Source organism: Arthrobacter sp. TMT4-20 (assembly GCF_054510775.1).
Window position 1 is genome coordinate 56,872 of sequence record NZ_JBTNDW010000008.1, and the last position, 112,988, is coordinate 169,859.

111 protein-coding genes and 4 tRNA genes (2 of these 115 only partly in view) are annotated in these 112,988 nt (G+C 62.8%); 78 read left to right on the forward strand and 37 right to left on the reverse strand.

Features of this window, described 5'->3' with window-relative positions; genetic code table 11:
* On the reverse strand, positions 1-515 hold the 5' portion of the coding sequence (locus tag ACX80Z_RS09345) for a uracil-xanthine permease family protein (protein ID WP_019484020.1). The gene continues 814 nt to the left of window position 1, outside the view; only the first 515 of its 1,329 coding nucleotides appear in the window; its start codon is at positions 513-515; its stop codon lies beyond the left edge, outside the window.
* Between the two features lie 74 nt (positions 516-589).
* Between ACX80Z_RS09345 and ACX80Z_RS09350 the strand changes: the two genes are divergently transcribed.
* Together ACX80Z_RS09350 and ACX80Z_RS09355 are read left to right on the forward strand one after the other, a co-directional pair.
* Positions 590-1,417 carry an SDR family NAD(P)-dependent oxidoreductase gene (locus ACX80Z_RS09350; protein ID WP_459315651.1) on the forward strand — a complete coding sequence of 276 codons (828 nt, stop codon included), beginning with the start codon at positions 590-592 and terminating at the stop codon, positions 1,415-1,417.
* A gap of 84 nt (positions 1,418-1,501) precedes the next feature.
* Positions 1,502-2,926, forward strand: coding sequence for an aldehyde dehydrogenase family protein (locus ACX80Z_RS09355; RefSeq protein ID WP_459315653.1), 1,425 nt, complete (start codon positions 1,502-1,504; stop codon positions 2,924-2,926).
* Between the two features lie 13 nt (positions 2,927-2,939).
* Here the strand turns inward: ACX80Z_RS09355 and pgm are convergent, their stop codons facing one another.
* Both pgm and ACX80Z_RS09365 read right to left on the reverse strand, forming a co-directional pair.
* A complete protein-coding gene (pgm, locus tag ACX80Z_RS09360) occupies positions 2,940-4,571 on the reverse strand; it encodes a phosphoglucomutase (alpha-D-glucose-1,6-bisphosphate-dependent) (RefSeq protein ID WP_019484017.1) in 1,632 nt (543 codons plus the stop codon).
* Positions 4,572-4,664: 93 nt separating this feature from the next.
* The gene (locus ACX80Z_RS09365; protein ID WP_459315654.1) at positions 4,665-5,291 is read right to left on the reverse strand and encodes a class I SAM-dependent methyltransferase; all 627 of its coding nucleotides are present in this window, start codon (positions 5,289-5,291) and stop codon (positions 4,665-4,667) included.
* A 64-nt stretch (positions 5,292-5,355) separates the two neighbouring features.
* Here ACX80Z_RS09365 and ACX80Z_RS09370 point away from each other — a divergent pair, with 64 nt between their 5' ends.
* Positions 5,356-5,520 (forward strand): hypothetical protein, encoded by a 165-nt coding sequence (locus ACX80Z_RS09370; RefSeq protein WP_459303512.1) that lies wholly within the window; start codon positions 5,356-5,358, stop codon positions 5,518-5,520.
* A gap of 28 nt (positions 5,521-5,548) precedes the next feature.
* Here the strand turns inward: ACX80Z_RS09370 and ACX80Z_RS09375 are convergent, their stop codons facing one another.
* The 3 genes from ACX80Z_RS09375 to ACX80Z_RS09385 form a co-directional block, all read right to left on the reverse strand.
* Entirely contained in the window at positions 5,549-7,078 is a 1,530-nt protein-coding gene (locus tag ACX80Z_RS09375) for a long-chain-fatty-acid--CoA ligase (RefSeq protein ID WP_459315655.1), read from the reverse strand.
* A gap of 138 nt (positions 7,079-7,216) precedes the next feature.
* The gene (locus ACX80Z_RS09380) at positions 7,217-8,683 is read right to left on the reverse strand and encodes a peptide MFS transporter (RefSeq protein ID WP_459315656.1); all 1,467 of its coding nucleotides are present in this window, start codon (positions 8,681-8,683) and stop codon (positions 7,217-7,219) included.
* Positions 8,684-8,696: 13 nt separating this feature from the next.
* The gene (locus ACX80Z_RS09385) at positions 8,697-10,118 is read right to left on the reverse strand and encodes an amidase (RefSeq protein WP_459315658.1); all 1,422 of its coding nucleotides are present in this window, start codon (positions 10,116-10,118) and stop codon (positions 8,697-8,699) included.
* A gap of 219 nt (positions 10,119-10,337) precedes the next feature.
* On the opposite strand from ACX80Z_RS09385, the gene ACX80Z_RS09390 reads away from it, so the two are divergent.
* From ACX80Z_RS09390 to ACX80Z_RS09435, 10 genes are all read left to right on the forward strand, one after another.
* Positions 10,338-10,664, forward strand: a complete 327-nt coding sequence (locus ACX80Z_RS09390; protein ID WP_459315660.1) for a rhodanese-like domain-containing protein — start codon at positions 10,338-10,340, stop codon at positions 10,662-10,664.
* Between the two features lie 13 nt (positions 10,665-10,677).
* Complete coding sequence (gene pheA / locus ACX80Z_RS09395) at positions 10,678-11,619, forward strand: prephenate dehydratase (protein ID WP_019484009.1); 942 nt, start codon at positions 10,678-10,680, stop codon at positions 11,617-11,619.
* A 278-nt stretch (positions 11,620-11,897) separates the two neighbouring features.
* The gene (locus ACX80Z_RS09400; RefSeq protein ID WP_459315661.1) at positions 11,898-12,881 is read left to right on the forward strand and encodes a LacI family DNA-binding transcriptional regulator; all 984 of its coding nucleotides are present in this window, start codon (positions 11,898-11,900) and stop codon (positions 12,879-12,881) included.
* A 57-nt stretch (positions 12,882-12,938) separates the two neighbouring features.
* Positions 12,939-14,261 (forward strand): ABC transporter substrate-binding protein, encoded by a 1,323-nt coding sequence (locus ACX80Z_RS09405; protein ID WP_019484007.1) that lies wholly within the window; start codon positions 12,939-12,941, stop codon positions 14,259-14,261.
* Positions 14,262-14,339: 78 nt separating this feature from the next.
* Positions 14,340-15,353 (forward strand): carbohydrate ABC transporter permease, encoded by a 1,014-nt coding sequence (locus ACX80Z_RS09410; RefSeq protein ID WP_459315663.1) that lies wholly within the window; start codon positions 14,340-14,342, stop codon positions 15,351-15,353.
* Positions 15,350-16,243, forward strand: coding sequence for a carbohydrate ABC transporter permease (locus tag ACX80Z_RS09415; RefSeq protein ID WP_019484005.1), 894 nt, complete (start codon positions 15,350-15,352; stop codon positions 16,241-16,243). Before ACX80Z_RS09410 ends, ACX80Z_RS09415 begins: the two co-directional genes overlap by 4 nt.
* Complete coding sequence (locus ACX80Z_RS09420) at positions 16,240-17,823, forward strand: alpha-amylase family glycosyl hydrolase (RefSeq protein ID WP_459315664.1); 1,584 nt, start codon at positions 16,240-16,242, stop codon at positions 17,821-17,823. Before ACX80Z_RS09415 ends, ACX80Z_RS09420 begins: the two co-directional genes overlap by 4 nt.
* A 72-nt stretch (positions 17,824-17,895) precedes the next feature.
* Complete coding sequence (locus ACX80Z_RS09425) at positions 17,896-18,627, forward strand: DUF72 domain-containing protein (protein ID WP_459315766.1); 732 nt, start codon at positions 17,896-17,898, stop codon at positions 18,625-18,627.
* A 63-nt stretch (positions 18,628-18,690) separates the two neighbouring features.
* Positions 18,691-19,665: a DNA topoisomerase IB gene (locus ACX80Z_RS09430; RefSeq protein ID WP_459315666.1), complete on the forward strand. Its 975-nt coding sequence runs from the start codon at positions 18,691-18,693 to the stop codon at positions 19,663-19,665.
* Positions 19,666-19,749: 84 nt separating this feature from the next.
* Entirely contained in the window at positions 19,750-20,115 is a 366-nt protein-coding gene (locus ACX80Z_RS09435; protein WP_019484000.1) for a hypothetical protein, read from the forward strand.
* Here the strand turns inward: ACX80Z_RS09435 and ACX80Z_RS09440 are convergent.
* Positions 20,112-21,212, reverse strand: a complete 1,101-nt coding sequence (locus ACX80Z_RS09440) for a diacylglycerol/lipid kinase family protein (RefSeq protein ID WP_459315667.1) — start codon at positions 21,210-21,212, stop codon at positions 20,112-20,114. The two genes, ACX80Z_RS09435 and ACX80Z_RS09440, sit on opposite strands and share 4 nt — an antisense overlap.
* Before the next feature lie 72 nt (positions 21,213-21,284).
* Between ACX80Z_RS09440 and serS the strand changes: the two genes are divergently transcribed.
* Positions 21,285-22,571 (forward strand): serine--tRNA ligase, encoded by a 1,287-nt coding sequence (gene serS / locus ACX80Z_RS09445; RefSeq protein ID WP_019483998.1) that lies wholly within the window; start codon positions 21,285-21,287, stop codon positions 22,569-22,571.
* A 43-nt stretch (positions 22,572-22,614) separates the two neighbouring features.
* Positions 22,615-23,445 carry an HAD family hydrolase gene (locus ACX80Z_RS09450; protein WP_019483997.1) on the forward strand — a complete coding sequence of 277 codons (831 nt, stop codon included), beginning with the start codon at positions 22,615-22,617 and terminating at the stop codon, positions 23,443-23,445.
* A gap of 14 nt (positions 23,446-23,459) precedes the next feature.
* Here ACX80Z_RS09450 and ACX80Z_RS09455 read toward each other — a convergent pair whose 3' ends face one another.
* Both ACX80Z_RS09455 and ACX80Z_RS09460 read right to left on the reverse strand, forming a co-directional pair.
* The gene (locus ACX80Z_RS09455) at positions 23,460-24,107 is read right to left on the reverse strand and encodes a hypothetical protein (RefSeq protein ID WP_024477150.1); all 648 of its coding nucleotides are present in this window, start codon (positions 24,105-24,107) and stop codon (positions 23,460-23,462) included.
* Between the two features lie 69 nt (positions 24,108-24,176).
* Positions 24,177-24,743 carry an inorganic diphosphatase gene (locus tag ACX80Z_RS09460; protein WP_024477151.1) on the reverse strand — a complete coding sequence of 189 codons (567 nt, stop codon included), beginning with the start codon at positions 24,741-24,743 and terminating at the stop codon, positions 24,177-24,179.
* A gap of 142 nt (positions 24,744-24,885) precedes the next feature.
* On the opposite strand from ACX80Z_RS09460, the gene dacB reads away from it, so the two are divergent.
* The 24 genes from dacB (at position 24,886) to dhaM (ending at position 48,941) form a co-directional block, all read left to right on the forward strand.
* Positions 24,886-26,319 carry a D-alanyl-D-alanine carboxypeptidase/D-alanyl-D-alanine endopeptidase gene (dacB, locus tag ACX80Z_RS09465; protein ID WP_459315669.1) on the forward strand — a complete coding sequence of 478 codons (1,434 nt, stop codon included), beginning with the start codon at positions 24,886-24,888 and terminating at the stop codon, positions 26,317-26,319.
* Between the two features lie 41 nt (positions 26,320-26,360).
* Positions 26,361-27,509, forward strand: coding sequence for a zinc-dependent metalloprotease (locus tag ACX80Z_RS09470; protein WP_459315670.1), 1,149 nt, complete (start codon positions 26,361-26,363; stop codon positions 27,507-27,509).
* A gap of 43 nt (positions 27,510-27,552) precedes the next feature.
* Complete coding sequence (gene tilS / locus ACX80Z_RS09475; RefSeq protein WP_024477153.1) at positions 27,553-28,545, forward strand: tRNA lysidine(34) synthetase TilS; 993 nt, start codon at positions 27,553-27,555, stop codon at positions 28,543-28,545.
* Positions 28,546-28,586: 41 nt separating this feature from the next.
* Positions 28,587-29,138, forward strand: coding sequence for a hypoxanthine phosphoribosyltransferase (gene hpt, locus ACX80Z_RS09480; protein WP_024477154.1), 552 nt, complete (start codon positions 28,587-28,589; stop codon positions 29,136-29,138).
* A 192-nt stretch (positions 29,139-29,330) separates the two neighbouring features.
* On the forward strand, positions 29,331-31,409 hold the full coding sequence (ftsH, locus tag ACX80Z_RS09485) for an ATP-dependent zinc metalloprotease FtsH (protein ID WP_459315672.1): 2,079 nt from the start codon (positions 29,331-29,333) through the stop codon (positions 31,407-31,409).
* A 36-nt stretch (positions 31,410-31,445) separates the two neighbouring features.
* Positions 31,446-32,063 carry a GTP cyclohydrolase I FolE gene (gene folE, locus ACX80Z_RS09490; protein WP_019483990.1) on the forward strand — a complete coding sequence of 206 codons (618 nt, stop codon included), beginning with the start codon at positions 31,446-31,448 and terminating at the stop codon, positions 32,061-32,063.
* A 14-nt stretch (positions 32,064-32,077) separates the two neighbouring features.
* Positions 32,078-32,983 carry a dihydropteroate synthase gene (gene folP / locus ACX80Z_RS09495; protein WP_459315674.1) on the forward strand — a complete coding sequence of 302 codons (906 nt, stop codon included), beginning with the start codon at positions 32,078-32,080 and terminating at the stop codon, positions 32,981-32,983.
* 8 nt (positions 32,984-32,991) lie between these two features.
* The gene (gene folB / locus ACX80Z_RS09500; RefSeq protein WP_026041228.1) at positions 32,992-33,381 is read left to right on the forward strand and encodes a dihydroneopterin aldolase; all 390 of its coding nucleotides are present in this window, start codon (positions 32,992-32,994) and stop codon (positions 33,379-33,381) included.
* Positions 33,378-33,893, forward strand: a complete 516-nt coding sequence (gene folK, locus ACX80Z_RS09505) for a 2-amino-4-hydroxy-6-hydroxymethyldihydropteridine diphosphokinase (protein ID WP_459315676.1) — start codon at positions 33,378-33,380, stop codon at positions 33,891-33,893. Before folB ends, folK begins: the two co-directional genes overlap by 4 nt.
* The gene (locus ACX80Z_RS09510) at positions 33,881-34,378 is read left to right on the forward strand and encodes a DUF3180 domain-containing protein (RefSeq protein ID WP_019483986.1); all 498 of its coding nucleotides are present in this window, start codon (positions 33,881-33,883) and stop codon (positions 34,376-34,378) included. Before folK ends, ACX80Z_RS09510 begins: the two co-directional genes overlap by 13 nt.
* Positions 34,371-34,886, forward strand: a complete 516-nt coding sequence (locus ACX80Z_RS09515) for a PH domain-containing protein (RefSeq protein ID WP_459315678.1) — start codon at positions 34,371-34,373, stop codon at positions 34,884-34,886. Before ACX80Z_RS09510 ends, ACX80Z_RS09515 begins: the two co-directional genes overlap by 8 nt.
* Positions 34,883-36,478: a PH domain-containing protein gene (locus ACX80Z_RS09520; protein WP_459315680.1), complete on the forward strand. Its 1,596-nt coding sequence runs from the start codon at positions 34,883-34,885 to the stop codon at positions 36,476-36,478. Before ACX80Z_RS09515 ends, ACX80Z_RS09520 begins: the two co-directional genes overlap by 4 nt.
* Positions 36,465-37,376 (forward strand): Rossmann-like and DUF2520 domain-containing protein, encoded by a 912-nt coding sequence (locus tag ACX80Z_RS09525; RefSeq protein ID WP_024477159.1) that lies wholly within the window; start codon positions 36,465-36,467, stop codon positions 37,374-37,376. Before ACX80Z_RS09520 ends, ACX80Z_RS09525 begins: the two co-directional genes overlap by 14 nt.
* Positions 37,373-38,290: a pantoate--beta-alanine ligase gene (gene panC / locus ACX80Z_RS09530; RefSeq protein WP_459315682.1), complete on the forward strand. Its 918-nt coding sequence runs from the start codon at positions 37,373-37,375 to the stop codon at positions 38,288-38,290. The genes ACX80Z_RS09525 and panC overlap by 4 nt, the downstream gene beginning before the upstream one ends.
* Positions 38,291-38,436: 146 nt before the next feature.
* Positions 38,437-39,900 carry a lysine--tRNA ligase gene (gene lysS, locus ACX80Z_RS09535; protein WP_083850973.1) on the forward strand — a complete coding sequence of 488 codons (1,464 nt, stop codon included), beginning with the start codon at positions 38,437-38,439 and terminating at the stop codon, positions 39,898-39,900.
* Positions 39,893-40,087, forward strand: a complete 195-nt coding sequence (locus tag ACX80Z_RS09540; protein ID WP_019483980.1) for a hypothetical protein — start codon at positions 39,893-39,895, stop codon at positions 40,085-40,087. Before lysS ends, ACX80Z_RS09540 begins: the two co-directional genes overlap by 8 nt.
* Before the next feature lie 127 nt (positions 40,088-40,214).
* Entirely contained in the window at positions 40,215-40,535 is a 321-nt protein-coding gene (locus tag ACX80Z_RS09545; protein WP_019483979.1) for a histone-like nucleoid-structuring protein Lsr2, read from the forward strand.
* Between the two features lie 130 nt (positions 40,536-40,665).
* A complete protein-coding gene (locus ACX80Z_RS09550; RefSeq protein ID WP_026041226.1) occupies positions 40,666-43,173 on the forward strand; it encodes an ATP-dependent Clp protease ATP-binding subunit in 2,508 nt (835 codons plus the stop codon).
* 203 nt (positions 43,174-43,376) lie between these two features.
* Positions 43,377-45,467 carry a S9 family peptidase gene (locus ACX80Z_RS09555; protein ID WP_459315683.1) on the forward strand — a complete coding sequence of 697 codons (2,091 nt, stop codon included), beginning with the start codon at positions 43,377-43,379 and terminating at the stop codon, positions 45,465-45,467.
* Positions 45,468-45,501: 34 nt separating this feature from the next.
* Entirely contained in the window at positions 45,502-46,050 is a 549-nt protein-coding gene (locus tag ACX80Z_RS09560; protein ID WP_019483976.1) for an amino-acid N-acetyltransferase, read from the forward strand.
* Positions 46,051-46,135: 85 nt separating this feature from the next.
* The gene (locus ACX80Z_RS09565) at positions 46,136-46,318 is read left to right on the forward strand and encodes a CsbD family protein (protein ID WP_019483975.1); all 183 of its coding nucleotides are present in this window, start codon (positions 46,136-46,138) and stop codon (positions 46,316-46,318) included.
* A gap of 228 nt (positions 46,319-46,546) precedes the next feature.
* The gene (gene dhaK / locus ACX80Z_RS09570; RefSeq protein ID WP_459315685.1) at positions 46,547-47,548 is read left to right on the forward strand and encodes a dihydroxyacetone kinase subunit DhaK; all 1,002 of its coding nucleotides are present in this window, start codon (positions 46,547-46,549) and stop codon (positions 47,546-47,548) included.
* Between the two features lie 2 nt (positions 47,549-47,550).
* Positions 47,551-48,210, forward strand: a complete 660-nt coding sequence (gene dhaL, locus ACX80Z_RS09575) for a dihydroxyacetone kinase subunit DhaL (protein WP_243400622.1) — start codon at positions 47,551-47,553, stop codon at positions 48,208-48,210.
* A complete protein-coding gene (dhaM, locus tag ACX80Z_RS09580; protein ID WP_459303507.1) occupies positions 48,207-48,941 on the forward strand; it encodes a dihydroxyacetone kinase phosphoryl donor subunit DhaM in 735 nt (244 codons plus the stop codon). Before dhaL ends, dhaM begins: the two co-directional genes overlap by 4 nt.
* Before the next feature lie 15 nt (positions 48,942-48,956).
* On the opposite strand, the gene ACX80Z_RS09585 is transcribed toward dhaM, so the two are convergent.
* Complete coding sequence (locus ACX80Z_RS09585; RefSeq protein WP_459315687.1) at positions 48,957-49,904, reverse strand: HhH-GPD family protein; 948 nt, start codon at positions 49,902-49,904, stop codon at positions 48,957-48,959.
* 86 nt (positions 49,905-49,990) lie between these two features.
* Here ACX80Z_RS09585 and ACX80Z_RS09590 point away from each other — a divergent pair, with 86 nt between their 5' ends.
* Positions 49,991-50,710: a hypothetical protein gene (locus ACX80Z_RS09590; RefSeq protein WP_459315689.1), complete on the forward strand. Its 720-nt coding sequence runs from the start codon at positions 49,991-49,993 to the stop codon at positions 50,708-50,710.
* 3 nt (positions 50,711-50,713) lie between these two features.
* On the opposite strand, the gene disA is transcribed toward ACX80Z_RS09590, so the two are convergent.
* The 3 genes from disA to ACX80Z_RS09605 all read right to left on the reverse strand — a co-directional run bounded on the left by disA (position 50,714) and on the right by ACX80Z_RS09605 (position 54,537).
* Positions 50,714-51,790 carry a DNA integrity scanning diadenylate cyclase DisA gene (disA, locus tag ACX80Z_RS09595; RefSeq protein WP_019483969.1) on the reverse strand — a complete coding sequence of 359 codons (1,077 nt, stop codon included), beginning with the start codon at positions 51,788-51,790 and terminating at the stop codon, positions 50,714-50,716.
* 169 nt (positions 51,791-51,959) lie between these two features.
* Positions 51,960-53,336: a DNA repair protein RadA gene (gene radA / locus ACX80Z_RS09600; protein ID WP_024477168.1), complete on the reverse strand. Its 1,377-nt coding sequence runs from the start codon at positions 53,334-53,336 to the stop codon at positions 51,960-51,962.
* Positions 53,337-53,409: 73 nt separating this feature from the next.
* Positions 53,410-54,537: an FUSC family protein gene (locus ACX80Z_RS09605; RefSeq protein ID WP_026041224.1), complete on the reverse strand. Its 1,128-nt coding sequence runs from the start codon at positions 54,535-54,537 to the stop codon at positions 53,410-53,412.
* Between the two features lie 268 nt (positions 54,538-54,805).
* On the opposite strand from ACX80Z_RS09605, the gene pstS reads away from it, so the two are divergent.
* From pstS to pstB, 4 genes are all read left to right on the forward strand, one after another.
* On the forward strand, positions 54,806-55,930 hold the full coding sequence (gene pstS / locus ACX80Z_RS09610) for a phosphate ABC transporter substrate-binding protein PstS (RefSeq protein ID WP_459315691.1): 1,125 nt from the start codon (positions 54,806-54,808) through the stop codon (positions 55,928-55,930).
* A gap of 159 nt (positions 55,931-56,089) precedes the next feature.
* Positions 56,090-57,037, forward strand: a complete 948-nt coding sequence (gene pstC, locus ACX80Z_RS09615) for a phosphate ABC transporter permease subunit PstC (RefSeq protein ID WP_459303503.1) — start codon at positions 56,090-56,092, stop codon at positions 57,035-57,037.
* Complete coding sequence (pstA, locus tag ACX80Z_RS09620; RefSeq protein ID WP_459315693.1) at positions 57,037-58,140, forward strand: phosphate ABC transporter permease PstA; 1,104 nt, start codon at positions 57,037-57,039, stop codon at positions 58,138-58,140. The genes pstC and pstA overlap by 1 nt, the downstream gene beginning before the upstream one ends.
* A 29-nt stretch (positions 58,141-58,169) precedes the next feature.
* A complete protein-coding gene (pstB, locus tag ACX80Z_RS09625; protein ID WP_019483963.1) occupies positions 58,170-58,949 on the forward strand; it encodes a phosphate ABC transporter ATP-binding protein PstB in 780 nt (259 codons plus the stop codon).
* 119 nt (positions 58,950-59,068) lie between these two features.
* Here the strand turns inward: pstB and ACX80Z_RS09630 are convergent, their stop codons facing one another.
* The 3 genes from ACX80Z_RS09630 to ACX80Z_RS09640 form a co-directional block, all read right to left on the reverse strand.
* A complete protein-coding gene (locus ACX80Z_RS09630) occupies positions 59,069-60,079 on the reverse strand; it encodes an inorganic phosphate transporter (protein ID WP_459315695.1) in 1,011 nt (336 codons plus the stop codon).
* Positions 60,080-60,697, reverse strand: a complete 618-nt coding sequence (locus ACX80Z_RS09635; protein ID WP_024477172.1) for a DUF47 domain-containing protein — start codon at positions 60,695-60,697, stop codon at positions 60,080-60,082.
* A 298-nt stretch (positions 60,698-60,995) separates the two neighbouring features.
* Entirely contained in the window at positions 60,996-61,643 is a 648-nt protein-coding gene (locus ACX80Z_RS09640; RefSeq protein ID WP_019483960.1) for a hypothetical protein, read from the reverse strand.
* A gap of 131 nt (positions 61,644-61,774) precedes the next feature.
* Here ACX80Z_RS09640 and ACX80Z_RS09645 point away from each other — a divergent pair, with 131 nt between their 5' ends.
* From ACX80Z_RS09645 to ACX80Z_RS09670, 6 genes are all read left to right on the forward strand, one after another.
* Positions 61,775-61,954 carry a hypothetical protein gene (locus ACX80Z_RS09645; protein WP_459315697.1) on the forward strand — a complete coding sequence of 60 codons (180 nt, stop codon included), beginning with the start codon at positions 61,775-61,777 and terminating at the stop codon, positions 61,952-61,954.
* Positions 61,955-62,125: 171 nt separating this feature from the next.
* A tRNA-Lys gene (locus ACX80Z_RS09650) sits at positions 62,126-62,198 on the forward strand.
* A gap of 191 nt (positions 62,199-62,389) precedes the next feature.
* A complete protein-coding gene (locus ACX80Z_RS09655; RefSeq protein ID WP_019483959.1) occupies positions 62,390-63,013 on the forward strand; it encodes a hypothetical protein in 624 nt (207 codons plus the stop codon).
* A gap of 158 nt (positions 63,014-63,171) precedes the next feature.
* The gene (locus tag ACX80Z_RS09660; protein ID WP_459315699.1) at positions 63,172-63,456 is read left to right on the forward strand and encodes a hypothetical protein; all 285 of its coding nucleotides are present in this window, start codon (positions 63,172-63,174) and stop codon (positions 63,454-63,456) included.
* Positions 63,457-63,615: 159 nt separating this feature from the next.
* Positions 63,616-64,350, forward strand: a complete 735-nt coding sequence (locus ACX80Z_RS09665; RefSeq protein WP_019483957.1) for a hypothetical protein — start codon at positions 63,616-63,618, stop codon at positions 64,348-64,350.
* The gene (locus tag ACX80Z_RS09670) at positions 64,347-65,069 is read left to right on the forward strand and encodes a hypothetical protein (protein ID WP_459315701.1); all 723 of its coding nucleotides are present in this window, start codon (positions 64,347-64,349) and stop codon (positions 65,067-65,069) included. The genes ACX80Z_RS09665 and ACX80Z_RS09670 overlap by 4 nt, the downstream gene beginning before the upstream one ends.
* 166 nt (positions 65,070-65,235) lie before the next feature.
* Here the strand turns inward: ACX80Z_RS09670 and ACX80Z_RS09675 are convergent, their stop codons facing one another.
* Both ACX80Z_RS09675 and ACX80Z_RS09680 read right to left on the reverse strand, forming a co-directional pair.
* Positions 65,236-65,973, reverse strand: a complete 738-nt coding sequence (locus ACX80Z_RS09675) for a response regulator (protein WP_019483955.1) — start codon at positions 65,971-65,973, stop codon at positions 65,236-65,238.
* The gene (locus tag ACX80Z_RS09680) at positions 65,970-67,553 is read right to left on the reverse strand and encodes an ATP-binding protein (protein ID WP_459315704.1); all 1,584 of its coding nucleotides are present in this window, start codon (positions 67,551-67,553) and stop codon (positions 65,970-65,972) included. The genes ACX80Z_RS09675 and ACX80Z_RS09680 overlap by 4 nt, the downstream gene beginning before the upstream one ends.
* Positions 67,554-67,715: 162 nt before the next feature.
* Here ACX80Z_RS09680 and ACX80Z_RS09685 point away from each other — a divergent pair, with 162 nt between their 5' ends.
* The 3 genes from ACX80Z_RS09685 to ACX80Z_RS09695 are packed head-to-tail and all read left to right on the forward strand — an operon-like array spanning position 67,716 to position 70,811.
* Entirely contained in the window at positions 67,716-68,711 is a 996-nt protein-coding gene (locus tag ACX80Z_RS09685) for a Bug family tripartite tricarboxylate transporter substrate binding protein (RefSeq protein WP_459315706.1), read from the forward strand.
* A gap of 5 nt (positions 68,712-68,716) precedes the next feature.
* A complete protein-coding gene (locus ACX80Z_RS09690; RefSeq protein ID WP_019483952.1) occupies positions 68,717-69,262 on the forward strand; it encodes a tripartite tricarboxylate transporter TctB family protein in 546 nt (181 codons plus the stop codon).
* A complete protein-coding gene (locus ACX80Z_RS09695) occupies positions 69,255-70,811 on the forward strand; it encodes a tripartite tricarboxylate transporter permease (RefSeq protein WP_019483951.1) in 1,557 nt (518 codons plus the stop codon). Before ACX80Z_RS09690 ends, ACX80Z_RS09695 begins: the two co-directional genes overlap by 8 nt.
* A gap of 12 nt (positions 70,812-70,823) precedes the next feature.
* Here ACX80Z_RS09695 and ACX80Z_RS09700 read toward each other — a convergent pair whose 3' ends face one another.
* The 6 genes from ACX80Z_RS09700 to ACX80Z_RS09725 all read right to left on the reverse strand — a co-directional run bounded on the left by ACX80Z_RS09700 (position 70,824) and on the right by ACX80Z_RS09725 (position 77,085).
* Positions 70,824-71,099, reverse strand: coding sequence for an HPr family phosphocarrier protein (locus tag ACX80Z_RS09700; protein ID WP_024477181.1), 276 nt, complete (start codon positions 71,097-71,099; stop codon positions 70,824-70,826).
* A gap of 24 nt (positions 71,100-71,123) precedes the next feature.
* Complete coding sequence (ptsP, locus tag ACX80Z_RS09705) at positions 71,124-72,821, reverse strand: phosphoenolpyruvate--protein phosphotransferase (RefSeq protein WP_459315707.1); 1,698 nt, start codon at positions 72,819-72,821, stop codon at positions 71,124-71,126.
* A 23-nt stretch (positions 72,822-72,844) separates the two neighbouring features.
* A complete protein-coding gene (locus tag ACX80Z_RS09710) occupies positions 72,845-74,911 on the reverse strand; it encodes a PTS fructose transporter subunit IIABC (RefSeq protein ID WP_459315709.1) in 2,067 nt (688 codons plus the stop codon).
* Entirely contained in the window at positions 74,899-75,921 is a 1,023-nt protein-coding gene (locus ACX80Z_RS09715; protein ID WP_019483947.1) for a 1-phosphofructokinase family hexose kinase, read from the reverse strand. Before ACX80Z_RS09715 ends, ACX80Z_RS09710 begins: the two co-directional genes overlap by 13 nt.
* Positions 75,918-76,685: a DeoR/GlpR family DNA-binding transcription regulator gene (locus ACX80Z_RS09720; protein ID WP_459315710.1), complete on the reverse strand. Its 768-nt coding sequence runs from the start codon at positions 76,683-76,685 to the stop codon at positions 75,918-75,920. The genes ACX80Z_RS09715 and ACX80Z_RS09720 overlap by 4 nt, the downstream gene beginning before the upstream one ends.
* 145 nt (positions 76,686-76,830) lie before the next feature.
* Positions 76,831-77,085 (reverse strand): DUF6458 family protein, encoded by a 255-nt coding sequence (locus tag ACX80Z_RS09725; protein ID WP_019483945.1) that lies wholly within the window; start codon positions 77,083-77,085, stop codon positions 76,831-76,833.
* 373 nt (positions 77,086-77,458) lie between these two features.
* Here ACX80Z_RS09725 and ACX80Z_RS09730 point away from each other — a divergent pair, with 373 nt between their 5' ends.
* A complete protein-coding gene (locus ACX80Z_RS09730; RefSeq protein ID WP_459315711.1) occupies positions 77,459-77,725 on the forward strand; it encodes a GlsB/YeaQ/YmgE family stress response membrane protein in 267 nt (88 codons plus the stop codon).
* A gap of 114 nt (positions 77,726-77,839) precedes the next feature.
* A complete protein-coding gene (locus ACX80Z_RS09735; RefSeq protein WP_019483942.1) occupies positions 77,840-78,589 on the forward strand; it encodes a hypothetical protein in 750 nt (249 codons plus the stop codon).
* Between the two features lie 37 nt (positions 78,590-78,626).
* Here ACX80Z_RS09735 and ACX80Z_RS09740 read toward each other — a convergent pair whose 3' ends face one another.
* The gene (locus ACX80Z_RS09740) at positions 78,627-79,832 is read right to left on the reverse strand and encodes a DUF445 domain-containing protein (RefSeq protein ID WP_459315768.1); all 1,206 of its coding nucleotides are present in this window, start codon (positions 79,830-79,832) and stop codon (positions 78,627-78,629) included.
* A gap of 194 nt (positions 79,833-80,026) precedes the next feature.
* Between ACX80Z_RS09740 and ACX80Z_RS09745 the strand changes: the two genes are divergently transcribed.
* Complete coding sequence (locus ACX80Z_RS09745; protein WP_459315713.1) at positions 80,027-80,899, forward strand: glycerophosphodiester phosphodiesterase; 873 nt, start codon at positions 80,027-80,029, stop codon at positions 80,897-80,899.
* 65 nt (positions 80,900-80,964) lie between these two features.
* Positions 80,965-82,764 (forward strand): glycoside hydrolase family 15 protein, encoded by a 1,800-nt coding sequence (locus tag ACX80Z_RS09750; protein WP_459315715.1) that lies wholly within the window; start codon positions 80,965-80,967, stop codon positions 82,762-82,764.
* Between the two features lie 108 nt (positions 82,765-82,872).
* On the opposite strand, the gene ACX80Z_RS09755 is transcribed toward ACX80Z_RS09750, so the two are convergent.
* On the reverse strand, positions 82,873-84,048 hold the full coding sequence (locus ACX80Z_RS09755; protein ID WP_459315716.1) for a zinc-dependent alcohol dehydrogenase: 1,176 nt from the start codon (positions 84,046-84,048) through the stop codon (positions 82,873-82,875).
* Positions 84,049-84,159: 111 nt separating this feature from the next.
* On the opposite strand from ACX80Z_RS09755, the gene ACX80Z_RS09760 reads away from it, so the two are divergent.
* Positions 84,160-84,882 carry an AzlC family ABC transporter permease gene (locus tag ACX80Z_RS09760; protein ID WP_459315717.1) on the forward strand — a complete coding sequence of 241 codons (723 nt, stop codon included), beginning with the start codon at positions 84,160-84,162 and terminating at the stop codon, positions 84,880-84,882.
* Positions 84,879-85,190, forward strand: coding sequence for an AzlD domain-containing protein (locus tag ACX80Z_RS09765; protein WP_019483936.1), 312 nt, complete (start codon positions 84,879-84,881; stop codon positions 85,188-85,190). The genes ACX80Z_RS09760 and ACX80Z_RS09765 overlap by 4 nt, the downstream gene beginning before the upstream one ends.
* Positions 85,191-85,203: 13 nt before the next feature.
* Here the strand turns inward: ACX80Z_RS09765 and ACX80Z_RS09770 are convergent, their stop codons facing one another.
* Positions 85,204-86,340 (reverse strand): acetate/propionate family kinase, encoded by a 1,137-nt coding sequence (locus ACX80Z_RS09770; protein WP_459315718.1) that lies wholly within the window; start codon positions 86,338-86,340, stop codon positions 85,204-85,206.
* Positions 86,341-86,470: 130 nt separating this feature from the next.
* Between ACX80Z_RS09770 and ACX80Z_RS09775 the strand changes: the two genes are divergently transcribed.
* On the forward strand, positions 86,471-86,860 hold the full coding sequence (locus ACX80Z_RS09775) for a nuclear transport factor 2 family protein (RefSeq protein ID WP_459315720.1): 390 nt from the start codon (positions 86,471-86,473) through the stop codon (positions 86,858-86,860).
* 43 nt (positions 86,861-86,903) lie between these two features.
* Here ACX80Z_RS09775 and pta read toward each other — a convergent pair whose 3' ends face one another.
* Entirely contained in the window at positions 86,904-88,982 is a 2,079-nt protein-coding gene (gene pta / locus ACX80Z_RS09780; RefSeq protein ID WP_459315722.1) for a phosphate acetyltransferase, read from the reverse strand.
* A gap of 131 nt (positions 88,983-89,113) precedes the next feature.
* Between pta and ACX80Z_RS09785 the strand changes: the two genes are divergently transcribed.
* From ACX80Z_RS09785 to ACX80Z_RS09805, 5 genes are read left to right on the forward strand one after another with little or no spacing between them, the layout of a single operon-like run.
* Entirely contained in the window at positions 89,114-89,455 is a 342-nt protein-coding gene (locus ACX80Z_RS09785) for a thiamine-binding protein (RefSeq protein WP_459315724.1), read from the forward strand.
* On the forward strand, positions 89,452-90,108 hold the full coding sequence (locus tag ACX80Z_RS09790; RefSeq protein ID WP_459315726.1) for an O-methyltransferase: 657 nt from the start codon (positions 89,452-89,454) through the stop codon (positions 90,106-90,108). The genes ACX80Z_RS09785 and ACX80Z_RS09790 overlap by 4 nt, the downstream gene beginning before the upstream one ends.
* 9 nt (positions 90,109-90,117) lie before the next feature.
* Positions 90,118-90,606 carry a GNAT family N-acetyltransferase gene (locus tag ACX80Z_RS09795; RefSeq protein ID WP_459315728.1) on the forward strand — a complete coding sequence of 163 codons (489 nt, stop codon included), beginning with the start codon at positions 90,118-90,120 and terminating at the stop codon, positions 90,604-90,606.
* A 32-nt stretch (positions 90,607-90,638) separates the two neighbouring features.
* Entirely contained in the window at positions 90,639-90,770 is a 132-nt protein-coding gene (locus ACX80Z_RS09800) for a hypothetical protein (protein ID WP_459315729.1), read from the forward strand.
* Positions 90,770-91,627 carry a spermidine synthase gene (locus tag ACX80Z_RS09805; protein ID WP_459315731.1) on the forward strand — a complete coding sequence of 286 codons (858 nt, stop codon included), beginning with the start codon at positions 90,770-90,772 and terminating at the stop codon, positions 91,625-91,627. The genes ACX80Z_RS09800 and ACX80Z_RS09805 overlap by 1 nt, the downstream gene beginning before the upstream one ends.
* Positions 91,628-91,649: 22 nt before the next feature.
* On the opposite strand, the gene ACX80Z_RS09810 is transcribed toward ACX80Z_RS09805, so the two are convergent.
* A complete protein-coding gene (locus tag ACX80Z_RS09810) occupies positions 91,650-92,558 on the reverse strand; it encodes a LysR family transcriptional regulator (protein ID WP_459315732.1) in 909 nt (302 codons plus the stop codon).
* Between the two features lie 147 nt (positions 92,559-92,705).
* On the opposite strand from ACX80Z_RS09810, the gene ACX80Z_RS09815 reads away from it, so the two are divergent.
* Complete coding sequence (locus ACX80Z_RS09815; protein WP_459315733.1) at positions 92,706-94,106, forward strand: MFS transporter; 1,401 nt, start codon at positions 92,706-92,708, stop codon at positions 94,104-94,106.
* Positions 94,106-94,936, forward strand: coding sequence for a 3-hydroxybutyrate dehydrogenase (locus ACX80Z_RS09820; RefSeq protein ID WP_459315735.1), 831 nt, complete (start codon positions 94,106-94,108; stop codon positions 94,934-94,936). The genes ACX80Z_RS09815 and ACX80Z_RS09820 overlap by 1 nt, the downstream gene beginning before the upstream one ends.
* A 42-nt stretch (positions 94,937-94,978) precedes the next feature.
* Here ACX80Z_RS09820 and ACX80Z_RS09825 read toward each other — a convergent pair whose 3' ends face one another.
* Positions 94,979-96,430, reverse strand: a complete 1,452-nt coding sequence (locus tag ACX80Z_RS09825; RefSeq protein WP_019483924.1) for an NCS2 family permease — start codon at positions 96,428-96,430, stop codon at positions 94,979-94,981.
* Between the two features lie 112 nt (positions 96,431-96,542).
* Here ACX80Z_RS09825 and ACX80Z_RS09830 point away from each other — a divergent pair, with 112 nt between their 5' ends.
* From ACX80Z_RS09830 to ACX80Z_RS09845, 4 genes are all read left to right on the forward strand, one after another.
* Positions 96,543-97,148 carry a copper resistance CopC family protein gene (locus ACX80Z_RS09830; RefSeq protein WP_459315736.1) on the forward strand — a complete coding sequence of 202 codons (606 nt, stop codon included), beginning with the start codon at positions 96,543-96,545 and terminating at the stop codon, positions 97,146-97,148.
* 545 nt (positions 97,149-97,693) lie between these two features.
* Positions 97,694-98,911, forward strand: coding sequence for a quaternary amine ABC transporter ATP-binding protein (locus ACX80Z_RS09835; protein WP_459315738.1), 1,218 nt, complete (start codon positions 97,694-97,696; stop codon positions 98,909-98,911).
* Between the two features lie 5 nt (positions 98,912-98,916).
* Positions 98,917-99,852, forward strand: a complete 936-nt coding sequence (locus ACX80Z_RS09840; RefSeq protein ID WP_459315770.1) for an ABC transporter permease — start codon at positions 98,917-98,919, stop codon at positions 99,850-99,852.
* Between the two features lie 65 nt (positions 99,853-99,917).
* A complete protein-coding gene (locus ACX80Z_RS09845) occupies positions 99,918-100,829 on the forward strand; it encodes a glycine betaine ABC transporter substrate-binding protein (RefSeq protein WP_019483920.1) in 912 nt (303 codons plus the stop codon).
* Positions 100,830-100,935: 106 nt separating this feature from the next.
* Here ACX80Z_RS09845 and ACX80Z_RS09850 read toward each other — a convergent pair whose 3' ends face one another.
* A complete protein-coding gene (locus tag ACX80Z_RS09850) occupies positions 100,936-101,574 on the reverse strand; it encodes an FAD-dependent monooxygenase (protein WP_459315740.1) in 639 nt (212 codons plus the stop codon).
* Positions 101,575-101,844: 270 nt separating this feature from the next.
* Between ACX80Z_RS09850 and ACX80Z_RS09855 the strand changes: the two genes are divergently transcribed.
* Positions 101,845-102,867 carry a universal stress protein gene (locus tag ACX80Z_RS09855; RefSeq protein WP_019483918.1) on the forward strand — a complete coding sequence of 341 codons (1,023 nt, stop codon included), beginning with the start codon at positions 101,845-101,847 and terminating at the stop codon, positions 102,865-102,867.
* A 51-nt stretch (positions 102,868-102,918) separates the two neighbouring features.
* Here ACX80Z_RS09855 and ACX80Z_RS09860 read toward each other — a convergent pair whose 3' ends face one another.
* The 3 genes from ACX80Z_RS09860 to ACX80Z_RS09870 form a co-directional block, all read right to left on the reverse strand.
* On the reverse strand, positions 102,919-104,412 hold the full coding sequence (locus ACX80Z_RS09860; RefSeq protein WP_459315742.1) for a C40 family peptidase: 1,494 nt from the start codon (positions 104,410-104,412) through the stop codon (positions 102,919-102,921).
* 178 nt (positions 104,413-104,590) lie between these two features.
* On the reverse strand, positions 104,591-105,511 hold the full coding sequence (locus ACX80Z_RS09865; RefSeq protein WP_459315744.1) for a cation diffusion facilitator family transporter: 921 nt from the start codon (positions 105,509-105,511) through the stop codon (positions 104,591-104,593).
* Between the two features lie 43 nt (positions 105,512-105,554).
* Positions 105,555-105,914 carry a metallopeptidase family protein gene (locus ACX80Z_RS09870; RefSeq protein ID WP_459315772.1) on the reverse strand — a complete coding sequence of 120 codons (360 nt, stop codon included), beginning with the start codon at positions 105,912-105,914 and terminating at the stop codon, positions 105,555-105,557.
* Between the two features lie 131 nt (positions 105,915-106,045).
* On the opposite strand from ACX80Z_RS09870, the gene ACX80Z_RS09875 reads away from it, so the two are divergent.
* The 3 genes from ACX80Z_RS09875 to ACX80Z_RS09885 all read left to right on the forward strand — a co-directional run bounded on the left by ACX80Z_RS09875 (position 106,046) and on the right by ACX80Z_RS09885 (position 106,412).
* Positions 106,046-106,118 (forward strand) — tRNA-Glu (locus ACX80Z_RS09875).
* A gap of 87 nt (positions 106,119-106,205) precedes the next feature.
* Positions 106,206-106,279: transfer RNA gene (locus ACX80Z_RS09880), tRNA-Asp, on the forward strand.
* Positions 106,280-106,336: 57 nt separating this feature from the next.
* Positions 106,337-106,412: transfer RNA gene (locus ACX80Z_RS09885), tRNA-Phe, on the forward strand.
* Positions 106,413-107,257: 845 nt separating this feature from the next.
* Here the strand turns inward: ACX80Z_RS09885 and ACX80Z_RS09890 are convergent.
* From ACX80Z_RS09890 to ACX80Z_RS09900, 3 genes are all read right to left on the reverse strand, one after another.
* Entirely contained in the window at positions 107,258-108,349 is a 1,092-nt protein-coding gene (locus ACX80Z_RS09890) for a zinc-binding dehydrogenase (RefSeq protein ID WP_459315746.1), read from the reverse strand.
* Positions 108,350-108,363: 14 nt separating this feature from the next.
* A complete protein-coding gene (locus ACX80Z_RS09895; protein WP_459315748.1) occupies positions 108,364-108,783 on the reverse strand; it encodes a nuclear transport factor 2 family protein in 420 nt (139 codons plus the stop codon).
* 773 nt (positions 108,784-109,556) lie between these two features.
* Positions 109,557-110,219 carry a TetR family transcriptional regulator gene (locus tag ACX80Z_RS09900; RefSeq protein ID WP_459315750.1) on the reverse strand — a complete coding sequence of 221 codons (663 nt, stop codon included), beginning with the start codon at positions 110,217-110,219 and terminating at the stop codon, positions 109,557-109,559.
* A 155-nt stretch (positions 110,220-110,374) separates the two neighbouring features.
* Between ACX80Z_RS09900 and ACX80Z_RS09905 the strand changes: the two genes are divergently transcribed.
* The 3 genes in view from ACX80Z_RS09905 to ACX80Z_RS09915 are tightly spaced (at most 17 nt apart) and all read left to right on the forward strand, a layout consistent with a single transcriptional unit that may run on beyond the window.
* A complete protein-coding gene (locus ACX80Z_RS09905) occupies positions 110,375-111,682 on the forward strand; it encodes an alpha/beta fold hydrolase (RefSeq protein WP_459315752.1) in 1,308 nt (435 codons plus the stop codon).
* Positions 111,679-112,956, forward strand: coding sequence for a cytochrome P450 (locus ACX80Z_RS09910; RefSeq protein ID WP_459315754.1), 1,278 nt, complete (start codon positions 111,679-111,681; stop codon positions 112,954-112,956). The genes ACX80Z_RS09905 and ACX80Z_RS09910 overlap by 4 nt, the downstream gene beginning before the upstream one ends.
* Positions 112,957-112,973: 17 nt before the next feature.
* Positions 112,974-112,988, forward strand: the start of a protein-coding gene (locus ACX80Z_RS09915) for a 2Fe-2S iron-sulfur cluster-binding protein (RefSeq protein ID WP_459315755.1). It continues 306 nt past the right edge of the window; the window shows 15 of its 321 coding nt (coding positions 1-15); it begins with the start codon at positions 112,974-112,976; the stop codon falls past the right edge of the window.

The window sequence follows — 112,988 nt, forward strand, 5'->3', positions numbered from 1 at the left end:
GTGATCAGGGCGGTGAGGGGAGCCTGCTCAAAGCTGGCCTTGGCCGTGGGTGCGAGGTTCAGTCCGATCAGCGCGACGATCGCGCCGGTGACGATTGGTGGCATCACCACCTGGATCCAGCGGGAACCAGCCTTGTGCACAATGGCGCCAATGATCGCCAGCACCGCACCGGCCATGATGATGCCGCCAAGCGCCCCAGCGGGACCGTGCTGGCTTTGGGCGGCGGCGATCGGCGCGATGAACGCGAAGCTTGACCCGAGGTAGCTCGGTACCTTCCCCGCGGTAATGATCAGGAAGAGGATGGTGCCAATGCCCGAGAACAGGAGGGTGGTTGCCGGGGGGAACCCGGTAATCAGGGGGACCAGGAACGTGGCGCCGAACATGGCGACGACGTGTTGGGCGCCAATACCGATCGTCCGCGGCCAGCTCAGCCGCTCATCAGGGGCAACGAACTGCCCCGGCAGGACGTTCTTCCCGTCGCCGTGAACTGTCCAAGCGGTACCGAACCTGCTCATGGCTGTGCCTTCCAAAGATGTGGGGTGATCTGTCGGAAATCTTACCGTCCGGCGCGGGATGTTACGTTGCACTCATGTCATTCACAGTCGAAGGCCAAACAGTCCTCATCACCGGTGCCGCCAGCGGGATGGGTCGGCTGTACGCGGAACGCGCTGTCAGGGAGCGGGCAGCAGCCGTGGTGCTCTGGGATGTGGACGCCGAGGCCCTCCGCGGGGCCGTCGATTTCCTGAGCGGTGCCGGCTCCTCGGTGCACAGCTACGTGGTTGACCTCGCGTCCCTGGAGGAGATCACGACGGCGGCTGCCGCCGTGCGGAACGACGTCGGGGTCCCGACCGTGCTGGTCAATAATGCTGGCATCGTGCGCGGGAAGTACTTCTGGGAACACGACCAAGCGGCCGACATCGCCCTGGTGATGAACATCAACACGCTCGCGCTCATGCATCTGACCCGGGAATTCCTGCCGGACCTCATCGCGGCGGGAAACCAGGCACGCATCCTGAACGTCGCGTCAGCGTCCGGCACCCTGTCGGTGCCCCGGATGAGCGTGTACACCGCCTCGAAGTGGGCAGTCATCGGATGGAGCGACTCGCTGCGCCTCGAACTGCGCGAAGCCGGGCACAACCACATCAAGGTCACCACCCTGATTCCCAGTTACATCAAGACCGGCATGTTCGAAGGTGCCCGAGGGCCACTGTTCACGCCGCTGATGGACCCGGCAGACGTTGTCGATAAGGCCTGGCGGGCGATGCTGGTGGGGCGTGCCCGCCTTCAGCTGCCCTGGTCGGTGGCCCTGGGCAGCGCGCTGCGTGGGCTTCTTCCCCAGCCGGTCTGGGATGTGGTGGCTGGCCGGGTTTTCAAGGTGTACAGCTCTATGGAGCACTTCACGGGCCGCGCCAGCTGAGCTGCCACCCACCAAGAGACCGCACCCGTTAGAAAATGTCCCAGCCAGCGATCCGCTGGCCGTTCTGTCAAGAAGGAACCCTAGATGACCAGTAGTCCAACACTAATTGCGGGCGGCTCCGGTGCTGAGGATGGTGCCGTCGCTGAGGGAACGACCGCGGCGGACCGCCAGCGCCGCACCTTCGACGACGGGATCACACGGCCACTCGCGTGGCGCCGAGCCCAATTGCAGGGCCTGGTGCGGATGTTCGCCGAACGGGAACAGGACTTCGCCGACGCGTTGCAGACAGATCTGGGCAAGAGCCGTCTCGAGGGACTGGTTTCTGAGCTCTCGCTGGTCCGGGCGGAGGCCGAGTTTGCTCTCAGGCATCTGGCGGAGTGGACCAGCGTCGAAAGGGTAGGGGTCCCGATCGGCCTGGCGCCGGCGTCGGCCCACCGGGAGCCTCAGCCCCTGGGAGTGGTGCTGATCATCGGGCCCTGGAACTATCCGGTGCAGTTGCTGCTGTCGCCCTTGGTTGGTGCGCTCGCCGCCGGGAACTGCGCGGTCCTGAAGCCGAGCGAACTAGCGCCCGCCACCTCGGCTGTGATCGCTGACCTCCTGCCTCGATATCTCGACGGCGCGGCCGTGGAGGTGGTGGAAGGCGGACCCGAGGTGAGCACCGAGTTGCTCACCCAGAAGTACGATTCCATCTTCTTCACCGGAGGTGCACGCGTGGGGAGGATCGTCGCCAAAGCCGCTGCTGAGCAACTCACCCCTGTCACCCTCGAACTGGGAGGCAAGTCCCCCGCCGTCGTGATGGACGGAGACCTTCGCGCCGTGGCCCGGCGTTTGATCTTCGGTAAATTCCTTAACGCCGGGCAGACCTGCGTCGCTCCCGATTACGTGCTCGTGAAGGCGGGGCTGGAATCACAACTCCTGAAGCAGCTGAAACGGGCGCTCGCCGAGTTTTACGGCAGCGATCCCAGCCAGAGCAGTGACTATGGCCGGATTATCAACGAAACCCACTTCGATCGTCTGGTGGGGCTCCTGGATAGCGGCCGCATCTCCGCCGGCGGGTCGCACGACCGGTCCACCCGATACCTCGAACCCACACTGTTGACCGAGGTGCAGTCGGACTCGCCGGTCATGCACGACGAGATCTTCGGACCAATCCTGCCCATCCTGACCGTGAGCGGGATGGATGAGGCATTGGAATTCATCGCCGCCCGGCCCGCCCCTCTCGCTGCCTACCTGTTCAGCAGGAGCAGCGCGGTGCAGCAGAGCTTCGAAGCCCGGGTCCGAGCTGGTGGGATCGGCCACAACGCCTGCAACCTGCACCTGACGGTTCCCGGACTGCCTTTTGGAGGCGTCGGTGACAGCGGGACGGGCGCCTACCACGGACGCTATTCCTTCGACACTTTCAGCCAGCTGCGGGGAGTGCTCTCCAAAGGGACCGGCATCGACACCCTGCGCCTCGCCTACCCGCCATACAGCGGTCTGAAGAAGTGGCTCTTGCGCCGGCTCCTCTGACCGCCCCCGAGGGTTACCCGATCACCCCGTCCACCAGTGCTTTCGCTTCGTCCTGGACCTGCTTGAGGTGGTCGGCACCCTTGAAGGACTCGGCGTAAATCTTGTACACGTCCTCCGTACCCGAGGGGCGTGCAGCGAACCAGGCATTCTCGGTGGTGACCTTCAACCCACCGATTGGAGCCCCATTGCCCGGTGCTTCCGTGAGCCGGGCCGTGATGGTCTCGCCGGCCAGGGTGGTGGCTGAGACATCCGTCGGCGAAAGCTTCCCCAACGCCGCCTTCTGGTCCCGTGTCGCTGCCGCGTCGATCCGCGCGTACACCGGTGACCCGAACCGGTCGGTCAGGCTGGCGTAGTGCTGCGACGGGGTGCGACCGCTGACTGCAGTGATTTCCGAGGCCAGCAGGGCCAGCAGAATGCCGTCCTTGTCTGTGGTCCAGGTGGTGCCGTCGTGACGCAGGAAGGAGGCCCCCGCGGATTCCTCACCACCGAATGCCAGGCCACCGGACAGCAGGCCCGGTACAAACCATTTGAAGCCCACCGGAACCTCTTCGAGCGTTCGGCCCAGATCCGCTGCCACCCGGTCAATGATCGACGAGGACACGAGGGTCTTCCCGACGACGGCGTCTTGCCGCCACTGCGGCCGATTCCGGTAGAGGTAATCGATGGCGACGGCGAGGTAGTGGTTGGGGTTCATCAGGCCCGCATCCGGGGTGACGATACCGTGCCGGTCCGCATCGGCGTCGTTACCGGTAGAGATATCAAACTCGGAGGACCGGGCAATCAATGAGGCCATGGCCGACGGCGAGGAGCAGTCCATCCGGATCTTCTCATCCCAGTCCAGGGTCATGAACGCCCACTGCGGGTCAACTGACGGGTTGACGACTGTCAGGTTCAGGTTGTGGGTCTCACCGATGGCACCCCAGTAATCTACTGCTGCGCCCCCCATAGGATCCGCACCGATGTGCAGACCGGATGCCCGGATGGCGTCGAGATTGAGGACGCTGGGCAGGTCCTCAACATAGTGCTGCAGGAAATCGTAGGTTCCGATGCCCTCTGCCTGCAGCGCCTGGCTGGCGGGCACCCGTCGGACCTCCCGCAGGCCGCCCTCCATCAGGGTGTTGGCTCGATCGGCGATCCAGTTGGTGGCGTCGGAGTCGGCGGGTCCCCCGTGCGGTGGGTTGTATTTGAAACCGCCGTCACCGGGAGGGTTGTGCGAAGGGGTGATGACGATGCCGTCTGCCTGGTCTGCGCCGCGCGAGTTGTAGGCGAGGATGGCGTGCGATACGGCCGGGGTGGGGGTGAAGGCGCCACGGGCATCCACACGGACCGTTACATTGTTGGCGGCAAGCACCTCCAGCGCCGTCTGCTGGGCGGGATCCGAAAGCGCGTGAGTGTCCTTGCCCATGAAAAGGGGACCGGTGATGCCCTGCCCGGCCCGGTATTCAACGATCGCCTGGGTGATCGCTGCAATGTGTCCTTCGTTGAAGGACGCCTTGAGTGAGGAGCCGCGATGTCCCGACGTGCCAAACGCCACTCGTTGTGCCGGGTCGCTGAGATCGGGAACGACGTCGAAATACGCGTCCAGAAGGGAAGTAATGTCGACGAGATCGCTGGGTAGGGCGACTGTGCCCGCTCGGTTTGCCATTGCTACAGCATGCCAAAGAACCGGGACGAATACAGCCCCGGACGCTAATTGTGGCGGAGTGTGCCGCGTAGGCCGTGCAGCAGCACAACAGAATCAGGGTTTGAGGGCGTGGATTCGTTCAATCGAGCCGGCCTTAAGACGCTCGACTTCGACGACGGTGAACCCAGCAGCCTCCACCAGGGGCAACTGTCGGCGCGTGAAGTACTCACCCGCCATGCGGACTGTGGCCCGCTCCAACAGCCATTGCATCGCGTATACCGGGGGCCAGCTGCTCGCCACGTGATCCAGAAGGAGCAGGCGTCCGCCGGGCACCAGCACCCGCTTGGCTTCTCCGATGGCTGAGGCTGGGTTGGGTATCCCACACAGCGACAGCCCGCAGAGAACGGTATCGAACGAGCTGTCCGCGAAGGGAAGGTCTTCGGCGTTGCCTACCCTCAAATCCATCGGGCGGCCCAGACGGGATGCCCGTCCGGCGGCAATGCTCAGCATCGCCGGGCTGAGATCGATCCCGCTGACCTGCGAGTCGACCGGGAGATGGGGCAGATTCAGCCCGGTGCCGACCGCCACTTCAAGGACGCGCCCGGTTGCCCGGGCCCCCAGCCATTCCCGGCCACCGCCAAACCAGAACCGATCCAGGAATGCGATCTGCCGGTCATAGCTCGCAGCGTTCTGCTCCCAGGCCCGCAAAACCCTGGCCGTCTGGTCTTCTGCTGGGTTCATCGTGGTCTCCTCCAAGTGATAAGTTCGCTGTGTACTTAGCCAAATACAGGAAAGGTGCCATCCCATGAGTGAACAGATTGACAAGGAACGCGACGACGCGGCGGAGTCGGTCGGCGGGTCCGACAAGATCGATGCTGGCGGCTACGGCGGTCCCGGCCCGGCAAGTGAACTTCCCGAGGGTAAGGAAGTCAAAAGCGAGGATAACCGGGAGAACGACGACGACTCCTGATCCCCGGGGGTGATCCCGGCGGCTGCCGCTAGACCCGGATTTCGCGTTTAAGGATCTTGCCGGTCGGGCCCTTGGGGAGGGCCTCCACCAGCAGGACCCGCCGAGGGTACTTGTAGGCCGCGACGCGTTCCTTGGTGAATTCGAGTATTTCGGAGCTCAGGCGCTCGCGGGCGGCGTCATCCGCCGGTTCCGCTTCGGCTCTGATGCCGACAACGGCCACGATCTCCTCGCCCTGCAGCTCATCAGGAACACCAATAACTGCTGCTTCGGCGACTGCCGGGTGCTCGTAGAGAACTTCTTCGATCTCGCGTGGGTACACGTTGTACCCGCCACGCAGGATGATGTCCTTTTTGCGGTCCACGATGAAAATGGCTCCGTCCTCGTCAAATCTGGCAAGATCGCCGGTCCGGAACCAGCCGTCGGGGATAGCGGCGGCGGTGGCGTCGTCGTTGTTCCAGTAGCCCTTCATGACGCAGTGGCCGCTGACTGACAACTCGCCCACCTCGCCGGTAGGCACCTCCGCGCCGTCGGCGTCGAGCATCCGTACCTGGACGCCGTCGACCGGGGTCCCGATCGAGCCCGGTTTCCGTACTGTCCCGCGTCGGTTGAAGCTCACGATCGGCGATGTCTCCGACAAGCCGTATCCTTCCAGCAGCTCGGCACTGAAAACCCGCTCAAATTCGTGGAGCACCTCCACGGGCAATGCGGACCCTCCCGAAACCGCCACGCGCAGCGACGACAGGTCGGTCTCCGCGACCGAGGGGTGCCGCAGCATCGCGATGTACATGGTGGGCACCCCTTCGAAGATGGTTACCGAGTCGCGGGCGATAATCTCAAGGGCCTTACCTGGTTCAAACCTGGGTAGGAGGGTCACGGTCGCGCCGGTCAGTACTGATGCGTTCAAGGCGCAGGTCTGCCCAAAAATGTGGAAGAACGGCAGCCCCCCAAACAGCACATCCCCGGTGGCGATTCCCATCAGGTCCCGTGATATCTCAGCATTGCGGCGCAGGTTGACGTGCGTCAGGGCGGCGCCCTTTGGCCGTCCGGTCGTTCCAGAGGTGTAGAGCAACACCGCGGTGTCCTCGTCATCGACCTCGACCACCTGCGGTGCTGGTTCAGTAGTTGAGAGCTGCTGCATGAAGGCGCCCGAATCGGCAGCGATTACCTCGAGAGTTGTTCCCTGCGCCGCGCTGGCCGCAATCTGTCCGACCGCCGACTCAGCCTCCGATGCCACCCCCTCCCACGCGAAGACCAGGCGTGCCCCAGAATCGTCCAGATGATAGGCAATTTCCCGGGCTTTCAGCAGGGGGTTGAGGGGAACCACCACCGCACCGAACCGCAGAACGCCGTAATAGATAAATGCCATCTGCGGAATATTCGGCATGATCAGGGCTATCCGGTCGCCGGCTTGCACGTCTTTCTGTGCAAGCAGCCCTGCAACCCGTTGGCTCCACTGATCGAGCGCCGAGAAGGTGAGCTCGACGTCGTCGAGCTTGATCGCTACCGCCTCCGGGTGCTCGTGGGCAGTGGAAGTGAGGTTGTTGGCGAGGTTAGGCACGCGATCTCCTTTGATCAGGCTAGTTACTGATGAGTAACAGTCTGTTTCATGGAGTCGGGCTGCGCAATGGGGGCCGGGTCAGCGGGACGCCACAGGCGCCCACCAAATGCAGGTGGACGCCTGTGAAGAGTGGAGAGATTAGCGCACGCCCATCATCAGCTTCTTGATGGCTGGGGTGCCAACAACCAGCACTCCGCCGATTACTATCACCGAAATGCCAAGCACCGAGAAGTAGGTGCCCTCAGTTGATGGATCGTAGCGGCTCGCCAGAATGCCGGACAGCGTTGTCCCGAGGGAGATCGAGAGGAAGTTCAACGCAACCATCTGGGTCCTGAAGACTTCCGGCGCCAATTTGGTGGCCACCGACAGGCCGATGGGGGAGATCAACAGTTCGGAAATGGTGAAGACCAGCAAAATGATTGCCATGGCGACTAGCGGGGTGGTGTTCGCGCCGCCGCCAGCGAACGGCAGGAACATCAGGTACGCGAGGCCGATCCCGATCAATCCGAAGGCAAACTTCAGGGGAGATGATGGCTGTCGGTCGCCCAACTTGGTCCACATTGCCGCGAAGATGCCGGCAAGCACGATGACGTATACCGGCACAAAGGAAACAATCCACTCAGGCAGAATCTCCAGGCCGAAGAAGTTCCGATTCAGCCTTTCCTCGGAATAGACGATGATCAGGGTGAACAGCTGCTGGTAGAGGGCCCAGAATGCGGCACTGGCAATAAACAGCGGAATGAAAGCCATGGTCTGCTTTCGCTCCGGAGCGGAAACCTTCGAGCTCGTCAGGATGACAGTGAAGTAGCCTGCTGCCGCGAGGATGGCCGCCCATGCCATTACCTGGGCCAGGTTGTCGGTACTGATCAAGCCGCTGAGGAAGGCGACAGTGACCACAGCAACGGCAGCGAATGCGATAGCGATCCACCGGACGTATTGGGACCGGGGAAGGGGGTTCTCGATGACGTGCGCGTCGGCGGAGAAATGCTTCCGGACGATCGAGTATTGCACCAAGCCGATTGCCATGCCTATCGCTGCGGCTCCGAACCCGATGTGGAATCCTGCGGTATCACGCAGCCACCCCGTGAGGAGTGGGCCAAACAGGGCGCCGAGGTTGATGCCCATGTAGAAGATGGAGAATCCAGCATCGCGTCGCTGGTCCTTCTTGCTGTACAGGGTGCCGACCAGAGAGGTGGCGTTTGCCTTCAATCCGCCAGAGCCGACTCCCACCAGCACCAGTCCGATGGTCAGTCCCACCCCGCCGGGGAGGATGGCTAGCGAGATGTGCCCTAACATGATCAGGATGGCCGAGTAGAACAGGGCCTTCTCGGACCCAAGCACGCGATCTGCGAGCCACGCGCCGAGAATTGTTGAGAGGTAGACGCTTCCGCCATAGGCACCCACCAGGGTGAGGGCCAAGCCCTGCTCTATGCCCAGGCCGCCAGCGGTGACTTCGAAGTACATATAGAACGCAAGGATCGCCTGCATTCCATAGAACGAAAACCGTTCCCACACTTCAAGGCTGAAGAGGTGGGCCAGCATTCGAGGGTGACCAAAAAAAGAGGTATCCGCCGAGCGGGGCGGTGAACTATGCGATGTGATCATTTATACGATGGTGTCACTCCACCAGGCGGGTGTCATCTGGGCCCCAGGCCGATTCGAGTTGGGCTGCAACCGACAGCAACTGGGCCTCACCGCTGGGGCGTCCAATGAGCTGGATACCCATTGAAAGCCCGGCGTCAGTGGTCAGGGTCGGCAGCGCGATGGCAGGCAAGCCGCAAACATTAACCATCGATGTGAACGGGGAGTACTGGCATTGCCTGAGGTAGTCGGTGTCCCCGTCCTCGGAGGTGTACCACCCAATTGGCCTGGGGGTCTGCCCGAGCGCTGGGGTGAGGATGAAATCGTGAGCCGAATACTGGGTGATGGTTTCCTGTTCAAACTGTCGCAGAATATCGATCGCCGCAACCAGGTCAGCCGCGCTTCGTGACAGCGCCCGCTCGCGCATGGTGGCGGCAAGCGGGGTGAGTAGCCGTTCATTGCCTGGCGGGATGGGCGCCGTCGCCAGTGCCGCTGTCCAGACGGTCTGAAAGGCTTGATGGTAGCGACTGTCGTAGGTGATCGAGGCTTCGACGACGTCGTGCCCGGCCGCGATGAGCGCCTCAATCCCCTTCTCGTAGGCGGCATGTGCCGCTGGGTCGAGCGCAATGTCGAATGCCGAGGCGAACGGTGACAGCGTACTGGCCCCGATGCGGAACGTGCCCTCCGCCTGGAGGGCAGCGTCGAGGAATGACGACGACGGCGGCACCGCGCTGGTCGCACGGAAATTTGGGGCATCCGCCATCGCATCGAGAAGGAGTGCGGCGTCCGCCGTCGTGCGGGCCAGCGGTCCGGCGACCACAAACTGTCCGAGGTCGGCCTGCCCCGACAGGGACGGGATTCGGCCACGATTCGGTTTCAGTCCGATCAGCCCCGTGGCCGACGCCGGAATACGGACGGACCCGCCGCCGTCACTGCCTGGAGCGAAGGGGATCAGGCCCGCAGCAACAGCTGCGGCACTGCCGCCCGAGGAGCCGCCCGGGCTGAACGCCGGATCGAGCGGATTGCGGGCAGCTGGTGCAATGTCATTCTCGCTGTGGCAGCTGAGGCCGAACTCGGGCACCTGGGTTTTGCCCAGACTGATTGCGCCTGCTCTGCGCAGGATGGCCACCAGCGGAGAATCGCTTGTCGCGATCACCGGGGGAAACGCTGCGGTACCGAAGGTGGTGGGGACACCTGTGACATCGGCCAGATCCTTGTGGGCCAGGGGCATCCCGTGCAGTACCGGAAGCGACCCGGCAGCAGGCGATGCCAGCCGGTCATCGGCCGCTGCGGCTTCCCTCATGGCCAACTCACCGGTCACGGCGATGAACGATCCGAGGCCCGGATTAAGCTCATCAATCCGATGCAGGTAGTGGGCGGTCAGCTCCCGGGAGCTAAGTTCCCCGCGGGCGATTGCGTCACGCTGGGCCAACGCTGTCAGTTGGTGCAGTTCCGTCACTGAATCCTCCCCGGCAGTCTGGCGTCCAGGGGTTCCCCAACTGCTATCGCGTCAACACTTCCCACGTAGGTAACGCGAGGACGGCGACCGGTGGTGCCGGCGAGGATGGTGGGTTGATCAGCGGGCATTGTTACCTCCCGTTTGGGTACAGCATTGTGGGTGAGGTTCGCCTCCCACTATAGGCTTGGCGAAATAGGACCTTTGGGAAGGGGTTTGCCGATGAGCGAGTCCGAGAATGTCTCGATCGAGTCAATTGCCGATAGCAGCGCTGTGTTGGATGTCCGGGAGGACTACGAGTGGGAGGCAGGCCACATTGACGGGGCGGTGCACATTCCGATGGAGCAGATTCCAGCCCGCCTGGATGAACTTGACCCGGACACCGACCTGCACGTAATTTGCCGGACCGGTGGTCGCTCCCAGCGAGTCACGCAGTGGCTGGTTGCCAATGGCTACTCGGCAGTTAACGTCACTGGTGGGATGGGTGCCTGGCTTGAGGCAGGTAAGCCGATGGTCTCCGACACCAATCAGCCGCCCACCGTTCTGTGACTGTGAGGAATCCATGAGTTCTCGCGTTCCGGAGGCGTCCTATACTTTCCTGGGCCCGGAGGGCACCTTCACGGAGGCAGCTCTCTTGCAGGTTCCCGGCGCCGACGTCGCCCGGCGGGTACCGGCGCCGACGGTGAACGCAGCCCTGGACCTGGTGCGCAGCGGTTCCGTTGAGGCCGCGATGGTGCCAATCGAGAACTCAGTCGAGGGCGGGGTGAGCGCGACCCTTGACGCCATCTCCCAGGGCGAGCCCCTGCGGATAATCCGCGAAGTCCTGGTTCCCATCACCTTCGTCCTGGTCGCCAAACCAGGGATGCAGTTGAACGAAGTCCACACCATCTCCACTCACGGGCACGCCTGGGCTCAGTGCCAGTTGTGGACCACCCAGAATATTCCAGGGGCAGAATATATGCCGGGTTCATCCACGGCCGCAGCGGCTGTGGGCCTACTGGAAGCAGACTGTCCGTACGATGCAGCGATTTGTTCACCTTTCGTAGCTGAGCGGTTGGGCTTGCCGGTGCTGGGAAGTCACATCGGGGACGTCGCTGATGCAGTTACCCGGTTCATTCTGGTGAGCCGGCCCAACATCCTGCCCGAGCCCACCGGCGCCGATAAAACGACTCTCGTCATCCCGCTGCCGGAAGACCACCCCGGTGCACTGATGGAGATCCTCGACCAGTTTGCTGCCCGTGGAGTGAACCTGAGTCGGATCGAATCCAGGCCCACCGGCCAGTTCCTCGGTGACTATTTTTTCAGCATCGACGCCGAAGGCCATATTGCTGATGCCCGGGTGGCCGACGCGTTGCAGGGGTTGCATCGGATCAGCCCCCAGCTGCGCTTTCTCGGTTCGTACGCCAGGGCCGATCGGCGCGAACACTCAGTCGCCAGGCATACCTCAGATGAAGCCTTCAAGGCAGCTCGGATCTGGGTGGAATCGCTCCAGCAGAGTGACTAGGTGATCGCCACCGGTTATTGCACGAACGCGGCCCGGTCGCCTGGAGGCGGGGTGTTCCAAGACCTTAGTCGAAGACATTCCCCGACCGTTGTCAACCAGTTCCGGGATACTCGGGTACCCCAGTAGACCGCGATCGGATTCGACCGTTCGGCCAGCTGTTTACGAAACGTGCTGGCTTTCTACTTCCCTCGGCTTAGCGTTAGTGCTGCAAGTCACGAAACCGTTTACGTAAACCGTTTGCGCGCAGGGTTTCGTGACTCCTCAGAGGGGAGGGAACCGTGACAACGATCAGGGATGTGGCACAACAAGCTGGCGTTTCGCCTGCCACTGTGTCCAGGGTTATCAACGGACTGGTTGGCTATACGGACGCCACACGCCAGCGCGTGGAGGGGGCGATTGCAAAACTCAACTACGAGCCGGACTCCCTTGCGCGAACGCTCAAGACCCGTCAGACGTCCGTTATTGGCCTCCTGGCACCAATGGTGTCCGATGCCCTCGCCTCCGAGGTGATGCGGGGGGTCGAGGATGCAGCTCGTGAGCGCGGCTACGCGGTTATGCTCGGCCGGACAGGCGTGAAGTCCACCTTCATCGCCGGCTACCTGAGGACGCTACGCACCTACCGCGCCGCTGGGGTTATCCTGATCTCGGCCGTCATCACCCCGGAAATGCGTCAACTCCTGGGCCCCGCCATCCCGATCATCTCCGTTGCCATCAGCGATAACTCCGGTTCACCGAGCGTCGCGATCAACGATGAACTCGCTGCCTATGATGCCACCCGGTACCTGTTGAAGCTCGGTCACCGGCGCATCGGTTTACTTGCCGGAGATCCACTATCCATTTTCGTCGCAAAACCCCGGCAGCGCGGCTATGAACGGGCGATGAACGAGGCAGGCTGCGCGACGGTTACGGCGGCAGGCACATTCTTCTACGAGAGTGGCGCTTCCGGCCTCGCTCAACTCCTTCAGCAGGACCCGGGCCTGACCGCCATTTTTGCCATGAGCGACGAAATGGGTGCCGCCGTCGTCAATGAACTCCAGAAGCTTGGTCGAAGAGTTCCCGAGGACGTTTCAGTGCTTGGCTTCGACAACACCTCCACCTCACAGCATGTTCACCCAGCCCTGAGCACGATCGCGCAGCCCCTGGAGAACATGGGACAGATCGCCGTAAGGAAAATTCTTCGGTCCCGGGATCTCGGTCCACGGGTAGTGCAGCACCGGTTGGTCAAGCGTGGATCGACGGGCCCGCCGCGGCCCGGTTCCTGACGTCACCACACAATTCCTTCTCACCATCACCATCACCAAACACACAAGGAGCAGTACATGAGGCAACGTCGCCAACACCGGCACATCCTTTTCGGCACGGCAGCATTTGCCATCTCAGCCCTCGCGCTTTCGGGCTGCGCGGGTGGCGAAGTATCCGAGGACGAAGGAACAGCCGTATCCGAAGCAGAATTTGAGGGCCGTGGTCCCATCAACTACGTCTCTTCGCGAGATGCTTCGGGGGCTGCACAGGACAGTCTCGACAAGTGGAATTCCGAGCATCCCGATGAGCAAGTGACTCTGATCGAGCTCCCGGACTCGGCCGATCAGCAGCGTCAGCAGCTGATCCAGAACGCGCAGATTGAGTCGGACACCTTCAGCGTGCTGAACCTCGATGTCGTCTGGACCTCCGAGTTCGCGGCGAACCGGTGGATCGAGCCGCTCCCCGAGGATGCGCTACCCACCGATAGCATGATCCCCGCTACGGTCGATGCCGCGTCTTACCGCGACACGCTTTACGGGGCTCCGTACTACACGGATGGCGCCCTGCTCTACTACCGGACCGACCTGCTGGAGGCGGCAGGGATCGACTCGCCCCCAGCAACCTGGGACGAGATGGAGGCTGCGTGCGACGCCATCCTTGCGCTTCCCGAGGGACAGGACATGTCCTGTTACGCGGGCCAGTTTGATAAGAACGAGGCACTCACCGTGAACTTCACCGAGGCTGTAGCCTCGGCAGGCGGCGCGGTGTTCGACGAGGAAGGCAACCCGACCGTCGATTCTCCGGAAGCCTTGGCTGGATTGACCCAGTTGAGTGATGCCTTCGCCGACAACCTCGTTCCGAGTGACGCCATCACTTATCTCGAAGAACAGGGACGTCGGGCCTTCCAGGACGGCGAAGTGGTGTTCTTGCGAAACTGGCCCTTTGTTTACGCGTCGTTGACCGCTACTGACGGTTCTAGCCAGGTGCTGGACAAGTTCGGCATCAGCTCGGTCCCAGGCATTGGAGACAATCCCGGCGTTTCCACCCTTGGTGGCCGAAACCTGGCCATTTCGCCGTTCACCGCCAATAAGGCCACGGCTCTGGATTTCATCAAGTTCTTCACCAGTGAAGAAGAATCTCGCGCCCGGCTGGACAAGAGTTCGCGTGCACCGGTGTATGCGTCTCTTCTGGAGGACCCGGCCGTTGTTGAGCAACGGCCGTTCTACCCCACCCTCCTGGAGTCGCTGGAGAATGCACAGCCCCGTCCAAAGGTAGTCCAGTATGGCGCCACTACAACGGCTATCCAGGAAGAAGCATACGCAGCGCTGACAGGCGACAAGGACCCTGAAGCGGCACTCGCCGATATGCAGGCGAAGCTCGAGGAATTGTCCGCCGAATAGTGACACTCGTGTCCGCCCGGGGCACCCCGGGCGGACACGGCACGTATCAGAATCTGTTGCAAATCAAGTGAGGACCACATGAGTACGAGAACTTCCGCGTCCGCGCGGTCGACGTCGGGTGCCCGCCCACCCGGGCGGAATAAACCCGGTAAACGCACAGCAGGCGAAGGTCGGATGGCGGCGATGCTGCTCTCTCCAACCCTTCTCGTGCTCGCCCTGGTCATTGCCTACCCCTTGATTTCGGCGCTCTACCAGTCCATGTTCCGGCAGCAGTCGGGCCTCGACGCTGATGGGTTCGTGTCTGAAGGAGAAGTCTTCGTTGGGCTCGGAAACTACACTGATCTTTTCGTTGGTGAGACAGGTGCCCGGTTCCTCAATGCCTTCGGTAACACCACCTTCTTCACCGTCACCACCGTCGCACTCGAAACCATTCTGGGCCTCTGCCTTGCTCTCGCGATGAACCGGGCCTTCCGTGGCCGGAGCTTCCTCCGGGCAAGCATTTTGATTCCCTGGGCTATCCCCACGGCCGTCTCGGGCCTCCTGTGGCGATGGATTTTCCAGTCGGACGGCATCGCCAACAATCTGATCGGAAGCGAGATCCTGTGGACCGCCGAAGGCGTCGCATCGAAGGTGGCAATCATCGTGGCGGAGGTCTGGAAGACCGCACCCTTCATCGGTCTGCTAGTTCTGGCAGGTATGCAGATCATTCCGGAGGAGGTCTACGAGGCGGCAAGAATTGACGGTGCCGGGTTCTGGCGCCAGGTTCGCTCCATCACCCTTCCACTCGTCAAGCCCACACTCCTGGTTGCGGTCCTGTTTCGCCTGCTCGACGCTCTGCGAATGTTTGACCTCCCGTTCGTGCTGATCGGTCCCGGCAAGGAATCAGTCGAAACTCTCTCGATGCTCGCCTGGGACGAATCAAACCAACTGCGGTACGGCTCGGCATCTGCATTCGCGATCATCCTGTTCCTTTATGTTGCGGTTGTTGCAATCGCTTTCGTCAAAATCCTCGGCGCGGATGTCGCCGGGACCAAAGAGGTGCGGGCGTTGAGCCGAGCCACCAGCACCCGAAAGGTCAAGGCAGCCCGATGACACAGATTCCCGTAATTCCGGCCGTTGAAACACCCGCCGAGGCAGCACCCAAGCGTCTGGGAAAGCGGCGAGGGTGGAAATCCTATTCGGTGTACGTAGGCCTGGCCGCAATCCTCGTCTACTGCCTGGCACCGTTCTATTGGATGCTGGTTTCGAGCTTCCGACGTACATCCGATATTTTCGACAACAGCCTCCTTCCTCAGCCGTTCTCCGCCGAAAACTACTTCAAGGTTTTTGACGGTTCCACCATGTTCGGGCAGGCACTGCTCAACAGCCTGATTGTTGCCGGCGTCACCACCGCGGCCGCGCTGGTTCTGGGAATCTTCGCGGCGTACGCCATCTCCCGGCTTAACTTCCGGTTCAAATCGGTGATCCTGGGCGTCATCATTGCAACATCAATGTTCCCCGGCATCTCAGTTGTTGTTCCCTTGCTGCGGCTCTTCACCGATATCGGCTGGATCAACACCTACCAGGCGATGATTGTGCCCAACCTTTCCTTTGCGATCCCGCTGGCCGTATGGAATCTGACCACCTTCATGAAATCACTGCCGTTTGACCTTGAGGAAGCCGCCATGATCGACGGCTGCAGCAAATGGCAGGCATTCCGGAAGGTGTTGCTTCCCCTTGCGGCGCCGGGTGTCTTCACCACCGCAATCCTTACTTTCATCCACAGCTGGAATGAGTTCATCATTGCTCTCTCGATGGTCAACGACCCTGCGATCCAAACTGCAACGGTCGCCATTTCCAAGTTCACTGGTGCTACCGAGTTTCAGGCACCCTTTGGGGAGCAGATGGCCGCGGGGGTGATTGTCACCATTCCCCTGGTGATCATGGTGCTCATTTTCCAGCGCCGCATTGTTGAGGGTCTCACCTCCGGGGCCACCAAATGAACGATCCGTGGTGGCAGACAGCTGTCATATACCAGGTATATCCGAGGTCTTTCGCCGACGGCGATGGTGATGGAGTAGGGGATCTGGCGGGTCTGCTGGCTCGACTTCCGTACATCGCGTCTCTAGGTGTGGACGGCATCTGGCTAACTCCATTCCAGCCTTCACCCCAGGTGGATCAGGGCTACGATGTCAGCGATTACTGCGATGTCGACCCCCTCTTTGGGACCCTTCAACAATTCGATCAACTTCTCGATCTTGCCCACTCGCTGGGCCTGAGGATAGTGCTCGACGTCGTTCCCAACCACTGCTCGTCGGAGCACCCGCTATTTCAACAAGCGATCAGCGCGTCGCCGGGCTCGTCCGAGCGGGCGATGTTCCATTTCGCCGACGGCCCCGATCCCGTCACGCCCCCAAATAATTGGCAGAGTGTCTTCGGTGGCAGCGCGTGGAGCCGAGTAAATCCGGGCTCGGACTCCGACCACCAGTGGTATCTGCACCTGTTCTCGCCGGCGCAACCGGACTGGAACTGGCGCAACCCGTTGGTCGGGGACTACTTCGCGGAGGTGCTGCGTTTTTGGTTCGACAGGGGAGTGGATGGACTGCGCATCGACGTAGCTCATGCACTGTTCAAGGCTGAGGGCCTGCCGGATGCGGCAACCACGGGCACCGTCATCGACGGGCTCAGATCAAATCCACTTGTGTCGGACCAGGAGGAGGTCCACGAAGTGTATCGGCGCTGGCGAACGCTAACCGATTCGTACACCCCGGAGCGTTTCCTTGTGGGCGAGGTCAACCTCGAGCCGCAGCGGGCGGCGCGGTATACCCGCAGCGACGAGATGCATCAGGCGTTCGCCTTTGCGTTCGTCCGCCTGGGCTGGGACGCAAATGAGTGGGCTGGTGTCGGGCGTGAGCTTGAAGCAGCCCGGCTGGAACATGGTGCATCGCCCACCTGGGCTCTGGAGAACCATGACATTGTTCGTTCGGCAACACGCTTCGGAGGTGGCAGCCGCGGCGTGGCGCGGGCGCGGGCAGGTCTCCTGGCCGTTCTTGGCCTACCCGGGGGAGCCTACATCTATCAGGGGCAGGAGCTTGGGCTGGCGGAGGTCGAGGTGCCAGTGGACGCACGGGTGGATCCGATGTGGGAGCGCGGTGGGGTTTCCCGCGACGGCGCGCGAGTGCCGCTGCCCTGGACGGTGGCGCCCGAAAAATCCCATGGCTTCTCACTCGTCGATTCACCATCCTCGCCGTGGCTTCCGCTTCCCTCGTCGTGGGGGGCATCGGCTGTCGAGGTGCACCAGGCGGATGAGCATTCGACGCTCCGTCTAGTCACCTCCGCGCTTGAATTGCGGCGTCAGCTGGCTTTTAAGGGCGTGCTCGACTCCAACGATGCTGGCGTCTGGCGGGTGGGGAACGGAAACCTGCTCATGTGTGAACGCGGATCGGAGTTCTTTGTTGCTGTGGCCATGGGGGATGCACCAGCACGGTTGCCTACCGGCAGCACGGTGGTCATCGCTTCCTCGCCCCAGGCTGAGGAGGGCTGGTTGGAGCCGGATAGTGCGGCGTGGGTGCTTCGGCGCTGAAACGGCAAGCGAAGTACTCATACCGGGATCCTGAATGCTAGCCCTGGAGTGGCCCGGTAGCCTGTTCCGGTGATGGGCATTCACATTGGCACCTCCGGATGGAGCTACGTCCACTGGAATGACGTGGTCTATCCCGCAGGCACCGCCTCCAGTAAACGGCTGAGCTATTACGTGCAGCGGTTCGGAACGGTGGAACTCAACGCGAGCTTCTACCGTTGGCCGCGCGACACCACATTCGCTGGTTGGCGCAGCAGGCTTCCCGAAGGATTTCTTCTCTCAGTCAAAGCGCCACGAGGGCTCACTCACGGCAAGAAGTTGTACCAACCTGAGGTGTGGGTCGAACGCATCACCCGCTGCTGGCATGAGCTCGGGGATAAACGCGCCATCCTGCTCGTCCAGCTCCCGCCGGGCCTGCACCGTGACGACGCCCGTCTCGATTACTTCCTCGGACTGCTGCCGGACTGGATCCGGGTCGCCGTCGAGTTCCGGCACCACAGTTGGGACGACGAAGGCGTCTACTCACTGCTGGAACGCCACGGTGCGGCGTACTGCGTGATGAGCGGGGCACACCTGCCGTGCGTCCTCCGGGCCACTGCCCCGTTTGTCTATCTGAGGATGCACGGACCCGACTCCGAGCATTTGTACGGCGGTTCCTATACCGACGCCGAGCTGCAGTGGTGGGCGGGCCGGATCCGGGAATGGCAGGGAGCGGGAAAGGACGTTTACGTGTACTTCAACAACGACGGCGGCGGCAACGCGGTGCGGAACGCCGATAGCCTGCGTGCCATCCTTGGCGTGGGATAGCCTGCGGTGCCCTAATCAGGAATACGCAGTAGGCTGATCTTCTCAATCCGGAAAGGTGGCCCAATGCCCAGACTTCGCCGCAGCGACTGTGAAAAGCCGGGCATTACTCGCCGTCGACACGGTAAGGGGTTCGGCTACCGGCTAGCCGACGGAACCCCGTTACGTGACGCCGCTGATCTTCGACGCATCAAGGACTTGGCCATCCCGCCGGCATGGCAGGATGTCTGGATTGCTCCCTACCCCAATGGGCATATTCAGGCGCTGGGTACCGACGCCGCGGGCCGCCGCCAATACGTCTACCACACGGCCTGGCGGGAGAAGAAGGATCGCGAAAAGTTCGATCGTGCACTTGAATTCGGGGAAAAGCTGCCCGCCGCCCGACGAGTCATCACCACCCACCTTCGCAGTGAGGGTATTCCTCGGGAGCGAGCCTTTGCCGCTGCACTACGAATCGTCGACTCAGGGTCACTCCGAATCGGCTCCGAGCAGTATGCGGAGACCAACGGATCCTTTGGGGTCACCACCCTGCAGGTGGAGCATGTCCGGATCAAGGGTCCGATGATCACCTTTGAGTTCCCGGGAAAGAGCGGTCAGCGGTGGGAATCATCCGTTGAGGATGCGGACCTTGCGGCGGCGATGCGGCCCATGTTGAAGCGGGAGCAGGCGGACACCGCTTTGGCCTACCGCACCCCCGACGGCGAATGGCATCGCGTCGACGCGTCGCAACTGAACGGGTTCCTCCGCCAGGTCACTGGCGAGGGCTTCACGGCCAAGGATTTCCGGACCTGGCAGGCCACAGTGGTTGCAGCAATGGACCTTGCCCGCAGCGACCTATTGGCCACCAGTAAGACCGCCCGGCAGAAGGCTGTGGCGGCGACAATGCGCGCAGTTGCCGAAAAGCTGGGCAACACGCCGGCGGTCGCCAAACGTTCCTATGTTGATCCGCGGCTGGTTGATCGGTTCATGGCCGGCGAAGTGATCGAGATTGCCAGCTACTCGGCTTCCGAGAAGGCTGTTCGCGGGCTGCTTAAAGCTTAGGGATCCTTCCCAGTTGAACCCGTTCATCAGTAGGCTTCACTCAAGGCGCCGGGGTCGGCGCAACCGTTCAACGAAAGGCGCACCATGAGCGAGCAAGCTAACGACGGACGCGACGTCAACCCAAACGAGGGCGGCGGAGCCACCTCTGACGAAAACTACCGCGGGGACGCCGGAGACCAGGCCAATGATCTGCGCTTCTCCGAGGAGCAGCAGCTCATCAACAGCCAGGCGAAAGGGGAGTTCCCGGACTCGAATAGCGAGAACCTTGAGCCAATCCCCGGCGGTGGCTACACCGGCGGTCAGAAAGAAAAAGAGACCGAAGGCGGCTACACCGGCGACCAGGACCCCGAGAAAGAGGGCGAGTACACGGACGTCGAGGAAGATCCAGCGGACGGTACCGGGCCTCAGGGAGAATACACGGATTCCGACACTGACCGCGGCACCCGCTAACTCCTAGTCCTTCGCGCCATTGATCTGGTGCGTTGCAGGTCAGGGAACGATGGGACCCTGACAAGCAACGCGCCAGGATCAATGCTGACGTCAAGTGAGGTGACGGCTCCGGAGAGGTCGCCGTCAAGCTGGGTCTCTGTAGGATCCGCTACCGTCACCGTGACCCGTCGTGCCTGATAATAGTTAATCACCGGGATGACGCTATGGGGGCGGAAGACAATCTTGGTCCCCAACCAGATCCACCCCACTATGCTGCGCGGGCTCATCACCACAACATCCAGATAACCGTCATCGAGGGTCGAGTTCGGGATCAGTTCGATGCCGCCCGGCAGCCGCCCGCAATTGGCGAAAAGCACGCTGTGCACCTTCCGGCTCTGAGCGGGCTGACCGTCGAGGCTAATGCTCACCCGCTGGCGCCTCCCCGGGAGGCTGCGGAACCCGGCCTCACTGTAGGCCAGCCAACCCAACCGTTTTTTCAGGACGTCGCTGGTCGCCGCAACGACCACTGCATCAAGTCCAACGCCACCCATCACCAGGAAGACGTGCTCGGCACGGGACCCGGTCTGCTCGTTGTGTAACTCGATACGGCCCATATCAATTCGCCGCCCGTCGCCGTGAAGTGCAGCGCGCACGCTGGCTTTCAGGTCCGACACGGGAATCCCCAGATTGCGGGCCAGCAGGTTCCCGGTCCCCAAGGGCAGCAGCCCCAGCGCCGCATCCTGATGCGCCAGTGCCCGGGCAACGGCACGAACCGTCCCATCACCACCAGCGGCGATGACGACGTCGGCCCCCTCCCGCAGCGCCCGGCTCGCCTGCTCAAAACCCGGCTCGGAGACCGTGGTCTCAAAGACCAGGGGCGGGTCCCACCCGGCGTCAACGCATGCCGTTTCCACCTGGCCGCGCGCAAGATCGGCGTTGAGTTTTCCGGGGTGGATGATTAGGGCCACCCGCTGGCGGCCCGTCGGGGCCGGGAGGCGAGGCAGCGCCGTCGGAGCTGGATGCTGCCGGGAATGCAACCGGCGGACCCCCAGCCAGCTCATTGCGGAGGCGGCAGCGGCAAGGGCCAGGACAAAGAGGAGAATCAGGCGAATCGGCATGATGCACCTCAGCGTATCGCCATGAAGTGTCTGCCGGGGATAATCGTCCTGCGCCATTGATAGTCTTGGCTCGTGATCGATGTTAATGAACTCCGCGAAAACCCTGAGAAATTCCGCACCTCGCAGCGAGCCCGCCGCGCCGACGTTGCGCTGGTGGATGCGATCATTTCGGCTGATTCCCGCCGTCGTGAGGTGGTAACCAGCGCCGAATCCCTCCGGGCAGACCAGAACGCTTTCGGAAAGCGGGTCGCCCAGGCCAAAGGTGACGAAAAGCAGGCGCTGCTCGCAGAGGTAAAGGAGCTTGCCGCCTCAGTCAAGGCGGCGGCAGTCGAGGCTGAAGCGGCCAGGCAGGATCAGGACTCACTCCTTCGCCGGTTGCCGAACGCCATCCAGGACGGCGTCCCGGCCGGCGGCGAGGACGATTTCGAGGTCATCAAGACAGTCGGCACTCCACGGGATTTCAGCGCTGAAGGCTTCACACCCAGGGACCACCTGGAAATCGGTGAGCTGATCGGTGCAATCGACATGGAGCGGGGGGCGAAGGTCTCGGGGTCCCGCTTTTACTTCCTCAAGGGTGTTGGTGCCCGGCTGGAGCTTGCGCTGCTGAACATGGCCATGGACCAGGCTATTCAGGCTGGTTTCACCCCCATGATCACCCCCACGCTGGTTCGCCCGGAAATCATGCAGGGTACTGGGTTCGACGTCGCCCACGACGCCGAAATCTACCGCCTGGCGGAGGATGACCTCTACCTGGTGGGCACTTCCGAAGTAGCAATGGCGGGCTATCATTCCGACGAGATCCTCGACCTTTCCGGCGGGCCGGTCCGTTATGCCGGCTGGTCCTCCTGCTATCGCCGGGAAGCTGGCTCACACGGCAAGGACACCCGTGGAATCATCAGGGTCCACCAGTTCAACAAGGTCGAAATGTTCGCTTACACCACCGAGGAAGAGTCCTACGCGGAGCACGCCCGCATGCTCGCGTGGGAAGAGGAAATGCTCGCCAAGGTGGAACTGCCCTACCGGGTGATCGATACTGCCGCCGGGGATTTGGGCATGTCCGCCGCCCGCAAGTTCGACTGCGAAGCCTGGGTTCCCACCCAGGAGGCTTACCGCGAGCTGACATCCACCTCTAACTGCACCACCTTCCAGGCCCGCCGCCTCAACATTCGGGAGCGGCAACCGGAGGGACAGAAGGGCACCCGGGCAGTTGCAACACTCAACGGCACGCTCGCCACCACCCGCTGGATCGTCGCTATCCTCGAGCACCACCAGAATGCCGATGGGTCAGTGACGGTTCCGCAGGCGCTCCGTCCCTACCTGGGCGGGCTGGAAGTGCTCCCGGTCCTCGGAGCATCCTGAGCCGACCTACCCCGGGGAGCAGCGAGTCTGGTTCACTGGAGTAATGAAAGAATTCTCCACTGCAGGCATCGAGGACCGGCAGACCGAACGCAAACTCATCGCCCTCGACGTCGACGGTACCCTCGTGGACCACGAGGGAATTATGTCCGAAGAGGTCCGTGATGCCGCGCGGGCGGTTGTCGACGCTGGGCATCAGGTCATCATCGCCACGGGACGCTCACTGGGAGCGGCGCTGCCCATCATCAAACAGATCGGCATCACCAGCGGGTACAGCGTGTGCTCCAACGGAGGAGTGACACTACGCGTCGATCCGACACTGGCCCACGGATTCGAAATTATTGATCGGGTCACCTTCGATCCCAGGCCAGCACTCGTCGCGCTGAGGGAGAAGTTGCCCACCGCCAAATATGCGCTTGAGGATGACGAGGGAAATTTCCTTGCCACCGAACGGTTTCAGGATGCCAGCTTCGGCGCCGAGACCCATACGGTGGACTTCGACGAAATGCTCGACGCTGCCGCGGTGCGGGTGGTGGTGTTCAGCACGGACAGCACTGCCGAACAGTTCGGGGAGGCGGTCGAGGCGATTGGCCTGCACGGTGTCACCTACTCGGTGGGGTGGACGGCCTGGCTGGATATTGCCGCGGCTGGTGTCACCAAGGCGAGTGCTCTTGAACTGCTTCGCCGACGTCTGGGTATCGACCCGTCCGGCACTGTTGCCATCGGTGATGGTCGGAACGACATCGAGATGCTCGAGTGGGCGGCCAGGGGTGTGGCGATGGGACAGTCACCCGATGAAGTGCTCGCGGCAGCAACCGAAGTGACGGCCAGCGTGTACGACGACGGTGCCGCGAAGGTCCTCCGCACCCTCGTCTAGCGCGCGGCACCCAGTCAGTAGACGCTGCCCGATTCGTAGGGCAGCGTCGCTGGTGGTAGCGCCGCCGGACCGGCCGTAAGGTCGAGGAGCCTGGCGGCCGCCGGACGGGTTGCCCATTCCTCCACCCAGTGCGACCTGACCACCGCCTTGCTGACCGCTTGGGTGGTGATACCCAGTTCCGCGGCGATCAGCTTTTGCTGACCCCGGGCGCCCGGGGTCAGCAGATCCAGCACGTTCCACTCGGCCTCGGTCCGGGTGAACACAATTTGCCCCAACAGCCGAAGCACCGCTTCAGCCTCCGCCGCTACCTGCGAGTCAGGTCCCTCCACGGCCAATGGAATGCGTTCGCCGGTCTTCTGCGCCCGGGTGACCGCCCGTCGCGCGTACACCAGGCCGTAGCCCTGGGCTTCGAGAATGTTTTCAGGGATGGGCGAGTGAACGCCACCCACGCCAATCCCAACATGCCATCGGCGGTGACGCAGGGCCGTAAGCGCGACGTCGATAGCAGTGGTGGCGTTATCGACGACACCTTGCAGTTCATCGCCCGTTGACCGCTGGAATGGCACCACGGTTTCGACATGACGCAACCCGCGCAGTAGATCATTGACCAGGTCACCCACCTCACGGGAGTCACGCTGGTTGATCGTTAAGACGTAGAGCATGGCTTCAGTATGCCTGAAGCCATGCTCTTAACCGGTGTAATCAACCGGAAAACGTTGTTTTTGAACCTGCTAGCGGCCCTGCGGCGTGGTGGTGGCGTTCTCGACATCGGCGTCGACGTCGCGGCCCTGTGGCTCGTCTTCTTCCCGCTGTTCCCCGAGGTCCTGGAACCGCTTCAGTGAGGCCTCCACCTCGGCCTCCGCGGCTTCCCGATCCGCCCAATCGGCTGCTTCAACCCATTTGCCGGGCTCAAGGTCCTTGTATCGTTCGAAGAAATGCTTGATCTCTTCCAGCAGGAAGGGTGACACATCCGAGAGGTCCTTGATGTGATCGAAGCGCGGGTCGGTGGGAACGCACAGCACCTTGGCGTCACCGCCGCCGTCGTCGGTCATGTTGAAGACGCCGATCGGACGCGACTCGACCAACACACCCGGGAGGAGGTCGAAGTCCTGGAGCATGACCATCGCATCCAGCGGATCACCGTCCTCACCGAGCGTGTTTTCGAAGTAGCCGTAGTGGGTGGGGTACTGCATTGAGGTGAAGAGGACACGGTCCAGGCGTAGCCGGTGCGTCTCATGGTCGATTTCATACTTGACGCGTGATCCTTTGGGGATCTCGATGGTGACGTCGAGGTTCATGGCACTCTCCTGTGGAATCCTGTGGGGCAGCGCGGCGGTGTGCCTCAAAGGCTGCCGCGTCGGTCTAATCTTAAACATATAGGGTGAGGGCGCATCTCGTGGGTTCGAACCAGTGTGACAGCCAATCGATTGGGGGACCTGGATGCTCCGCGGCGCACGCGTGATCACCGCAGCCCTCCTTGTTGCCGTGTTCGCGGTTCTGGCAGTGCCCCTGGGGTTTGCCGCTGTCCCATCGGTGGTGCGCGCCCTCGAAGAGCCGGCAGCCACGCCGCAGCCCAGCACCCCTGAGCTCCAGATACCGCCGTCGGAGCTGACTCCGCCTGCACACGTAGCGGCACTCGACCCTGAAGCGCCGCTCCCAGATCCCGGGCTCCTGACGGCAGCCCTCGAAGCCGAGCTCATGCTCGACGGCCCTGGGAACCTGTCGGGGGTGGTGGTGGACGCCATCTCCGGCGATGTCCTCTTCGACCAGGATGGGGATGCTCACCAGCTACCGGCCTCCAATCAGAAGCTGCTCACCGCCGCCGCCGCGATGACCAAGCTTTCAGCCGAGCGGCGGTTCGAAACAACAGTGGTTGCCGGTGCGAGAAGCAGCGAGCTGGTGCTGATTGCTGGGGGTGACGTGCTGCTGTCCGCCGGGGAGTCGGATCCGGACGCGGTGGTGGGCCATGCCGGCCTGCAAACCCTTGCCAATGAAACCCTCGACGCGGTGGACCCGGCTGACGGACCGTTCACCATCCTGCTCGATGACACGATGTTCGTGGGACCCACACTCAACGCAGGATGGTTGCCGGGAGACATTGCGGCAGGAGAGATAAGTCCCATTTACCCGTTGGCGATCAATTCGTCATGGGTGGAAGAGGGCGTCTCCCGGGGGCCCCGGTCAGCCGACGCGGCATTCGACGCAGCGACGGCCTTCAGCGCGGCGTTTGCCGCCGCTGGCAGCGAGGCCGGTGTGGAGGTGGCGGCGGAAGTCATTCGGGCCTCAGCGCCTGCCGACGCCGTCGAGCTGGCAGCGGTCGCATCGGCAACCGTGGAACAACAGGTTGAGCATATGCTCCTCACCAGCGACAACTATCTCGCCGAGACACTCGCCCGGCTGGCGGCGGGAGCCGCTGGCCAGCCGGCATCGTTTGGTGGCGCCACCGATACCATCGATAGCGTCCTGGGCCAGTTGGGAGTGCCCGGGGAGGGGCTGGTAGTCGGCGACGCTGCTGGGCTCTCGCCGCGCAACGACGTGTCGCCAGCTCAGCTCGCCGCAGTGGTGCGGGCCTTGGCAATCTCCGAAGATCCTGCGCTCGTCGCGGCCCTGGGGGGCATGCCGATTGCTGGACTATCCGGCACCCTGCAGGATAGGTATGAGCTGCAGGGTCCTGCCGCTGACGGCGCCGGTCTGGTGAGAGCAAAAACGGGAACACTCAACGCGGTGACCGCGCTCAGCGGGTACGTGGTCACTGTTGACGGACGGCTTCTGGTGTTCTCGTTTATTGCCGGAGAATTGGACGGAAACACTGTCGCGGCGCGTACTGCAATCGACCGGACGGCAGCGGCCATCGCGGGTTGCGGTTGCCGATAGCTGCGCCAATCTTCACAGGCTAGTGTGGTCGAATGGACCACATGGAGAGCAACTTTTCGTCCACTGTCCGCCACAAGGCACCGCCTCAACTCATCAACTGGGAGCTGGCTGCCGCTAGCGCAGCCAAACTCACGTCCGCTGGGCCGCAGGTCAGTCCACGGGAGATTGCCGAGGTTGTCGCTGAACTCCGCGCCGCTGCTGACGCATCGATCGGCTACGTCCACCAGATCACCGGGCTCGACGCCGCCAAGAACCTGCGGGACTCCGATCTGTTGATCGTGGATCGGGCGTCCTGGGCGAAGGCAAACACCCAGAGCTTCCAGGCGCTGATGGCGCCAGCGCTGGAGCATCTTTCACGCACCAAAAAGGAGCAGCTCACCACCGCCAGCGCCGCGCTCGGCGGAACCCTCACCGGTGCCCAGTTCGGTGCAATCCTGGCCTTCCTCTCCTCAAAGGTGCTTGGACAATACGACCCCTTCGGGCCGGCGAAAAACGGATCAGGCGGGCGCCTGATGCTCGTAGCACCCAATATCCTCGCGGTGGAGCGTGAGCTGAACGTAGAGCCTGCCGACTTCCGGTTGTGGGTATGCCTTCACGAGCAAACCCACCGGGTCCAGTTCGCCGCCGCACCCTGGTTGAAGGACCACATGCTGGCGCACATTTCCGAGCTGACCGAGGGGTTGCTGGATAAGGCGGATGGACTCTCCGACCGACTGGCGAAGGCGGCAAAGGGTCTCACCAGCGGCGGTGCTCCCACCGACAGTGACAGCAAAGACAGCGACCCCAAAGACAGCGACAACGGAATCCTCTCCCTGCTCCAGGATCCGCAGGACAAGGCTCGCATGTCACACCTCACCGCCGTCATGAGCCTCCTCGAAGGGCACGCGAACGTGGTGATGGACGCCGTTGACTCAAGCATCGTCCCGAGCGTCAAAACCATTCGCCGCCGCTTCAACGCGCGGGGAAAGTCACGCGGCCCGGTGGAGAAATTCCTGCGGCGGGTCCTTGGGCTCGATGCCAAGATGCGGCAGTACAGCGACGGTGCGAGGTTTGTGCGCCGGGTCGTGGACCGGGTGGGCATGGAGGGATTCAACAGCGTCTGGACCAGTGCAGAGCACCTTCCGACTGAGGAAGAAATCCATGCCCCTGACAAGTGGATCGCCCGGATGGGGTTGCGCAACGGTGGTTAGGCGACCCCGGCTCAGCCCGGTGGTGGCCAACGCCCGCAACCTGCTGCAACACGCCCTTGAATCGGGGGGAACCCCGGTGGGGTCTCTCATCCTGGTGGCCTGCAGCGGAGGACCCGACTCTTTGGCACTGGCATCCGTCGCAGCACACTCAGCCCGCTCCGGACGGTACCGGGTAGGAGCGGTGGTAGTGGATCACGGCCTCCATCCAGACAGTGCAGCGGTCTCCGCGCAGACGGCAACCAAGCTCACAGAGTTGGGGCTGGAACCGGTGAGTGTACGGGCAGTCACTGTCGACCAGACAGGCATGGGACCGGAAGCGGCGGCGCGTACGGCCCGGTTCGGGGTTCTGGACGCGGCTGCAGCCGAACTGGGTGCGTCAGCGGTGCTCCTTGGCCACACACTTGATGACCAGGCGGAGCAGGTGCTGCTGGGGTTGGCGCGCGGATCCGGCACCAGGTCCCTCGCTGGCATGCCGGCCCAGCGCGGCCGCTACCTTCGGCCCTTCCTGGGACTGCGTCGTGAGGAGACGGTCGAAATTTGCCGTTTCGAGGGCCTTGAGCCTTGGCATGATCCGTCAAACTCTGATCCCAGCTTCGCTCGTTCCCGGGTCCGAACCCAGGTACTGCCCTACCTGGAAGACCAGCTCGGCCCAGGGGTGGCCCGGGCACTGTATCGCACCTCACGCATTCTGGCGCAGGACGCCGACTATCTGGATCGGGTCAGCCTGGAAAAGTATGAGCAACTGCACGTGCTCGACGGCAACGACATCCTGCTCCCCGAAGACGCACTCCGCGCGCTGCCGCCATCCCTCCGGCAGCGCGTCCTGGCCCTCACTGCCGTCCGGCTCGGCGGGGAACAGCCGAGTTTTGAAAGGATCCGTGCGACCGAGACGTTGCTGGAGCGCCGTGGCTCTGCCGGCCCGGTGCAACTTGGCGGATTCATCAGCGTGCACCGTCAGGTGCGCGGGAAATCCGTTCCCCAAGGGGACCCAAGCTATGGCAGTCTTGTCTTTAGAAACAACCGCGCACTTTCCTAAGCCCTTCGGTGCCGCCCTATCCAAACCCTCAGGAGCAATTGGTGGATTCACAGGACGTCCATGACGACCTCAAGCATGTTCTCTACACAAAAGAGGAAATCCAGCAGCGCGTAGCCGAGCTGGCGGCCCAGATAGACGCCGACTACGCCGGCCGGGACATCCTGATCGTCGGTGTACTGAAGGGCGCAGTAATGGTGATGGCTGACCTGGCGCGTGCACTGCATTCCCACGTCACCATGGACTGGATGGCGGTATCGTCATACGGCTCTGGCACCCAGTCGTCGGGGGTGGTGCGTATCCTCAAGGACCTGGAAACCGATCTGATGGGAAAGCACGTCCTTATCGTGGAGGACATCATTGACTCGGGTCTGACCCTTTCCTGGCTGAAGTCCAACCTGCAGTCCCGGGGACCGGCCTCCGTTGAGATCTGCACCCTCCTGCGGAAACCAGAAGCCGCGAAGGTCAGCATCGACGTGAAGTACGTCGGCTACAACATTCCCAACGAGTTTGTGGTCGGCTACGGCCTGGACTTCGCAGAAAAGTACCGCAACCTTGACTTCATCGGTACCCTCGCCCCGCACGTCTACGAGTAGACCGGGTCACCAGCGGGGCGGGCACACTCGAAATCTGTCCGCCCATAGGGAACTTATGCGCAATTTGGTGCGTGGTTGTGTGAAGACGGTGTAAAGCTTGGGTAGCAGCTTTCGTTGCGCGCGGACCGCGTTGCCGTAAGCGATATTTGGTTTGTTAAGCAGGAGGGACAGGGTCTCGCAGCCCTGAGACGAATGAAATTTAAGAACCTTTTCAAGGGGCCCATTTTTTGGATTGTGCTCGCCGTGGTGGCGCTGCTGATCATTTTGCCCAACCTGTTCAGTACCAGCAGTTCGCGGGTTGACACCAATGTTGGGCTGGACCTGCTGAACGACAACCAGGTGGAGCAGGCCAAGATTTACGACGGCGACCAGCGGGTTGATCTCACGCTGCGTGACGACTACGAGGATATGGGCCGCAGCGTCCAGTTCTTCTTCAGCACCGCCCGTGCGGAGGACGTGGTTGCAGCGATCAACACCTCCGACGTCGACGGTTTCACTGATCAGCCAGCCGAAAGCAACTGGTTCACCAGCCTGCTCGGTCTACTCCTGCCCCTCCTGATCATCGGCGCCATTTTCTGGTTCCTGCTCTCCCGGATGCAGGGCGGCGGATCCAAGGTGATGCAGTTCGGCAAGTCCAAGGCGAAGCTCGTCACCAAGGACATGCCGCAGGTCACCTTCAACGATGTCGCCGGCGCTGACGAGGCGGTCGAGGAACTCCACGAAATCAAGGAATTCCTGCAGGAACCGGCCAAGTTCCAGGCCCTCGGTGCCAAAATTCCCAAGGGTGTACTGCTCTACGGTCCCCCGGGGACCGGCAAGACCCTGCTGGCCCGAGCGGTAGCCGGCGAGGCGGGGGTTCCGTTCTATTCCATCTCCGGCTCCGACTTCGTGGAAATGTTCGTCGGCGTGGGCGCCTCACGGGTCCGTGACCTGTTCGAGCAGGCCAAAGCGAACGCGCCCGCGATTATTTTCGTTGACGAGATCGACGCCGTCGGACGCCACCGTGGCGCCGGCGTCGGCGGCGGCAATGACGAGCGCGAGCAGACCCTGAACCAGCTACTGGTTGAAATGGACGGCTTCGATGCAACATCGAACGTCATCCTCATCGCTGCCACCAACCGGCCCGACGTCCTGGATCCTGCGCTCCTTCGGCCCGGACGCTTCGACCGGCAGATCGGGGTTGAAGCACCCGACATGCTGGGCCGGGAACACATCCTCACGGTGCATTCCAAGGGCAAGCCGATGGCCCCGGGGGTGGACCTCCGTTCGGTAGCCAAGAAGACCCCAGGTTTTACCGGCGCTGATCTGGCCAACGTCCTTAACGAGGCGGCCCTCCTGACCGCACGTTCAAACGCCCAACTGATCGACGACCGGGCACTTGACGAGTCGATTGACCGGGTGATCGCCGGACCGCAGAAGCGCAGCCGGGTCATGAAGGAACTGGAACGCAAGATCACCGCCTACCACGAGGGTGGGCACGCCCTGGTAGCGGCCGCCCTGCGCAACACCGACCCGGTCACCAAGGTCACCATCCTCCCGCGCGGCCGCGCCCTGGGCTACACGATGGTGCTGCCCAGCGACGACAAGTACTCGATCACCCGCAATGAACTGCTGGACCAGTTGGCCTACGCCATGGGCGGCCGGGTAGCGGAGGAGATCGTCTTCCACGACCCATCGACTGGTGCATCCAACGACATCGAGAAGGCAACTGCCACGGCCCGCAAAATGGTCACCCAGTACGGGATGAGCGAGCGGATCGGTTCGGTAAAGCTCGGACAGGGTGGAGGTGAGCCGTTCCTCGGACGGGACATGGGTCACGAGCGCAATTACTCTGATCACATCGCGTACATCGTCGACGAAGAGATCCGCAGGCTGATCGACAACGCCCATGACGAGGCGTACGAAATTCTGACCGAGAACCGGGATGTGCTGGACCGTGTCGCGCTGGAGTTGCTGGAGCGGGAGACACTGAACCAGGCGGAAATCGCGGAGGTGTTCACCGAAATCCGCAAGCGTGACCTGCGCGACGTCTGGTTGTCCAAGGATTCCCGTCCGGTACACGCCCTGCCTCCGGTGGTCTCAAAGAAGGAGCGCGAGGAAGCCAGCGAGGCCGGCGAACCTGCGCCCGAGACCGTTGCACCCCAGGATCAGATTGCTGACGCGCAAATCGTTGGCGACTTTGATGTTCACGGCAACGATCTGCCTGAGCCCGAGTCCGAGTCCGGCGAAGGCTCACCCGGCAAAGGTGGCGCAGAGAGTTCCCAGCCCTAAACGGTGGGATTGCAGGTACCGCGTAGGATTGGTTCAGTGACCGAATTCGACGACGAGGTGTTCTCGGCGGCCCTTGAAGCGGCCGGTTCCCCAGTAGACCAGCCCAGAATCCAACGTGCAGTGCGGGAAATCCTTGCTGCCATTGGAGAGGACCCCGACCGGGACGGGCTGGTGGAAACCCCCAAACGGGTTGCAAAGGCCTACGCCGAGTTCTTCGCGGGGCTCCATCAGGACCCAGCGGAAATCCTCTCCACCACCTTCGAAATTGATCATGAAGAGCTGGTCCTGGTCAAGGACATCCCGTTCTACTCCACCTGCGAGCATCACCTGGTTCCTTTCCACGGGTCAGCCCACATCGGGTACATCCCCTCGGCGGAGGGGCGTGTCACCGGGCTAAGTAAGCTGGCCCGGCTGGTGGAAGTGTTCGCGCGCCGCCCCCAGGTGCAGGAGCGGCTCACCACCCAGATTGTTGAGGCGCTCATGACGCACCTGCAGCCAAAGGGTGCCATTGTGGTTATCGAGTGCGAACACATGTGCATGTCAATGCGTGGAGTTCGCAAACCTGGAGCGAAAACTGTCACTTCAGCCGTCCGCGGCCAGGTGCGCGACCCCGCCACCCGTGCCGAAGCCATGAGCCTGATACTCGGAAGATAGGACACCACATACCGATGGATTCACTCGCTGCGGCGCCGGGAACCGGACCCGCCACATCACCAATTCCTGTCCTGAGGGTCTCCAGAGTGGCGAAGACCCTGGCAGACCTACCCACCGACCGTTCACTCGTGATGGGTGTACTGAACATCACCCCTGATTCCTTCAGCGACGGCGGGCGCTTCACCAGCGCCGATGAGGCTATCGCGGAAGGCCTCAGGATGCATTACTCCGGCGCGGACATCATCGATGTGGGGGGCGAATCCACCCGCCCCAACGCTGACCTGGTCAGTCCGGACGAGGAACAGAAACGGATCCTGCCGGTGGTTAAGGCCCTGGTGAAGGCCGGTGCCCTCGTCAGCGTGGACACCATGCACGCCTCGACGGCAGGGAAAGCGCTCGACGCCGGCGCTGCGTTGGTGAACGACGTTTCCGGCCTGGACTACGACCCCGAGATGCCCGCCCTGATTGCTGAGCGGAAGGTGCCCTACGTTCTATTGCACCGCCGCGGCACGGCCGCGACGATGGGCTCACTCGCCGAGTACGAAAATGTCGTCGACGAGGTGATCGCCGAAATGAGCCAGGTTCGGGACGCTTTCGTCGCAGCCGGTGTGGAGCCACACCAGATCATCCTTGACCCAGGCCTCGGGTTTGCCAAGGATGAGGCCCACAACTGGACAATCCTGCGCGCCATTGACCGGTTCAACGCGCTGGGCCATCGGGTCCTGATCGGTGCTTCACGTAAGCGGTTCCTGGGGACGCTCCTCACCTCGGCGGGCAAAGCAGCCGCACCGCAGGAGCGCGACTCGGCAACCGTTGCGGTGTCGGCGCTGGCCGCGGCCGCAGGCGCCTGGGGTGTACGCGTGCATGAGGTCGGGCCCAACCTGGACGCCGTCAAGGTTTCCGCCGCGTGGACCGGCTAGGTCCCGACATGACACCGGTCCAGCAGGACACCATCACGATCACCGGAATAACCGCAGTAGGTTTCCACGGCGTTTTCGAGTCCGAGCGCAGGGACGGTCAGCCATTCGTCGTCGACGTCGTCCTGCATCTCGATCTCCGCGAGGCGGGCGCCACCGACGACCTCACCACCACCGCACATTACGGTGACGTCGCTGAGCAGGTTGCCGCGGTCATCACCGGCGACCCCCTGAACCTCATCGAAGCGCTAGCCGAACGGATAGCGTCGCGGCTTCTCGCGTCGTTCCCGGCCGAGACGGTTCAGGTAACGGTTCACAAACCACGGGCGCCGATTCCGGTGCCGTTTGGGGACGTCGCTGTTTCGCTAGTGCGCACCCGGATCGGCCAGGAAGCCTCGTGACCGAACGGGTGCGCTCGGTGCTGGCGTTGGGGAGCAACCTTGGCGACAGTCACAGCACCCTGTCCCTCGCCGTCGCCGACCTGGTGGACAGCGCCCGGGTGCGGTTGCGTGAGGTTTCACCGGTGGTACGGTCGATCCCGGTCGGGGGTCCGGCGGATCAGCCGGAGTACCTGAACATGGTGATCGAAGTCGAAACCGATCTGGGACCCTACGAGTTCCTGGCCCACTGTCAGTCAGTAGAGGAAAAGCATCACCGGACCAGGGACGTCAGGTGGGGACCGAGGACTCTCGACATCGACATCATCACCTTCGGCGACTTCAGGTCAGACGACGAGCGACTGACCATCCCGCATCCCAGGGCAGCCGAGCGGGCATTTGTCCTGCAACCCTGGGCCTGGATGGACTCTACTGCGCTGCTTGACGGGCGCCTGGTAACCGAGCTGGTCAATGACACCGCGGACCGCACAGGAATCCGACCGTATGAGGGGGCCGACACTCAGTGGGTACCCTAAAGGTCGGCTGGCTGGCAGCATTCGGAGTGGTTGCCGGTATTGGTGGCTGGATGATGAACTGGTGGGCGGGCCGGAACGGTTTTCCGGTTCCGACACTGCACCTGAGTTCGCTGCTGACGGTGGCGGCCATCCTGACCGTAACGCTCATCTTCGGGATCCGGGTCCAGCGCTGGCGGAACGGGCGCCGCGACCGGCCGCTCAACCCCATCCTCGCCGCCCGCACCGTGGTGTTGGCCCAGGCGACAGCGTACGCTGGCGCATTGAACGCCGGCTGGCACCTGGGCATTCTGGTGGATCAGCTTTCGCTCGTCGCCGTGCGCGGTGTGACGGCCTCAGTCTGGGGCACGGTCGCATTGGTGGCCAGCGGCATGGTGATGATCGTTGTGGGGCTGATGGTGCAGGGATTCTGCCGGCTGCCGCCCGACGACGGTGCCACCGGCGTTGACGGGGAAAGTGGTCGCAATGACGAGGGGGAGTATGCGTAAGGAACCTATTGATCCGGCCGGTCTGAAGTGGACACGGGTATCACCGAAGTATCTGAGGGTGCGCCTGCTCGGCTGGGTGATCGGCACGATCATCAACGTCGCCATCTTCAGCATTCCCCTGATTCTGCGCCTCACCGACATCTGGTGGGGCTTCCCACCCATGTGGGTAGCCTGGGCCCTGCCGATCGGGGCGCTGGTTCTTTCCGTTTGGCGAGGAATTCTGCTGCCACGGCAGGTCAGGGCTATCGGCTACGCGGAGCGGCACGAAGACCTGTTGATCCGTACCGGGGTCTTCTACCAACGGACCATGGTGGTGCCCTACGGGCGGATGCAGTACGTGGACGTCGCTGTCGGCCCAATCGAACGGGCCTTCGGATTATGCACCCTGAAGATGCACACCGCTTCCCCCGGCACCAACGCTTCCATCCCGGGGCTGCCAGCAGACGAAGGCGCACGGCTGCGCGAGCAACTCTCTGCCCGTGGTGAGGCGAAGCTGGCCGGACTGTGACAACCCACGACCAGACACCCCATGAGGACCCGGTCGTTCCGGATGAGTCACTGCTGGCGACCTCCGACAATCAATGGCGCCGGGTGCACGTAATTTCCCCACTGGTGCGGGGCTGGATTGCGTTGATCGCAATCGCCTTTTTTGCGGGCCAAGACCTGTTTGAGAGCCTCCTCAGCGGTGATGGTATTCCCAACCTGTCCGACGGCGGGGCGCGGCTGCCGTGGACCATCGCCGCCATTGCCGGGATCGTGGTGCTCGTCGCGATTGGCTTCCTCCTGTCGTGGTACTTCACGCGCTATCAGGTGACGGCCGAGCATGTGAAGGTCAACTCGGGGATAGTGTTTCGGCAGAACCGGCAGGCACGGCTTGACCGGGTACAGGCCATCGACGTGGTGCAACCCTTCCTGGCGCGGGTCTTTGGCCTGGCGGAACTGAAATTCGAAGTGGCTGACGCAGGCGAGTCCGCTGTCAAGCTCGCATTCCTCAAACTCAACGATGCGCAACGCTTGCGCGCCACCATCCTGGCCCGGGCAGCGGGGGTCAGCATTGACCCCGATAACCCCGACGATATTCAGGAGGCACCCGAGCGCGAGGTGTTGGCTCTGAAACCCGGGCGGGTGATCGCAGCCGCGCTTCTCTCAGGAACCACCATCTTCCTCATCATCGGTGTGGCAGTGGTGGTTGTCCTGGCGGTGATCCTTGAGCAGGCGGCGCCGCTCGCGGTGATAATACCGTTGGGCCTAGGTGTTGCCGGAGGCTACTGGAGCAGCATCAAGAACGGGTTCAACTTCCGGGCCGCTATTTCCCCGGACGGCATCCGGGTCCGCTACGGGCTGCTGGATACCCGAACACAGACCGTCCCACCCGGGCGAATCCAGGCGGTCGGAATTACCCAGCCCCCGCTCTGGCGGGCCAAGGGCTGGTACCGGATGACAGTCAACGTAGCCGGATACGGCATTTCAGCATCGGGAGACGCCCAGGCGCGGGCAACGCTCCTGCCCGTAGGCACCCGGCAAGACGTCCTACAGATCCTGGCCCTGGTCCTCCCAGACCCCGGCACTGACGAACCCCTCGACGTTTTTACCGCCGGAATGGAGGGGAGAGACAGCCGGGCCGGGTTCCTCTCGACCCCGCGGCGTGCACGGTGGATTGGGCCGCTGGAATGGCGCCGCAACGGCTTCGCGGTCACCAGGACGGCTCTCCTGATCCGGTCGGGATTCTTCTGGCGGAACCTTGCCGTGGTCCCGCACGAACGGACCCAATCGCTGGCACTTCACCAGGGGCCGGTGTACAGGCGATTCCGGGTCGTCGACCTGTTGCTTCATACCACCCCGGGGCCGGTCAGCCCACGGATCCAGCAGGTCGATGAGGACACCGCCTGGCGGCTCTTTCACGAACAGGGCATCCGCGCCGCTGAGGCGCGTCGCCGCAGTCTGCCGGAGCAGTGGATGAGGCCGGTGGAGGTTGCAGACGCCACGCTGATGCCACCGCCGCCAACCTATGACGGAGCGACACGACCGGACGACGAACCTGAGGAGCTAGAAGAAATGTCGGTGGATGAGGAAGGAACCCCTCGAGATGGCGAGCGGTAGCGGGGCACGGCGCCCGGGCCGACTCGGGGTCGGAGTCATTGGCGCCGGCAAGGTAGGAGCGGTGCTCGGTGCAGCGCTGCGCGCCGCCGACCACGCAATTATCGGGGTGTCGGCTGTTTCTGAGGCGAGTCGGGAACGTGCGGAAATGCTCCTGCCCGGCGTGCCGGTGCTGGAGATTCCGGAGATCATCGAGCGGTCCGAGCTGGTCCTGATCGCGGTTCCCGATGATGCGCTTCCGGAACTCGTCGAGGGTCTGGCCGTGCTCGGGGCATGGCAGCCCGGGCAACTCGTTGCCCACACCTCCGGGCGGTTCGGTATTTCGGTGCTGGACCCAGCCCGCAAGCTAGGAGCCATTCCGCTGGCGTTGCACCCTGCGATGACCTTTACCGGCATGAGCCTTGACCTCGCTCGCCTGCCCGACTGCAGCTTCGGGATTACCGCGCCAACAGCCGTGCTTCCGGTCGCCCAGGCACTGGTAGTCGAAATGGGTGCGGAACCGGTGGCGATTGAAGAAGCTCACCGGCCGCTGTACCACGCGGCACTGGCTCACGCGTCGAACCATCTTGTGACGATCACCGCTCAGTCGACCCAACTGCTCTCTGACATTGGCGTTGAGCAACCCCACCGAATGCTCGGACCGCTGATGCGGGCTTCACTTGAAAACGCTCTATCAGCAGGCGAGGGAGCGCTTACCGGGCCAGTGGCACGCGGCGACATAGGGACCGTCGAGGCGCACATGGCGGCTTTGAAAGCCCAACCCTCCGAGGACATCCGCGCCGCCTACCGTTCACTGGCGGTTGCCACCGCCCGACGGGCCGTCGAACGGGGACTTCTCAGCCACGCACAGGGTGCGGCAATCGCCCATGCCCTCGCACTCGATACGTTGGGCACCTCGTGAATGGTTCGAACCGCCCGACGGTGGTCAGGACCCCGGCCGAACTAGCTGAGACCACCGCCGACCTCCTGGACCGACGCCCGGGAACACCCCGCGGTGAGCGGCGTCCCACCCTCGGCTTTGTCCCCACCATGGGTGCCCTCCACGACGGGCACGCGGCACTGGTGAGGGCGGCACGCAAAAACAACGACGTAGTGGTCGCCTCAATCTTCGTCAATCCGTTGCAATTCGGTGAACGAACCGATCTGCAACGCTACCCGCGGCAACCGGATCAGGATTTGGAACTGTTGGCCAACTGCGGGGCAGAGGTGGTCTTTGCCCCCTCGGAGACGGTGATGTATCCGGACGGCCCACCGCTTGTTTCCCTCAACTCCGGTGCCCTCGGTGAAAAGTTTGAAGGGGCCGCCCGGCCAGGGCATTTCGACGGAATGCTCACGGTGGTAGCGAAACTGCTGCACCTTACGGCGCCAACAGTTGACGCCGGGTTCAAGTGCTATTTTGGCCAGAAGGATGCGCAGCAGCTTGCCCTGATCCGCCGGATGGTTCGGGACCTGGACTTCCCCGCCGAAATTGTCACGGTACCAACGGTCAGGACCGCTGATGGGCTGGCGCTCTCCAGCCGCAACCGTTTCCTGACGGCGGCCGAAGAAGAAGCAGCGTTGGTGCTGTCACGTGCGCTACGTCTCCTGGAGGGTCGGGCGGAACGGAATGAGCCGCTGGACCTGGACTCCGCAGTGGCATTGGTCACTAGCCAGCCGCTGGTGGAACTGGACTATTTTGAGGTTGTCCACCCCTCGACGCTCGAACCGTTGGCCTTCAACTGCCGCCAGACACCCTTCACCGGAGAGGCATTGGCGCTGATCGCGGCGAAGGTTGGAACGGTCAGACTAATTGATAACGCTCCGCTGGGGTCCTGACCGAACCACGATCTTGATCGGCTGCAAATCCGGGTGGCGAAAAGCAGCCGGTAAACTTATATCTCGTGACCCCAGATAATTCCAGCACCGCCAAAGAATCAGTCCTCGCCGATGTCGTGGGCAGCACCGACGAAACCAACGAGCAGATGCGTATCCGCATGGAGAAACGCGAGCGGCTGCTCGAACGGGGGGATGAGGCCTACCCGGTGAAGCCGGCGCGCACACACTCGTTGGCCGAGCTGCGGAAAGAGTTTGGGCAATTGCCCGCTGAAGCCACCACCGGTGAGATGGTGTCGGTGGTGGGTCGAGTGGTGTTCATTCGCAACACCGGGAAACTGTGTTTCGCGACGCTGCAGGAGGGTGGTGGGGCCAGGCTCCAGGCCATGCTCAGCCTGGCCGAAATTGGTGACCAGTCGCTTGCGGACTGGAAAGCGCTGGTGGACCTCGGGGACCACGTTGAAGTGCACGGTGAAGTAATCAGTTCCAGGCGCGGGGAGCTCTCGGTCATGGCGGACGGGTGGAGCATGGCCTCAAAGGCACTGCGCCCGCTGCCAACCCTGCATACGGGAGTCAGCGAGGAAACCCGGGTCAGGCAACGCTACGTCGATCTGATGGTGCGCGAAGAAGCGCGGGAGATGGTTCGAACCAGGGCCGCTATCGTGCGATCCATTAGGGAAACTCTGCACTCGCTGGAATATGTAGAAGTAGAAACGCCAATGCTGCAGTTGGTGCATGGCGGTGCTGCTGCACGACCGTTTGAAACCCATCTCAACGCTTTCGATCAGAAAATGACTCTTCGAATCGCACTGGAGCTTTATTTGAAGCGGGCGGTCGTCGGCGGAATAGACCGGGTCTATGAGATTGGCCGGATTTTCCGCAATGAGGGGGTCGACTCAACTCACAGCCCCGAATTCACCATGCTGGAGTGTTACGAGGCGTACACCGACCAGTTCGGAATGGCCGAACGAATGAAGGAAATCATTCTTAATTGTGCGGACATCCTGGGCACACGGACCATCGAAACAGAGGCCGGCGTGATTGACCTTGATGGGGAATGGCGGTGGCTCGGCGTGTACCCCGGGCTTTCGGAGGTAGTGGGTAGCGAGGTAACTCCGGAGACATCCGCTGAGGAGCTCCGGAATATCGCCGAAATCCACCAGGTGAAGATTGCGCCGGAATGGGGCAGCGAAAAGCTTGTCCTCGAATTGTTCGGCGAGCTGGTTGAGCCGACCCTGATCCAACCGACTTTTGTCTACGACTACCCTCCCTCGGCCCAGCCGCTGGCCCGGCCGCACCGGGAGGATCCCGCTCTGATTGAGGCGTGGGACCTGATCATCGGCGGAATGGAGCGAGGAACGGCGTTCTCTGAACTCATCGACCCGGTGGTGCAGAGGGCACGCCTGGTTGAGCAGTCGCTGCAGGCAGCTGCCGGCGACCACGAGGCTATGCAGTTCGATGAGGATTTCCTCCGTGCGCTCGAATATGGCGCACCCCCCATGGGAGGCATCGGCCTTGGGATTGATCGACTGGTGATGCTGTTCACCAATGCAGGTATTAGGGAAACCATCCTGTTTCCCATTCTGAAACCAGTTGGAGATAGTCGTGCTTGAGTATGTTGCGGTATTGCTGCCATCGATAGGGGTCGGGGCGATCTTTTACTTTGTCATGCGGTCCATTTTCAACGCGGATAGGGCTGAGCGCGAAGCAATGAGCCAGGCCGAGGAGCGTCAGGCCCAGGCACAGCAGGAAGCGCCAGTTGCAACGCCCGATCACGAGGACCCAGCAGAGTCCCGATGAAGTAGTTCTGTTCGCCTTTTCGAAAAAGTTCCCAAAAGTAGGATTTTTTCGCACTTTGACGATTACTGTCTGCCTAGCCCATAATTAGAGTTACATATAAATTCAGCACAAAACGCAGGAGCTAACCGTGGCACAAAAAGTAAAGATCCTCCTGATCGATGACCTCGACGGTGGCGAAGCTGATGAAACCGTACGTTTTGGCCTTGATGGTGTGCAGTATGAAATAGATCTTTCAAAATCCCATGCGAAAGAACTCAGGGCCGCTATGAGCAATTACGTATCCGGGGCCCGCCGTAGCACGCAGGTAAAAGCGCGGGTGGCGACGCCGGGCCGTAACCAGGAAGCAGCCCAGGTGCGTGAATGGGCGCGAGCCAATGGCCACAATGTCTCGGCGCGTGGACGCGTCAACAGCGAAATCGTCGAGGCCTACCGGGCAGCACAGCGCTAAAGAGGAACCGGACTGCGCCCCCTGGGGCGCAGTCGCAGGTGGGTGTGATATCTCGCCTGTGGCGAACACGCTCCAAAAGCCTGTGCAGGACACGTAGCATCGAATTACGCGTTAGCTAGGAGTGTGCCCCATGTTTGAGAGATTTACCGACCGCGCCCGTCGTGTTGTAGTGCTGGCCCAAGAAGAGGCCCGCATGCTCAACCACAATTACATCGGCACCGAGCACATCCTGCTCGGGCTCATCCACGAGGGTGAAGGGGTCGCCGCAAAGGCGCTCGAATCCCTCAGCATCTCCCTCGGCGCCGTCCGTGAGCAGGTCCAGGAGATCATCGGCCAGGGCCAGCAGGCACCGTCCGGCCACATCCCGTTCACCCCGCGCGCCAAGAAGGTACTTGAGCTTTCGCTGCGGGAAGCGCTGCAGCTCGGCCACAACTACATTGGCACCGAGCACATCCTGCTCGGGCTCATCCGTGAGGGTGAAGGCGTCGCAGCCCAGGTACTGGTCAAGCTTGGCGCCGACCTCAACCGTGTCCGCCAGCAAGTGATCCAGCTGCTGTCCGGGTATCAGGGCAAAGAGCCTGCGTCAGTGGGCGGCCAGCAGCAGGAAGGCACCCCAGCCGGTTCGGTGGTCCTTGACCAGTTTGGGCGGAACCTCACCCAGGCTGCCCGCGAAGGCAAACTTGACCCGGTTATTGGGCGTGCCCTGGAAATGGAACGCGTGATGCAGGTGCTGTCGCGCCGCACCAAGAACAACCCTGTTCTGATCGGTGAGCCAGGCGTCGGCAAGACGGCAGTCGTCGAAGGTCTCGCGCAGGCAATTGTCCGCGGTGACGTGCCCGAGACGATCAAGGACAAGCAGTTGTACACCCTCGACCTCGGGTCGCTGGTGGCAGGATCCAGGTACCGCGGAGACTTTGAGGAACGCCTCAAGAAGGTGCTCAAGGAAATTCGCACCCGCGGCGACATCATCCTGTTCATCGACGAGATCCACACCCTGGTGGGTGCGGGAGCCGCAGAAGGTGCAATTGATGCCGCTTCGATACTGAAGCCGATGCTCGCCCGGGGTGAGTTGCAGACCATTGGCGCCACCACCCTCGACGAGTACCGCAAGCACATCGAGAAGGATGCGGCCCTGGAGCGTCGATTCCAGCCCATTCAGGTGCAGGAACCGTCAGTGGCGCACACCATTGAGATCCTCAAGGGCTTGCGGGACCGTTACGAAGCACATCACCGCGTGTCAATCACCGACGAGGCGCTCACTTCGGCTGCGACGCTCGCCGAGCGTTACATCTCGGACCGGTTCCTGCCCGATAAGGCAATCGACCTAATCGATGAGGCTGGTGCGCGGCTGCGTATCCGCCGGATGACCGCCCCGCCCGAGCTGAAGGAAATTGACGACCGCATTGCGGACGTCAAGCGGGAGAAGGAGTCGGCGATCGATGCGCAGGACTTCGAGGGTGCCGCCTCACTGCGCGACAAGGAGCAGAAGCTTCATGACGAGCGGATGGAGAAGGAGCGTCGTTGGAAGTCGGGCGGTCTCGATGACATTGCCGAGGTCGATGAGGAACTCATTGCTGAGGTCCTCGCCAACTCAACCGGTATTCCGGTCTTCAAGCTCACCGAAGAAGAGTCCACGAGGCTCCTCAAGATGGAAGACGAGCTGCACAGGCGGGTCGTCGGCCAGAACGACGCCATCAAGGCGATCTCGCAGGCAATCCGGCGCACACGTGCCGGGCTGAAGGATCCGAAACGGCCGGGTGGATCATTCATCTTCGCCGGCCCCACCGGTGTCGGTAAGACCGAGCTCGCCAAGGCCCTGGCGGAATTCCTGTTCGGTGATGAGGACGCGTTGATCACCCTCGACATGTCCGAATACTCCGAGAAGCACACGGTGTCCCGGCTCTTTGGTGCCCCTCCCGGTTATGTGGGCTACGAAGAGGGTGGGCAGCTCACCGAAAAGGTGCGGCGCCGTCCGTTCTCGGTGGTGCTGTTCGATGAGGTCGAGAAGGCCCACGCGGACCTGTTCAACTCGCTCCTCCAGATCCTGGAAGACGGTCGCCTGACTGACAGCCAGGGCCGGGTGGTGGACTTCAAGAACACGGTCATCATCATGACCACCAACCTCGGCACCCGGGATATTTCCAAGGGCGTCATGACGGGTTTCCAGTCCGGCACCGACACCACCACCACCTACAACCGGATGAAGGCGAAGGTGACGGAAGAGCTGAAGCAGCACTTCCGCCCAGAGTTCCTCAACCGTGTTGATGACACGGTGGTGTTCCCACAGCTCACCCAGGACGAGATTGTCGAGATCGTCGACCTGTTCCTTGAGCGGCTGGGCAAGCGGATGGCCGACAAGGGGATGAGCATCGAGCTGACCCCCGCGGCCAAGGTACTGCTGGCCACCCGCGGTTACGATCCTTCGATGGGTGCCCGGCCGCTGCGCCGCACCATCCAGCGGGAGATCGAGGACCAGCTCTCCGAGAAGATTCTGTTCGGTGAACTGAAGTCCGGTGAACTGGTCTCCGTTGATGTCGAAGGCGAAGGGGACGAAGCCCGCTTCACCTTCGTTGGGCACGGTGCTCCGAAAGAAATCGAGGATGCTCCTGCGGCTATTGAGGCCACAGTCCCCGAGTAGACAGTGGCGACGCCGGGTGGCGTCAGCCTGAAGGCCTCCGGCCGGCACCATGGTGCTGGCCGGAGGCCTTCGGTTTATCAGCTACCGACACGGCAGGCCAGGCCGGAAGCTCACCTTGTGTGCCTGAAGCAACTTATTACTCTCTCAGAGAAGTCGCTGTGAACCACGCCACGTCCGCTGCGGGACGGTGGTAGACAGGGGCGATGACACCCGAATCGGAACAGCAGCCCGAAACCCCCTTCCACGACCTGGATCTCTTCATCGCGATGCCCCGCCTGGCCGCCCTGGCGCTGAGCCCCGACGGGTCTCGACTGGTGACGACCGTGGCTACGCTCAATGCCAAGGCAACTGAATACGGGACGGCGCTCTGGGAAGTTGATCCGCGCGGAGAGCAACCCGCGCGCCGGATTACGCGCAGCGCCAAGGGCGAAACGGGTGCCTCTTTCCTGGCTGGCGGGGACCTGCTGTTCACCTCGGCGCGGCCCGATCCGGATGGGGCAGAGGGGGACGCGGCCAAGGAACCCACCAACGCGATCTGGCGGCTCCCGGTCCGGGGAGGGGAGGCGCAGCTGGTGCTCTCTCGCCAGGGCGGTGTGAGCAGCGTACTGACGTCCTCCGAGGCGGAGTCCGCCATCGTCGTCGCTGACGTCCTCGCGGGTTCGACTGACGAGGGCGACGACGGCGCGCGCCGTACTCTGCGGAAGGAAGCCAAGGTGGGCGCCATCCTGCACTCCGGTTATCCGGTGCGTTATTGGGATGCCGATCTAGGTCCGGCAGAGCCTCGTTACTTCGCGTTGGAGGGGAAGGAGACCGCCGGGCAGCCGCTCCAGACAGCCGACGCTGCAGCCCGGTTCGAGCTCCGCAACATCACACCCGCCGCAGGCACCTCACTCAGGAACGCCAAGCAGGTGATCAGCCCGAACGGTTCAGTTGTGGTGACAGCGGTGAGTATTCCGGTGGGTAAGGGGGACGCACGAAGCATCCTTGCCAGGATTGATGTTGCCACCGGGGAGCGCTCGGTCCTGCTCGACGACCCCGGCTACGACTTCTCGCCCGGACCGATCAGCCCTGACGGTGCCACCCTGGTGGTCCACCGGGCCAGGCGGACCACCGCTGAGGTTGCGCCGCAACAAACACTTGGCCTGCTCCCACTCGCCGGTGGGGAACTCCTTCCCCTTGCCGCAAAGTGGGACCGTTGGCCGTCCCCGGCTGCGTGGTTGCCCGATGGCAGCGCAGTGCTGGTCACTGCCGATGAGGAGGGCGCCTCGCCGCTGTTCTTGATCGACGTAGCCACCAATGAGGTCACCCGGGTGACCAGCGACGCAGCCTCGTACACCAACGCGGTGGTGGCCCCCGATGGTCACACCGCCTACGCACTGCGCAGCTCCTACGAATTTCCCGCCGAAGTGGTCACAATTGACCTCATCAACCGAACCGTGGCGGCACTACGGGGACCAGTCGAGCGACCAGCCTTGTCGGGGCGGCTGGAACGAGTAGAGACCACCGCCGACGATGGACAGACGATTGGATCCTGGCTGGTCCTCCCCACCGGAGCTGACTCTTCCCGGCCCGCTCCGCTGCTTTTATGGATCCACGGCGGCCCGCTGGGCTCCTGGAACGCCTGGACCTGGCGGTGGTCGCCGTGGCTGCTGGCGGCCCAGGGCTACGCGGTCCTGCTCCCTGATCCAGCCCTGTCTACCGGGTACGGCCAGCACATGATCGACCGGGGCTGGGGGCAGTGGGGCAAAGCACCGTTCACTGACCTGATGACAGCAACCGATGCCGTGGTAGCACGAGACGACATCGACGAGACCCGGACCGCCGCCATGGGCGGGTCCTTCGGCGGCTACATGGCTAACTGGATAGCTGGCCACACGGACCGGTTCACCGCTGTAGTCACCCACGCCAGTCTGTGGGCGCTCGACCAGTTTGGCCCAACCACTGATGCGTCCTACTACTGGGAGAAGGAGATGACGCCCGAGATGGCGTCGGAAAACTCTCCGCACCACCAGGTGGAGAACATATCGACACCCATGTTGGTGATCCACGGGGACAAGGATTACCGCGTCCCAATCGGAGAGGGCCTCAGGCTCTGGTACGAACTGCTGTCACGATCCCAGCTGGCAGTAGATGAGGAAGGCCGGACCGCTCACCGGTTCCTTTACTTCCCGGATGAGAACCACTGGATTCTCAAACCCCAGCACGCGAAAGTCTGGTACGGCGTCGTCGGGCATTTCCTGGCGCACCACGTCCTCGGTGAACGCACAGACCTGCCCCCCGAACTCGGACTGTAGCTGATACCTGCGGCAGGGTTTGTAGACTGCCTTAGTGAGTTCCTCCTTCAGAATCCGGCCCGCGCGTACTTCCGACGTCCCAGCAATCAAGGCGTTGGTGGCCCCGCTTGCTGAGAGCCGGGTACTGATGGCCAAGGAAACTGTTGCCTACTATGAGGGTTTGCAGGAGTTCCGGATTGCCGAGGACGACGACGGCGTCCTCGGTTGCGGGGCGCTGCACGTCATGTGGGAAGACCTGGCCGAGATCCGCACCCTTGCCACGTTCCAGGCCGCGAAGGGGCGCGGCGTCGGCAGTGCCCTGGTGGCGAAGCTGCTCGACGACGCGCGCGCCCTGGGCGTCGAACGCGTCTTCTGCCTGACCTTTGAAGTGGAGTTCTTCCAGCGCCAAGGGTTCCAGGTGATGGCTGACCAGTCGGCAGTGGACCCGGCGGTCTATTCGGAACTCCTTCGTTCCCACGACGAGGGAGTCGCTGAATTTCTCGACCTTGCCCGGGTCAAACCGAACACCCTCGGCAACACCCGGATGATCCGTCAGCTCGGGAATAGCCCGCATAAGGTGGCAAACCGAGGTCAGGATCGATAAGCTAAGTGAGCTTGGCATCTATGATGATGCGAAAAGCGGGACCCGGACCCGGGCCCCGACACACCGAGCGGAAGTAGGTCAGACTATGGGTGCAGACGACAAGGCAGCAAACAGCGGCGAGAAGCTGGGCGGCAAGATCAAAGAAGGCGTTGGCAAGCTCACCGGCAACGAAAAGATGGAAGCCGATGGCCACAAGGACCAGGCCTCCGGCGACATCAAGAACGCCGGCGAAAACGTCAAGGACGCCTTCAAGGGTGACAACCGCTAGATCTGGTCCAGCAGGCGTTCACCCGATTCATAGTCGCCAGTGGAAGCCGCCGAAGGATTAGTGCTGTGGGAGGAGCCGAGCGTAAGTAGCTCGGGGGCCTCCCACAGCCGTTTAACCAGTAGTGCACCCTATAGGCAAGCAGTTGACCGGAGGGTAGGGTTCAGACAAGGCCAGCAGGTCCGGCGGGCCGGCAAACCCAATCCTGTGTCCTTTCACCGAGGAGCCGCCATGAAAAAGCTAATCAATGACCCAAAGCAGGTCGTCACCGAATCCGTTGAAGGGTTCGGGGCCGCCCACGCAGACCTGGTCAAAGTCCATCCCGACCCCCTGTTCATCACCCGGAAAGACGCACCCCGCCAAGGAAAAGTCGGGCTGGTCTCCGGCGGGGGCAGCGGTCACGAACCGCTGCACGCCGGATATGTAGGTCGGGGAATGCTCGATGCCGCCGTACCCGGGGCCATGTTCACCTCCCCGACCCCCGACCAGATTCTCCCAGCCACCACAGCTGTTGATGGGGGAGCGGGGGTGCTCCACATTGTGAAGAACTACACGGGCGACGTCCTGAACTTTGAAACCGCAGCCGAGCTCGCTGAAGCCGAGGGCGTGACCGTGCGGACGGTCCTGGTGAACGACGACGTCGCAGTCGAGGATTCGCTGTACACCGCTGGCAGACGCGGCGTCGGCGGAACGGTCCTCGTTGAACGGATCGCGGGCGGCGCAGCCGAGCGGGGAGACACCCTCGATGCGGTGACTGCAATCGCCCAGCGTGTCATCGACAATGTCAGGTCCATGGGGGTGGCGCTCGCCGCCTGTACTGTGCCGCACGCCGGCCAGCCGAGCTTCGACCTCACCGACGACGAGATCGAGATCGGCATCGGCATCCACGGTGAACCCGGCAGGCATCGCATTGCGATGGAAAATGCCGACGGGATCACCGGACGGCTGATGGAGCCAATCCTCGCCGATCTCAAGGTGGACAGCGGCGAGAAGGTGCTGCTCTTCGTCAATGGCATGGGAGGCACGCCGGCAAGTGAGCTGTACATCGTCTACCGGCGCGCCAGGCAACTCCTTGAGGAGCAGGGAATCGTTGTTGAACGATCCCTGGTGGGCAACTACATCACCGCCCTGGAAATGCAGGGCGCCTCGATCACCGTGCTGCGACTTGACGACGAAATGGTCGAGTTGTGGGATTCGCCAGTTAACACTGCGGCGCTCCGGTGGGGAGTCTAGGCGTGGTAGAGGGATCCACCAGTACCCTCACCACTGAATGGGTGGTCGCGTGGCTGCGGGAGAGTGCCCGGGTGGTCAGCGAGAACCGGCAATACCTGATCGACCTTGATCGGGCTATCGGCGATGCAGATCACGGTGAGAATCTCGATCGTGGGTTCACGGCGGTAGTGAAAAAGCTCGACGACGGTACACACCCCGCCACGCCGGGTGCCGTGCTGAAGCTGGCCGCGATGACCCTCATGTCATCCGTGGGGGGCGCAGCTGGGCCCCTCTACGGAACCGCCCTGCTCCGTGCAGCCACCTCGCTGGGCGACACCGAGGCAATAGGCCCCGACGACGTCGCCGGGCTGCTGACCGCTGCCCGCGATGGGATAGTAGCGCGCGGCAAGGCCGAATCCGGTGACAAGACGATGGTCGATGCCTGGACTCCTGCGGCTGAGGCGGCAGGCACCGCCGCGATGGCCGGCGCATCGGTTGCAGAGGTGCTGGCGGCCGCCGCCAACGCTGCAAACGCCGGGGCCGCGGCTACCGAACCACTGATTGCACGGAAGGGCCGTGCCAGCTACCTCGGCGAACGCAGCGCCGGCCACCTCGACCCGGGCGCCGTCTCGTCAGGGTTGATTTTGCAGGCAGCGGCCGATGCGGCAGGTGCGCAGGAGTGAACGTTGGCCTGGTCATTGTGTCCCATAGTTCGAAGATCGCCGAGGGAATCTGCGACCTCGCCCGTGAGATGGCGGGGGACGTCCCGCTCGTCGCCGCCGGTGGGTTGGACGATGATTCTGGTGTCCCACTGATCGGAACCAGCTTCGAGAAGGTGCTTGAGGCTATTTCGACGGCGGACCAGGGTGCCGGCGTCGTGCTCCTGACAGATCTGGGCTCTGCCGTGATGACTGCCGAGATGGCGCTTGAGTTCATTGACAGCGACCAGCGTTTGCGGGTCAGGCTTGCCCGCGCGGCCCTGGTCGAAGGTACAGTCGCCGCGGCCGTCGAGGCGCAGTCCGGAGCCGATGTAGACACGGTGACACGTGCCGCCGAGACAGCGATCGTCGCGCTGGATCCAACGGAGCTCGAGCCGTTTGTCAGCCATGCTGCAGCCGCGCCCGGAGAAGGCGGATCTCAATCCTCCACCGATGGAAATCCGGTTGAGGCAGCCTGGGAATTGCCCAACCCGATGGGGTTGCACGCCCGCCCCGCGGCAACCCTGGCCCGGATGATGAGTGAACTGGATGTGGAGGTGACGGTCAACGGGGTGGACGCGAAGTCGGTGATGCTGCTCATGAGCCTGGGTCTCGGCCAGGGCAAGGTCCTGACCGCGTCAGCCGCTGGCCCCGACGCGCAGAAAGCCATTGATCAGATAGGTGCTGAGGTGGCCAGCGGGTTCGGGGAACTCTGAAGCGGTCTGGGCCGGTCAGCTGGGGAGGCTGATGCCGGCCGGGGTCTCGCTGGCAAGACCATCCGCCACGAGCCCGTCAAGGGACCGTTCGAGTTGCTCCCTTGACGCGTTCAGGCGGTGCAGTTTCATCAGTGGGGACACTACGGTGCCGGGCGGCGAGCCGAGCGCGAGGTCCACCGGTTCGGCAACGAGCACCTCCCTGATCACCGGTGCCACCGCGTCCCGAAGGACTCCCATCATCGCCCCGCGCACCTGACGATCCGTCCCGGCCCAGGCCTGTCCCCTGGGCACGTAATGAGGTTCCGGTCGCCCCGCAGCAACCCATGCGCAGGCGTCGAGCACCGGACACTGGGAGCACTTGGGGGCCCGGGCAGTGCAGATCAATGCGCCAAGCTCCATCACTGCCGCGTTCCACTTGACTGATTCGCCGTCGTCGTCGGGCAGGAGGTCAGCCGCCCGCCGCATCTCGGCGGCCGTCAGGGTGGGGGCCGGCAGAGCATCCCCGCCGAGCAGCCGCGCGTGGACTCTGCGGATGTTGGTGTCAACAACTGTCTCCCGCTTCCCGTACGCAAACGCGGCCACCGCAGCAGCCGTATAGGTGCCGACGCCGGGAAGGGTCAGGAGCTCCGCGGCGGTGCGGGGCACCCGACCCCCGTGGTGTTCGACGATGGCCCCCGCGGCCGCGTGGAGGCGCAGGGCGCGGCGCGGATAACCAAGCCGCCCCCAGTGCCTCAAAGCATCACCGGCTGGAGCCGCGGCAAGGTCAGCCGGTGTGGGCCACCGGTCGAGCCAGTCGGCGTAGACGGGCAGGACCCGCACCACGGGTGTCTGCTGCAACATGAACTCGCTGACCATTACCGCCCAGGGGGTTCGCCCGGGACCACGCCACGGGAGGTCCCGGGCCTGGACGTCGAACCAGCCAATAATGCGTCGATGCAGCTGGGCGGTGGGAACCGGGATCATTGGCACTCCTGATAGTTGACCATCAATACTGTACTGACCGGCGTGGTGTGACGCGCATCCGAGGATTGGGTCCCTAGCCTTAACCCATGGATTCACAGGGGGGGCCGTCGCGGGGCGGGCCGCAGGACAGGTCAGCGCGGCCGTCCAACGCGCCCCGGGTCAGCCCGAAGGTGTATCGCCGACGCAGGATTGTGGTGCTGGTCCTGGGCCTCATCCTGGCCGGCGTACTGGTATGGGGCGGAATCGCCCTAGCTGGCCTCATCGGCAACGGTGCGAACACCGACGACGCCGTGAGCGCACCCACCGGCTCGGCCCAACCAGCCCCCTCAACCTCCCCGTCCGAACCAACGGCAGAAGTCAGCGAGCCCGCAGCACCGACCGAATCCGCAGCACCGACCGTGTCACCTTCGCCGTCGGAACCCGAGTGTGGTCCGGAGCTGGTGGAAGTCAGCGCATCGACCGATGCGGACGCCTACGCCCCCGAAGAGAATCCAGTGCTCACGCTGACGGTAACCAACACTGGTGATATCCCCTGCCCGGTCAATGTGGGAACTTCACAGATGGAATTCCTGGTCACCAGCGGTGAGGATCGCATCTTCTCCTCTGCCGACTGCCAGGAAGGCGCCGAGGACCTCAACCGGGACATCCCGCCGGGCGGGTCGGAGGAAGCGAACTTCACGTGGGAACGAAACCGTAGCGCACCGGGTTGCCAGGCGGTCGAGGCGAACCCTACCCCCGGTTTTTACAACCTGACGGTGACGCTCGGCGAACGGACCAGCGAAGAAGCAACTTTCGAGCTGCAATAGCAGCTACATGAAACGGTCGAGCAGGCTCGTTTCAGCGATCCTTGACAGTCCCTCACGCACGGTCCGGGCACGTTGCTCACCGATCCCATCCACAGCCATCAGGTCATCAATGTTCGCTGCCATCAGGTTTTGCAGGCCCTCGAAGTGGTCGACCAGCCGGTTCGCCACTGCAGGCGGCACAGCCTTGATGCCGGACACCAGCCTGAAACCCTTGGGTTGCACCACTGCGTCCAGAGAATCAACCGAGGGATTGAAGCCCACCACGCTGGCGATGGTGCCGAGGTCGATGAGGTCGGTGGAGCTGAAGGCCTGCAGCTTCGCAAGTTGCTCTTCGACCACCAGGTTGGCGTCTCCAAGGTCCAGGTAATCCCGGAGCACCATTTCGCTGCCCGGGCCCAGCCCGGTGGTCAGTTCTTCCACCTGCAGTGAGAGGAGCCGGCCATCGACGCCGAGCTCGAGCACGTACTGCGAAATTTCCTCGGAGATGCGTCGGACCATTTCCTGGCGTTGCAGGGTCACCGCAACATCCCGGACCGTGACCATCGCCTCGATTTCCAGGGCGGACAGCGAGCCGGTCACCTGGTCCAGTCGTGCCCGATAGCGTTCGAGGGTGGCGAGGGCCTGGTTGGCTCTTGCCAGGACCGGCTCGGAGCCTTCCAGCACATGCCGCAGTCCGTTGATGTAGAGGGCGATGATGTGCATCGACTGGCTGACTGAGATGACCGGGAGCCCGGTCTGGATGGCTACCCGCTCTGCTGTCCGGTGCCGTGTCCCGGACTCCTGGGTATAGATGGTGTGGTCAGGTACCAGCTGCACGCCCGCCCGGAGGATATTGCTTGCATCCTTATCGCAAACGATGGCGCCGTCCATTTTGGCAAGTTCCCGGAGTCGGGTGGGGGAGAAGGTGATACCGATATCGAACCCGCCGGAACAGATCGAATCCACGGTGCGGTCAAAGCCGAGGACGATCAAGGCTCCGGTACGCCCGCGAAGGATGCGTTCGAGACCATCCCGCAACTGGGTGCCCGGCGCAACGCGCGCCAAAGTGGCCTTCAACGCGTCCTCTGGGCTGCGAACCATTGCCACTTCCTTCCGGCTACCGGCGTTGCCAACCGGTTCCCGGATGTGCAAGGCCCTGCCGCGCAGGCACCAACGCAGCCGTTCCAATCCTAGTGGGCGCGCCGCCTAAACCCGGATACCAGCTACGGGCGCAAATGTATAACGGTTATTCGCCGGTCCAGCCGGAAGTCTAAAAGAGTAGCTCCAGGGCTTCGGTCAGGGTCGATACCTCGTGCACCTTGAACCCCGCTGGAACCTTGCCGGGCCCATTGGGTGAAGCCGGCACCACAGCGTGGGTGAAGCCGAGCCGTTCGGCCTCCTGCACCCGCTGGGCGATGCCAGGAACCGGCCTGACCTCACCGGCAAGGCCCACCTCGCCGAAGGCGATGAGCCGGGCTGCGAGCGGCTGATTGGTTTTCGCCGAGGCGATGGCCAGCGCCACTGCCAGATCGGTGGCCGGCTCACTGAGCTTCACCCCGCCGACTGTTGCAACGTAGCTGTCGTCCTTATGCAGGCTCAACGAAGCGCGCTGCTGGAGAACAGCCAGCAGCATGGCCACCCGTGAACTGTCGAGCCCGCTGGTTGCCCGCCGGGGCTGCGAGTTCGACGACTCCGCGAGGAGAGCTTGCACCTCGGCCAGCAGCGGCCTGCGCCCCTCCAGAGTCACGGTGATGCAGGTGCCGGACACGGGGTCTTTGGTACGCGACACGAACAGGCCGCTCGGATCTGCGAGACCCTCCACGCCAGTCTCGGTCAGGTCGAAGCAGCCCACCTCGTCCGTGGGCCCATACCGGTTCTTGATGGCCCGCATCAGGCGAAGCCGTGAGTGACGATCCCCTTCAAACTGGCACACCACATCCACCAGGTGCTCCAGCAGGCGGGGGCCGGCGATGGACCCGTCCTTGGTGACATGCCCCACCAGGATGGTGGTCATGCCCCGGGTCTTCGCGGCGGCGATCAGCGAGGCGGCAACCTCCCGCACCTGCGTGACCCCGCCGGCGGTCCCGTCGACGGCGGCGCTACTCAGGGTTTGAACCGAGTCCACGATCAGCAGCGACGGCGACAACCGTTCCACCTGCCCGAGGGCCTGCCCCAGATCGGATTCGGCGGTGAGGTAGAGGGTGTCGGCGAGGGCGCCGATCCGTTCTGCCCGTAGCTTCACCTGGGCTGACGATTCCTCCCCGGTGATATACAGCACGTCCTTGCCGAGTCGCGCCACCCGGGCCGCGACGTCGAGTACCAGGGTGGACTTGCCCACGCCGGGTTCCCCCGCGAGGAGGATCACCGCGCCCGGTACCAGGCCGCCACCGAGAACCCGGTCCAGCTCACCAATCTGCGTCGGCTGGTAGGACGCGGCACTGGCGTCGATCTCCGAGATCCGCAGGGCTGGAGTGGCGACGGTGACAGCCGCCGTCGTTCTCGCCACCACCTGGCCGGTCTCCTCGACCGTCCCCCAGGCCTGACATTCACCGCAGCGGCCCACCCATTTCGCGGTAGTCCAACCGCATTCTCCACACCGGTAGGCGGGTGCGGAGGTGCGTGCCGGGCGTGCTGTCTTTGTAGCCATGCCCTCTAACGTACCGGCGGGTAGGGACGTGCAGCGGCAAAGACACTACTGCGGGAGCCAGCTTTGACCAGGCTCACAATTTCGGCAGGTACCCGGCAGCCTCATCGTGGGGGAGACCCGTTGCCTCCAGAAGGTCAACTATCAGAGGGCGGTACAGCAGCACCAGCCCTTCTCCCTCCAACCGTTGGATCCGCAGGAGACGGGGGTGGAGCATGGTGGCCACTGCCGCAAGGTCTTCCCGTGCCTGGCGGAGCGTCAGCCCCCGTTCGGGGGCGCTGGCCGCCGAGAGGGCCCGGCCAAGCATATCGACGGCATCGGCGGTGTCCTCAATGACCTGGGAGAGTTCCTGCACTGCCTCGTCGGTGAGCGCAGCGTGGTTGATGACCGAGGTCAGCCGTCGGGTGAATACCCGGGCGTTACGGACGGCAAGGTCTATCGAGTCGATTGATCCTCCGAGCTCGGCAAGTTCCTGCCGATGGCGCCGGTAGGCGGGGGAGAGGCGTGCCACTTCCCTGGCCGCCCCCATGCTGCCGGAGAGACCCTCCATCAGGGGCTGGCAGCTGCGTGCCCTGATCAGGGCGTGCCAGGCCAGGGTCGGGTCGCTGCGGGTCAGCGCGGTCGACGATTCGCGAAGCACCGTCGAGAGTTCGCCCAGTAACTCCCGCACGTTCGTTTTGGGCTCTTTCCGTGGGTCCTTTGGCGCGAGGATCACAATCACCAGGGCGAACAGACCGCCGACGATGGCGTCGACACTGCGGGTGAATGGGCCGCCGTCGGGGGCTGGGAGTAGTACCACCAGCAAGGACTGCAGGCCCAGCTGCGTGGTGAAGATGGTACCGCTGTCCAGGAATCGTGCCAGGAGGATCGACACGAACAGCACCACCGCTGCCTGCCAGATCCCGGTGCCAAACAGGGCCAGGAGGACGTCTCCCAGCGCAATGCCGAGAGTGCAGCCCACCCCAACTTCCAACACCCGGCGAAGCCGCGGGTCGCGGGTGAAACCGAGCGCAATCATCGAGGAGGTGGCGGCGAACAGTGGTCCGCTGTGACCAAGGACCCGTTCCGCGAAGACATAAGCGCCCACCGCACAGACGGTCATCTGGATGGCAGGGATTACCGAGTTGGAACTCCGCCGGAAACCTACCCGCGTCCGGTTGCGAACAAAGGAGCGGGCTCGCGAGAAGTTTGATGGCCGCGGCATGAAACCCAGCCTAGCCCCGGTTTCCCGGGTTGGGGGCGGCAACCGCGCCAGGAGATCCGCACAGCACCCGGAGCGGTTTGGCAAGGCTAATGAACGGGCTGATCGCAACTGTACGTTTCACGTTCACCCTCCGTTCACTTTGATCCGTCAGTCTCTTTACCTGTGGCGCCTAGCTTATTCAAGGTACGCATACTGAAAAGTTCAGATTCTCGTTTTTCATAGGTGCCCACAGCACCAATTTTCGACTCCCTGGAAGGGGCAACATCAAGTGAAGGTTCTTCGCTTTGGCCGCGCAGCGGCAGTAATCTCTGTCGCCGCGCTCGCATTGACCGCCTGCGGCACCGACAGCGCAACCGACGAGCCGGCAGCAACCACCGGGGACAACGGCTCCGCGGAAAGCACGGTAACCGGCACGCTGACGGGCTCTGGCGCTTCCTCCCAGGGTGCGGCAATGACCGCCTGGCAGTCCGGCTTCCAGGAAGCTAACCCTGACGCAACCGTTCAGTACTCACCTGACGGATCCGGTGCTGGTCGCGAAGCGTTCACCGCTGGCGGAGTCCAGTTCGCTGGATCGGATGCCTACCTCGACGAGGAAGAGCACGCTACGGCAGTTGAGGTCTGCGGGCCCGAGGGTGCGTTCAACATCCCCGCCTACATCGCACCAATCGCTGTGGCATTCAATCTGCCAGGTGTCGACGAATTGAACATGGACGCCGACACGGTTGCAGCCGTCTTCCGTGGCGATATCGCTAACTGGAACGACGAGGCAATCGCCGCCCAGAACGAGGGAGTGGAACTTCCCGATCTGGCCATCACTGTTGTGCACCGTAGCGACGAGTCGGGCACCACCGAAAACTTCGTCGACTACCTTGCAACGGCCGCCCCAGAGGTGTGGACCGACGAGGTATCGGGTGACTGGCCCGCCGAAATCGTCGCCGAGAACGCACAGGGCACTAACGGTGTCGTTTCGACCACCTCAGGCACGGAAGGCGCCATCACCTACACCGACGCTTCGGCTGTCGGGGACCTAGGACAGGTCCTGGTGCAGGTCGGCGAAGAGTACGTGGCGCTGACCCCAGAGGCCGCTTCACGCGCCGTTGAGGTTGCCGAGCCAGCCGAGGTGGAAGGCGCACCCGAGGTTGATATGTCCTTCAACCTCACCCGGGACACCACCGAGTCCGGTGCATACCCGATCGTGCTGATCTCCTACCACGTCTACTGCGCCACCTACCCCGATCAGGAGACAGTCGACCTGGTCCAGGCCTTCGGCTCCTACGTGATCAGCGAAGAGGGCCAGGCCGACTCGGCCGACTCGGCCGGCAACGCCCCGATCTCGGACGGGCTGCGCGAGCAGGCCCAGGCCGCAATCGATTCGATTGCAGTTGCCTCCTAAGAGGCGTCGATTGCCCCGTCCGGTCCTCACGGACCGGGCGGGGTTGTCCTTTGCGCCCAGCCATTAGGCTGGTATGCAGTTACCACCTCCACCGCTGACAACGCCCGCTCTCGGCAACCCAGCAGGAACAACCAAGTACCAGCACCGAAGGGTTCACTAGTGTCCACGAAGACTGTGTCTCCGAACACGCTGCGCAGACAAGGCGACAGCGGTCAATCGGGGGACAAGATATTCTCAACAGCCAGCCTGCTGGCTGGCTGCCTCATTTTGGCAGTGTTGTTCTGTGTTGCGGTTTTCCTGCTGGTCCAGGCCTTCCCAACGTTCGTCGCCGATCCCGCGGAAATCTCCGGTGGCAGCGGATTCTTTTCCTACATCTGGCCGATCGTTATCGGTACGGTCATTGCTGCGACTATCGCCCTCATCCTCGCCACCCCGGTGGGTATTGGCGTCGCTCTTTTCATCTCGCATTACGCACCCCGGCGGCTTGCCCAGGGGTTTGGGTATCTGATCGACCTGCTGGCCGCCATCCCGTCGGTGGTCTACGGCGCCTGGGGCTATGCGGTGCTGGCCCCACAGCTGGCATTGGCGTACGAGTGGCTGGCAAACAACCTCGGCTGGATTCCCATCTTCGAGGGCCCCGCCAGTAACACCGGGAGAACCATCCTCACCGCAAGCATCGTGCTGGCCGTGATGGTGCTGCCCATCATCACTTCCCTCAGCCGCGAAATCTTCCTCCAGACCCCCAAACTCCACGAAGAGGCATCGCTGGCCCTCGGCGCCACCCGGTGGGAAATGATCAAAATGTCGGTGTTGCCATTTGCCCGGCCGGGGATCATCAGCGCCGCAATGCTCGGCCTGGGTCGCGCGCTCGGCGAAACGATGGCAGTGGCCCTGGTTCTCTCAGGTGGTGCACTGAACGCCAGCCTGATCCAGACGGGCAACCAGACCATCGCCGCTGAAATCGCCCTCAACTTCCCCGAGGCGTTCGGACTTCGCCTGAGTGAGCTCATCGCGGCGGGCCTCGTGCTCTTCGTGATCACCCTCGCCGTCAACGTCGTCGCCCGGTGGATCATCAGCCGCCACAAGGAATTCTCAGGTGCCAACTAATGAGTAATGCAACCATGACCCGGCGACCGTCCCAATTCACCAAGAACAAGCTTCCCAAATGGTCCATCTGGGCCGTTCTGGTGGGCGCACTGATCCTCGGCGCAGCAGTCTCGTCCCTGTTCGGTTTCAGCCCGGTTTCGATGGCCGTTTTCGCTGCGATCTTTTTCGTGGTCGGTGGTACCGCGACCGCGGGTGCAGTAGAGGGCAGCCGTAAAGCAAAGGACCGGTTCGCTACCTATCTGGTTTACGGCGCTTTCATCATCGCCGTACTGCCGCTGCTGTCAGTGATCTGGACCGTGCTGGAACGAGGCATGCCAGGGATGACCAGCGATTTCCTGTTCCGGTCGATGAATGGGCTGACCGGTGCCATCGATAACCAGACAGTGGCTGAAGGCACGCCGGTCCTGGGCGGCGCCTACCATGCGATCCTCGGAACCCTGCAGATTACCCTGTGGGCGACGATCATTTCGGTGCCGGTTGGTCTGCTGGCGGCCATCTACCTGGTGGAATACTCTACGGGTGGCCCGCTCAGCCGGGCGATCACCTTCTTCGTCGATGTCATGACCGGAATCCCCTCCATCGTCGCTGGCCTCTTCGCCGCAGCATTGTTCGGGCTGATCTTCGGGCCAGGCACCCGGACCGGATTCGTGGCAGCCGCGGCGTTGTCGGTGCTGATGATCCCGGTGGTGGTCCGTTCCACCGAGGAGATGCTGAAGATTGTCCCGAACGAGCTCCGCGAAGCCGCCTTCGCGCTGGGCGTGCGGAAGTGGCGGACCATCACCAAGGTGGTCATCCCGACAGCAATCTCGGGCATCGCTTCCGGAGTCACTCTCGCCATCGCTCGGGTGATTGGCGAAACCGCGCCGATCCTGGTGACGGCCGGGTTTGCCCGTGGCATCAACCTCGACGTCTTCAGCGGATGGATGAGCACTCTTCCCACCTACATTTACTACCAGATCATTACCCCGACCTCCCCGACCAACACCGACCCGAGCACCCAGCGAGCCTGGGCCGCAGCGCTGATTCTGATCATCCTCGTGATGCTCCTGAACCTCGCTGCCCGCCTCATCGCTCGGATGTTCGCCCCTAAAACCAGCCGCTAACCTGCGCTGCACAACCCATAAGGATTTAGATGTCAAAGCGTATCGACGTCAAGGATTTGAATGTCTACTACGGCAAGTTTCTTGCCGTGGAAGACGTCAACGTAACCATCGAGGCCCGCTCCGTCACCGCCTTCATCGGACCGTCCGGCTGCGGCAAGTCGACCTTTCTTCGCACCCTGAACCGGATGCATGAGGTAATTCCCGGCGGGCGCGTCGAGGGCGAGGTCCTGCTCGACGGCGACGACCTGTACGACGACGCGGTTGATCCCGTGCACGTGCGAAGCCAGATCGGTATGGTCTTCCAGCGGCCCAACCCGTTTCCCACCATGTCCATCCGTGACAACGTGCTCGCTGGTGTGAAGCTCAACAGCAAGCGCATCAGCAAATCCGACGCCGACGCGCTCGTGGAGAAGTCCCTGCGGGGCGCCAACCTTTGGAACGAAGTCAAGGACCGTCTGGCGCGCCCCGGCTCCGGCCTTTCCGGTGGCCAGCAGCAGCGCCTGTGCATCGCCCGGGCCATCGCGGTCTCTCCCGAGGTCATCCTCATGGACGAACCGTGTTCAGCCCTGGACCCGATTTCCACGCTCGCCATTGAGGACCTGATCAACGAGCTGAAGAACGATTACACGGTGGCGATTGTTACCCACAACATGCAGCAGGCCGCACGGGTGTCCGACAAGACCGCGTTCTTCAACATCGCAGCGACCGGCAAACCGGGGAAACTGATCGAGTTCGGCGACACCTCCGACATCTTCAACAGGCCCAAAGAGAAGTCCACCGAAGACTACGTGTCAGGCCGTTTCGGGTAGCCAAACCGGGCGGGCCAGCCCAAAAGCGGCCCTCAGTGTTAGATCCGCCGGTTCCGACCGGCGGAGCTGACCCTGGGGGCCGCTTCTGCTTGTCCAGCGGGTGGCACGCCACCGACGGGCTAGAGTAGCGGGCTCATTGCCAGGAAAAGAATCGCGCCGATAAATGCGGTGACTACCGCCGTCGAGAACCACACGATCAGCACCTTCACCACTTCACGGCCGCGCACGGTCGGGAACCGCTGGTTGGCGCCGGCTCCAAGAATGGCCGAGGTCATGGTGTGGGTGCTTGAAAGCGGCATCGACAGCGAGATGGAGCCGACGAAGAGCATTGCCGAGCTGACGCCCTGGGCAGTCATCCCCCGCAACGGGTCCACGCGGACCAGCCGGTGCGCCAGGGTGTGGGTGATACGCCAGCCACCGAACAGCGACCCGGTTGCCAGCAGCACTGCCGCAAAGATTTGCACCCAGAGGGGCACCTCGGCGCCGGTTGCGATACCGCTTGCCACCAGGGCGAGGACCACCACCACCATCGTCCGTTGACCGTCCTGCAGGCCATGGCCCAGCGCAAACACCCCGGCAAGCACCGATTGCGCCATCCGGCTACCGGAATTCACCTTCCGCGGCGGACTGTAACGGAGCAGCCAGATGGCCGGGAACACTGCCAGATAGGCGAGCAGGTACGCCACCAACGGCGAGAGCAGCAAGGGGAGGGCAATCTGCAGCAGAAAAACCTGCTCGGAGTCGGCGATCGATTCGCCACCAATCAGGGCCGACGCCCCACCGGACCCGATCAGGCCGCCAATGAGGGCGTGGGTGGACGACGACGGCTTGCCCCGGTACCAGGTGAACAACCCCCAGCACAGCGCACCGAGAAGGCCTGCGATCAGGATGCCGAGGCCAACCCGTCCGGACGGAACCCGCAGGGCGTCGCCGGCGAACAGGAGGGCGACGCCGGTGCCAAGGAGCGCGCCAATGAGGTTGAAGACCGCTACCAGAAGCACGGCGATACTGGGGGTCAGCGCCCGGGTGCGCACGGCGGTGGCCACCGAATTGGAGACGTCGTGGAACCCGTTGAGAAACGCGAAACCTCCAGCGAGCACGATGACCATGCCCAGGAGGAACTGTTCCACCTATGATTCCTTGACGAGGATGCTGCCCACGTGGGTGGCAACCTTTCGGATGTCTTTGGTGACATCGACCAGCTGGTTTGCCACATCCCGGTGTCTGGCGTAAACCAGGGTCTTGTGGTCGTTGAGGAGTTCGGAACACCAGATCCGGTGGGTGCGCTCGGCGCGTTTGGCTAGCCGGAGGATCTCGATCCAATACTCCTCGAGATCATCCATCGAATTCAGTCGTTTCATCGCCTCAGCGGTGAGTTCCGCCTGCCGGGTGATCACCTCGAGCTGTTCAGTGGCCCGGCGGCTTAGCTTACTGAGTTGGTAGAGGGAGATGAGCTCGGCAGCGCCGTCGAGCTTCTCGATTGCCTCGTTCAGCATCCTGGACAGGGCATAGAGGTCCTCACGCGGCAGCGGGTTGACGAAGCTGCTGCGCATCGACGTGAGCAACGCGTAATGGAGATCGGTTGAGTTCGCCTCGTGCTGGTGCAGTTCCTCAGTCAGGCTGTCGTAGTCACGCTTGTCCGCCCCGAGAATTCCCGACATGGTGCGCACCCCGAGCACCAGTTGCTGGGCCATGTCCGAGAGTAAGACAAGGCCAGCATCCTCCTGTGGAAAGAGGCGAAGCTTCACGTGGACTACCTAACCTGCCGGGGCATCGAGTTGATCAGTTGCTGCCTAAGAATAACTGACAGGCCCGGGGTGGCTCATTTCGACTAGTTGTCACCGCCCTGGCGCCCGGCCGCGTCGCCGTTGCCACTCAGATGTCGTTCAGTAGGCACAAAAATGGTGTCGAACCGGGAGCGCCTCTCGGCGGAAGGCCGCTCGAAGCGGCTAAATGTTGAAGCCCGGGGGTTCCACGGTCCGACACCACTTTCAGTGTTCTCCTCCGGTGCGCTCCTGTCAATATTGACCGGCACCCCAGTGCTGACTAGTCCAGTTCGCCCCGGCGCCAGGAGGCAGCAGCATGCTCAAGGTCTTCGGCGGTTTTGATCAGCTGGTGCGAGTTGCGGGTCAGCTTGGCCGCGTGCACCCCGTTGGCTGGTTCGGCGTCGTCGGCATGATGGGTCTGGCCCAGGGCGATCACCCGGCAAAATGCTGCGAAACGTTCGAGTGCGACGTCGAACTCGCCTTCGAAGGCACCCGAGAGAATAGTGTCGGCCATGGACCGGACCTCCTCTGCACCCGGCGGCTCGGCAACGCCGGCCACTACCTTGGAGACCTGTGCGACATCCTTACCTGACTCAAAGTAGGCAGCGATACGTTCGGGATTTTGCTGGGTAGCCGCCCGAAGGGCGTAGAGCCGCCACAGCGCGCCGGGAAGGGATCGTGCGGGACTTTCCGCCCACATCTCCGCGATTGCCTCAAGGCCCTGCTGGTCGGCCAACTCAACAAGACGCTGGGTGATGTCCGGATCGTCAGCGAGCCGGCCATGGTGAACCAACGCGTGTGCCGAGAGGTGGGCGGCCTCCGACACCCGTGAGGGATCGGCACCGCCCGCGAAAACTTCAAAGTCCAGTGGCGCGAAGGGCTTGGGCTTGTGATGCCGTGGACTCTGGTTCTCGTAGTTACCGCTCATGAATTGAGGATACTCCTGCCATTTCCCTCCATGCCAGAGTCACTGGGCCGGAGCCCGCCAGCTAGTTCGCCAGGCAGGTGCGATTGGGATGGGGAAGGCCTCGACTTTGCTTGCCATCATTGTTCCAATGAGTGGTAAGAGCACGCGCAGATCCGATCTCAGCTGGCTACTTCGAGCAGGAGACACCCATCGTCCCCGGTACCATCCGGGACAACCGGCTCCTCACACACCCTGATGCCACCGATGACGAGACCTGGGATGCTCTGCGCGCGGTGTGGCGGGCGGATCAGGGCCAGCGGAACCCACAGTGAGCTGCTCGATCGTGACGACCTGTACCGTCAGCTGGTCGAGGCTGTCCGGATAATTGAACCCGCGGTCAGTTGACCCCACCGGCCCGGCAAATGGCCGCGTTCGGCACACGGCGGCAGGATGCGATAATGTAGGCAGGTCATTTCGACCACTTCGGTGGTCAGGAATGATGCGGGCCTTTAGCTCAGATGGTAGAGCATCGGACTTTTAATCCGTGGGTCGAGGGTTCGAGCCCCTCAGGGCCCACATCAGTGGGATACCCGAACAAAGAATCCCCGCCGTTGAGCGCAACGGCGGGGATTCTTTGCATTTCAGGTGAGAAGCGGGATTGACTCCACCGGGTTAAGCGTTTGAATAGATAGTAGGCAATTCCATCTGGGCGCCACGGTTTCGGCCCAACCCGGTTCGAGACCTCGGCCCCGCTGAGAGGACGACCCATGGATGCTGCCAGTTTCATCCTTCAAGCGGCGATTGCCCTTGCGCTGGTAGGGATCCTCTCCGCGGCAACCGCCTTCGCCTTGTCCAGGTGCCTGAGGCGGAACGACGACGCCGACTCCCTGTTCTGGTACGGATTCTCGGGTTTACTCGCGGTCGTGTTTGTCATCATCGGCGCGGTAGCAACAGTTCCCGGGAGCGGCGGATTGGTCAGCGCAGGGGCACTGGTCTTCGCTGGCGTAGCGATGGGCTGGCTGTGGCGGGGCGAGCGTGAACGTCGGCGCAGGGTCCTGGCCGAGGAGATTCGGGAGGTGCGCGAAGGTCTGCGGACCAGGCACGAGAGAGTCCTGCAGCAGTGGGTCACCTATGAGCTGGATCCGGCCGCGGCAATCGACTTCCCGGCGATGACTGACCTCAGCCGTAGCGACACCTCACAGTTGATCCGTTCGATGCGGGCGGCGGCCCTGATGCGGGAGCAGTTCGAGGGTGACGACGTCGACAGCTCCGAGTATGAAAGGGCCGTAGCAGGGCTGGAGGCGGCACTACGGGCCGCCGAGACGGCCGCCGGAGTTATCCGGACCGACCCGATGGGGCGCGAGCTACCGGCCACCGGCAAATCCATCTAGTCAGTCTCCGGGCGGCTCTGGCCGAGCTGCTGGGCAGCGTGTAAGTTTAGGCTCATGAGAACACTAATTTTCGAGTAGTCCCTCAGGGATTACCTGCTGCCTACCGAAAACCATGCTCGTCGAGGCTGTGCCTCCGAGCGACGTTTCTTACTCACCTAGTGGCCGTTGAATCCAGTTCGGCGGTCGGCTATTTAAGGATCACCATGACCGACCAAGCGAAAAACCACACCAGTAATGCCCAAGACCAGACCGACGAACTGTCGATACATTTATCGGACTCGGCGGCAAAAAAGCTTCAGGACGACCCACGGGCCAAGCTTGCACTGGAGAAAAAGAACCCAGACTTCGGGAAGCTGGCGGGATCGCGGAGCACCGGGCCCAACCACCAACCGGTTCACCGCAGTGGGAAGCAGGGCAAGACCGAGAAGAAGGCTCGCTGGTAGGCCGTCGCCCCGAGACGGCGGTGTCACCGACCCGAAATGGGGCTGGCCGTTAAATTGAGACTGGCTCCGCGTTCTGCGTATGGGGGAATCGCAGAATGGGGAGCCAGCGATCTCAGTATACTTCAAATTCTGTACTGGAAGTCCAATTGAGAGGTTGTAATGGCAGTCACAGCTAAGTCATTTCAGCTGTGGCGTGCTCGGGTCGCACCCGAGGATACCGTCGCGGACCTTTGCCGCAAGGCAGGAATCAAGAGATCCACCCTCGGCCAGCAGCTGGTTCGAGGGAAGGTGGCGATCGGGACCGTCGTCAGCAGTGCCCGAGCCTACGGCCTGAACCCAGCACAGGAGCTGGGCAATTTCGATGGTTACCGGGACCTGCCCACAGGGATCCGGGAGCCAACCGACGCGGAGCTGATCAGCCAGGTTTCACACATCGATATTCTGAGACTCCTTGTGGCCCGTAGCCAGGATGAAGAAGAGGCGGGCCGCGAAGTCCGGTTTGAGTTGGCACCGTTTCCGCATCGAAATTCGGTGCGGGCGTGGATTGACGCCGTGGATCGGGGCGAACTGCGCCAGGGACTCGCCGCCAGGGCAGGGATTGCTCCGCAGAATTTATCGGCGCAGCTCACTGCTGGCCGGCTGACCCCTGAACTCGCTGTCGAGGCTGCGCGGGTCGCGGAAGTCTCGCTCACCAGCGGGTTGGTCGTAACGAGCCTCCTCACCTCGGCTGAGGGCGGGTGGCCGGCCGACGGCCGGAATCGGGCGTTGGGTATGTTGTCCGATGCAGACCTTGTGCTGCTGGCCCGCGACCGGCTTGATGTGCTGGGCAAGTCATTGAAGAAGCTCGAGCTAGCCAATAGCCGAGATCAGAACCTTTGGGAGAACCTCGGATGAATGGGCAAGTGATCCAGTGGATAGTGCTGGGGCTTTGCATAGCGTTTGTCCTGCTGCGCCTTCCTGACGCTATCCGCGGGCGGGGGCGGGGGATTTTCACTGCTCTGGTGCTGCTGGTAATTGCCGTGGGGCTGAGCTTGCCGCAGATTTACCTCCCTTGTGACCGGTTTCTTGGCGGAATCAACATTGCGAACCTCATCATCAGGCTCTCCCTGTATGCGGTTTTCGTGCTGCTTGGTCTCCGCATCGCCGCGGCGTTCAGGTCGCCACGTACGCGCTGGCTTATCGTCGGTCCAATTGGTGTCACAGTGTTGGCGGTGGTCGTTCTGGCTACCGTCGTACTCTTTGCGATGAGCGACCTTCCGGAAAGCTCTACTGGCCTGTTCGCCTACGGGGGTCAGGAAACGGTTCGTCTCTACGCGGAGGCCGGGAGGCTCTACCCGGGTTACGTCGCAGCCTGCCTGGTCCTGCCCGCCCTTAAAGACCTCGCGGATCCTGCCGGGCGGCCCGCGCACCGGAGCGCGTCGGCGCTGCTGGCCGTCGGGTTCGGAGCAGTTGTGGTCTTTGCGGTGGTCAGCCTCGTGCCCGGGACGAGCCTTGGGGTCTGGGAGATCGGCCTGCCCTTCGGTGCGATCGTGCTGGTGACGAGCGGCCTGACGATCATTTGGGCGTCACGAAGGCGGACCGAGTTGTCGCCGCGCACCAATCATCTTGCGTGATTTTTGACGTTTTTGTGATTGATTACCCCCCGGGTATTCACGTTTTCATCATCGTGTGGCAAAATTATGATTGTGTAACTCCGCTTGCCGTGGGGGACGGCGGAGCTACAGAGCGGGGTGGGGCGTCCATTAGAACGGGTGGACGCACCTACCCGCTCTTTGGGCGTCAACCGGTCCAGGCGTAGCGTTTCTCCGGCCGGCCCGCGGCGCCATATTTGGGCGTGATCTTCGCTTGTTCCCTAGCCACCAGGTACTCGAGATAGCGACGAGCGCTCACCCTCGCCAACCCGAGTCTCAGGGCAACCTCCGATGCCGACGACCCTTCAGGGGCCGACCGGAGATCACCGATCACTGCAGCAAGGGTGGGACCGGATAGCCCTTTCGGGAGGATAGGCGGGAGCATTGCTTGCGACGATCGAGATCCACCGGCCGCTCCCCGTTGCTCCTGCGCGGGGCCCAAGAGCGAGTCAATTCCTGCCTGATCGAGCGTAGGAGACCCCCCGGCACTGTGTTCGAGGATGCTGCGCCGATGGGCAACATACTGATCAAGACGTTCCAGTAGGACCTTCGAGTTGAATGGCTTCACCAGGTAGTGCAGCACACCACCGGCCATCGCAGCGCGCACCGTCTCGAGTTCACGGGCAGCGGTAATCGCAATGATGTCCACGGGGTCGCCTGGTAAATTCCGGGCCGCGCGTAGCACCTCAATACCCGATAGATCCGGCAGGTGAATATCCAGCAGCACCAACTCTGGTCGGTCGTTGGTAATTAGCTGCAACCCGTCGGTTCCGTTGTAGGCAACGCCGACCACGTCAAACCCCCCATGGGCCAGCAGGAACCCGGTATGGATCCCAGCCACCTCCCGGTCATCATCGATGACTGCGGTGCGGATCAATTGTGTCACTGGCGCTCCACGCCCACTGCGACCGGCGCAGGGGCGAGGCTGACCCTGAACTCGGCACCCCCGAGTGGGGAATCGGTCACGGAAATCTCACCCTTCCGGCGTTCTGTCACCCGCTGAACCAGTGATAGCCCAAACCCTCGGGCAGCTGATGGGCCGTCGGCCTTGGTGGTGATGCCGCTTTCGAAGATTTGCTGCCGCGCAGACTCCGGGACGCCTGGTCCGTCGTCGGACACCGTGATCACGCACCCCGCTTCGTTGGCTGTCGTCGAAATATGGATCGTCCCGTTCGAGACGATCGCCTCCATCGCATTGTCAATCAAATTTCCCAGGATGGTCACCTGATCAGTGGTCCCGTCGGGATTCAACGTCGAATTCCCGTCAACAATCACCTGGATGTTCTTTTCCTCACCGATCGTACTCTTCGCCATCAGCAGGCTCGCGGCGTCGGGGTCGGTGATTCCCGGGCAGAGGTCGCCGGAGACCACTGATCCACCGTGCCCCGAACGGGTGATGAAATCAACCGCCTGTTCGGTCCGGCCGAGTTCCAGCAGACCGGAAATGACGTGCATTTTGTTGGAGAACTCGTGGGCCTGCACGCGCAACGCCTGGGTCACATCCCGGGCACCGTCCAGGTCCTGGAGCAACTGGTGCAATTCGGTGCGGTCCCGGAGGATCAGCACGCTACCCACTCGTCTACCGTCAACAACCGCGCGGTTGGCCTGGGCCAGCAGCACCCGTTCGCCCACCAGCACTGTGGTTTCCATCGCCCCATCCGAATCGAGCATCCCGCCGAGGGCTGGCTCCAGCACACCATCGATGGGTCGCCCAACGGCCGAGTCATCAAGACCCAGCAGCCGCCGCGCCTCATCGTTGATGAGTGCCAGGTTCCCGCGTTCGTCGACGGCCACCATTCCTTCACCGATGCCGTGGAGCATGGCGTCCCTGGTCTCGAGCAGGGTGGCAATTTCTTCAGGCTCGAGTTTGTAGATCCGGCGCCAGACCAAGCGGGACACGTAAATGGCTCCTGCCGATCCCATCAGGGCCGCAGCGATCAGCCAGATCAACAACTGGGGCAGATCCTCCTGAAGGTCCTGGCTGAGCCGGGACTCGAGGATTCCCACCGAAGCGGTACCGATCACCGAGCCGTCGGCATCGAAGATGGGGACCTTCACGCGCCACGACTCTCCCAGCGTTCCTGTCTGGGTGCCCACGAAAGTTTCACCCGACAATGGAACTGAGGGGTCAGTGGAGACCATGCTCCCGATCATGTCCGGGTTTGGATGTGAGTAGCGGATCCCTGAGTCATCGGTGACCACCACGTAGGTGACGTTGGTCGACTGGGCGATCAGCTCGGCTATCGGCTGGATGGTGTCGCTGGGACGTTCGTCGTCGAACGCCTCGATGATGGTGGGCAGTTGCGCCACCGATTGCGCGACCCCAACCATGCGCGATTCGTACGCATCGCGAATCTGCTGCTCCTGCATTCGGATTGCCACTGACCCAGCGATGAGAACAATGATCAGCACGATCGACAGCTGCAGCAGAAACAACTGTGACCTAAGCGACATTGACTGGATCATGAAGCTATTTTGGCACGTCAGAGCCCGTTCGACGCCGTGCACCCCATGACCGTAATGACCAATACGCGCGTTATGTCCACATTCTTCCCCGCTGGACCATGGCTCCCTACGATGAACCGGACGGCTTGGTGATCTGCATCACGCCCAGGAAAGGAATTCATCATGAAGCTTGATCGCCCAATGAAGCGCAGTTCAGCTTTGGTCGCTGCGGCGGCCGTATCGGTATTGGCCTTGTCGGCGTGCGGTGACAGCGGTGCCGAAACCCCCGAAGGCGGCATAGACCGCCTGAACATCGTGGTTCCCGCCGATCCAGGCGGTGGCTGGGACCAGACCGGAAGGGCCATCCAGGCCGATCTCGAGGAAAACGAGCTGGTCGGGAGCGCCTCAGTGGTCAACGTCGGCGGCGCCGGTGGCACCAACGGCCTCGCCCAGCTCGCCACCGAACAGGACCCCAACACCCTCATGGTGATGGGCTACGTCATGGTGGGTGCAGTGGAGACCAACTCCGCGGAAACCCGGATTGAGGACACCACCCCAATTGCACGGCTCACTGACGAGCCGCTGATCGTCGTCGTACCAGCCGATTCCCCGTACCAGACCATTGAAGACCTGGTTACTGACATTGACGAGAACGGGCAGGCAGTATCGGTCACTGGCGGGTCGGCTGGCGGCGCGGACCACATTCTCGCGGGAATGATCCTCGAGGCCGAGGGAGTAGCCCCCGACAAGCTCAACTACATCCCGTACTCCGGCGGCGGCGAATCGTTGGCTGCGCTGCTGGGCAACCAGGTATCGGCTGGTATCTCAGGCGTCGGCGAATACGCTGAACAGGTCAAAGCCGGAACGGTTCGCGCGCTCGCAGTCTCCGGCGAGGAACCTGCCGGTCAGGTGCCCAAGGTTGAGACCCTGACCGATCAGGGCATTGACGTGGTTCTGACCAACTGGCGCGGCGTCGTCGCTCCAGGCACGATCGACGAGGAGCAGGCAGCCGTCCTGACCGAGCTGATCACCGAACTCCACGAAACCGAATCGTGGCAGGAGACTCTGACCGAGAACAACTGGGCTGATGCTTTCCTCGTCGGCGAGGAGTTCCAGACGTTCCTCGACGAGGACATCGAGACGGTCAAGACCACCCTGACAGACATCGGTCTGCTGTAGCCGTTATGAGCACTCACCCACCAGAGGCTCAGACCGGCGGCGTTGACACCGCTGCCGGTCGGCCCATCGGAGAAATCATTTTCGCGGCGGGGGTCCTCAGCCTCGGCATTGTCGGGTTTGTTGCCGGCGCAGGCATCAAGATGCCGCCGTCAGCTACCGGTATTGGCCCCCGCGAATTCCCTTTCATCGTGTCAGGTCTGCTGATTTTCCTTGGCACCGCCATCATCATTCAGCTGCTGAGGGGCCGTCGAGGCGCCCCCGAGGAGGGCGAAGACGTGGACCCCAACGCGAAAACCGACTGGCTGACGGTTGCCAAGCTGGTTGGGTTCGTGGCGCTGCACATTCTGCTTATCGTGCCAGCAGGCTGGCCGGTTGCCGCTGCGGTCCTGTTCTTCGGGGCCAGTTGGACCCTGGGCAGCCTGTCGTGGTGGCGGAACGCGGTGATCGCCGTCGTCATGGCGTTGGTGCTGCAGTTCGTGTTTGCCGGTCTCCTGGGCGTCTCGCTGCCCGCCGGGTTCCTCCTGGAAGGGGTTGAGATCTTCAATGGATAACTTCATGGCCCTGATGGAGGGTTTCTCGGTTGCTATGCAGCCGATGTACCTGCTGTTTGCCCTGGGTGGAGTGCTCGTGGGTACTGCGGTTGGGGTGCTACCCGGGATCGGCCCGGCGATGGCCATCGCGCTGCTGATGCCCATCACGTATAGCCTCGACCCGACTGCCGCCATTATTGTGTTCGCCGGGATTTACTACGGCGGCATGTACGGCGGGTCAACGACGTCGATCCTGCTCAACACGCCGGGCGAATCGGCGTCCGTGGTCACTGCCCTTGAGGGTAACAAGATGGCGAAAGCGGGTCGCGGAGCGGCCGCGCTGGCGACGGCGGCGCTCGGCTCGTTCGTCGCGGGCACCATTGCCACCGTGCTGCTGACCTTCCTCGCTCCGATGCTCGCCGAGTTCGCGGTTCGGATTGGCCCGGTTGAATACGTTGCCCTGATGGTCGTCGCCTTCCTCACCGTCGGCGCGCTGCTGGGTGCCTCGGTGCTGCGCGGGCTCGCATCATTGTGCATCGGTTTGTTCCTTGCCCTGGTTGGTGTTGACGCTCTGACCGCCCAGCAGCGCTACACCTTTGGCAATCCGTTCCTCACCGACGGCATCGACGTGGTGCTGGTCGCTGTGGCGCTGTTCGCGATGGGTGAGGCACTCTACATCGCTTCACGGATGCGCCACGGGTCGGTCGATGTGATCCCGGTCAGCGGCAACTGGCGGAAGTGGATGAAGCGGGAGGACTGGCGCCGGTCCTGGAAGCCCTGGTTGCGGGGCACTTTCATCGGGTTCCCCATCGGGACCATTCCGGCAGGCGGCGCCGACGTCGCCACCTTCGTCTCCTACGCGGCTGAACGCAAGCTCGCCAAGGGGGAGGACAAGGCCCAGTTCGGAAAGGGTGCCATCGAGGGAGTTGCCGGTCCCGAATCGGCTAATAACGCTGCCGCTGCGGGTGTGCTGGTTCCGCTGCTAACGCTGGGTATCCCCACCACCGCTACGGCGGCGATAATGCTGGTGGCCTTCCAGCGGTACCAGATCCAGCCTGGCCCCCTGCTGTTCGAGGTCGAGGGCGCGCTGGTTTGGGCCCTGATTGCCAGCCTCTACGTCGGCAACCTGATGCTACTGGTGTTGAACCTGCCGCTGGTGGGGCTATGGGTGAAGATTCTTCAGATCCCCCGTCCCTACCTGTACGCAGGGATCCTGGTGTTCGCAGCGCTGGGGGCGTTCTCGGTGAACTTCACGCCGGTGGATGTCTGGATTCTACTGATCATCGGGATTCTCGGGTTTTTCATGCGGCGCTATGGTTACCCGATCGCGCCGCTGGTGGTGGGGCTGATCCTCGGTCCCATCTTCGAGGATCAGCTCCGTCGGTCCATGGCCATCTCGCAGGGTGATCCGACCGCGTTGATTACCTCACCGATTGCGGCGGTGATTTACGCGACCCTCGCGCTCATCTTCGCCCTGTCGTTCTGGATGAAGAAGCGCCAGAAGGCGATGGAATCATCAATGGCTGAAGACTCGGTCACCAGCGGAGGGGGAGACCAGGCCCGAGCCTAGGCGTAAATCCGCCTAGGCGTCGTGGTCTGTCTCCAGGATCTGCGCCAGGCCCTCGAGGGCCTCCTCGGCACCGTCGCCGTCTGCACGAAGGACGACGACGTCGCCGTGGGAGGCCCCGAGGCCCATCAGCGACAGGATGCTTGACGCATCCATCGCATCTTCAGCTGGTTCACCCTCCATGGCGATGGTGACTTCCAGTGGGAGCTCACCTGCCGCCTCAGCGAAGATTGCTGCGGGCCTTGCGTGCAGGCCGACACGGCTCGCGACTGTGGCTTTGCGTTCTGACATAGGGTTCCTCCTTGGTTGGGGCGCTTACTGGCCCAGGGTTTCCAGAATGGGGAGCCGTTCACGGACGGCGGTGCGTCCGAGGTCGGCTGTTGGAGCGGCGAGGGCTAGCGCCGCCAGCTCCTGGGCTTCGGTGCGGGTCACTGAGGCGAGAACCGCAGCGACGGTGGGGAGCGATCGGGCTGACATGGAGAGAGTCTGAACTCCCAATCCCACCAGCACGACGGCGAGGGCGGGGTCAGCTGCAGCCTCGCCACACACCCCCACCGGCTTCGCGTCCGCCGTGCCTGCGGCTGCCGACTCGGCGCCGGCGACCGTGAGTTTGATCAGCTGCAGCACGGCAGGCTGCCAGGAGTCGTTGAGGGTGGCCAACTGTCCCAACTGCCGGTCGGCGGCCATCGTGTACTGGGTGAGGTCATTCGTTCCCAGCGAGGCGAACCCCACATGCTGCAGGATGGCTTCGGACGTCAGCGCAGCCGAGGGTACTTCGACCATCACGCCGGGCTGGTCGAGGCCCTCGGCCAGGCACATTTCACCGAAGGATTTCGCCTCGGCGGCAGTCGAGATCATCGGTGCCATCACCCATACCTCCGCCTTCGTGTCGGCGGCGGCCCGGGCGATCGCCTGAAGCTGGCGGGTCAGCACGCCGGGGCTGACGGATCCGGTCCGGTATCCCCTCACTCCCAGCGCAGGGTTGGGCTCCGAGGCGTCGGTGAGGAACGGTAGCGGTTTGTCAGCGCCCGCGTCGAGTGTTCTGACCACCACCTTGCGGCCCGGGAACGCGTCGAACACCTCCCGGTACGCTGACGCCTGCTCTTCGCCGCTGGGCTCGGTCTCACGATCCAGGAAGCAGAACTCGGTACGGAGCAGGCCTACACCTTCGGCCCCAGCAGCTGCTGCAGCGCGAGCATCCTTGCCGGATCCAACGTTCGCCAGTAGCGGCACCAGGTGTCCGTCGGCGGTGGCACCCGTCCCATTGAACGTCCCGAGTGCGGCGGCCTGTTCGACCCAGCGGTCCGCCGCGGCGCGCTCGTCGTCGCCGGGGTCGGTGATGATGGTGCCAGCCGCCCCGTCGACGTACACACTTGTCCCGGCCTCGATGGTGTCGGCGCCGGTTGCGGCCACCACTGCCGGGAGGCCCAGCGCGCGGGCAAGGATCGCGGTGTGGGACTGAGGGCCGCCGCTGCTGGTGATCAGAGCCAGCACCTGGCTGGAGTCGAGGGTTGCCGTGTCCGCCGGAGCAAGGTCCTCTGCCGCGAGGATGAAGGGTTGCTCGGAGGTCGGAACGCCCGGTGCCGGAAGCCCGCGGAGTTCGGCCACCAGCCTCGCCCGCACGTCGTGAACGTCCTGGGTCCGTTCGGCCATGTAGCCGCCGAGACTGAGCAGCATCTCGGCCACAGCCGAACCGGCTTCCCAGACGGCACGTTCGGCTGAGGTGCCGGCAGCGATGAGTTTGGCCGCCGATTTCAGGAGCATCGGATCGGCGGCCATCATTGCTGTCGCCTCCAGTACTGCACTTGCGTCCTTCGTCGCGGCATCGGCGCGCCGCTTCAACTCGGCCTGGACGGCCTTGGAGGCCGTCTTCAGCCGTGCGGTCTCCGCCTCGGCGCTCGTGTCCGAGCCCCACCGCTCGTCCGCGTGTGGTTCCCTTGCACTGGCAGGCATCTGTAGGACAGGCCCGATCACTCGGCCAGGGCTAACCCCGACTCCGGTTAGTTTCGTCATTGAAGTACCCTCCCGGGTTTCGGTTAGGCGGCGACCGTCTCGATGACGGGGGTGTCTTCGGTCTTCCGCGTGGCGAAGCGCTTCAGAGCCACCACAGTGAGAGCCGAAATGATGGTGCCCGCAATGATAGCCAACACAAACATAGCGACATTCCCGATGGCAAAGAAGACGAAGATGCCGCCGTGAGGTGCCTGAGAGGTGACACCGGAGCCCATTACGATGGCTCCGGTCACCGCCGAGCCGAGCATGCTGGCGGGAATGACACGCAATGGGTCAGCCGCTGCGAACGGAATCGCACCTTCGGAGATGAAGGCCGCACCCAACAACCAGGCTGCCTTGCCGTTCTCCCGCTCGGCCACTGAGAAGCGGCGGCGGTCCAGGACGGTGGCGAGTGCCATGGCCAGGGGTGGGACCATGCCGGCTGCCATTACAGCGGCCATGATCTGCCACGGCGCCTGGTTGGCGACGGCTCCCGCTCCGAGACCGGCGACGGCGAATGAGTAGGCGACCTTGTTGATTGGTCCGCCCAGGTCGATGGCCATCATGAGTCCCAGGATTACCCCAAGGAGGACCGCTGCCGCGCCGGTCATGCCGGAAAGCCAGTCGTTCAAAGCGTTGGTCAGCGAGGCGATTGGTCCGCCGAGAACCAGGATCATCAAACCTGAAGCCGCGATAGAGGCGAGTAGCGGAATGATGACCACCGGCATCAGGCTTCGGAGCCAGCGTGGCACCTTGATCCGTCCGATCATCATGGCGATGTAGCCCGCCAGCAGACCGCCGACGATGCCGCCCAGGAACCCGGCGCCCATAAAGCCTGCCACTGCGCCCGCGACAAAGCCCGGTGCGATACCTGGCCGGTCCGCCAGTGCGTAGGCAATATAGCCAGCGAGGGCCGGGATCAGGAAGCCCATCGACAGGGCTCCGATCTTGAAGAACACAGCGCCGAGGAAGACCGCAAGGCCCTCTGGTGGCAGGTTGAGCAGGGTGTACTGGGCGAGCATCGCGTCGCCGTTACCCACGCCCTCATCATTCGACAGCGCGATTTCGTAGCCGGCGAGGAGGAAGCCAAGTGCAATCAGGAGACCGCCACCTGCAACAAAGGGGATCATGTAGCTGACGCCGGTGAGAAGTGCCCGCTTGAGTTGACGCCCCACACCCTCGCCGCCGCCGTCGTCGGTCTGCTGTGACTCGGAGTCGGTTGACCCCTGCACGCGTCGTGCGTTGGGGTTGTCAGCGGCAGCGAGCGCCTCGTCGACCATGACACCGGGTTCGTCGATGCCGCGCTTGACCGGTGAGGTGATAACTGGCTTCCCGGCGAAACGGTTCCTGTCTCGCACGTCGACGTCGACAGCGAAGATCACCGCATCGGCAGCCGCGATCACCTCCGGCGGGAGGGGTGTCGCGCCAGAGGAACCCTGGGTTTCGACCTGAAGATCGACCCCGCGCTCCTTGGCTGCGGCGACCAGGGAATCGGCGGCCATATAGGTGTGGGCAATGCCGGTGGGGCACGCGGTTACGGCGACGAGCCGGCGAGGTGCCGATGGTAGGGTGCCGGTGGGCGCCGCGGTTGATTCTCCGGGAGTGCTTCCTGATGCCGCTGTGGACAGTGCGTCCGCGGACTGGGCGCTCTTGCGAGGACCGGCGTCGAGGGCACCCTGAACAAGGTCAACGATGTCCTGGGGCGTTGCCGCGGCGCGAAGGGCCGCAGTGAAATCTTTTTTGATCAGCGATCGCGCCAGTTTGGAGAGCAGCTGCAGGTGTTCCTGGTCAGCGCCGTCGGGGGCCGCGATGAAGAACACGAGATCGGCGGGGCCGTCCTTGGCGCCGAAGTCTACGGCGGGGGTAAGCCTGGCCATTGCGAGGGTGGGCTCGGTGACCGAGGTTGACCGGCAGTGGGGGATAGCGATGCCGCCCGGTATACCCGTGGCGGTCTTCTCTTCCCGGGCCAGTGCATCGGCGTAAAGTCCGTCAGCGCCGGTTGCCCTGCCGGTGGCAGCAACCTGATCCGCGAGTCGGCGGATCACCTGCTGACGGTCAGAACCCAAATCCTGATCCAGTGTGACAAGGTCGGTGGTTATCAGCTGTGCCATTGATCTTCCTCCTTTGGAAGTGGTGCATTGAGCGGTGTGTCGGTTGGTGCGTTGTGGAGGGGAAGCCGCCGAGTGGTGACGGCCTCCGGAGTCGTTTGATTGAGAGCTGGAACTGTTGAACCGGGCAGCGCAGCGGCGGCTGATCCGTGGGCCACCGCCTGGCGGAGGCTCTGTTCGGGCGTTCCGCCAGCAGTGTGTGCCAGAAGGTAGCCGGCAAGGGCCGAGTCACCCGCCCCGACGGTGGACCGCGCGGCGACCGGTGGGTGAGTCGCTTCCCATGCCTCAGCGGCGGTCACCAGAAGGGCGCCCCGTGCTCCGAGTGTCGCGAGGACAGTGCCGACTCCAGCGCCCACCAAAGCTGCCGCAGCTGAGGCAGCGAGGGTGGAGTCGGCCTCAAGGGCGTCGCCGTCGGCCACGCCGCTCAGTTCGGCAAGCTCTTCGGCGTTGGGTTTCAGCAGATCCGGCAAAACGTTTGCCGCAAGGGTGTCGATGAGGGGCGCACCGGAGGAATCGACAGCGATCAGTGGTGGGTTGTCGGGGTAGCGCGCCCTGACCGCCTGGATCACTGTCGCGTAGAACGTGGTCGGGACTCCCGGCGGGAGCGAACCGGCCAGAACCAGCCAGGCAGCGCCGGAGCATTCAGAGACCACCGTTTCCAGCAGGTGGGCAAGCTCGGTCGATCCGAGGGCCGGCCCGGGCTCATTGATTTTGGTGGTGGTGCCGTCAGGTTCCGTGAGGGTGATGTTGCTGCGCAGTGGGGTGCCGATCGGTACGTTCCGGAACGGTACGCCAGCGGCGCGGAGGCCTGCGAGCACCGGGTCGTCGGGATCTCCAGGGAGCACAGCTGTTGACGCCACGCCTGAGGCATTGAGGGCGCGGCAGACGTTGACGCCCTTGCCCCCGGATTCCTGATGCGCGTTGGTGGCACGCTGCACGCCACCGCGCATCAGTTCATCGGCAAGTTCAACAGTCCGATCGAGGCTGGGATTTACCGTCAGGGTGATGATCACGCGACCACCACCTCTACGTCGGCGTCGGCCAGAGCTGCGGCCAGGACGGAGGGGGGTGTCCGGTCGGTAACCAGGGTGTCAATGTCGGTCAGGGAAGCGAAGCCGACGAGAGTTTCCTGCTCCAGTTTCGACGCGTCCACCACCGCGATGACGCGGCGCGCCGACCTGACTATGGCGGTTTTGACTGCAGCTTCGTCGGGGTCGGGTGTGCTCAGTCCAAAGGTCGAGTGAACGCCGTTCGCCCCGATGAAGGCGATATCGGGGCGGTAGCCGTGAAAACGATCGATGGTGTGGCTCCCGACAGCGGCGCTCGTGAGGCCCCGCACCCTCCCGCCGACCAGTTCAAGGTGCAGATTGGAGGACGCAATCGACTGAGCGATGGGAACGGCGTGGGTGATGACCACGAGGTCGGCTCTGGCCTCGTGTGCCAACAGTTCGGCGAGGTGACCGGTAGTGGTGCCAGCGTCGAGGACTATTGATCCGGCGTCGGGAATCATGGCGAGGGCGGCCTTGGCGATGCGTGCCTTTTCGTTCTGATGTTGGCCTGCGCGGCTGTTCAGGCTCAATTCACTGGTGCTGCTGTAGCCACCTGTGACCGCGCCCCCATGGACCCGGCGCAACACCCCAGCATCTTCGAGCAGTGCCAGATCGCGCCGGACTGTCTCTCTGGTGATGTTAAAGCGTTCAGCTAGTTCGGCGACGCTGACGCGGCCTTCGGCTACGGCGAGTGTGGCGATCTTGCTATGGCGTTCTTCGGCGAACACTGCGGCCTCCTTGCGGCGGTGACTACCATCACAATAAATGTCTGATTGAGTGACTATATCTGTGTTTATCTTTGTTTGTCAATCATTTTTTGGCAGAAAAAAGCGCCACCGGCCCGGCCGATGGCGCTTCTCTCGGCGGGTGCTGTTAGATGCCGCCGTCGCGTGTTTCGTTTCGGGTGACTGTCTCGCCTGTATTGGGGTCCTGGACTGAACGGGATTCAGTGACCCGACGCTGACTGCGGGGTGCGTTCATTACGAGTGAAATAATGAGCCCAAGCACTCCGACACCCATCAGGATGTAGCCCACCAGAGTGAGGTCGATGAAGTCCACGACGTCAGCGACTGCGAAAGCAAGAATTGCACCCAGTGCAATAAGTACGATTGAAGAACCGATTCTCATTTGGTCTACTACTCCTTCGATAAAGGGCATCCCGCGACGAATTGGCCAGCGGGGGTGAAACTGGTGAACAGTTGGCTTTTCGGCCTTAACGTAGTGATCAGCTTACTGTTGTTCCGGTTTATGCTCGTTAACTAGTGGATTAGCGGCCGTCGCGCCGTGTCAACTGGCGAGTCAAGTGTTATCAAATCAACACCGGCGTGGCCTATTGAAAGATGGTGCACAGGGGGTTTAATGAACTCAGCACCGCTTTAATTGAAAGCTAAGCACGCTGATGAAGTAGGATGGTTGGAAGCTTGTGTAGGGACATCCTGCATTACAGCACTTTTGTTATACGTATCACTCGTAGACAAGACTCGATCACAAGGAGTACTTCATGGGTTTCTTCGCATTCCTTCTTCTAGGCCTTATCGCTGGCGCAATCGCCAAGCTCATCCTTCCCGGCAAGCAGGGTGGCGGATGGATCATCACACTCGTACTGGGTGTAGTTGGTGCCCTGCTCGGCGGCTTCATCGGCAGCGCGCTGTTCGGTGCTGACATGAACGAATTCTTCTCGCTTGAGTCATGGCTTCTCGCTATCGGCGGTGCGCTGATCGTTCTGGTTGTTTACGGCGCCATCACCGGCCGCAAGTCACGCGCGTAATTTAGACGCTGCACAACAAAGCGCCGTCGGGGAAACCCGGCGGCGTTTTTTTGTCGCAATGTATTTCCGGCCTTATGTTCCGCGTTAACCGCTTTCAAGTGAAGGAAACCAGCCATGAAACTGCCTAATCTCAATCCGGCATCCAGGATGGCCAATGGGGCGCTCTTCGACAAGGAGGGAAAACCGAAACCGGGCATCCAGCGCACCATTGAGCGAGCCATCGAGGTGCAACGGCCTCTCGTGTTGGCAAATCTGCGCCGGATGTATGCAAAGAATCCGCAGGCCACTGCAGCTGAGATAAGCGCTGACCTTGAACGCCATTATCTGGCAGTCATCACCGTCACCGGCGCAGCGGTGGGAGCAACCGCAGTGGTGCCCGCCGTCGGCACAATTGCATCTTTGGGTCTTTCAGCTGCGGCAACCGTCGGATTTCTTGAAGCCACGGCTCTGTACGCCCAATCCATTGCCGAACTTCACGGCGTCCAGACTGGAGATCCGGAACGGGCGCGGACCCTCGTGATGGCCATCCTCATGGGCGAGGAGGGCCTCGCGCTGATTCAGTCGGTGCTCCGCGGCTCGGGCAGTGGAGCGTCAGAGCACTGGGGGACGGTCCTGGGAGGAAGCGTGTCCTCACCGATTGCGCGCACCATCGGCCACAGCATCCGGAGACGCTTCGTACGTAAAATGCTGGCCAAGCAGGGCGGCGCGCTGCTGGGTAGGGCTCTCCCCTTCGGTATTGGGGCTGTCGTCGGTGGAGCCGGTAACCACATGATGGGACGGGCAGTGATTACCGCAACCGCTCAGGCTTTCGGCCCCGCACCCAGCGTGGTCCCAGGCGAGCTCCTGAAGGACCTGGATAGCTGACCAGGGGTAGCCGCTCCGTGCGCTGACCCGTGCCGGGTTACCCGAAGACGGCGTGGGCGACGCTGAAGATCAGCAGGCCAGCCAGGGAACCGACCACGGTGCCGTTGATCCTGATGAACTGCAGGTCCTTTCCAATCTGCAGTTCGATCTTCTGTGAGGTCTCGACCGCGTCCCAGCGGCCAACGGTCTCGGTGATGATTGCCGCAATGTCGCTGCGGTAGGTGCGCACCAGATAGCCCGCCCCATCGGCAATCCACCGGTTAACCTTTCCAGCCAGCTCCGCGTCCGTGGACAACCGGCGACCGAAGTCCCGGACCGCTGTCTTGAAATTGCGGGTCAGCTCGCTATCGGAGTCGTCGACAGCTTCCATCAGGGCCTTCTTGATGGTGGTCCAGGTGCGAGCCGCCAGATCGCGCACCTGGGGGTCGCCCAACACCTGCGCCTTGATGCCTTCGGCCTTGGCGATTACCACCGGGTCGTGCTGCAGGTCCTGAGCCAGGTCCTTGAGATATTTATCCAGGGCCAGCCGCACATCATGGTTGGGGTTGGTCTGAACAGCACGCATAAACTTGGTCAGCTCCACGTACACCTTGTCCCCCACGAGGCCGTCCACGAACTGGGGCACCCAGGTGGGGGATCGCTGCGAAACCAGGCCTGAGACGAGGTCATAATTGGTGTCCACCCAGTCGGCGGCACGGTCCACCAGGAGGTCCACCAGCTGATGGTGATGGCCGTCCTCGAAGATCCGCTCGGCAATTTTCCCTGCCGGCGGCCCCCAGGGTGGCGTGAGCAGGTGTTTCCGGACCATCGACTCGATCACGGATTGCACCGCATCGTCGTCGAGCACGGTGAACGCGCCCCGAATCAAGGCGGCTCCCTCAACGGCTACCCGATCCGCGCCCCCGGGAGTGGCCAGCCACGCACCCGCCTTCTGCGCGATTCCCACCGATGCCAATTTTTGTTGCACCACCGTCTCGGAGAGGAAGTTATCCTCGACAAATTGACCCAGTGACGCACCAATCTGGTCCTTCTTGCGGGGGATGATGGCTGTGTGGGGGATTTTGACGCCCATTGGATGTTTGAAGAGCGCGGTCACAGCGAACCAGTCCGCCAGGGCGCCGACCATGCCGCCTTCAGCAGCGGCGCGTACATACTGCAACCAGGGATACTGGTCCTGCAGTGCAAACGCGACAATGAAGATCAGCGCCATGACACCGAGCAGCCCGGTGGCAACCACTTTCATGCGCCGCAGCCCGGCGGCCCGTTCTGCGTCAGTGCCGGCTAGGTGAGAGCTCAAGGATCCTCCGGGGGTTACGGTGCCCCAGGCGGGTGCATCCGTCTGAGCCAGTAAAGCAGCGTATGGCCGGGTAAGTCACGCCGGGTTGGCCAATTTCGCGTACGGTAGCAGGTAGATGCTGGTTGCCGACGGGATGGGGCGTGGTGTACACAATTTTCGCCCACCGCGGTGCCAGCCACCAGTTCGCCGAACATACCCGGGCCGCTTACCTCCAGGCGCTCGCTGAGGGAACCGACGGCGTCGAATGCGATATCCACATGACGCGTGATCAGCAGCTGGTATGTATTCATGATTCCACCCTCGACAGGACCTCAAGCGGAACCGGTGACGTTGCGGACCATACGCTGCGGGAACTGCGGGATCTCGATTTTGCGTCGTGGAAGGGTGCCACCATCCCCCCTCAATATGGGGGGATCGCCGACCAGTTCCTCTCGCTGGGGGACCTGTTGGACCTGCTGTTGGCGGCAGGCCGGGACGTCTCCCTTGCCATCGAACTCAAGCACCCCAGCCCCTTTGGGCTCAAACTCGAAGAGAAGCTGATCACCTTTTTGATGCAACAGGGGTGGGATCCGGTCAGTTCAACCCTCGCCAACGTGAGTATCAGCTTCATGAGCTTCAACCCTGACTCCGTGAGGCACCTGCTCGAGAAGGTGCCGTCGCATATCGTCTGCCAGCTGGTCTCCGACGTGCGGCCCATCGAATTGCGGGCTGAGCTGCATCTGGGTGCGCTGACTGCGGCCGCGGTTATCGGACTGCTCCGCCGGGCGCTCAACGACGGAGAGCGGAACATTGATTCGCACTCGGCGGGCATGGCGGGCCCCGGGATTGACTACGTGAGGACGCATCCAGCCAGAGTGCGCCGCTGGCTGGCCGAGGGGATCCGGCTACGTGTGTGGACGGTCGACGACGCCGACGACGTCGAACTCATGCGTGAATTGGGCATCCAGGAAATCACCACCAACCGTCCCGCAGCGGTCCGTGCACAACTGGATGGCACGCGCCCGCAGCCATGACGCGAGCCGCGATGGTGGCCGCCAGGATCAGGGGAGTCCGGGGGCGGATGTGATTGAGTTGAATCATGCAATCTCCGATCGAAGACTACGCACTCGTTTCCGACATGCACACTGGCGCGCTGATTTCCAAGACCGGGAGCGTGGATTGGCTGTGCTTCCCCCGGTTTGATTCTGATTCTTTGTTCTCCGCGCTGCTGGGCGAGCAGGACCACGGTCGATGGGTGATCGCTCCCGCCCCCGGCGCAGGCTCCGCCGAGGTCGTGGAGTGGCGCTACATTGACTCCACCTTTGTGATGGCGACCCGCTGGCACACCGACGCCGGGGACGTCCAGGTCACCGACTTCATGCCGGTCGGCGACCGCCGCGCGTCCTTGGTGCGGAGGATTCAAGGGCTGAGCGGCACTGTGCCGATGCGCCAGGAACTGGTGGTCCGTTTCGGCTACGGCAAGATCCTCCCCTGGGTCAGCAGGCAAACTGATGAAAGCGGCGAGGCCATCTCGGCGATTGCGGGCCCCGACGCCCTGGCGCTGCGTGGTGAGCACCTGCCGCACGCCTCCCACCGCCGACACGAAGGCGAGTTCACTGTTGCCGCAGGCGAAACCGTCGACCTCGAACTTGTCTGGTACCCCTCCTACCGGCCCATGCCCGAGCCCATCAACGTCGATATCGCTCTCCGGGAAACGATTGATTACTGGGCTGGTTGGGCCGCCAGCTTTGAGCAGCAGGGGGAGTACGATCCCATCGTCAAACGCTCGCTGCTCGTCCTGCGAGCACTGACACACGAGGACACCGGCGGGATTGTGGCTGCCCCCACCACCTCGCTGCCCGAGCACTTCGGCGGCGCCCGGAACTGGGACTACCGGTTCTGCTGGCTGCGCGACGCGGCGCTCACTCTTGAGGCGATGATGACCCACGGGTACCAGGAGGAGGCGCTGGAATGGCGCAACTGGCTGCTGCGTGCCGTTGCCGGCGACCCGGAGGACCTGCAGATCATGTACGGCGTTGGTGGGGAGCGCGAGCTGCCGGAGAAGATCCTCCATCACCTGCCCGGTTACGAAGGGTCCACGCCGGTCCGGGTTGGCAATGGGGCCGTCGACCAGTACCAGGCAGACGTCGTCGGCGAGGTCATGGTGGTGCTGGAGAAGCTCCGTAACAGGGGAGTGCTGGAGGACAGCTTTTCCTGGCCCCTGCAGCGCGCCCTGCTGAGCTTCGCCGAGAACCATTTCGACGATCCCGATCACGGCATCTGGGAGATGCGCGGTGAGCTGAAGTACTTCACCCATTCCCGCGTGATGATGTGGGCCGCATTCGATCGCGGAGTGCGAGCCGTTCGTGAGCATGGGCTTGAAGGCCACGCAGAACGCTGGGCGGAACTTCGTGACCGGCTTCGCGAAAACATCCTGGAAAAGGGTTTCGACACCACTATCAACTCCTTCACTCAGACCTACGGCAGCCCCGAGGTTGACGCTTCCCTGCTGCAGCTCCCGCAGGTTGGCTTCCTGGACTACGACGATCCCCGGATGCTCGGCACCGTGGCCCGATTGGAGAAAGAGCTGGCCAACGAACAAGGGCTGCTGCTGAGGTACCGCACCGAAGCCGGTATGGACGGACTGGAACCGGGCGAACACCCCTTCCTCGCCTGCTCCTTCTGGCTGGTGGAACAGTACGCCAGGTCCGGCAGGATCGATGATGCCAAGCGGCTGATGAACCAGTTGGTGGGCTATGCCAACGGCCTGGGCCTGCTCGCCGAGGAATACGACACCGATAGTTTACGGATGGCTGGCAATTACCCGCAGGCCTTCTCGCACCTGGCCTTGGTGCGTGCCGCCGATGCCATTCATGGGGTGCACAGCGGCTCGTTCTAGGGCGTCCATCGCCGAAATCTCCACGAAAAAGTGCCGGCCCCGCAGGTTCGCTGTTACGCAACAGCGGCTCTGCGGGGCCGGCACTTTTCTGCTCCAGACGGCCTTTAACTAGGGGCGGATGATCACCTTGATGCAGCCGTCCTGCTTCTTCTGGAACTTCTCGTAGGCGGCTGGCGCCTCGTCGATGCCGATGGTGTGGGTCATCAGATCCATCACACCCAGCGGATCGGAGGGGTCCTCGACGATGGGCAGCAGTTCGTCGGTCCAGTTGCGCACGTTGCATTGCCCCATGCGGGTCTGGATCTGCTTGTCGAACATGTTCAGCAGTGGCATGGGGCTTGCTGTTCCGCCGTAGACGCCGCTGAGGGAGATGGTTCCGCCGCGGCGTACCGAGTCAATCGCAGCGTGCAGGACCGTGAGACGGTCGACCCCGGCGGTTTCCATTGCCTTCTTGGCGAGGGCTTCTGGGAGCATGTTGACCGCGTTCTGGGCAAAGGCGCCCAGTGGGGAGTCGTGGGATTCCATGCCGACGGCGTCCACTACCGCGTCCGGGCCGCGCCCGTCGGTCATTTCCCGCAGCTCGTCGCCGATATCTTTCGTGAAGTCGAGGGTCTCAATGCCGTGGCGTTCAGCCATGGCACGTCGTTCCGCGACAGGCTCGACGGCGATGACCCGCTGTCCGAAATGGCGTCCGATCCGTGCGGCGAACTGCCCCACCGGCCCGAGACCGAAGACGGCGAGGGTGCCGCCGTCTGGCACGTCCGCGTACTTCACGCCCTGCCATGCAGTGGGGAGGATGTCAGAGAGGTACAGGTACCGCTCGTCAGGTAGTTCGTGGCCGACCTTGACCGGCCCGTAGTCGGCGTGGGGGACGCGCAGGAATTCCGCCTGGCCACCGGGCACCGAACCGTAGAGTTCGGAGAAGCCGAGCAGGCTGGCCCCGGAACCCTGTTCGCGGACCTGAGTGGTTTCACACTGCGACTGCAGCCCGCGGACACACATCCAGCAGTGACCACAGGAAATGTTGAACGGGATCACGACGCGGTCTCCGGGGCGCAGGTTGGTAACGGCGCTACCAACCTCCTGGACTATCCCCATTGGCTCGTGACCCAACACATCGTTCTTGTGCATGTAGGGGGTCAACACTTCGTACAAGTGCAGGTCGGACCCGCAGATTGCCGAGGAGGTGATGCGGACGATCGCGTCGGTGGGTTCCTGGATGACGGGATCCGGGACTTGTTCAACGCTGACGGTGCGACGGCCTTGCCATGTCACTGCCTTCATGATGCACACTCCAGTTAGTAGTAAGTAAGCTGACTATCTTTAGTATTGCTCTGATTGACCCGGATTGAAAGCCAAGTGGCCGATTGCCCGCCGGGGCCCTACGCTGACTTGGTGAAATATCTGCAGTCGCCCGCCGTTCGGGTTGGTCTCTCAATCTCGGTCGCCACGGGGCTGTACGGGCTTTCTTTCGGTGCGCTGTCAGTCACCTCGGGCTTCGACATCTGGCAGACCATGGCCTTGAGCCTGCTGCTGTTCAGTGGCGGCTCGCAATTTGCCTTCATCGGGGTGGTGGGAGGCGGCGGCACCGGGGCCGCGGCGATGACTGCCGCCTCGCTGCTGGGAATCCGTAATGCGGTGTATGGCATGCAAATGAACGCGCTGGTGCGGCCCACCGGCTGGCGACGGTTCGTGGCCGCGCAGGTCACCGTCGACGAGTCGGCAGCTACCGCGAGCGGGCAGACCGATCCGGACGAACGACGACGGGGGTTCTGGAGCGCGGGAATCGGTGTGTTCGTGTTGTGGAACATGTTCACCGTCGCCGGTGCGCTGCTCGGCGGCGCGCTGGGCGACCCGGCGCGCTGGGGCCTCGATGGTGCAGCAGTCGCCGCATTCCTGGGCCTGCTCTGGCCGCGGCTCCGAACCAGGGAGCCGGCCGCCATCGCTGTGGTCTGCGCGCTGGTCACGGTAGCGGTCGTCCCCGTGGTTGCCCCCGGGCTGCCCATCCTGATTGCCGCCGCGGTGGCCGGCGCAATCGGCTGGTTTGGACATGGACCCCCGGATGAAGGTATGGAACCCGACATTGACCCCTACGCGGAGGAGAGAGAGCACCGATGAACCTGTGGTTCTGGATACTGCTGGCCTGCGCGCTTGCATTTCTCACCAAACTCGCTGGCTATCTGGTTCCGGCCCGGTGGATGGATAACCCGCGGATGTCCCGGGTTGCCGGCACCCTGACCATTGGGCTCCTCGCATCGCTCACGGCCGTCAACACGTTCGCCTCGGGGCAGCAACTGGCCCTCGACGCCAGGATTGTGGCCTTGGCCGCTGCCGCGGTTGCGCTGCTGCTGCGCGCGCCATTCCTCGTGGTTGTTGTTGCCGGTGCAGTGGCGGCGGCGTTGGCGCGGCTTGCTGGGATGCCCTGAACCGGCGACAAGGTCAGCGTCCGACGACGACGGCGGCGGTCGCCTCCGCGATTGCTGCCTCTTCGTCGGTGGGCACAACGAGCACGGGGAACGCAGACTCCTCCGTGCTGATCTGGCGGGGGGCCGAGCTCTTCTTACGGTTCTCGGCGTCGTCGAGGTGGACGTTGAGCGCGCCCAATCTGTTGACCACGCGCTCGCGGAACTGCCAGGAGTTCTCGCCGATGCCGGCGGTGAACACCAGCGCCTGGGCGCCGCCGACGGCCACGTGATATCCGCCGATGTACTTGGCGAGGCGGTAAGACGCGAGGTCAAGGGCTAGCTCGGCCCTGACATCCCCGGCAGCCGCTGACTCCACGACTGAACGCATGTCGTTCTGCCCGGTCAACCCTTTCAGGCCGGATTCGCGGTTGAGGAGCTGGTCGAGATCATCGGCCGAGTAGCCTTCCCTGCTCAGGAACAGCAGGATCGATGGGTCGATGTCGCCGGAGCGGGTCCCCATCACCAGGCCCTCCAACGGTGTGAACCCCATGGAGGTGTCGATGCTGGCTCCCGACCTGACTGCGGTGATGGAAGCACCATTGCCCAGGTGGGCAATGATTCCGGTGAACTCGGAGGGCGCCAACCCCAGCAGGGCGGCTGCGTGGTGGGCGACATAGCCAATTGAGGTGCCGTGGAAACCATAGCGGCGGATCCCGAACCTGGTGTACAGCTCGTCGGGGACTGCATACCGCCAGGCTGGTTCGGGCAGGGTGCGGTGGAAGGCCGTATCAAAGACCGCGACCTGCGGCATGTTGGGCCATTTGGCGGTTATCGCCCGGATGCCCTGAACGTTTGCCGGATTGTGGAGGGGCGCCAAGGGGCTGAGGCGTTCAATGGATCTCGTGATCTCGTTGTCCACCAGGACCGGTTCGCTGAACCGTTCGCCGCCGTGCACCACCCGGTGGCCGACGGCGTCAATGCCCTGTCCCTGCAGCGCTACTTCAACATCGGCCGTCACCCGGTCAAGTGCCTCCTGGTGGTCGGCTGGACCGCCGTGGGTGGGATCGCCGATCCGCTCCACGGTGCCTTCGGCTAACCGTTCGCTGGATCCGGTGTCGCGTACCTGATACTTCAGCGATGATGAGCCCGAGTTGATGACAAGAATGATCATGGTGCCTCCTGCCTGAAACTCTACTGGAGGCTGCTGACGTCGTGCGGTGGCGTCCTTCAGCAGGCGACTGGTGCACCAGCAAACACCCATTTCCGATGTAGGTGGATGGCAAGTCGAGTAGCATCGGCGTATGGAAGCTACCGAGGTGGTCCGGCGGTATTGGTCGGCGGTGTGGAGCCGGGACTGGAACGCTGTTGGACGAACACTTGCCGACAACGTGGAGGTCTTCTGGCCCGTCACGCGCGAAATCATCCGTGGCAAGGACAACCTAGTTGCGGTGAATTCAGAGCATCCGAACGGCTGGAGCATTGACGTGTTAAATGTTTACGACGCTGGCGACGTCGTCGTGTCCGAGGTACAGGTGCCTCAGGAGGACGTTGGCATCTTCCGTGTTGTCTCAATTTGGACCGTCGCCGACGGCGTTATCATTTCAGGCCGCGAATACTGGACCCTCTACGGCGGGGAGGAAGGCCGCGACTGGCGGCGCAAATACAGCACCGTTGGCGACATTCCCTCCTGAGATCAGCGTCCGGTAAGCCGAACCAGTCGATCGCCTTTGCCAATCACTCTCCGGTGTCCTGCGCCTGGACGGCGGTGATTGCCACAGTGTTGACGATATCTTCAACGGTGCAGCCGCGGGAAAGGTCATTGACCGGCTTCCGGAGGCCCTGCAGCACCGGCCCCACAGCCACGGCGCCCGCCGACTGCTGGACTGCCTTGTACGTGTTGTTGCCCGTGTTGAGGTCGGGGAAGATGAAGACGGTAGCCTGACCGGCGACCGATGATCCGGGAAGCTTCGACTTCGCGACCGAGGCGTCGACGGCGGCGTCGTACTGGATCGGGCCCTCCACTGGAAGCTCTGGCCGCAATTCCCGCACCAGCTCAGTGGCTCGGCGTACTTCGTCCACTGCGCCGCCTGAACCTGATTCGCCGGTCGAGTAGGAAAGCATGGCCACCCGTGGATCCACGCCGAACTGCTCAGCGGTCTCCGCCGAGGCCACCGCAATATCGGCGAGCTGCTCGTCGTTGGGATTGGGGTTGACGGCGCAGTCGCCGTAGACCAGTACGCGGTCGCTCAGCAGCATCAAGAAGACCGAGGACACGATCTTTACACCCTCCTTGGTCTTCACGAACTCCAGCGCCGGCCGAATGGTGTTGGCGGTGGTGTGCGCCGCCCCAGAGACCATGCCATCCACTTTCCCGAGCTGCACCATCATGGTTCCGAAGTATGCGCCTTCGAGCATACGTTCCCGGGCATTCTCGATTGACACGCCCTTGTGGGACCGCAGCCGCACGTACTCGGCGGCGAACTCTTCGCGCAAATCGGACGTCGCCGGATCAACGAGGGTGAGCCCGGACAGGTCGATGCCCTGCCCCGCTGCGAGCTCGCGGATCTTCGTCTCTGGCCCGAGAATGGTCAGATCGCAGACGTCCCGGCGGTGAAGGATCTCGGCGGCCCGAAGGATCCTCAGGTCCTCCCCCTCGGGGAGAACGATGTGGCGACGCTGGGACCGTGCCCGCTCGATCAGGTCGTGTAGGAACCGCAGCGGCGTCATGGTGAGCGCCCGGGGGAGTTCAAGCCGCTCAAGAAGCTCCTTCTCATCGACCTGGCGGGCCCAGGCGCCGAGGGCCGCCGCCGCCTTGCGCTTCAACCCGGTCGCAATTTCCCCGCGCACCTCACTGACCCGCCGTGCTGCGGTGTACGTGTCATCGTCGAGTGCAAAAACGGGGAAGGGCGCTTGCGCCAGCAGGGAAAGGATCGTGGAATCAGGGGCGAGACCACCGGTGAGGATCAGACCGGAGGGCACGGGGAATTCCGGTGAGAAGGAGGACGCAAGGGTTGCCACCATGACGTCGGCCCGATCTCCGGGGACGATCACCAGGGCCCCGTCGGTGAGCTTATGAAGAAAGTTTCCGACGTTCATAGCGGCGACCTTAATCGACGCGACGTCCCGTTCAAGGGTGGGGCTACCCGCAATCTGCCGGGCCCCGAGCGCGCGGGCCACCTCGCCGACGGTGGGCCGGGAAATCTCCGCAAGTTCCGGAATGACATACACGGGACGCCCGGACCGCCCGGGGCGGACCTGCGAGCTGATCTCAGCGACGGCGTCGTCCGCCGCCCGGTTGACCATCATCGCCAGCAGCGAAACCTGCGCGGCGTCCAGTTCGCGGCGGGCGACGTCGACGGCGTCGGCCGCTTCGGACACGGACATCTCCTTGGCGTTCACAACCGCCAGCACCATGGCGCCGAGATTGTTGGCGAGCCGAGCGTTCAGGTCGAACTCGAGCGGGGCGTCGTGCCCGCTGAGGTCGGTGCCTTCGACGATGATGACGTCGCAGTCCCGCGCGATCTCGCTGTAAATAGCGACGCACCGGGTGTCGATTTCTTCCCGCTGGCCTTTGACCAGGAGGGCCCGCGCCTCGGTGCGGGTGAGACCGCCGCGGGCGCGTGCCGGCGGAAGATCGAATGAGCGCTGCATCAGGTTGACCATCGGGTCCGCTTCCACGTCATCGCCTTCAACGATGGGCCTGAAGAACCCGACCCGGTCCGAATGCCGGTGGAGCATGTCCGCCAACCCCAGAGAGATGAGGGACTTACCTGAGCCTTCAGTCATGGCACTGACATATATTCCGCGAGTCATTGCCCCATCCTGCCAAACGGTGGACGACCTAGCCATGACGGCGGGCACATCCGGAGATTTTATCTCGCTGGCTCAGCACCAATCTTGCTGCAACCCCTTCCGCTGGGGTGCCGATATGCCAGACTTGGACCATGCTTGTAGCCTTCTCAGTTGCCCCAGCCGGAACCGGTGCCACCACGGCGGAGAACGCGGATGGTTCGGTCCACGACGCAGTGGCCGAAGCCGTCAGGATTGTCCGCGACTCGGGCCTGCCCAACCAGACGGATTCCATGTTCACCACGATCGAGGGTGAGTGGGATGAGGTGATGGACGTGATCAAGCGGGCCACCGCAGCAGTCGGCAAGTACGGCAGCCGCGTCTCACTGGTATTGAAGGCGGACATCCGCCCAGGCTATTCGGGTGAGCTGACCGGAAAAGTGGAACGCCTCGAGCAGGCCATTGACGAGATGGACGAGTACCAGGGCCATTCATGACTGGGTGGGCCGCCGTCGAACGTTATCTGGTGGACACGGTGGTCCACCCGGATGAGGCGCTGACCGGGGCAGTTGACGCGACGGCCGCTGCGGGGATGCCCGCCATCGAAGTCACCCCCACGCAGGGGAAATTCCTGATGCTGCTGGCACGGATTCAGGGCGCACGGCGAATCCTCGAAATTGGCACCCTCGGCGGATTCAGCACCATCTGGCTGGCCCGGGGCGTGCCCGACGACGGTCTAATCGATACCTGCGAGTACGAGCAGGCCCACGCCGAGGTGGCCCGCCAGAACCTGGATCAGGCCGGTGAGGGCCATAAGGTCACCATCCACGTGGGTGCAGCGCTCGACACCCTTCCCACTCTGACCGGACCCTACGACCTGTTCTTCATTGATGCCGACAAAGCGAACAACCCGCGTTACCTGGACTGGGCGATCAGGTTGTCCCGGCCAGGCAGCGTGATCGTCCTCGACAACGTGGTGCGCGGCGGAACCATCCTTGAAACGAACGGTGATGACGCGGTGCGGGGCACCCGGGAAGCGCTGGAACTGCTGGGCAGCCACCCCCAACTGGAGGCAACCGCTATCCAGACCGTCGGGTCCAAGGACTGGGACGGGTTTGCGGTGGCCGTGGTCGTTGCCGCCGCGGCATAAACTGGGCGGGTGATTTTTTCCATCCGCCGGGCGTCGCCCGACGACGCAGAAACCTACTCCCGCACCCACCTGCAGGGCCTGCACGAGACCTATGCGCGGATCATGCCACCCCAGTTTCACGCGCACTACGACGCCGAACTGCCTGCCCTGATCGCCAAGCGGCGGGCTGCGCTCGAGGCCGGTGCCTCCAGCTGGGTGGCGTTCGACGAGGCTGGGACGGCCGTGGGCATCGCAACGTCGGGGCCGGGCCGGGATGAGGATCGTCCCGACTTCGAGTTGCACCACATTTACACCCTCGCCGCGTCCCACGGCACCGGGTTGGGCCAGCGGCTTTTGGATACCGCCATCGAAAACCGGGCCGCCTACCTGTGGATTCTCAACGGGAACCCGCGGGCCGAACGCTTCTATCGGCGGAACGGCTTCGAGCCGGACGGCACGGACACTCTCTGCGGGCCCACCTGGCACCACCGGCCGATGTTCCGGATGCACCGCCAGTAATGGTGGCCGTCCGGGCGGCTAGCATGGCACCTATGCCCATATTCCTGGTTCGGCGCGCCCTTCCCGACGACGACGAACTCCTCGGAGTGGCGCTCGCCCGCTCAACCCGGGATGCCGGCATGATCGCCGACTGGCTGACCACTTCTAAGGTGGGGCGGCAGTAATGGGACGGCAGAGACCGGCCCGGCCCGGCGACCCGAAGGCCCAGCCCGATCAGGCCGACTCAGGACCGGTTGCCGGAACCTACGACATTGACACCGGCACCTGCGAAGTGGAACCCGACCCGTTCAACCCCAACGGCTGGATCCTCAAGGTCAACGGAGTACCCAGTTCGCACATCGATCTCAGCGACCCGTTGCGCCTGGACTTCGAATACATGAGGTGGATCGCGGCACTGGTCGAATCCCAGCGACGCGACGGCGGGCCCCTGCGGGCGCTCCACCTCGGCGGCGGAGCCTGTTCGCTGGCGCGGTACTTCGCCGCATCGGTGCCGGAGGCTCGTCAGGTGGTGGTGGAACTCGATGGCAGACTTGCCGGGTTGGTGCGGGACTGGTTTGACCTCCCGCGTGCCCCGCTGGTGCGCATCAGGGTGGGCGAAGCCCGCGAGGTAACGGAATCCCTCACCGCCGGAAGCCGCGATCTGATCATCCGCGATGTTTTTGCGGGCAGCAAAACCCCACGGCCGTTGACCACCCTTGAGTTCACCCAGCACGCCAAGAGGGTGCTCAGTGAAAACGGCCTCTATCTGGTCAACTGCGGTGACTCACCGGACCTCGCCGGCGCCCGCCGGGAGGCGGCCACCATCGGTGAGGCATTTTCTTACACTGCAGTGATCGCTGACCCAGCCATGCTGAAGGGACGACGGTATGGCAACGTCATCATCGCCGGCAGCGAGACACCACTGGATCAGGATCCGGGGCTGGCTCGCGTGTTGCTGGGCGGGGGAGTACCAGCTCAGGTGTGGGACGACGCCCGGGTGCGGAAGTTCAGCAACGGCGCGCAGGTCCTCCACGATCAGTGACCCTGCAGCCGGGCGAAGGTAGTCAGAACCGGATCGCGGATCTGCCCAGCAGGTGATCTTCGTAGGCTGCAGTAGCATCGCGGAGGGCCGCAACAACCACAGCTACGGCTGGCTGCCGCAGTGAATCCGGTCTGGCGACCAGCCAGTAGCCGAGCCGCTCGGCGATCTCGGCAGGAAGAAGACGGACCAGATCATCATGCCGGTCTGCCATGAAACAGGGCAGGAGCCCAATCCCGGCGCCAGCCCGGGTAGCCTCCACATGGACAAAGACATTGGTGGAACTGAGCGAATCCTTCATGGTCGGCAGTAACCGCCGAGGGGTGTCGAGACTGTCCACCTGCAGCATCGAATCAATGAAGTAGACCAACTGGTGCTCAGCTGCCTCGACGACACTGCGCGGGGTGCCCCATTCGGACAGGTACTCCCGGGAGGCGTAGAGGCCCAGCATGTATTCACCCAACCGGAACGCCTCAGCGCGATGCACCTGAGGTTCACCGACCACCACCTCAAGATCGAGTCCGCTGCGGGTCTGCGAGGCGCGGCGAGTGGCGGCGACTATCTCGACGGACAGTCGGGGATGCTCCCGCCGCAGCCTGGCGAACGCTGGCGCGGCGATGTAGGCGCTGAATCCGTCGGTGGCGCTCATCCGGACGACGCCGGCTACCGGGGCGTCGTCGTCGCCGTCGGCCAACCCATTCACCGCTGATGCGACCCGCTCAGCTGCGGCGACCGCTCGAAAACCCAACTCGGTGAGCTCCCACCCACCGCTGGCCCGAACCAGGACATGACCGCCGAGGCTTTTCTCCAGGGCAGCGATCCGCCGGGACACAGTCGTGTGGTTCAGCTCCAGCGCCTCGGCGGCAGTAGTGAACCGGCCGCTGCGGGAGACGGTCAACAGAATCAACAGGTCGCTGGGGTTGGGAAAGCTCATATCTGCATTTTCGCAGTATCGAGGTGCGGAGTTGGTCATTGAAGCGGTCAACATCTGCAGCAATACTCAATGAGGTTGTTCCTGGGGTGACGCCTGTCACAGTACCCAGTAGGCATAGTGTCACCGTCGACACAGAAGGAGAAAGCCATGAGCGTCAATCAACGCTCCACCCAGTCCGGCCCGCAGGGAACCCCGGGGCGCGACCGTACCGACGAGTCAGGTCTGAAAAAAGTTGTCGCAGCCTCGATGGTCGGGACAGTTGTCGAATGGTACGAGTTTTTCCTCTACGCCACCGCCGCCACCCTGGTCTTCGCGGTGGTGTTCTTCCCCAACGCGGCGACCCCGCTCGATGGGATCATCGCAGCGTTCCTGACCTACGCCGTCGGCTTCATCGCCCGTCCGCTCGGCGGGATCTTCTTCGGCCAGATTGGAGACAAGCTCGGCCGCAAGCACACCCTCCAGGTGACCATCATCCTGGTCGGTGTAGCGACCTTCCTGATGGGCTGCCTTCCGGGCTACAACACGATCGGGTACTGGGCTCCGGCCCTGCTGGTAGTCCTGCGCTTCGTGCAGGGCTTCGCCGTCGGCGGTGAATGGGGTGGCGCCGTTCTGCTGGTTGCCGAGCACAGCCCCAACAAGTCCCGCGGGTTCTGGGCCAGTTGGCCGCAGGCGGCTGTTCCCGTCGGCAACCTCCTGGCAACCGTGGTTCTGCTGACCATGTCGTTCATCCTTCCCGAAGACGAATTTCTGGCCTGGGGCTGGCGGGTAGCGTTCTGGCTATCAGCGGTCATCGTGGTCATTGGTTACTACATCCGGACGCACGTCAGTGAAGCGCCGATCTTCCTTGAGGCACGTGAACAGGTTGAGCGCGAGAAGTCGATCAACTACGGGGTCCTCGAGGTAGTTAAGAAATACCCCAGGGGAATCCTGGGCGCCATGGGCTTGCGCTTTGCCGAGAATATTCTTTACTACATCATCGTCAGCTTCTCGATCGTCTACCTGAAGACCGTCCATGAATACGACACCAGCCAGCTCCTCCTCGCGCTGCTGATCGCCCACGTGGTCCACTTCCTGGTGATTCCCCAGGTGGGCCGGCTGTCTGATCGTTTCGGCCGCAAACCTGTCTACCTTGCCGGGGCGATTCTCGGCGCCACCTGGGCATTCTTCGCCTTCCCGATGTTTGACACCCAGAACCCAGTGATCATCATCCTGGCCGTCACCATCGGCCTGTGCTTCCACGCACTGATGTACGCGGGACAGCCAGCCATCATGGCTGAAATGTTCCCCACCCGCATGCGGTATTCGGGGGTTTCCCTCGGCTACCAGGTGACATCGATTATTGCCGGGTCGATGGCGCCGATCATCGCGACGACCATCCTTCAGGAGACCGGTTCCTGGGTGGGGGTTGCGCTCTACGTCCTGGGTGCGTGTGTGGTGACCGGCATCGCCGTCGTCACCCTAAAGGAAACCAAAGGAATCTCACTGCGCGACGTCGACGCCGCGGACGCGGAGCGCCACGGCATCCCGGTTCCGAACGGTACTGCCTGATGGCATCCACACAGGTGAAGGTGCCGGCCCAGCCACCGACCCAGCGGACGGTTGAGGCGGCGCGTCCGGGCAGAACTACCGGCGAGCAGCCGCTCGCCGGGCGCCGGGCGCTCGTGACCGGCGGTGCCAGCGGGATCGGAGCGGCTACCGTCCGGGCGTTTGCCGCTCAGGGTGCGCACGTGACCGTCGCGGACCGCGATGGTGACGGCGCCGCCGCGCTGGCCGAGGAAGTGAATGGCGAATCGTGGACCGTGGACCTGCTGAGTACCGGGGAGCTTGAGGACCTCAGCCTCGACGTCGACATCCTCGTCAACAACGCCGGTATCCAGGCGGTACAGCCAATCCACAAGTTTGACCCAGCCGACTTCCGACGGATCCACACGCTGATGTTGGAGGCACCCTTCCTGCTGATCCGAGCCGCGCTGCCCGCGATGTACGACAGAGGCTTCGGCCGGATCATTAACCTGTCCTCAATCCACGGGCTGCGGGCGTCGCCGTTCAAGGCGGCCTACGTGTCGGCGAAGCACGGGTTGGAGGGCTTGTCCAAGGTGACGGCGCTGGAGGGTGGCGAGTACGGCGTCACCAGTAACTGCGTGAACCCCGGATATGTCCGCACCCCGCTGGTCGAAAACCAGATCACTGACCAGGCGCGTCTGCACGGGATCTCCGAGGAAGACGTGCTGTCCACCATCATGCTCACGGAAAGTGCCATCAAACGGATGGTCGAACCGGAAGAAGTGGCAGCTCTGGTGTGCTGGCTGGCGTCCGACGTGGCAGGCATGGTGACTGGTTCGTCGTATGTGATGGACGGGGGCTGGTCCGCGCGCTGACGGTCAGCCTGGGCTGGCCTCTACCGCGGGACCAGCCCAGTACTATCGCAGACCCAGCGCCAGTTCGATCGGTCCAATACCGAAAAACACCACAAATGCGCCCGCCACAACCCACATCAGGGGGTGAATTTCCCGGGCTCGACCCTGGAAAGTGCGGACCAGCACATAGGCAATGAACCCGGCGCCCAGGCCGTTGGCAATCGAGTATGTGAACGGCATCAGGATGAAGGTCAGGAACGCGGGGATCGCAACCCCCCAGTCCTGCCAGTCGATGCGGCCTACCTGTGCCACCATCATGAACCCGACGACGACGAGCGCCGGCGCCACGGCTTCGAACGGCACCAGGGAGATCAGGGGGGTGAAGAACATCGCCAGCAGGAACAGCACGCCGGTGACGATGTTGGCGATACCGGTGCGGGCGCCTTCACCGATACCAGCTCCCGATTCGACGTAGATCTGGTTTGAGGACACCGACCCGGCACCGCCGGCGACGGCGCCGAGGGCATCGACCACCAGGACCCGGTTGACGCCGGGAATGTTGCCCTTCTTGTCCACGAGCTTTGCCTCGTTGGCGAGGCCCACCATGGTGCCCATGGCGTCGAAGAAGATGCTCAACAGGATGGTGAACGTGAGCAGCAGGGCCGCGGTCGCCCCGATGGTGCTGAAGGCGCCGAACAGGCTCACGTTGCCGATCAGTGACAGATCAGGAACTCCCACCCAGGCCCCGGTCGGAAGTTCGGGGACCACCAGGGACCAGCCCTGAGCGTTGGTTCCGTCCGGGCCAACGCTTGGCCCGACGTCGGCCACTGCTTCAATGCTGACGGCGAGAATGGTTGACGCAATGACACCGATCAGGATCCCGCCTCGCACCTTGCGGACCACCAACGCGATGGTCAGAATCAGACCGAAGACAAACACCAGGGTGGGCCAGCCCAGCAGTGCCCCTTCGAAACCGAGACCCACTGGCACTGTGGTTTGAGCGACATCCGGCACCCGCCTGACGAATCCAGCATTGACGAGTCCGATGAGCGCGATGAAGAGGCCGATACCGACCACAATTGCGGTTTTGAGGCTTTCAGGGACTGCGTTGAATACTGCGGTCCGGAATCCGGTGAGAACCAGGATGAGCATGGTGAGGCCAGCCAGCATCACTAGACCCATGACCTGCGGCCAGGTGAGTTCAGGGTTGGTGGCGACGGTGATGGCCACGAAGGCGTTGACGCCGAGGCCGGTCGCGAGGGCAAACGGGTACTTGGCCCAGGCGCCCATCACGATGGTCAGGATTCCTGCGACCAATGCCGTCACGGCTGCGACCCGTTCGAAGCCCAGCTCGGCGCCCGATGAATCGGCCCCGGCAAGGATCAGCGGGTTGAGGACAACGATGTAGCTCATGGCGAAGAAAGTTGCCACTCCGCCGCGGATCTCCCGGGACATAGTGCTACCGCGGTGGGTTACTTCGAAATAGCGGTCCAGTACGGAACCCTTTTTGAGCATGGTCATTCCTCGAACGGTGGGGGGTGTGGTCTGCGGATCGAGTCTATCCGCTCGACGCCGGGTGCACCGCTTCTCCCAGCGTGCTGACAGGCCCGCCACGTAGAGTTGACACATGAGTACTACCTACCCCGCTGCACGCTCCGTCGTCGATCATTCGTTCCTGAGGATCGCCGCCCTACTGGCCGCGATGTTGCTGGTGGCCTTGATGGCTGTCCTCGGGTCCGCCCCGGCAGCCAATGCCCATGACGAGATGACCGGCAGCACCCCTGAGCCAGGGGCGAGCGTCGAGATGCTTCCCGAGGTGGTGGAGTTGACCTTCTCCAATGTGCCGTCGGGGATTGGGTCGGAGGTCGAGGTCCTCGACGCAAACGGCGAGAATTGGGCCGAAGGTGACGTGGCAATCATTGACCGGGTGGCCAGCCAGCCGCTCCGCGCTGATGCGCCAGCGGGTGAATACACAGTGAACTGGCGGGTAGTCTCCTCGGATTCCCATCCCATTGAAGGCACCTTCGCGTTCACCGCGACGGCGGGCGGGGCCGCGCAGCCCTCGGTCGCCGCTGCCAACACCCAGGGGCCAATTGAAATCGAGGAGTCAGAGCAGGCTGCACAGGGTGATTTCCCGTGGAGCATCGTGGTGATGGTCGTGGTCCTGATCGCGCTGGCCGTGGTCCTGGCCGTAACCGCCCGGAAGAAGCTACGTCAAGGCGCCGACGCTTAGCTCTGCTGTGAAGTTGTAGGGCCAAAATTCATTCGCAAAAGCCATCATTCTTACCGGAGCTTATTAGGTCGCTATTTGCATTGCTGTCGGCAAACGGGCGCCCTCGTATATAACGAAAGAACATCGATTCGCTGGCATGAATCAGCCGGCTACTTCTTCTTCAAAAATCCCTGAGTTCATCGGGATCGGACGCCCTCCGACGGTTCGGGTCGGCCCTGAAGCAGCGTGCCTGGAAGTCGGTCTTGAGGTGCCACCCGGGGTTTTTCCGCGTCCGGGACGAGCTGTCACCGGTATATTGGGTTACTCAATACCGCCGATAGTGATCGCCGAATTTGGATTAGGGCAATTGTTGCCCGTCCGTTGTCTGCAAATGTGCAGACCATTTTCCGATTTTGTAGCGGTGCAGAGGGGTAGCAATCTTTTTGCCTTAGCCTCTTTGAGCCAGCGCACCTTGTGGTGCCATTCAGCGTTCCGTAGCAAGTGTAAATTGAGCTGCCGCAGGCTGCGCAAATCAAAAGCAACGTAGAGCGAGGAGCAAGATAACTGTGCCAGTCATTGAGGCCCGCGAGGTCTATAAGGTCTTCGGACACAGGCCCGAACGTGCCGTCGATCGGATGCGGGCTGGCGCTAGCCGCGAGGACCTCCGCAAGGACAACCTGACCCCGGCCGTTATCGACGCCAGCTTTGACGTCGCCGAGGGCGAAATCTTCGTTGTAATGGGCTTGTCCGGGTCCGGAAAGTCGACGCTGATCAGAATGGTGAACGGCCTCCTGATGCCGACGGCAGGCACGATGAAGGTCGCCGGTGAGGACATCACCCGGTTGAAGGGCAAGGACCTCCGGCGTGTGCGGAGGGAGAAGGTCAGCATGGTTTTCCAGCATTTCGCGCTCCTTCCCCACCGCACAGTTGGTGAGAACGCCGCCTACGGGCTGAAGGTGCAGGGGCTGAACCGGTCTGAACGTGAGAAAAAGGCTGAGGTGGCCTTGCAGATGGTCGGCCTTGAGGGCTGGGGCGGGTCACTTCCGGGAGAACTCTCCGGCGGGATGCGGCAGAGAGTGGGTCTGGCACGGGCTCTTGCAGCCGGGACCGACGTCATGCTGATGGATGAGGCGTTCAGCGCACTCGATCCGCTCATTCGACGCGAAATGCAGGACCAGTTGGTTGACCTGCAGCACCAGCTTGGCAAAACCATCCTGTTCATCACCCACGACCTCAACGAGGCGATGCGCCTGGGCGACAGGATAGCGATGATGCGCGACGGGCGGATTGTGCAGATCGGCACCACTGAACAAATCCTCAACGACCCTGCCAACGACTACGTTGCGAAGTTCGTACAGGACGTGGATCGCACTCGGGTGCTCACCGCATCGGCCGTGATGGAGCAGCCCGTCGCACTGCTCGGCAGCGAACAGGGCCCACGCGCCGCACACAAGCTTCTACGCGAGCACCAGCTGTCCAGCCTGATGGTTGTCGGCCGGGACAAGACCCTGCACGGGATCGTGCATGAGCACGACGTTGCCGCCGCCGTCGCAAAGGGCACAGACAATCTTGACGGACTGCTTCGCTCCGCGGCGACGGTCCGCCTTGACACCCCACTCGCCGACCTAATGACAGCCGCTGCTGAAAGTGTCGTGGCACTCGCAGTCGTCGATGACCGGGGGCGGCTAAGCGGTGTGATTCCGCGGGTTACGCTCCTCAATGCCCTGGGCGACCCCAACGCGACAGTTGAGCATGTTGGACCCGATCAGGAGGTAATGGCGTGAGCCTGATGACCAGCCGCACCGACGGTGAAATTGTGCCCCGCATTCCTGTCGGCGAAGGGATCGAGACCGTCTTCGACTGGGTCGACGACAATCTCGGCGGGTTCTTCCAGGCAGTACGTGACGTCGTTCTCGGTGCCACCGACGGACTGGCTGACCTACTGAACTCCCCGGCGCCCCTCGTGCTTGTGGCCTTGTTATCACTACTGGCCTGGTTGGTGAAGGACTGGAAGTTCGCCGTCGTGTCATTCGTGGGTTTGGCCTTCATCATCAGCGTTGATCAGTGGGAAAACGCGATGACAACGTTGGCTTTGGTCCTCATCGCCACCTTCATCGCGCTCGTGATCGCTATTCCACTCGGCATCGCGGCAGCGAAATCCGCTGCGGTGAGTAACGCGATCCGCCCGGTAATGGACCTGATGCAAACCATGCCAGCCTTCGTCTGGCTGGTGCCCGTGGTGACGCTGTTCAGCATCGGTCCCGCCGGTGGTGTGGTTGCGACAGTCATCTTCGCCCTGCCGCCGGGAGTGCGCCTGACCGAACTAGGTATCCGTCAGGTCGATTCCGAGGTGGTCGAGGCCGGACATGCGTTCGGCAGCACACCAGGACACATCCTGCGCGGCATCCAGATCCCCTTGGCGCTACCGACGATCATGGCCGGCGTCAACCAGGTAATCATGCTTGCACTCTCGATGGCGGTCATCGCCGGGCTCGTGGGCGCCGGCGGCCTCGGCGGTGCCGTCACCTCCTCGATCGCGCAACTCGATATCGGTCTGGGCTTCGAAGCCGGATTGTCGGTGGTGGTCCTCGCGATCTTCCTCGACCGGGTCACTGCTGCCGTCGGAGATGGTAGATCCGACCGTGACCGCCGCGTTCTCGGCGCCTTGGGTCGGTTGTTCGGTCGTCCCGAAAACAAGCCAGTTCCGCTCGCCACAAAATCTTGACCCTCCAACCAATCCTCGGGCGCCGGTTTAGAAGGCGCCCTCCGATGAATAAGGAAAGAAGATCAATGACTAACAAATTACGTACCCGCCGGGTCGGAGTACTTGCTGCACTGATGACTGTTGCGCTCGGCGCAACAGCATGCGGTGGATCGGATGCCCCAAGCGACGAGGGATCCGAAGCCGCGGCCCAATCCATCACGCTGGGTATCATCCCCTCCTGGACCGACGGGCTGAGCACCGCCTACCTCTGGGAGAACATCCTTGAAGCCGAAGGCATCGACGTCGAGATTCAGGAATTGAGCGAGGCCGCGCCGCTCTACACGGGCCTCTCCAACGGAGATGTCGACGTTTACCCCTCGGGCTGGTCCGAAGCGACGCACGCCGAGTACATGGAAGAGTATGGCGACGACATTGAGGATCTTGGCGCCTACTACGACAACGCCAAACTGACTTTCGCCGTGCCGGAATACACCGATATCGATTCGATCGCGGATCTGACCGGGAACGCCGACATGTTCGACGGACGGATCGTGGGTATCGAACCAGGAGCCGGCCTGACGGCGGTGACCAAGGACAGCGTTATGCCAACGTATGGCCTTGAGGAGGACTACGAGCTGGTTGAGTCATCCACGACGGCGATGCTGACGGAGCTGCAGAGCGCCGTCGATGCCGAGGAGGACATCGTGGTGACCCTGTGGAAGCCGTTCTGGGCCAACAGTTCCTTCCCGCTGAAGGACCTCGAAGACCCTGAGGCAGCGCTTGGCCCGGTAGAAGGACTGCACACGTTGGCGCGGACCGGATTCACCGAGGACTTCCCCGAGATCGCCGAAATGATGACCAACTTCAAGCTGGACGACGACCAGTACGGTCAGCTTGAGAACCTCGTTGTCAACGAGTTTGGGTCGGGCCAAGAGGCTGAAGCCGTCGAGCAGTGGCTCGAGGAAAACCCTGACTTCATTGATGGGCTCAAGGGCTAACCCTCTCGATATCCCCAAGGGCTACCGCCTGTTGACGGGAGGACCGGATACTTCCGGTCCTCCCGTCGTCGTCGGTGGCCAGATGAGCGCGTGGCCAGGGGAGAGCCTAGGTGCCGAGTGCCCGGGTCGGCGACAGCCGTAGCGGAGGGTGCTGAACAATCGCAGCACTGACCAGTTTCGCTTGCCTGACAATTTCTCGGGTGCTGGGGCTGAGCAGCTCGCCGACTCCCACCAGATGCAGGCCAATCGCCCGCGCTGCAGCCTTGAGGTCGTTGCCAACCGCCAGACCAAGCGACAGCAGGAACCGCCGCAACTGGTTCTGCGGGTACTTGGTTAGCACCACATGGTCGGCCAGTAGCACGCCGCTTCCGGTTTGCACCGCCCATTTCTTGGCGCCGAGCACAGGGGCGGGCAACAACTTCGAATGGCCCACCACGCACAGATTCTCGGCGATGGTGCTGTGCCGGATGTCCAATGAATGGCTGCTCGCATAACCGCGCAGCAGCCGAAGCAGCTCTGTTCGTTCCGAGAGGGACACCGAATCGGTCATCACCGTACGGGACAGCTGCCCGGTATCGAGCGGGTCCATGCATTCCACAACGATTGACTCGATCCCCCGACGACTGAGTTCGCTGGCCACAGCCAATCCCGAAAGACCCGATCCAATGACAACCGTGGTGGTGAGCTCCGCACCGCCGTGCACGTCTGAGCGCGAGGCACCGGTTCCGGGCGACGGTGAACTCACAGGGTAGACCTCCGAAAGGGAAGGGTTAGTTCCGCACAGCCCGGCGCCTCTTCCGGGCTGTGCGGACACTTGGCTGCGAACGGGTCAACCAAGCGCATTTCGTTACACCTGAGCAAAATGTGGCTCATTCAAGTAACGATTTCTCGAAGCCTATATAACTTTGACCACGGTGAATAGTCCTATGCGGAAGAGTAAGGTTTGAAATAGTTTGGCGGCGATCGAGGATCGCTGATCCGGCGCCGGTAGTTGTGACCGCAGGGAGGCAGGGCCATGGAAAAGGCACAGTCTGAAAATGGTGTGAACAGTCTCTACGGCAGCGGCATTGTGGTGGGGGTGGACGGCTCTGATCAGAGCCAGTGCGCCCTGGTCTGGGCGGCCCATGAGGCGGCGCGTCGAGGTACCCGCCTCAGCGTCGTCACTGCCTACACGGTGCCGGTGTTCGCGGCCTCAAGCATGGATGCCGGGTACGCCACAATTGACGACGCCGTCATCCGTGAGGGTGCGGAGGCGGTGCTCAAACAGGCAGTCGAACGTCTCCAGGGACTCCCCGTGGATATTGATCCACGGGTGGAGGCCGGAGACGCTGCGGGCGTCCTCCTGGAGCTGTCCGAGGAAGCCGAACTGATCGTCGTTGGGTCCCGTGGCAGAGGAGGTTTCGTCGGGCGCCTCCTGGGCTCGGTCAGCAGCGCGGTCCCGGCCCACGCAAAATGCCCGACGGTCGTTATCCCCCTCTGCGCCGCACGTCGGCTCACTGAAGCGGGAGTCGAGCCGCCGAAGGGGAAGGGGGAGCCGGGACCCACGGCAGACCAGGTGGAGCAGGTTGTGGTGGTGGGAGTGGACGGCTCGGAGCAGGCGCGGATGGCGTCGCTTGCTGCCGCGGAGCAGGCCGTATCCAGAGGGATGCCACTGCGGGTGGTCTGCTCGTTGCCGCCCTTCACCGGATCCCTTGCCTGGGTTCCCGCACCGTTGGACCGTGAAGCCCTCCACGCGGACATCCGCATCTCGCTGAACGCAGGAAGGGAGTGGCTGCAGAGCCACTTTCCGAGCCTCGATATCTCGGTGGAGTTGCTCGACGGTCCACCGGTTGAGGTGCTGATCGAGAGTTCACGGACGTCCGAGCTGCTGGTAGTCGGCACCCGGGGACGTGGCGGGTTTGCCGGAATGCTGCTCGGCTCCACCAGCCAGGGTGTTCTCCATCACGCGAAGGGCCCAGTGCTGGTTGTCCCGGATGGCAATGATCCACGGTTGCTTGACCGGGAGAACTTCGGGCCGATGGTGGCCCCAACCAGCTAGTTCAAATACCGTCAGTTCTCTGTGCCGGGCGGTGAGGCTCGGCACAAAGAACTAGAACCTTGCGACCAGCGGGTACAGGTTCGGCATGCCGCCCATGTGCGCCAGATCGGTCACGAGAATTCCCTGCGATTCGTTGAGCGCGTTCACTACCCTGTTGTTCCCGATGTAGATGCCAACATGGTAAAAATTCCCTGGCGATCCCCAGAACACCAGGTCACCCGCCTGAGCCTGTGCCAGCGGGACATGGTTGGAGCTGGCTGCATATTGTGCGGTGGCTACCCGTGGCAGGGAGATACCGGCAGAGGCGAATGCCTGCTGCACGAGTCCCGAGCAATCGAATCCCCGCGGTCCTGCACCGCCCCACTGGTAGAAGTGTGGGGAACCAGTCTTGGACATGGCGTAGCTGATCGCGGCCGACACCGATCCGCCGTTTGAGGGTGGTGGGGCAGGTGCGGGTGCCGGCGCGGGAACGGGCGCAGGTGCGGGTGCCGGTGCGGGCGCGGGTGCGGGCGCGGGCGGGCGGGGTGACGGAGTGGCCGGTGGCGCTGGGGCGGGCGCGGGTGTTGTTGGCGCGGGTGTCAACGGTGCCGGTGTTGACGGCGCCGGGGCTGAGGGACTCGGCCGATTTACCGCTGGCGTAGTGGGATTAGGTGCCGGCGCCTCGGAGGCGGGTGCCGGTGGGCGAATTGCGGCGGGTGCGGCCTGCTGGACGGCCAATGGCGATCCCTCGGACCGCTGCGTCTCCGCGGCGGCTGCGGCACGCCCGGACTCAGCGATGATGCGAGCAAGCTCTTCCTCGCGCTGTTGCTCCTCAATCCCTGAAATGCGCTGCTCTTCGAGTGCTGCTGTGGTGTTGCGCAGCGAGGCCAGCTGGTCAACCAGAACGGTGCGCTCCGCCTGCCGCGACTCGACCAGTTGGGCTGCGGCGTCTGTGGCCCGCTGGTTGTCTTCCCCGGCTAGTTGGGCAGTCTCGGCCGCGTCTGCTGCCGACTGTCGGGCAGCGGCAGCGTCCAGACGGAGTGCCTCCCACGTCTTGGCAGCGGTCTGTGCGTTTGTGAAGGTTGTGGCCCGGTTGGCTGACAAGCCGTACATGGTGGAGGCCCGGGACATAATCTCGTCGGGGTTCTCTCCACTGAGCAGCATCGTCATCCCGGGGGTAACGCCGCCCGACCGATACAGGTCGCCAGCCAACTGCCCCACCTCAACTGCTGCGGCGTCGTGGGTCAGCGCTGCCTCTTCGGCAAGGGCAGTGGTTGCAACAGCGGTGGCGCGTCGCTCGTCCAGGGCAGCGAGTGCATCAACGTAGGCACCCTGAGACTGCATCGCCGTTGTCTGTGCATCCTGAAGGTTTGCCGTGGCTTCGGCGAGGATTCCTTCGATCTCGCCCACCAATGCGGCTTTCGCCGTCGTGCTGTCCAGCGCGTCGGCGATCTCGGCTTCCGTGGGAATTGCGTTCGTCTCGGGGGCGGCCACTCCCGGAGCCAAGCCAACACCACTGAGTAGGACTGTCGTGGCGAGGACACCGACTGCTCTAAAGGAGCGCATGCGCCGCTTTCCTGATGACTGCACTATTCCCCAAATCTTCGCGCGGCGTATTACACAACAGTCACGACAGTAATGGGATGCATGTCACTTTAGCAACATTAGCCACACAGGTACCCTAAACAACAGAAGTGTCATTTGATGGCGTTTGATCACGGCGTGTCGCGAAAGCGTTGGAAATTCAAGCGTGCTGGCGGCTTTCGTGAATGGCGTGCTCCGCAGGCTCGATCTGGAAGGTGCAATGCTGGGTATCGAAATGGTTACGGAGGCAGTGGGTCAGCCGATCGAGCACTCGGTCCACGCCGTCTGCGTTGAGGGTGGCTTCGTCTACCACCACGTGGGCTGAAAACACCGGCACACCGGAGGTGATAGTCCACGCGTGAATGTCATGGACGCCGACGACGCCGTGCACCCCAAGGATGTGACTGCGAATCATCTCCGAGTCCACGCCCTTCGGCGCCGATTCGAGCAGTACGTTGATGACATCCCTGAGGAGGCTCCAGGCCCGCGGCAGGATCATCAGCGCGATGGCTATCGACGCGAAGGTGTCGGCGGGAAGATAGCCGGTCGTTGCAATCACGACGGCGGCAACGATCACCGCTACGGAGCCCAGCAGGTCACCGAGCACCTCCAGGTACGCGCCGCGGAGGTTGAGGCTTTCGGCTTGCCCTCGGCGCAGAATGAGCAGGCAGACGAGGTTGGCGAGGGCTCCAACCACAGCCGTGATGATCATGATGTCGGAACGGATGTCGGGGCTCGTGTTGAAGCGGCGTAGCGCTTCGATCAGGATCACGACGGCGATCACCACCAGAATGATCGCATTCGCGAGTGCCGCCAGGACCTCTGCCCGCTGGTACCCGTAGGTACTTCGCCGGGTGGCGGGGCGGGTGGCTATCCAGGAAGCGAGGAGGGCAATTGAGACGCCGGTGGCGTCGGACAGCATGTGCCCGGCATCGGCGAGCAGGGCGAGTGACCCGGACCAGATGGCCCCGACCACCTGGACCAGCACAATCGTCAGGGTGATTGCGACGACGATGACCAGCTTCCGGCGATGCTTGCCGGTCGCCGTGCCCTGGGGTAATCCGTGATCGTGCCCGTTCATAAAAACAAGTATCCGCTGTCGGGTCGAGGATGTGCGAGCAGGACTATCCCCAACCGAGCTCGTGCAGCCGCGCGTCGTCAATCCCGAAATGGTGGGCCACCTCATGGATAACCGTGATCAGGATTTCGTCAATGAGTTCCTCACGGCTGTCACAGTGCCGCAACAACGGCTGCCGGAAGATGCTGATGCTGTCCGGGAGGGATCCCGCGTCCCACCAGGAATCCCGTTCGGTCAATGGGGTGCCTTCGTAGAGCCCGAGGAGTTCGGTGTCGGGATCCTCGCCGGGGCCCGGCTCGTACTCTTCACGCACAAAGATGGCGACGTTGTTCATGGTGCTCATCAAATCTTCGGGGATCTGGTCGATCGCGTCATCCACGGCTGACTCGAAGTCTGCAAGGGTCATTTCGATGGGCACACCAACGACTGTACCGTCGGGAAAGGTCCGCCGACGGGTTCGTTTTGTGGAATCGCGAAACAGGCCCTATAGTTTTATAGGTCCACAGCAGGGGAAAATTCTTGCCTCGTGTGGTCCTGGCCCCCATCGTCTAGCGGCCTAGGACACCGCCCTTTCACGGCGGCGGCACGGGTTCGAATCCCGTTGGGGGTACGCAAGAGCAGGCTGGTTTCGGAGCACTTCGAGGCGGTCAAGAAGCGGCAGAGATGCTGGTAGGCTGAAGCTCTTGCAAAAAAGCAAGGCCCTGTAGCGCAGTTGGTTAGCGCGCCGCCCTGTCACGGCGGAGGTCGCGGGTTCAAGTCCCGTCAGGGTCGCTCAGGTTCATCAGTTTCGACTGGTTGACCGCGGTGACTGTCGTAGGATAGTTGCACGGCTCTGTAGCTCAGTTGGTAGAGCGTTCGACTGAAAATCGAAAGGTCACCGGATCGACGCCGGTCGGAGCCACCAGCTAAAACCCCCGGATTATCCGGGGGTTTTTTCTTTTTTCTAACAGTTTGCGGCCCCGCATAAATACCGCACTTTTAAATCCGAGCTTCAGGCCGCCAGCCCATAATGTTGGCAGACCGCGTTGATCCCCTAATGGTCGTTATCCAGCCGCCTTGGGCCACGGATGGATGCTCCTGATCGAGGTAGTCGGAGGTCTCAGGTGCGGGCAATTTATCCTGTCGAAGATCGTTGCTACGGCTATACGAACGAATGTGTAATCAACTCGGGAGGCCGAGCATGTCACGGCGATCCCGGATCTCCCGGTATTTATTGGACTGGTGTCTCGAAAGGTCGCCAGGATGGTCTCGAACCCACGGTTTCGCGGCGGTGGGAGCCGTAGGCCCAGATCGGGAATCTGTGCCTACGGCACTCCGGAGAACTACGCACCAAAGAATTTGCAGATTCCTGACCGGAAGGGGATCGGTGTCGATCGGATAGCGTCCATTGAGAACCACCTGGAGGCCATTCACTCCCCGGGCATCAGCACTGCGCCTGAATTAGGTGACACGCCTAGAGCAGGAGACGCAAACCACGGCCGAGGACTCATGAGACCTCTCAGCGAACTGGGCCGAACGCCCGAAAGGTAGACGCGGCAACCCGAAGAAACGGCAGCTCGATATCGTACCGACGAACTGGACGCTCAAACCGCCGCCAGCAGCTTCCCGGCACTGGGAGCCAACGGAAACTGTGATAGCTCCTGCCGAATCTCCTCCCCACCCTGGACCGACCCAAGGTGGGGAGGATTTTGATCCCAGGGCGGTCGATGTCATCCTGCATCGGCTTACCTGGGACCCCTATCGCACGCCTCAGTGCACGACGACCGACCGGACGCTAGTGCCGTTGACCATCATCTCGAAGCCAGCGTTAACGTCCTCTAACGGGAGCCGTTTGGTGACCAGTCGGTCGATTTCCAACCGCCCGGCGCGGTAATCCTCAACAATTGAGGGCATCTGGGTCCGAGGTTTGACATTGCCGATAAACGTCCCTCGTAAGGTCCGCCCGAGGAGGAACATGGAGGGGTTGATCGCTATGGTGTCTGTGAAGGGAGAGACGCCGATCGCCACGCAAACTCCCCAGTACGGATTAACGCTGGCGACCGCCTGCTGGACGAGGTTGACGTTCCCGACACATTCGAAGGCGTAATCGGCTCCACCCTCGGTCAGTGTGTTCAGATGCTGGACCAGGTCGCCCTCGACCGTACGTGGGTCAATAAAATGGGTGGCTCCTAGTAAGCGGGCGAGCTCCTCTCTCGCTGGGTTGGTGTCCAGTGTGATGATGGTGGTCGCTCCCGCCAGACGGGCTCCCTGAACGACGTTGAGGCCGATGGAGCCAAGCCCGATCACGATGACCGAGCTGCCCTCCTCTACCCTCGCGGTGTATCGGACGGCACCGACGCCGGTGGACACGCCGCAGCTGATGAGCCCGGCTACCTCAAATGGTACGTCTTCGGGGATCTTCGTCACGGCGATATCTGGCACGACAGTATGAGTCGCGAAACTGGCGGCGAAGGTCATCGAAGGGACAGGGCCGTTTTCGTCGGTGAACACTGGTGGGCTTTCGGAACGCAGCCTGACTGTCTCCAGGCAACCGTTCGTCCGGTCCGACCGGCAGGCCCTGCAGCTGCCGCACTCGGCCATGTTTGCGAGAATAACGTGATCGCCGGGACGCACGCTAGTGACCTCGGGGCCGCACTCGACGACCACCCCCGCCCCCTCATGGCCGGGCACGAAGGGGAACGGGAGCCCCATGCCCCCCTGTATGCTGGTCAGGTCGGTGTGGCACAACCCGGATGCCCGGTTTTCAACCAGCACCTCGCGCGGGCCCGGACCCCTCATTTCAAGCTGTTCAATGTTTAACGGCTGGTTTGCGTTCCGAGCAATTGCGGCGGTTATCTTCATCTTGTTTCTCTTCTCTAAGCTGGAATTGCTCGGTCTGCGGCGCTACGGACATCTAACAGTCGCTCCGCGAAGCGCCAGCCCTCAGCGGTCTTAATGAACCGGTCGGAGTAGCGCACCGTTGAAACGATGGTCCACGCGCCTTCTATTGCCGCTAGCACCACCAGATCCGCGCTCCCGTGCGCCTCGCTTGCCGAATCCACAACGATGAATACGTTGACGTTTACATGGCGCAGCGCTGGCCCTTTGTGGGTACTGGCCAGCCACTGGGTCACCGCTTCGCGGCCCTGGGTGCGCTTTCCTTCGAACTCGAGCACACCGTCCTCGGTGAAGAGCTCACTCCACTCCTGGTAGGCAGAGTCGTCGGCGAGCTGAGGATACCGCGCAACAATATTCCTGAGTTCACTTTCGGCGATTAGTCTCTGTATATCGTCCACAATTGATCCTTTCGGTACGTCTTTGCTGTGGTGCGGCCCAGAAGGGGCTCCACCAGTCAGTCCGGAGCTGCGGGAGGCAGGTCCTGAACAGGTCTAGGCTCTATGAGCCTTCCGCAACCCAGGGGATTGCTCTGAATGACGCCACCGGAGGTCGTCCGGCAACTTGAATGCGCTGACGGAAACTTGAATGCAATTGCTTCCAGTCGTCGTTGACTGTTCTCGGAGGTAGTCATACACAATTTGGTGTCACTCAATGACATGAAAGCTACCTCAGGACTGTGACCTATGCAACAGGGGTGAGCAGCAGATCTGCGATGAGCAAGGGAGGGATTTCCGGTCAAGGGACCTCTTGAACTGCAGTTTTGCAAGAAACTACTGCGGTATGCATGAATCACCGCGCCGGTCCCCGCAGATAGCTCAAGAGCGGAGTGTTCCCTGGGTTACCGAGGCTGCTGGGGTTGCGAGTATCACCCAGGTGTAGAAGTCAAGTCCGTGGGTGCGCGCCCGATTCAAGTACAGAATGCCCGATCGAACGGCTAGTTTGACCTTGGACAGGACATCGAATTTAACAGATCGGAACTTGGCGGGGCGATGCGCGGATTCTCGTATTGGCCATTGGTCCGTTGCATTCCCGTGGAGCTGCTGGTGCCCTTGAGCGTTCATCGAAACCAGAACATTGAGTACTGCTGAGTACCCGGTGAGGTCTGGGAGATTCCGCTTGCGCAATAAAATTGAAGACTGCGCCGGCTGTTGGCCGGCGACGGCTCGGCGACTCAGCGGGCCCGTTCGACCGCGGCGATCACCTTCTCAAGCTCGTACGGGTAGCGCTCGCCGGACGAAAGCATACGTTTCCGAGCCACTCTCAAGCTACCCATTGCGATGATCCCCGCGACCTCTGCGGCGTCCGGCTCTAGGTCGGGGAAACGATGTTGCAGGGCTTCGGCGATCCGCTCTTCCCATTGGAGTGAATGGAGCATCGTGGCAGCGGACAGCGTGCGGGACTGCTCCGAGAACCCCGCGAGTCCGGCGAGCAGCTCTTCGTACTCCACGCACCACGCGACGACGGCCGAACCCAGCGAGGCGAACGGTCCATCGCCAGGGGTAGTCCCTATGAGATCGACAAGCGATTCGTTCGTTTGATCCCAGATGTCGAGAACGATCGTTTCCTTGCTGGGGAAGTAGCGGAAGAACGTTCGCCGGTTCACGCCCGCAACCGCAGCGATATCGGTGACCGTCACCTGCTCGAATCCGTCGGTGGCGAACAAGTCGATTGCTGCCATGGTTAGCCTTCGCGCGACACCCTTTGCATCGCGCAGCACGGTACCGCGACGCAGCTGAACCAGCGGGAGCGTACGGCTTGCCGCAACCCCCAGGGCGGTACGGGCGGCCGGTTCGGTAGTGGGCAGCTTTTCGGTGGCGGGTTCGTCAGGGTGCATGCTCACCATTTTCCCGCAGTTGCACCGGCGGTGTCACCTGATGAAATTTCTTGGCGAAAGTGTTGCGTAGGTCACATTTTCCTATGTAGTCTCGTCGTGTCACTAAGTGACACGAAAGGGCAAATGTATTCGCCCGTCTTTCATAGGAGAGGTTTATGACCATTCACGTCGACCCGCAGCGTGTTCTCGAAGCTGCTCGCTCCGACAAGGAGCTGACTTACAAATTGCGCGCGTTTACTGGTTCGGTACGCATCGGAGCGCCCGGCCAACCTTTCGACCTCGAGTTCGAGGACGGCGTCGCAACCACCGCTACCGTCCTAACATCGGGCCTGCCCCAATCTGAGCCAGCTGTAACGTGGGAAGCCCCTGAGGAGTTCTGGGCCAAGGCCTTCGATGCTGACCTGCAGCACGGTTACGAGAGTTTGACTGTGGCGCCAATGAACGGCCTAATCATGACCGGCGACTTCGTCTCGGTAATCGCGCCCTGGCAGGGGGGGCTCGGACGCCTGTATAAGGTGTTGCGCGAAACAGTCGTGGGGCCTAGCGAACGCAAGCCGTTCACCGACCCTTTCCGGGACACTGACAACGCCGTTGGGCGATACGTCTATGCCACTGCACAGGGCACCGAAGCGCGCGTCTACTACGAAACCGCCGGCCATGGGGCGGTACCACTGCTCCTTCAGGCCACCGCGGGCGCAGACAGCCGCCAGTACCGTCACATGCTGGCCGATCCGCGCATGCAGGAACGGTTCACCATGTACGCCTACGACCTGCCGTATCACGGAAGGTCTCTACCACCATTCGGTGTCCGGTGGTGGGAGGAACCTTACAAACCCACCCAGCAGTCCCTCATGGAGTGGGTCGTGGCGATCAAGAACGCCATCGGCCTAGACCAACCGTTCTTCATGGGTTGTTCCGTCGGCGGCCAGCTCGCACTCGACCTCGCCGCCGAGTACCCCGGTGAGTTCAGCGCGTTCGTCTCTGTGAATGGGTGGTACGGGGCCCCCGAGTTCCCTCCCGGTTTCTCGAACGATCTGTACCGAACCCCGCCCATCTCAACCGACCTTGCACCGCAGTTGAACTTCGGGGCCACCTCCCCGGTTGCTCCTGAGCCCTACGCCCATGAGACCTATTGGGTGTATCGCTCGGCGTTTCCCGGCATCTATGCCGGAGACAACGACTACTTCGGCTGGGATCACGACTTGGCGAAGAATGGTCACAAGATCGATGCTCTCGCCAAGCCCGTCTACGTTGTGACTGGCGAGTGGGACCCAGCCTCGGACGACTACGAGGCCGGTGGCCCTGCAGTGGAGCAGAAGATTCCCGGCGCCAAGTTCGTGAAGTTGCCCGACCTTGGACACTTCGCTCCATGTGACGACCCGATTGGGTTCAGTGATGGCCTGCTGCCGATCCTCGATGAGATCCTCAATCGTGTTGGTCGCCTCGAAGCGGTGACACCATGAGCGCTCTAACGATCGCGAACAGTGGCGGCCGCCCTGTGTGCGACTTTGACCACCACAGCACCGCGTATGCCCTTCACTGGCGTGAGATGGCCGCAGATCTTCACGCCACCGGTCGTCCGCTGGTGTGGACTGACAGCAACGATGGCGGTTACTGGGTATTGGCTTCTCACGCCGAGATCGTCCGGGTGGCTGAAGACTGGCAAACTTTTACCTCCGATAACGACACCACGGGCACAGGAAACGGCGGCCGCGGACAGGCCATCCCGCAGATGCCCTATCGATTGTTCTTAGGTGAGTCGGACCCTCCGCACCACACGGACCGCCGTGCCATCGAAGCGCCGTACTTTACTCCGAAGTCGCTGCGGCGACTGCGTCCGGTATCCAAGCACTACCTTCACGACGCGATTGACGCCGTGATCGAGCAGGGCAGCGCAGATCTGATCGATGACATCCTCATCCCTGCCACCGCCCGAACAAACCTGTACGCGTTGGGTTATGACCCAGAAGATTACAAGGACGCCGCCGCGGTGGCGCATAAGCTGTCCTATTTGCCACATGACAGTCCGGATCTGCCGCACGCCGAAGCGGCGCGGATGCGCGAGAACTTCCGCGCAGCGCTCCTGGCCCGCCGCGCCAAGCCCGCCAACGACCTCCTGACCAGCCTTGTCAACGGTCAGGTGCAGGGCGAGCCACTGAGTCTCGAAGAGGCTGAGAGCATGCTGAACGCCCTAGTGTTTGGCGGCTTTGACACAACCGCATCTTTGCTGGCTCACGCTGTCTCCTACCTCGCAGGTGCGCCCGACGTCGCCGACCTGATCCGGGTCGACTTGTCAGTGCGAAAGAAGGTGATCGAAGAGCTGCTTCGTCTCAACCCTCCGGCAACCGGCATCGCGCGCACCGCAGTCCGAGACACCGAAATTCTCGGTCAACCCATCGCGGCGGGCGAACGAGTGTACATGTGGCTAGCGGGAGCGAACCGGGATCCGTTGGTGTTCCCGAACCCTGACGACTTCGACTTCAACCGGCCCAATGTCCTGGATCACCTGGCCTTTAGCTCAGGGCCCCACCGATGCCTCGGATCACCGCTGGCAAAGGTCGAGATCGAGGAGATGCTGCAGATCATCCCTGAGCGGTTGCGGAACCTCCGGGCAGATCTTCACGGCGCGGTGCCTTACCCCCGGCTCGGAGGCGTTAACGGCTTCAGCCAGTTCGCCATCACATTCACACCAGGGGCTCGCGTCAATAGCAAACACCCCGATCTAGCCCCAGTCTGAGCAAGGAGAACAAAGTTATGACGAAGGTAACC

Bases quoted from the DNA above. Each gene is read 5' to 3' on its own strand.
- ACX80Z_RS09350 (WP_459315651.1), top strand. From the start codon at position 590: ATGTCATTCACAGTCGAAGGCCAAACAGTCCTCATCACCGGTGCCGCC.
- ACX80Z_RS09355 (WP_459315653.1), top strand. From the start codon at position 1,502: ATGACCAGTAGTCCAACACTAATTGCGGGCGGCTCCGGTGCTGAGGAT.
- pgm (WP_019484017.1), bottom strand. From the start codon at position 4,571: ATGGCAAACCGAGCGGGCACAGTCGCCCTACCCAGCGATCTCGTCGAC.
- ACX80Z_RS09365 (WP_459315654.1), bottom strand. From the start codon at position 5,291: ATGAACCCAGCAGAAGACCAGACGGCCAGGGTTTTGCGGGCCTGGGAG.
- ACX80Z_RS09370 (WP_459303512.1), top strand. From the start codon at position 5,356: ATGAGTGAACAGATTGACAAGGAACGCGACGACGCGGCGGAGTCGGTC.
- ACX80Z_RS09380 (WP_459315656.1), bottom strand. From the start codon at position 8,683: ATGATCACATCGCATAGTTCACCGCCCCGCTCGGCGGATACCTCTTTT.
- ACX80Z_RS09390 (WP_459315660.1), top strand. From the start codon at position 10,338: ATGAGCGAGTCCGAGAATGTCTCGATCGAGTCAATTGCCGATAGCAGC.
- pheA (WP_019484009.1), top strand. From the start codon at position 10,678: ATGAGTTCTCGCGTTCCGGAGGCGTCCTATACTTTCCTGGGCCCGGAG.
- ACX80Z_RS09405 (WP_019484007.1), top strand. From the start codon at position 12,939: ATGAGGCAACGTCGCCAACACCGGCACATCCTTTTCGGCACGGCAGCA.
- ACX80Z_RS09410 (WP_459315663.1), top strand. From the start codon at position 14,340: ATGAGTACGAGAACTTCCGCGTCCGCGCGGTCGACGTCGGGTGCCCGC.
- ACX80Z_RS09415 (WP_019484005.1), top strand. From the start codon at position 15,350: ATGACACAGATTCCCGTAATTCCGGCCGTTGAAACACCCGCCGAGGCA.
- ACX80Z_RS09420 (WP_459315664.1), top strand. From the start codon at position 16,240: ATGAACGATCCGTGGTGGCAGACAGCTGTCATATACCAGGTATATCCG.
- ACX80Z_RS09425 (WP_459315766.1), top strand. From the start codon at position 17,896: ATGGGCATTCACATTGGCACCTCCGGATGGAGCTACGTCCACTGGAAT.
- ACX80Z_RS09430 (WP_459315666.1), top strand. From the start codon at position 18,691: ATGCCCAGACTTCGCCGCAGCGACTGTGAAAAGCCGGGCATTACTCGC.
- ACX80Z_RS09435 (WP_019484000.1), top strand. From the start codon at position 19,750: ATGAGCGAGCAAGCTAACGACGGACGCGACGTCAACCCAAACGAGGGC.
- ACX80Z_RS09440 (WP_459315667.1), bottom strand. From the start codon at position 21,212: ATGCCGATTCGCCTGATTCTCCTCTTTGTCCTGGCCCTTGCCGCTGCC.
- ACX80Z_RS09450 (WP_019483997.1), top strand. From the start codon at position 22,615: ATGAAAGAATTCTCCACTGCAGGCATCGAGGACCGGCAGACCGAACGC.
- ACX80Z_RS09455 (WP_024477150.1), bottom strand. From the start codon at position 24,107: ATGCTCTACGTCTTAACGATCAACCAGCGTGACTCCCGTGAGGTGGGT.
- ACX80Z_RS09460 (WP_024477151.1), bottom strand. From the start codon at position 24,743: ATGAACCTCGACGTCACCATCGAGATCCCCAAAGGATCACGCGTCAAG.
- dacB (WP_459315669.1), top strand. From the start codon at position 24,886: ATGCTCCGCGGCGCACGCGTGATCACCGCAGCCCTCCTTGTTGCCGTG.
- ACX80Z_RS09470 (WP_459315670.1), top strand. From the start codon at position 26,361: ATGGAGAGCAACTTTTCGTCCACTGTCCGCCACAAGGCACCGCCTCAA.
- ftsH (WP_459315672.1), top strand. From the start codon at position 29,331: ATGAAATTTAAGAACCTTTTCAAGGGGCCCATTTTTTGGATTGTGCTC.
- folP (WP_459315674.1), top strand. From the start codon at position 32,078: ATGGATTCACTCGCTGCGGCGCCGGGAACCGGACCCGCCACATCACCA.
- folB (WP_026041228.1), top strand. From the start codon at position 32,992: ATGACACCGGTCCAGCAGGACACCATCACGATCACCGGAATAACCGCA.
- ACX80Z_RS09515 (WP_459315678.1), top strand. From the start codon at position 34,371: ATGCGTAAGGAACCTATTGATCCGGCCGGTCTGAAGTGGACACGGGTA.
- ACX80Z_RS09525 (WP_024477159.1), top strand. From the start codon at position 36,465: ATGGCGAGCGGTAGCGGGGCACGGCGCCCGGGCCGACTCGGGGTCGGA.
- lysS (WP_083850973.1), top strand. From the start codon at position 38,437: ATGCGTATCCGCATGGAGAAACGCGAGCGGCTGCTCGAACGGGGGGAT.
- ACX80Z_RS09550 (WP_026041226.1), top strand. From the start codon at position 40,666: ATGTTTGAGAGATTTACCGACCGCGCCCGTCGTGTTGTAGTGCTGGCC.
- ACX80Z_RS09555 (WP_459315683.1), top strand. From the start codon at position 43,377: ATGACACCCGAATCGGAACAGCAGCCCGAAACCCCCTTCCACGACCTG.
- ACX80Z_RS09565 (WP_019483975.1), top strand. From the start codon at position 46,136: ATGGGTGCAGACGACAAGGCAGCAAACAGCGGCGAGAAGCTGGGCGGC.
- dhaK (WP_459315685.1), top strand. From the start codon at position 46,547: ATGAAAAAGCTAATCAATGACCCAAAGCAGGTCGTCACCGAATCCGTT.
- ACX80Z_RS09585 (WP_459315687.1), bottom strand. From the start codon at position 49,904: ATGATCCCGGTTCCCACCGCCCAGCTGCATCGACGCATTATTGGCTGG.
- ACX80Z_RS09590 (WP_459315689.1), top strand. From the start codon at position 49,991: ATGGATTCACAGGGGGGGCCGTCGCGGGGCGGGCCGCAGGACAGGTCA.
- disA (WP_019483969.1), bottom strand. From the start codon at position 51,790: ATGGTTCGCAGCCCAGAGGACGCGTTGAAGGCCACTTTGGCGCGCGTT.
- radA (WP_024477168.1), bottom strand. From the start codon at position 53,336: ATGGCTACAAAGACAGCACGCCCGGCACGCACCTCCGCACCCGCCTAC.
- ACX80Z_RS09605 (WP_026041224.1), bottom strand. From the start codon at position 54,537: ATGCCGCGGCCATCAAACTTCTCGCGAGCCCGCTCCTTTGTTCGCAAC.
- pstA (WP_459315693.1), top strand. From the start codon at position 57,037: ATGAGTAATGCAACCATGACCCGGCGACCGTCCCAATTCACCAAGAAC.
- pstB (WP_019483963.1), top strand. From the start codon at position 58,170: ATGTCAAAGCGTATCGACGTCAAGGATTTGAATGTCTACTACGGCAAG.
- ACX80Z_RS09640 (WP_019483960.1), bottom strand. From the start codon at position 61,643: ATGAGCGGTAACTACGAGAACCAGAGTCCACGGCATCACAAGCCCAAG.
- ACX80Z_RS09655 (WP_019483959.1), top strand. From the start codon at position 62,390: ATGGATGCTGCCAGTTTCATCCTTCAAGCGGCGATTGCCCTTGCGCTG.
- ACX80Z_RS09665 (WP_019483957.1), top strand. From the start codon at position 63,616: ATGGCAGTCACAGCTAAGTCATTTCAGCTGTGGCGTGCTCGGGTCGCA.
- ACX80Z_RS09670 (WP_459315701.1), top strand. From the start codon at position 64,347: ATGAATGGGCAAGTGATCCAGTGGATAGTGCTGGGGCTTTGCATAGCG.
- ACX80Z_RS09680 (WP_459315704.1), bottom strand. From the start codon at position 67,553: ATGATCCAGTCAATGTCGCTTAGGTCACAGTTGTTTCTGCTGCAGCTG.
- ACX80Z_RS09685 (WP_459315706.1), top strand. From the start codon at position 67,716: ATGAAGCTTGATCGCCCAATGAAGCGCAGTTCAGCTTTGGTCGCTGCG.
- ACX80Z_RS09690 (WP_019483952.1), top strand. From the start codon at position 68,717: ATGAGCACTCACCCACCAGAGGCTCAGACCGGCGGCGTTGACACCGCT.
- ACX80Z_RS09695 (WP_019483951.1), top strand. From the start codon at position 69,255: ATGGATAACTTCATGGCCCTGATGGAGGGTTTCTCGGTTGCTATGCAG.
- ACX80Z_RS09700 (WP_024477181.1), bottom strand. From the start codon at position 71,099: ATGTCAGAACGCAAAGCCACAGTCGCGAGCCGTGTCGGCCTGCACGCA.
- ptsP (WP_459315707.1), bottom strand. From the start codon at position 72,821: ATGACGAAACTAACCGGAGTCGGGGTTAGCCCTGGCCGAGTGATCGGG.
- ACX80Z_RS09710 (WP_459315709.1), bottom strand. From the start codon at position 74,911: ATGGCACAGCTGATAACCACCGACCTTGTCACACTGGATCAGGATTTG.
- ACX80Z_RS09725 (WP_019483945.1), bottom strand. From the start codon at position 77,085: ATGAGAATCGGTTCTTCAATCGTACTTATTGCACTGGGTGCAATTCTT.
- ACX80Z_RS09730 (WP_459315711.1), top strand. From the start codon at position 77,459: ATGGGTTTCTTCGCATTCCTTCTTCTAGGCCTTATCGCTGGCGCAATC.
- ACX80Z_RS09735 (WP_019483942.1), top strand. From the start codon at position 77,840: ATGAAACTGCCTAATCTCAATCCGGCATCCAGGATGGCCAATGGGGCG.
- ACX80Z_RS09740 (WP_459315768.1), bottom strand. From the start codon at position 79,832: ATGAAAGTGGTTGCCACCGGGCTGCTCGGTGTCATGGCGCTGATCTTC.
- ACX80Z_RS09750 (WP_459315715.1), top strand. From the start codon at position 80,965: ATGCAATCTCCGATCGAAGACTACGCACTCGTTTCCGACATGCACACT.
- ACX80Z_RS09755 (WP_459315716.1), bottom strand. From the start codon at position 84,048: ATGAAGGCAGTGACATGGCAAGGCCGTCGCACCGTCAGCGTTGAACAA.
- ACX80Z_RS09765 (WP_019483936.1), top strand. From the start codon at position 84,879: ATGAACCTGTGGTTCTGGATACTGCTGGCCTGCGCGCTTGCATTTCTC.
- ACX80Z_RS09770 (WP_459315718.1), bottom strand. From the start codon at position 86,340: ATGATCATTCTTGTCATCAACTCGGGCTCATCATCGCTGAAGTATCAG.
- ACX80Z_RS09775 (WP_459315720.1), top strand. From the start codon at position 86,471: ATGGAAGCTACCGAGGTGGTCCGGCGGTATTGGTCGGCGGTGTGGAGC.
- pta (WP_459315722.1), bottom strand. From the start codon at position 88,982: ATGACTCGCGGAATATATGTCAGTGCCATGACTGAAGGCTCAGGTAAG.
- ACX80Z_RS09785 (WP_459315724.1), top strand. From the start codon at position 89,114: ATGCTTGTAGCCTTCTCAGTTGCCCCAGCCGGAACCGGTGCCACCACG.
- ACX80Z_RS09790 (WP_459315726.1), top strand. From the start codon at position 89,452: ATGACTGGGTGGGCCGCCGTCGAACGTTATCTGGTGGACACGGTGGTC.
- ACX80Z_RS09800 (WP_459315729.1), top strand. From the start codon at position 90,639: ATGCCCATATTCCTGGTTCGGCGCGCCCTTCCCGACGACGACGAACTC.
- ACX80Z_RS09805 (WP_459315731.1), top strand. From the start codon at position 90,770: ATGGGACGGCAGAGACCGGCCCGGCCCGGCGACCCGAAGGCCCAGCCC.
- ACX80Z_RS09810 (WP_459315732.1), bottom strand. From the start codon at position 92,558: ATGAGCTTTCCCAACCCCAGCGACCTGTTGATTCTGTTGACCGTCTCC.
- ACX80Z_RS09815 (WP_459315733.1), top strand. From the start codon at position 92,706: ATGAGCGTCAATCAACGCTCCACCCAGTCCGGCCCGCAGGGAACCCCG.
- ACX80Z_RS09820 (WP_459315735.1), top strand. From the start codon at position 94,106: ATGGCATCCACACAGGTGAAGGTGCCGGCCCAGCCACCGACCCAGCGG.
- ACX80Z_RS09825 (WP_019483924.1), bottom strand. From the start codon at position 96,430: ATGCTCAAAAAGGGTTCCGTACTGGACCGCTATTTCGAAGTAACCCAC.
- ACX80Z_RS09830 (WP_459315736.1), top strand. From the start codon at position 96,543: ATGAGTACTACCTACCCCGCTGCACGCTCCGTCGTCGATCATTCGTTC.
- ACX80Z_RS09840 (WP_459315770.1), top strand. From the start codon at position 98,917: ATGACCAGCCGCACCGACGGTGAAATTGTGCCCCGCATTCCTGTCGGC.
- ACX80Z_RS09845 (WP_019483920.1), top strand. From the start codon at position 99,918: ATGACTAACAAATTACGTACCCGCCGGGTCGGAGTACTTGCTGCACTG.
- ACX80Z_RS09855 (WP_019483918.1), top strand. From the start codon at position 101,845: ATGGAAAAGGCACAGTCTGAAAATGGTGTGAACAGTCTCTACGGCAGC.
- ACX80Z_RS09860 (WP_459315742.1), bottom strand. From the start codon at position 104,412: ATGCGCTCCTTTAGAGCAGTCGGTGTCCTCGCCACGACAGTCCTACTC.
- ACX80Z_RS09865 (WP_459315744.1), bottom strand. From the start codon at position 105,511: ATGAACGGGCACGATCACGGATTACCCCAGGGCACGGCGACCGGCAAG.
- ACX80Z_RS09870 (WP_459315772.1), bottom strand. From the start codon at position 105,914: ATGACCCTTGCAGACTTCGAGTCAGCCGTGGATGACGCGATCGACCAG.
- ACX80Z_RS09890 (WP_459315746.1), bottom strand. From the start codon at position 108,349: ATGAAGATAACCGCCGCAATTGCTCGGAACGCAAACCAGCCGTTAAAC.
- ACX80Z_RS09900 (WP_459315750.1), bottom strand. From the start codon at position 110,219: ATGCACCCTGACGAACCCGCCACCGAAAAGCTGCCCACTACCGAACCG.
- ACX80Z_RS09905 (WP_459315752.1), top strand. From the start codon at position 110,375: ATGACCATTCACGTCGACCCGCAGCGTGTTCTCGAAGCTGCTCGCTCC.
- ACX80Z_RS09910 (WP_459315754.1), top strand. From the start codon at position 111,679: ATGAGCGCTCTAACGATCGCGAACAGTGGCGGCCGCCCTGTGTGCGAC.